Source organism: Achromobacter sp. D10 (genome assembly GCF_035282245.1).
Lineage (GTDB): Bacteria > Pseudomonadota > Gammaproteobacteria > Burkholderiales > Burkholderiaceae_B > Achromobacter > Achromobacter insolitus.
The window spans coordinates 786,917-899,254 of the sequence record NZ_JAYJLE010000001.1 but is presented as its reverse complement, the minus strand read 5'-3'; the positions used below and the strand labels follow the sequence as shown (position 1 = coordinate 899,254).

At 64.9% G+C, this 112,338-nt stretch carries 107 protein-coding genes and 2 tRNA genes (2 of these 109 only partly in view); 60 read left to right on the top strand and 49 right to left on the bottom strand.

The window, feature by feature from the left end:
- The 3 genes in view from VCS63_RS04305 to VCS63_RS04295 are tightly spaced (at most 22 nt apart) and all read left to right on the top strand, a layout consistent with a single transcriptional unit that may run on beyond the window.
- Positions 1–2,347 carry the 3' portion of a PAS domain-containing protein gene (locus VCS63_RS04305; RefSeq protein ID WP_323878557.1) on the top strand. The gene continues 482 nt to the left of window position 1, outside the view, so 2,347 of the gene's 2,829 nt are visible here — the last part of the coding sequence; its start codon lies beyond the left edge, outside the window; the stop codon is at positions 2,345–2,347.
- A 12-nt stretch (positions 2,348–2,359) separates the two neighbouring features.
- Positions 2,360–3,991, top strand: coding sequence for a CHAT domain-containing protein (locus VCS63_RS04300; protein ID WP_323878554.1), 1,632 nt, complete (start codon positions 2,360–2,362; stop codon positions 3,989–3,991).
- Between the two features lie 22 nt (positions 3,992–4,013).
- Entirely contained in the window at positions 4,014–5,354 is a 1,341-nt protein-coding gene (locus tag VCS63_RS04295; protein WP_323878552.1) for a hypothetical protein, read from the top strand.
- Between the two features lie 21 nt (positions 5,355–5,375).
- Here VCS63_RS04295 and VCS63_RS04290 read toward each other — a convergent pair whose 3' ends face one another.
- The 9 genes from VCS63_RS04290 to VCS63_RS04250 all read right to left on the bottom strand — a co-directional run bounded on the left by VCS63_RS04290 (position 5,376) and on the right by VCS63_RS04250 (position 12,776).
- Positions 5,376–6,029 (bottom strand): DUF799 domain-containing protein, encoded by a 654-nt coding sequence (locus VCS63_RS04290; protein WP_104653897.1) that lies wholly within the window; start codon positions 6,027–6,029, stop codon positions 5,376–5,378.
- A complete protein-coding gene (locus VCS63_RS04285; RefSeq protein ID WP_063639240.1) occupies positions 6,026–6,514 on the bottom strand; it encodes a DUF4810 domain-containing protein in 489 nt (162 codons plus the stop codon). Before VCS63_RS04285 ends, VCS63_RS04290 begins: the two co-directional genes overlap by 4 nt.
- Before the next feature lie 10 nt (positions 6,515–6,524).
- Positions 6,525–7,202 carry a CsgG/HfaB family protein gene (locus VCS63_RS04280; protein ID WP_042795660.1) on the bottom strand — a complete coding sequence of 226 codons (678 nt, stop codon included), beginning with the start codon at positions 7,200–7,202 and terminating at the stop codon, positions 6,525–6,527.
- 169 nt (positions 7,203–7,371) lie between these two features.
- The gene (locus tag VCS63_RS04275) at positions 7,372–8,139 is read right to left on the bottom strand and encodes a fused MFS/spermidine synthase (RefSeq protein WP_104653898.1); all 768 of its coding nucleotides are present in this window, start codon (positions 8,137–8,139) and stop codon (positions 7,372–7,374) included.
- Between the two features lie 109 nt (positions 8,140–8,248).
- Entirely contained in the window at positions 8,249–8,668 is a 420-nt protein-coding gene (locus VCS63_RS04270; protein WP_042795661.1) for a universal stress protein, read from the bottom strand.
- A gap of 23 nt (positions 8,669–8,691) precedes the next feature.
- Positions 8,692–9,675, bottom strand: coding sequence for a TerC family protein (locus VCS63_RS04265; RefSeq protein WP_323878548.1), 984 nt, complete (start codon positions 9,673–9,675; stop codon positions 8,692–8,694).
- A 169-nt stretch (positions 9,676–9,844) separates the two neighbouring features.
- Complete coding sequence (locus tag VCS63_RS04260; RefSeq protein ID WP_149063489.1) at positions 9,845–10,621, bottom strand: SDR family oxidoreductase; 777 nt, start codon at positions 10,619–10,621, stop codon at positions 9,845–9,847.
- A 12-nt stretch (positions 10,622–10,633) separates the two neighbouring features.
- Positions 10,634–11,548 (bottom strand): 3-keto-5-aminohexanoate cleavage protein, encoded by a 915-nt coding sequence (locus VCS63_RS04255; protein WP_149063488.1) that lies wholly within the window; start codon positions 11,546–11,548, stop codon positions 10,634–10,636.
- Between the two features lie 4 nt (positions 11,549–11,552).
- On the bottom strand, positions 11,553–12,776 hold the full coding sequence (locus VCS63_RS04250; protein WP_372341481.1) for an ABC transporter substrate-binding protein: 1,224 nt from the start codon (positions 12,774–12,776) through the stop codon (positions 11,553–11,555).
- Between the two features lie 139 nt (positions 12,777–12,915).
- Between VCS63_RS04250 and VCS63_RS04245 the strand changes: the two genes are divergently transcribed.
- Positions 12,916–13,665 (top strand): Crp/Fnr family transcriptional regulator, encoded by a 750-nt coding sequence (locus VCS63_RS04245; RefSeq protein ID WP_088607618.1) that lies wholly within the window; start codon positions 12,916–12,918, stop codon positions 13,663–13,665.
- Here the strand turns inward: VCS63_RS04245 and VCS63_RS04240 are convergent.
- Positions 13,662–14,861, bottom strand: a complete 1,200-nt coding sequence (locus VCS63_RS04240; RefSeq protein WP_223306400.1) for an MFS transporter — start codon at positions 14,859–14,861, stop codon at positions 13,662–13,664. The genes VCS63_RS04245 and VCS63_RS04240 overlap by 4 nt on opposite strands.
- 14 nt (positions 14,862–14,875) lie before the next feature.
- On the opposite strand from VCS63_RS04240, the gene VCS63_RS04235 reads away from it, so the two are divergent.
- Complete coding sequence (locus VCS63_RS04235; RefSeq protein WP_042795664.1) at positions 14,876–15,643, top strand: AraC family transcriptional regulator; 768 nt, start codon at positions 14,876–14,878, stop codon at positions 15,641–15,643.
- Positions 15,644–15,673: 30 nt separating this feature from the next.
- Here the strand turns inward: VCS63_RS04235 and VCS63_RS04230 are convergent, their stop codons facing one another.
- From VCS63_RS04230 to glmS, 12 genes are all read right to left on the bottom strand, one after another.
- Entirely contained in the window at positions 15,674–17,026 is a 1,353-nt protein-coding gene (locus tag VCS63_RS04230) for a type II toxin-antitoxin system HipA family toxin (RefSeq protein WP_149063486.1), read from the bottom strand.
- Positions 17,027–17,030: 4 nt separating this feature from the next.
- Positions 17,031–17,288, bottom strand: a complete 258-nt coding sequence (locus VCS63_RS04225; protein WP_042795666.1) for a helix-turn-helix domain-containing protein — start codon at positions 17,286–17,288, stop codon at positions 17,031–17,033.
- A gap of 180 nt (positions 17,289–17,468) precedes the next feature.
- Positions 17,469–18,689 (bottom strand): pectate lyase family protein, encoded by a 1,221-nt coding sequence (locus VCS63_RS04220; protein WP_323878541.1) that lies wholly within the window; start codon positions 18,687–18,689, stop codon positions 17,469–17,471.
- 12 nt (positions 18,690–18,701) lie between these two features.
- Complete coding sequence (locus VCS63_RS04215) at positions 18,702–20,606, bottom strand: tetratricopeptide repeat protein (RefSeq protein ID WP_063639233.1); 1,905 nt, start codon at positions 20,604–20,606, stop codon at positions 18,702–18,704.
- Positions 20,599–21,630, bottom strand: coding sequence for a sugar ABC transporter (locus VCS63_RS04210; RefSeq protein ID WP_042797454.1), 1,032 nt, complete (start codon positions 21,628–21,630; stop codon positions 20,599–20,601). The genes VCS63_RS04215 and VCS63_RS04210 overlap by 8 nt, the downstream gene beginning before the upstream one ends.
- A 121-nt stretch (positions 21,631–21,751) precedes the next feature.
- Positions 21,752–22,471, bottom strand: a complete 720-nt coding sequence (locus VCS63_RS04205; protein ID WP_063639232.1) for a hypothetical protein — start codon at positions 22,469–22,471, stop codon at positions 21,752–21,754.
- Between the two features lie 9 nt (positions 22,472–22,480).
- The gene (locus VCS63_RS04200) at positions 22,481–23,821 is read right to left on the bottom strand and encodes a sugar ABC transporter permease (protein ID WP_323878538.1); all 1,341 of its coding nucleotides are present in this window, start codon (positions 23,819–23,821) and stop codon (positions 22,481–22,483) included.
- Between the two features lie 7 nt (positions 23,822–23,828).
- Positions 23,829–24,983 (bottom strand): polysaccharide biosynthesis/export family protein, encoded by a 1,155-nt coding sequence (locus VCS63_RS04195; RefSeq protein WP_042795673.1) that lies wholly within the window; start codon positions 24,981–24,983, stop codon positions 23,829–23,831.
- A gap of 41 nt (positions 24,984–25,024) precedes the next feature.
- The gene (locus VCS63_RS04190) at positions 25,025–27,079 is read right to left on the bottom strand and encodes a glycosyltransferase (RefSeq protein ID WP_253636416.1); all 2,055 of its coding nucleotides are present in this window, start codon (positions 27,077–27,079) and stop codon (positions 25,025–25,027) included.
- Complete coding sequence (locus tag VCS63_RS04185; protein WP_323878535.1) at positions 27,076–29,556, bottom strand: hypothetical protein; 2,481 nt, start codon at positions 29,554–29,556, stop codon at positions 27,076–27,078. Before VCS63_RS04185 ends, VCS63_RS04190 begins: the two co-directional genes overlap by 4 nt.
- Positions 29,557–29,595: 39 nt before the next feature.
- Complete coding sequence (locus tag VCS63_RS04180; RefSeq protein WP_042795676.1) at positions 29,596–30,855, bottom strand: nucleotide sugar dehydrogenase; 1,260 nt, start codon at positions 30,853–30,855, stop codon at positions 29,596–29,598.
- A gap of 582 nt (positions 30,856–31,437) precedes the next feature.
- Positions 31,438–33,270 (bottom strand): glutamine--fructose-6-phosphate transaminase (isomerizing), encoded by a 1,833-nt coding sequence (glmS, locus tag VCS63_RS04175; protein ID WP_042795677.1) that lies wholly within the window; start codon positions 33,268–33,270, stop codon positions 31,438–31,440.
- Positions 33,271–33,422: 152 nt separating this feature from the next.
- Between glmS and VCS63_RS04170 the strand changes: the two genes are divergently transcribed.
- Positions 33,423–33,911, top strand: coding sequence for an Lrp/AsnC family transcriptional regulator (locus VCS63_RS04170; protein WP_063639227.1), 489 nt, complete (start codon positions 33,423–33,425; stop codon positions 33,909–33,911).
- A gap of 18 nt (positions 33,912–33,929) precedes the next feature.
- On the opposite strand, the gene VCS63_RS04165 is transcribed toward VCS63_RS04170, so the two are convergent.
- The 6 genes from VCS63_RS04165 to VCS63_RS04140 all read right to left on the bottom strand — a co-directional run bounded on the left by VCS63_RS04165 (position 33,930) and on the right by VCS63_RS04140 (position 40,766).
- The gene (locus tag VCS63_RS04165; protein ID WP_323878532.1) at positions 33,930–34,988 is read right to left on the bottom strand and encodes a glycosyltransferase family 4 protein; all 1,059 of its coding nucleotides are present in this window, start codon (positions 34,986–34,988) and stop codon (positions 33,930–33,932) included.
- The gene (locus VCS63_RS04160) at positions 34,985–36,307 is read right to left on the bottom strand and encodes a UDP-glucose dehydrogenase family protein (protein WP_042795680.1); all 1,323 of its coding nucleotides are present in this window, start codon (positions 36,305–36,307) and stop codon (positions 34,985–34,987) included. Before VCS63_RS04160 ends, VCS63_RS04165 begins: the two co-directional genes overlap by 4 nt.
- Positions 36,308–36,454: 147 nt before the next feature.
- A complete protein-coding gene (locus tag VCS63_RS04155) occupies positions 36,455–37,867 on the bottom strand; it encodes an MFS transporter (RefSeq protein WP_082884467.1) in 1,413 nt (470 codons plus the stop codon).
- A complete protein-coding gene (gene glmU / locus VCS63_RS04150; protein ID WP_323878528.1) occupies positions 37,840–39,213 on the bottom strand; it encodes a bifunctional UDP-N-acetylglucosamine diphosphorylase/glucosamine-1-phosphate N-acetyltransferase GlmU in 1,374 nt (457 codons plus the stop codon). Before glmU ends, VCS63_RS04155 begins: the two co-directional genes overlap by 28 nt.
- Before the next feature lie 75 nt (positions 39,214–39,288).
- On the bottom strand, positions 39,289–40,059 hold the full coding sequence (locus tag VCS63_RS04145; protein WP_063639226.1) for a PhaM family polyhydroxyalkanoate granule multifunctional regulatory protein: 771 nt from the start codon (positions 40,057–40,059) through the stop codon (positions 39,289–39,291).
- A gap of 44 nt (positions 40,060–40,103) precedes the next feature.
- Positions 40,104–40,766, bottom strand: a complete 663-nt coding sequence (locus VCS63_RS04140; RefSeq protein WP_063639225.1) for a glycine zipper 2TM domain-containing protein — start codon at positions 40,764–40,766, stop codon at positions 40,104–40,106.
- Positions 40,767–40,897: 131 nt separating this feature from the next.
- Between VCS63_RS04140 and VCS63_RS04135 the strand changes: the two genes are divergently transcribed.
- Positions 40,898–41,116, top strand: a complete 219-nt coding sequence (locus VCS63_RS04135; protein ID WP_042795684.1) for a DUF3717 domain-containing protein — start codon at positions 40,898–40,900, stop codon at positions 41,114–41,116.
- A gap of 35 nt (positions 41,117–41,151) precedes the next feature.
- Here VCS63_RS04135 and VCS63_RS04130 read toward each other — a convergent pair whose 3' ends face one another.
- The 5 genes from VCS63_RS04130 to VCS63_RS04110 form a co-directional block, all read right to left on the bottom strand.
- On the bottom strand, positions 41,152–41,757 hold the full coding sequence (locus tag VCS63_RS04130) for an SCO family protein (RefSeq protein ID WP_042795685.1): 606 nt from the start codon (positions 41,755–41,757) through the stop codon (positions 41,152–41,154).
- A 17-nt stretch (positions 41,758–41,774) separates the two neighbouring features.
- A complete protein-coding gene (gene cyoE, locus VCS63_RS04125; RefSeq protein WP_042795686.1) occupies positions 41,775–42,668 on the bottom strand; it encodes a heme o synthase in 894 nt (297 codons plus the stop codon).
- Positions 42,669–42,681: 13 nt separating this feature from the next.
- Positions 42,682–43,716, bottom strand: a complete 1,035-nt coding sequence (locus tag VCS63_RS04120; protein ID WP_063639546.1) for a COX15/CtaA family protein — start codon at positions 43,714–43,716, stop codon at positions 42,682–42,684.
- A 158-nt stretch (positions 43,717–43,874) separates the two neighbouring features.
- The gene (locus VCS63_RS04115; protein WP_416379178.1) at positions 43,875–44,456 is read right to left on the bottom strand and encodes an SCO family protein; all 582 of its coding nucleotides are present in this window, start codon (positions 44,454–44,456) and stop codon (positions 43,875–43,877) included.
- A gap of 90 nt (positions 44,457–44,546) precedes the next feature.
- Positions 44,547–45,353 carry an SURF1 family protein gene (locus VCS63_RS04110; protein WP_323878522.1) on the bottom strand — a complete coding sequence of 269 codons (807 nt, stop codon included), beginning with the start codon at positions 45,351–45,353 and terminating at the stop codon, positions 44,547–44,549.
- A gap of 39 nt (positions 45,354–45,392) precedes the next feature.
- Between VCS63_RS04110 and VCS63_RS04105 the strand changes: the two genes are divergently transcribed.
- Positions 45,393–45,593: a twin transmembrane helix small protein gene (locus tag VCS63_RS04105; protein ID WP_006224570.1), complete on the top strand. Its 201-nt coding sequence runs from the start codon at positions 45,393–45,395 to the stop codon at positions 45,591–45,593.
- A gap of 104 nt (positions 45,594–45,697) precedes the next feature.
- Here the strand turns inward: VCS63_RS04105 and VCS63_RS04100 are convergent, their stop codons facing one another.
- The 5 genes from VCS63_RS04100 to coxB all read right to left on the bottom strand — a co-directional run bounded on the left by VCS63_RS04100 (position 45,698) and on the right by coxB (position 49,872).
- On the bottom strand, positions 45,698–46,573 hold the full coding sequence (locus tag VCS63_RS04100; RefSeq protein ID WP_042795688.1) for a cytochrome c oxidase subunit 3: 876 nt from the start codon (positions 46,571–46,573) through the stop codon (positions 45,698–45,700).
- A 38-nt stretch (positions 46,574–46,611) separates the two neighbouring features.
- The gene (locus tag VCS63_RS04095) at positions 46,612–46,836 is read right to left on the bottom strand and encodes a DUF2970 domain-containing protein (RefSeq protein WP_013390978.1); all 225 of its coding nucleotides are present in this window, start codon (positions 46,834–46,836) and stop codon (positions 46,612–46,614) included.
- A gap of 9 nt (positions 46,837–46,845) precedes the next feature.
- Positions 46,846–46,971: a cytochrome oxidase small assembly protein gene (locus VCS63_RS04090; protein ID WP_042795689.1), complete on the bottom strand. Its 126-nt coding sequence runs from the start codon at positions 46,969–46,971 to the stop codon at positions 46,846–46,848.
- Between the two features lie 31 nt (positions 46,972–47,002).
- Entirely contained in the window at positions 47,003–48,610 is a 1,608-nt protein-coding gene (gene ctaD, locus VCS63_RS04085) for a cytochrome c oxidase subunit I (RefSeq protein WP_042795690.1), read from the bottom strand.
- Between the two features lie 104 nt (positions 48,611–48,714).
- On the bottom strand, positions 48,715–49,872 hold the full coding sequence (gene coxB / locus VCS63_RS04080; RefSeq protein WP_042795691.1) for a cytochrome c oxidase subunit II: 1,158 nt from the start codon (positions 49,870–49,872) through the stop codon (positions 48,715–48,717).
- 289 nt (positions 49,873–50,161) lie between these two features.
- On the opposite strand from coxB, the gene VCS63_RS04075 reads away from it, so the two are divergent.
- Positions 50,162–50,974 carry an NUDIX hydrolase gene (locus tag VCS63_RS04075; RefSeq protein WP_323878516.1) on the top strand — a complete coding sequence of 271 codons (813 nt, stop codon included), beginning with the start codon at positions 50,162–50,164 and terminating at the stop codon, positions 50,972–50,974.
- Here the strand turns inward: VCS63_RS04075 and VCS63_RS04070 are convergent.
- Positions 50,971–53,661 carry a cation:proton antiporter gene (locus tag VCS63_RS04070; RefSeq protein ID WP_063639222.1) on the bottom strand — a complete coding sequence of 897 codons (2,691 nt, stop codon included), beginning with the start codon at positions 53,659–53,661 and terminating at the stop codon, positions 50,971–50,973. The two genes, VCS63_RS04075 and VCS63_RS04070, sit on opposite strands and share 4 nt — an antisense overlap.
- Before the next feature lie 184 nt (positions 53,662–53,845).
- Here VCS63_RS04070 and cpdA point away from each other — a divergent pair, with 184 nt between their 5' ends.
- Positions 53,846–54,685, top strand: coding sequence for a 3',5'-cyclic-AMP phosphodiesterase (gene cpdA / locus VCS63_RS04065; protein WP_042795694.1), 840 nt, complete (start codon positions 53,846–53,848; stop codon positions 54,683–54,685).
- Positions 54,686–55,134: 449 nt separating this feature from the next.
- Here the strand turns inward: cpdA and rpoH are convergent, their stop codons facing one another.
- From rpoH to fghA, 3 genes are all read right to left on the bottom strand, one after another.
- On the bottom strand, positions 55,135–56,019 hold the full coding sequence (gene rpoH, locus VCS63_RS04060; RefSeq protein ID WP_042795695.1) for an RNA polymerase sigma factor RpoH: 885 nt from the start codon (positions 56,017–56,019) through the stop codon (positions 55,135–55,137).
- A gap of 168 nt (positions 56,020–56,187) precedes the next feature.
- Positions 56,188–56,877 (bottom strand): hypothetical protein, encoded by a 690-nt coding sequence (locus tag VCS63_RS04055; protein WP_323878513.1) that lies wholly within the window; start codon positions 56,875–56,877, stop codon positions 56,188–56,190.
- Between the two features lie 96 nt (positions 56,878–56,973).
- A complete protein-coding gene (fghA, locus tag VCS63_RS04050) occupies positions 56,974–57,840 on the bottom strand; it encodes an S-formylglutathione hydrolase (protein WP_063961266.1) in 867 nt (288 codons plus the stop codon).
- A 232-nt stretch (positions 57,841–58,072) separates the two neighbouring features.
- On the opposite strand from fghA, the gene VCS63_RS04045 reads away from it, so the two are divergent.
- The 4 genes from VCS63_RS04045 (at position 58,073) to VCS63_RS04030 (ending at position 66,248) form a co-directional block, all read left to right on the top strand.
- Complete coding sequence (locus tag VCS63_RS04045) at positions 58,073–58,837, top strand: hypothetical protein (RefSeq protein WP_063639218.1); 765 nt, start codon at positions 58,073–58,075, stop codon at positions 58,835–58,837.
- 347 nt (positions 58,838–59,184) lie between these two features.
- Positions 59,185–63,924 (top strand): glutamate synthase-related protein, encoded by a 4,740-nt coding sequence (locus VCS63_RS04040; protein WP_042795697.1) that lies wholly within the window; start codon positions 59,185–59,187, stop codon positions 63,922–63,924.
- Between the two features lie 8 nt (positions 63,925–63,932).
- Positions 63,933–65,399: a glutamate synthase subunit beta gene (locus tag VCS63_RS04035; protein ID WP_063639216.1), complete on the top strand. Its 1,467-nt coding sequence runs from the start codon at positions 63,933–63,935 to the stop codon at positions 65,397–65,399.
- 210 nt (positions 65,400–65,609) lie between these two features.
- Complete coding sequence (locus tag VCS63_RS04030; RefSeq protein ID WP_063639215.1) at positions 65,610–66,248, top strand: OmpW/AlkL family protein; 639 nt, start codon at positions 65,610–65,612, stop codon at positions 66,246–66,248.
- 39 nt (positions 66,249–66,287) lie between these two features.
- Here the strand turns inward: VCS63_RS04030 and VCS63_RS04025 are convergent, their stop codons facing one another.
- Positions 66,288–67,160, bottom strand: a complete 873-nt coding sequence (locus tag VCS63_RS04025) for a LysR family transcriptional regulator (protein ID WP_042795698.1) — start codon at positions 67,158–67,160, stop codon at positions 66,288–66,290.
- A 65-nt stretch (positions 67,161–67,225) separates the two neighbouring features.
- On the opposite strand from VCS63_RS04025, the gene VCS63_RS04020 reads away from it, so the two are divergent.
- From VCS63_RS04020 to VCS63_RS03895, 26 genes are all read left to right on the top strand, one after another.
- Positions 67,226–68,470 carry a YbfB/YjiJ family MFS transporter gene (locus VCS63_RS04020; protein WP_175198611.1) on the top strand — a complete coding sequence of 415 codons (1,245 nt, stop codon included), beginning with the start codon at positions 67,226–67,228 and terminating at the stop codon, positions 68,468–68,470.
- A 15-nt stretch (positions 68,471–68,485) separates the two neighbouring features.
- Positions 68,486–69,463, top strand: coding sequence for a Bug family tripartite tricarboxylate transporter substrate binding protein (locus VCS63_RS04015; protein WP_063639213.1), 978 nt, complete (start codon positions 68,486–68,488; stop codon positions 69,461–69,463).
- Between the two features lie 18 nt (positions 69,464–69,481).
- A complete protein-coding gene (locus VCS63_RS04010) occupies positions 69,482–70,543 on the top strand; it encodes a nitronate monooxygenase family protein (RefSeq protein WP_313380701.1) in 1,062 nt (353 codons plus the stop codon).
- A 242-nt stretch (positions 70,544–70,785) separates the two neighbouring features.
- A complete protein-coding gene (locus tag VCS63_RS04005) occupies positions 70,786–71,622 on the top strand; it encodes an ABC transporter ATP-binding protein (RefSeq protein WP_042795699.1) in 837 nt (278 codons plus the stop codon).
- Positions 71,619–72,407 carry a lipid asymmetry maintenance ABC transporter permease subunit MlaE gene (mlaE, locus tag VCS63_RS04000; RefSeq protein WP_042795700.1) on the top strand — a complete coding sequence of 263 codons (789 nt, stop codon included), beginning with the start codon at positions 71,619–71,621 and terminating at the stop codon, positions 72,405–72,407. Before VCS63_RS04005 ends, mlaE begins: the two co-directional genes overlap by 4 nt.
- Positions 72,408–72,419: 12 nt before the next feature.
- Positions 72,420–72,917 (top strand): outer membrane lipid asymmetry maintenance protein MlaD, encoded by a 498-nt coding sequence (gene mlaD / locus VCS63_RS03995; RefSeq protein ID WP_042795701.1) that lies wholly within the window; start codon positions 72,420–72,422, stop codon positions 72,915–72,917.
- Positions 72,918–72,998: 81 nt separating this feature from the next.
- Positions 72,999–73,817, top strand: coding sequence for a VacJ family lipoprotein (locus VCS63_RS03990; protein WP_042795702.1), 819 nt, complete (start codon positions 72,999–73,001; stop codon positions 73,815–73,817).
- Positions 73,818–73,856: 39 nt separating this feature from the next.
- Positions 73,857–74,486, top strand: a complete 630-nt coding sequence (locus tag VCS63_RS03985; RefSeq protein ID WP_042795703.1) for an MlaC/ttg2D family ABC transporter substrate-binding protein — start codon at positions 73,857–73,859, stop codon at positions 74,484–74,486.
- Positions 74,487–74,656: 170 nt separating this feature from the next.
- Positions 74,657–75,469 carry an ABC transporter ATP-binding protein gene (locus VCS63_RS03980; RefSeq protein ID WP_104653903.1) on the top strand — a complete coding sequence of 271 codons (813 nt, stop codon included), beginning with the start codon at positions 74,657–74,659 and terminating at the stop codon, positions 75,467–75,469.
- Positions 75,466–76,278, top strand: coding sequence for an ABC transporter permease (locus VCS63_RS03975; RefSeq protein ID WP_042795704.1), 813 nt, complete (start codon positions 75,466–75,468; stop codon positions 76,276–76,278). The genes VCS63_RS03980 and VCS63_RS03975 overlap by 4 nt, the downstream gene beginning before the upstream one ends.
- A gap of 5 nt (positions 76,279–76,283) precedes the next feature.
- On the top strand, positions 76,284–76,529 hold the full coding sequence (locus VCS63_RS03970; RefSeq protein WP_013390953.1) for a BolA family protein: 246 nt from the start codon (positions 76,284–76,286) through the stop codon (positions 76,527–76,529).
- Positions 76,529–77,797: a UDP-N-acetylglucosamine 1-carboxyvinyltransferase gene (murA, locus tag VCS63_RS03965; RefSeq protein WP_063961258.1), complete on the top strand. Its 1,269-nt coding sequence runs from the start codon at positions 76,529–76,531 to the stop codon at positions 77,795–77,797. The genes VCS63_RS03970 and murA overlap by 1 nt, the downstream gene beginning before the upstream one ends.
- A 76-nt stretch (positions 77,798–77,873) precedes the next feature.
- Positions 77,874–78,551, top strand: a complete 678-nt coding sequence (gene hisG / locus VCS63_RS03960; protein WP_042795705.1) for an ATP phosphoribosyltransferase — start codon at positions 77,874–77,876, stop codon at positions 78,549–78,551.
- A gap of 52 nt (positions 78,552–78,603) precedes the next feature.
- Positions 78,604–79,908 carry a histidinol dehydrogenase gene (gene hisD / locus VCS63_RS03955; RefSeq protein WP_323878507.1) on the top strand — a complete coding sequence of 435 codons (1,305 nt, stop codon included), beginning with the start codon at positions 78,604–78,606 and terminating at the stop codon, positions 79,906–79,908.
- Positions 79,905–81,071 carry a histidinol-phosphate transaminase gene (gene hisC / locus VCS63_RS03950; RefSeq protein ID WP_238913125.1) on the top strand — a complete coding sequence of 389 codons (1,167 nt, stop codon included), beginning with the start codon at positions 79,905–79,907 and terminating at the stop codon, positions 81,069–81,071. The genes hisD and hisC overlap by 4 nt, the downstream gene beginning before the upstream one ends.
- Position 81,072: 1 nt before the next feature.
- Positions 81,073–81,660: an imidazoleglycerol-phosphate dehydratase HisB gene (hisB, locus tag VCS63_RS03945; RefSeq protein WP_042795706.1), complete on the top strand. Its 588-nt coding sequence runs from the start codon at positions 81,073–81,075 to the stop codon at positions 81,658–81,660.
- A 34-nt stretch (positions 81,661–81,694) separates the two neighbouring features.
- Positions 81,695–82,390 (top strand): imidazole glycerol phosphate synthase subunit HisH, encoded by a 696-nt coding sequence (gene hisH, locus VCS63_RS03940; protein ID WP_042795707.1) that lies wholly within the window; start codon positions 81,695–81,697, stop codon positions 82,388–82,390.
- Positions 82,391–82,446: 56 nt separating this feature from the next.
- Positions 82,447–83,187 carry a 1-(5-phosphoribosyl)-5-[(5-phosphoribosylamino)methylideneamino]imidazole-4-carboxamide isomerase gene (gene hisA / locus VCS63_RS03935; RefSeq protein WP_008160451.1) on the top strand — a complete coding sequence of 247 codons (741 nt, stop codon included), beginning with the start codon at positions 82,447–82,449 and terminating at the stop codon, positions 83,185–83,187.
- Positions 83,184–84,002: an imidazole glycerol phosphate synthase subunit HisF gene (hisF, locus tag VCS63_RS03930; protein ID WP_042795708.1), complete on the top strand. Its 819-nt coding sequence runs from the start codon at positions 83,184–83,186 to the stop codon at positions 84,000–84,002. Before hisA ends, hisF begins: the two co-directional genes overlap by 4 nt.
- A 281-nt stretch (positions 84,003–84,283) precedes the next feature.
- The gene (hisI, locus tag VCS63_RS03925) at positions 84,284–84,688 is read left to right on the top strand and encodes a phosphoribosyl-AMP cyclohydrolase (protein WP_323878503.1); all 405 of its coding nucleotides are present in this window, start codon (positions 84,284–84,286) and stop codon (positions 84,686–84,688) included.
- Positions 84,685–85,035 (top strand): phosphoribosyl-ATP diphosphatase, encoded by a 351-nt coding sequence (locus tag VCS63_RS03920; RefSeq protein WP_042795710.1) that lies wholly within the window; start codon positions 84,685–84,687, stop codon positions 85,033–85,035. Before hisI ends, VCS63_RS03920 begins: the two co-directional genes overlap by 4 nt.
- A gap of 17 nt (positions 85,036–85,052) precedes the next feature.
- Complete coding sequence (locus tag VCS63_RS03915) at positions 85,053–85,421, top strand: histidine triad nucleotide-binding protein (protein ID WP_042795711.1); 369 nt, start codon at positions 85,053–85,055, stop codon at positions 85,419–85,421.
- Between the two features lie 14 nt (positions 85,422–85,435).
- Positions 85,436–85,663 carry a Sec-independent protein translocase subunit TatA gene (gene tatA, locus VCS63_RS03910; protein ID WP_042795712.1) on the top strand — a complete coding sequence of 76 codons (228 nt, stop codon included), beginning with the start codon at positions 85,436–85,438 and terminating at the stop codon, positions 85,661–85,663.
- 71 nt (positions 85,664–85,734) lie between these two features.
- Positions 85,735–86,259: a Sec-independent protein translocase protein TatB gene (gene tatB / locus VCS63_RS03905; RefSeq protein ID WP_149063471.1), complete on the top strand. Its 525-nt coding sequence runs from the start codon at positions 85,735–85,737 to the stop codon at positions 86,257–86,259.
- Entirely contained in the window at positions 86,256–87,047 is a 792-nt protein-coding gene (tatC, locus tag VCS63_RS03900; protein ID WP_042795714.1) for a twin-arginine translocase subunit TatC, read from the top strand. Before tatB ends, tatC begins: the two co-directional genes overlap by 4 nt.
- A gap of 77 nt (positions 87,048–87,124) precedes the next feature.
- Entirely contained in the window at positions 87,125–87,514 is a 390-nt protein-coding gene (locus VCS63_RS03895; protein ID WP_323878500.1) for a helix-turn-helix transcriptional regulator, read from the top strand.
- Here VCS63_RS03895 and VCS63_RS03890 read toward each other — a convergent pair.
- Positions 87,511–88,671 (bottom strand): trypsin-like peptidase domain-containing protein, encoded by a 1,161-nt coding sequence (locus tag VCS63_RS03890; protein WP_063639206.1) that lies wholly within the window; start codon positions 88,669–88,671, stop codon positions 87,511–87,513. The two genes, VCS63_RS03895 and VCS63_RS03890, sit on opposite strands and share 4 nt — an antisense overlap.
- A 19-nt stretch (positions 88,672–88,690) precedes the next feature.
- Here VCS63_RS03890 and VCS63_RS03885 point away from each other — a divergent pair, with 19 nt between their 5' ends.
- The 3 genes from VCS63_RS03885 (at position 88,691) to VCS63_RS03875 (ending at position 91,749) form a co-directional block, all read left to right on the top strand.
- Complete coding sequence (locus VCS63_RS03885) at positions 88,691–89,467, top strand: Nif3-like dinuclear metal center hexameric protein (RefSeq protein WP_042795716.1); 777 nt, start codon at positions 88,691–88,693, stop codon at positions 89,465–89,467.
- Between the two features lie 274 nt (positions 89,468–89,741).
- Positions 89,742–90,368, top strand: a complete 627-nt coding sequence (locus VCS63_RS03880) for a glutathione S-transferase family protein (RefSeq protein WP_323878497.1) — start codon at positions 89,742–89,744, stop codon at positions 90,366–90,368.
- Between the two features lie 49 nt (positions 90,369–90,417).
- Entirely contained in the window at positions 90,418–91,749 is a 1,332-nt protein-coding gene (locus VCS63_RS03875) for an MFS transporter (protein WP_042795718.1), read from the top strand.
- Positions 91,750–91,784: 35 nt separating this feature from the next.
- Here the strand turns inward: VCS63_RS03875 and VCS63_RS03870 are convergent, their stop codons facing one another.
- Complete coding sequence (locus VCS63_RS03870; RefSeq protein ID WP_042795719.1) at positions 91,785–92,807, bottom strand: helix-turn-helix transcriptional regulator; 1,023 nt, start codon at positions 92,805–92,807, stop codon at positions 91,785–91,787.
- Positions 92,808–92,952: 145 nt separating this feature from the next.
- Between VCS63_RS03870 and VCS63_RS03865 the strand changes: the two genes are divergently transcribed.
- Positions 92,953–93,720 (top strand): aldolase, encoded by a 768-nt coding sequence (locus VCS63_RS03865; RefSeq protein ID WP_063639203.1) that lies wholly within the window; start codon positions 92,953–92,955, stop codon positions 93,718–93,720.
- A gap of 122 nt (positions 93,721–93,842) precedes the next feature.
- Here VCS63_RS03865 and mscL read toward each other — a convergent pair whose 3' ends face one another.
- Positions 93,843–94,289 (bottom strand): large conductance mechanosensitive channel protein MscL, encoded by a 447-nt coding sequence (gene mscL / locus VCS63_RS03860; protein ID WP_042795720.1) that lies wholly within the window; start codon positions 94,287–94,289, stop codon positions 93,843–93,845.
- A gap of 140 nt (positions 94,290–94,429) precedes the next feature.
- On the opposite strand from mscL, the gene petA reads away from it, so the two are divergent.
- The 6 genes from petA (at position 94,430) to VCS63_RS03830 (ending at position 98,776) form a co-directional block, all read left to right on the top strand.
- On the top strand, positions 94,430–95,065 hold the full coding sequence (gene petA / locus VCS63_RS03855; RefSeq protein WP_042795721.1) for a ubiquinol-cytochrome c reductase iron-sulfur subunit: 636 nt from the start codon (positions 94,430–94,432) through the stop codon (positions 95,063–95,065).
- Between the two features lie 74 nt (positions 95,066–95,139).
- Positions 95,140–96,528, top strand: a complete 1,389-nt coding sequence (locus tag VCS63_RS03850) for a cytochrome b (RefSeq protein ID WP_042795722.1) — start codon at positions 95,140–95,142, stop codon at positions 96,526–96,528.
- A gap of 23 nt (positions 96,529–96,551) precedes the next feature.
- Positions 96,552–97,403: a cytochrome c1 gene (locus VCS63_RS03845; RefSeq protein ID WP_042795723.1), complete on the top strand. Its 852-nt coding sequence runs from the start codon at positions 96,552–96,554 to the stop codon at positions 97,401–97,403.
- A 154-nt stretch (positions 97,404–97,557) separates the two neighbouring features.
- Complete coding sequence (locus VCS63_RS03840; protein ID WP_006388039.1) at positions 97,558–98,169, top strand: glutathione S-transferase N-terminal domain-containing protein; 612 nt, start codon at positions 97,558–97,560, stop codon at positions 98,167–98,169.
- Between the two features lie 13 nt (positions 98,170–98,182).
- Positions 98,183–98,632 carry a ClpXP protease specificity-enhancing factor gene (locus VCS63_RS03835; protein ID WP_042795724.1) on the top strand — a complete coding sequence of 150 codons (450 nt, stop codon included), beginning with the start codon at positions 98,183–98,185 and terminating at the stop codon, positions 98,630–98,632.
- A 68-nt stretch (positions 98,633–98,700) separates the two neighbouring features.
- Positions 98,701–98,776, top strand: a tRNA-Thr gene (locus VCS63_RS03830).
- Positions 98,777–98,838: 62 nt separating this feature from the next.
- Here the strand turns inward: VCS63_RS03830 and VCS63_RS03825 are convergent.
- Both VCS63_RS03825 and VCS63_RS03820 read right to left on the bottom strand, forming a co-directional pair.
- Complete coding sequence (locus VCS63_RS03825; RefSeq protein WP_042795725.1) at positions 98,839–99,804, bottom strand: Bug family tripartite tricarboxylate transporter substrate binding protein; 966 nt, start codon at positions 99,802–99,804, stop codon at positions 98,839–98,841.
- Positions 99,805–99,835: 31 nt separating this feature from the next.
- Positions 99,836–101,257 carry an amidase gene (locus VCS63_RS03820; protein ID WP_301880273.1) on the bottom strand — a complete coding sequence of 474 codons (1,422 nt, stop codon included), beginning with the start codon at positions 101,255–101,257 and terminating at the stop codon, positions 99,836–99,838.
- A gap of 146 nt (positions 101,258–101,403) precedes the next feature.
- On the opposite strand from VCS63_RS03820, the gene VCS63_RS03815 reads away from it, so the two are divergent.
- The 5 genes from VCS63_RS03815 (at position 101,404) to VCS63_RS03795 (ending at position 105,190) form a co-directional block, all read left to right on the top strand.
- Positions 101,404–102,225 carry an IclR family transcriptional regulator gene (locus VCS63_RS03815; protein WP_323878487.1) on the top strand — a complete coding sequence of 274 codons (822 nt, stop codon included), beginning with the start codon at positions 101,404–101,406 and terminating at the stop codon, positions 102,223–102,225.
- A 66-nt stretch (positions 102,226–102,291) separates the two neighbouring features.
- Positions 102,292–102,367, top strand: a tRNA-Asn gene (locus tag VCS63_RS03810).
- Between the two features lie 129 nt (positions 102,368–102,496).
- Positions 102,497–103,405 (top strand): transcriptional regulator GcvA, encoded by a 909-nt coding sequence (gcvA, locus tag VCS63_RS03805; protein WP_063961242.1) that lies wholly within the window; start codon positions 102,497–102,499, stop codon positions 103,403–103,405.
- A gap of 97 nt (positions 103,406–103,502) precedes the next feature.
- Positions 103,503–103,976, top strand: coding sequence for a RidA family protein (locus VCS63_RS03800; protein WP_063639200.1), 474 nt, complete (start codon positions 103,503–103,505; stop codon positions 103,974–103,976).
- A 17-nt stretch (positions 103,977–103,993) separates the two neighbouring features.
- Positions 103,994–105,190, top strand: coding sequence for an aminotransferase class V-fold PLP-dependent enzyme (locus VCS63_RS03795; protein ID WP_323878484.1), 1,197 nt, complete (start codon positions 103,994–103,996; stop codon positions 105,188–105,190).
- 11 nt (positions 105,191–105,201) lie between these two features.
- On the opposite strand, the gene VCS63_RS03790 is transcribed toward VCS63_RS03795, so the two are convergent.
- Positions 105,202–106,104, bottom strand: coding sequence for a DMT family transporter (locus VCS63_RS03790; RefSeq protein WP_042797459.1), 903 nt, complete (start codon positions 106,102–106,104; stop codon positions 105,202–105,204).
- 143 nt (positions 106,105–106,247) lie between these two features.
- On the opposite strand from VCS63_RS03790, the gene VCS63_RS03785 reads away from it, so the two are divergent.
- The 5 genes from VCS63_RS03785 to VCS63_RS03765 form a co-directional block, all read left to right on the top strand.
- Positions 106,248–107,138 carry an AraC family transcriptional regulator gene (locus tag VCS63_RS03785; RefSeq protein ID WP_323878481.1) on the top strand — a complete coding sequence of 297 codons (891 nt, stop codon included), beginning with the start codon at positions 106,248–106,250 and terminating at the stop codon, positions 107,136–107,138.
- Between the two features lie 87 nt (positions 107,139–107,225).
- The gene (locus VCS63_RS03780) at positions 107,226–108,668 is read left to right on the top strand and encodes a DUF2868 domain-containing protein (protein WP_323878478.1); all 1,443 of its coding nucleotides are present in this window, start codon (positions 107,226–107,228) and stop codon (positions 108,666–108,668) included.
- Positions 108,661–110,049, top strand: a complete 1,389-nt coding sequence (locus VCS63_RS03775; RefSeq protein WP_323878475.1) for a GTPase/DUF3482 domain-containing protein — start codon at positions 108,661–108,663, stop codon at positions 110,047–110,049. Before VCS63_RS03780 ends, VCS63_RS03775 begins: the two co-directional genes overlap by 8 nt.
- Positions 110,050–110,407: 358 nt before the next feature.
- Positions 110,408–112,015 (top strand): ABC transporter substrate-binding protein, encoded by a 1,608-nt coding sequence (locus tag VCS63_RS03770; RefSeq protein ID WP_042795732.1) that lies wholly within the window; start codon positions 110,408–110,410, stop codon positions 112,013–112,015.
- 119 nt (positions 112,016–112,134) lie between these two features.
- Positions 112,135–112,338 carry the beginning of an ABC transporter permease gene (locus tag VCS63_RS03765; protein WP_042795733.1) on the top strand. Its footprint extends 768 nt past the window's final position, so the window shows 204 of its 972 coding nt (coding positions 1–204); it begins with the start codon at positions 112,135–112,137; the stop codon falls past the right edge of the window.

Genomic DNA, 112,338 nt, shown 5'->3' with positions numbered 1-112,338 from the left:
CCAGAAACTCGATGAAGTTTGCGGCGAGCCGCTGGCCCGCCATTTCCGCAAGAGCGATGCGCCCCGTATCGCCGATGCCATCCGGTGCTGCGCCCGCAACCAGGAAGGCGATTCCATGGTGGCCGTGATCGTCGCCATGCCAGGCCTGGGCGGCGAAGAAAGGCTATTCCAGCTGGTGATGACGCCAGATCCCGCACCTAATGGCGAATTGCTGGGCGTGATTGCCATCATCCAGTCGCGGGCGTTGGAATCAGCCCGCGAAGAAATCCGGCGCATCGCGCTGGATCCCACCATCGCTGGCTGGCGTGCAAAACTCGATGCCATCCTCGAGCAGATCCGCCCGCTGGTGCCATTCGAGCATGCCGTGTTCGGCATCTACGATCGACAGGTATCGCTGTTCCGCGCCATCGCGGTACGCCCGGAAGGGGTGGAACTGTGGCCGGCGCGCTGGATGAAACTGCCGCCCACGATCCGATCCTTCCTGGATTCCGGACAGACCTGGATCGAGGACATGAACCGCTTCGTCAGCGACCAGGAATTTGATCCCGCGAACGAGGTGGTGCGTCGCTACCGCGACATGGGCATGCAGGCCAGCGTGACCCTGCCCGTCACCCGTCAGGGCGGCTACAGTTCGGCGCTGAGCCTGTGTTCGCGCCAGGCGGCGCAATATGGCCAGCACCACCTGGAAATACTGCGCGCCCTGGACCTGGAGCCGGTGCTGATGCGCTTCGAGAAGGAGCGCGATGACGAGCGCGCCGCGTTCGCGGAATCATTGCGGCAGACGATCATGACGGCCGCCTCCTTGCGCAAGGCCGCGGAGGACATCGTGCCCAGACTGGCGCAGTTCTTCTCCTGGGATTACGTGGCGCTTCTCCGGGTGAACCGCAAGGAAAGCCGCTACGAGATCGTGACACAACACAGCCTGGCGCCGGAGTTCGCCCTGCCTGCAGGCTACCTGCAACCCATCGAACGCGGCATGCTCGGCCAGACATTGCGGCAACGGCAACTGCTGTCCCTGGACGATGTGGGTGATCCCGCGGATCCCAGGAATGACTACACCGGGCCGCCCCGGCCGCTACGTTCGGCCATGACGGTGCCGATCCGCCTTAACGGCAGGATCCGCTGGCTGCTGGATGTGGAGTCTTCCGTGTCGCATGCATTCAAAGGTCCCGACGCCGACGACCTCCTGGAAATCATCGCATCGCTGGAAGAGGGACTGGATCAGCATCTGCTCAGGCAGACCAAGCAGAGCCTGATGGCCGAAACCGAACAGGCCGTCGTGTTCGTGGGCCGCGAAGGCTCCATCATCGAAATGAACCGCGTCGCGGCCGACATGCTGGGCGCCGAACCCGGCCGCTGCCTCGAAGGCGAAACGCCGGTGTCTATCACAGCGTTCGCGCTGCCTGACGACGCGGCGGCGCACGCGCTGCTGACTTCGGAAACCGCTGTGCGACGGGAACGCATCGAGCTGCGTGGCGTGGGCGGACAACCCCGTTCAGTGCTGGCCACCCGGACGGACCTGGACCCCAGCCTGGACATGGCGATCTGGTTCTTCACCGACATCGCGGACATGAAATGGGCGCGCGATATGCGCTTCCTGCGCGAAACCGTGGCCGAGATCGCCGACCAGACCCGGACGTCGCTGGCGCTGGCCTGCAGCCTGACCACGCAGACGGCGCTGCTGCACGAGGATGCCGCGCGTGGCGAACAGCCCGAGGCCATCGTTACCCGGGCCCACGCGCTCAGCCAACGCATCGTGGCGGAGATCGGCAAGGCGGACATTACGTTCGAGCGGCTGGCCAGCGCCAGCGAGGCGCGCCGCCAGGCCCCTCCCGAGCATGCCCGCCTGGCATTGCAGGAACTGCTGACGCGGGTCATCGCGGCGTTCCCGCAACGGGATCAGGACCGCATCGCGTCCTTGGGTCAGGCTCGCGCCGGCGGCGGTCCCATGGTGCATGCCGATAGCGAGGCGCTGTCCACCGCATTCCGATCCATTCTTGCCTATCTGCTGCGATGCCGCTCCGACGAGGCTCGCGTGGAAATCGTCATCAGCGATGATCCCGACGGATGCTCGGTACGCCTCGGCCTGAGCGCCGAACAACATTGGGACACAGAGCAGCGCGCGTACGCGGTGCCCGACGACGCCTTGCTGAACGCGGAGCGCGCGGCACACGACGGCGCCGGCCTGGCCATCGAGCAGATCGTGCGCACCATGCAGGCCCATGGCGGCACATTGGCCACGGAGCCATCGCTGGCGGAATCCTACGCGGCTCCCTCCGAGGCATACGAATCGGTCCTGCCGCCATGGCGCTCGTTCACCATGCGCTTTCCTTCCCGTTCGGGGTAAAGGAGACATACGATGGAACAGGCAGCACAGAACAGCAACTGGATCCTGCTTGCGGGTGGAGACGATTCCGACGAGGAGTGCTGGGCCGACCGTATTCAACAATTGCGCCGGCACGAGCAGAAGCTCCCGCGGATCAAACCTTTCGTCAGCGCCCCGTTCCGGCACGTCTTTGATGTAGAGAACGCGCGACAGGAAATCGAGCGGTATGGAACCCCGCCGGGTCTGATCATCGTGGACGCCAAGCCGCCTCCGACCCCCGGAAAGAAAAAGAGCGGCGCGGCGGTCGTCGATCTCCTGAACTGGTTGGCCGAGCACGCTCCCGTGCCCGTGCTGGTCGTGACGGAGAATCCATCCGAGGCTGTACAACGCTGTGTGCTGGAACGGCCCGAGCGCCTCATGTGGAGCAACGAGATCGGAAAAAAGCGCGACGGCGGCGCAGACCTCGCCCTGGTGCTGGACAGCGTGGCTGCGGCGACCCAACGCCGCCGCCTCGTCATAGAAGTCGCCGAAAAAGCAGTCCGATACCGGATCCAGTTTGGCCCACATGAATTCAAGTCGCCGGAAATGCCCTACAAGCGGCAATCCGACATCGAATCGTTGCTGATACGCGTGGCCAAATTCTCGCCTTATCTCGACAATCAGAAGGTGGCCGATTGGCTGGAGTCGCTCAGCGAAATGGGCAGGCAGGCGTTCGACGTCATGGTGGCTGAAACGGTTGGCCCGCCTATCGCGACGCTGATCCAGCGCGCACGCGACCAGGACGGCGTCTTGCCCGGCGACGGCTTGGCCTGGATGGACTTGCGATTCGATTTCAACGTATCGGACCGCCAGAGCGCGGCCTTCTTCAGCCTGCCGTTCGAGTTGAGCTGCAACACCAACCTCACTGCCAGCGACCGGCGCTACCTGTGCCAGCGGATTCCCATGGCCAGGCGCCTGCACATAGATGGCATGGACTCCGCCAGCGATTGGAGCCAGCCGGAGCCGCGCCCGGCGGCTCCCCTGCGCCTGCTGTTCATCGGCGCAAACTTCAGCGGCACGATTTCATTCCAGCCCGAAGACGGCAACGACGACATGCCGAACGTCACGCTGCCGCCCCTGGAATCCGTCGCCGATGAACTCGCGAATCTGCAAACCCTGGCCAAGCGCCTGGACGGGCGGCTGGTGGTCGAGGACGTCCCGCCGCTGACTGGCTACGCGCTGCAAGACTACCTGGAAGACAAGGTTACGGGCGGCGGCTATGACATCCTGCATTTCTCGGGCCATTCCCATTCGATCCGCGACAGCACCATGCTGGTGTTGCCAGGGGAGGAAGAGGGCGAAGGCCTGCAATTGTCGATACGTCTGGTCGGCCGCTGGATGAAGGCCGGCAACTGCAAACTGCTGGTGCTTTCCTCATGCAGCGGCGCATCGGTGCGAACCGCGCTGGAAGTCATGCGGGCCGGCGCCATGGGCGTGCTGGCCTTCCGCTGGCAAGTCGAGGAAAAAACCTGCGCCCGCTTCATCAGGCGCTTCTATGCGGCCTACTTCGACGCCTCCAACACCCAGGGATTCGCGGAAGCTTACCGGCGCGCCTGCGCCGGCTCGCACGATGAGTCAAGGGGATCTCCCACCTGGGCTTCCGCACTGGCAGTCGTGCGTGACTGACTGCGACCAAGGATCGGACACCATGGCTTCATTATTCGGCATGCTGCGCAAGATTGGAGATCTGGGCACCTCCACGGATGGCGTGGGCGCATTGATGGCGACGGTGCCCGCAGGGCGCAACTACTACGCGGAGATCGATCCGCCGCCCGGCAGCGCGGCCCCGGTCGAGCGCGGGCTCAACGGCGAAGCCTTCGTCCCCGGGCAGTGCTATTTCAGCGTGCGCATGGTCGAAATGCGCCTGACCGATGCGGGCAACTACATCGCGGCCTTCCTGCCCCTGTGCGCCTTCTTCTTGCGCTATACCGAGGCGGGCACGCAGCGCGAGATTCCGTATGTCGTCGGCTATGACGCAATCCAGCAGGCGATGGGAACGGCGGCCCCCCAATCAGGCGGGGGCAGGGTGATGTTCCGCGACGTCTATATCGCCCGCAACGTACCCTACAACAGCGACGGCCTGGAAATGTTTGCGGCGCTTTGCCGCTTCAGTGACAGCAGCCTCACTCGCGGCATACTCGACTTCGTCGCAACTACCGTCAGCATGTTCGGCGGCGCGGTGGGCGGCGCCGTCGTCAAGGCAGGCGAAGGCCTGCTCAAGCCCCTGAGCAAGCTCTTCGGCACCGATGGCGTCAGCATCCGTTTTGGCATCTTCGACGGCGCGGCGCTACGGCGCAGCGGCTATCGCGTGCTGGCCGGCGCCGACTCTCAGGACAAGCTGCAGGGCCTGCAGCTGGTGGACGGCGTACTGCACCGCCAGAATGGCAGCGGCGCCCTGGAGCCCGTAAACGACGTGGATTACCTGGTGCTGGCTTTCGAGCAACGCCCCACCTTGGGAGAGGACATGTTCAGCGCCGCCGCGGCACTGCCATTCCACCGCAAATGGACCGAGACGACCACCGCGCTGCTGAGCGACAACGCCGTGGCCGCGCGCGCCGCATTCCAGTCCCTGGCCGTAGATATCGCGGGTTCGCCTTTGCTGATCGAACGCGACCGCTTCGCGTTGCTGGCGGCCTATTCAAGCGAAAGGGAAAAATGGAAGGCCAGGAAAAAGTCCCTGAAGTCAGCCGGCGCCAATAGCAAGGGTCCGGACCTGATGTCCGCCATCGCGGACCGCATCAAAGCCGCTGCCGGCACAAACAACCCGGCCGCGGAACCACTGGAAGCCGCAAAGCGGCTCCTGGCGAAAGCGGCGGGCACGGGCATAGGCAAACCCGTGCCGCAATCCGACGCATCGCTGACCCAGGCATTCTCGTCGCTGATCGACTCGCTGGAGCCCGCCGGGAAAGGCAAGGCTCCAGCCGCGCCCACAGCCTTGTCCGGCGCATCGCGGGAGATGCTATCGGCGATCCTGCGGGAGACGTCGTAGCGGCCGCCAGCCGGGGCCGGCTTACTGCGTGTCGTACCGTGGCGAACGCGGCCCGTACAACATGCCGCCAGGCTGTCCAGCGCTGAGCAGCAAATTGTTTGTCATGCCAGCCACGCCGTAGCTGCGGTCGGAGAGCGTATTGACGACCTGATCCACCACCGCCTGGATCAGCATGCCAAGCAAGCCGCCGCCGCTGCTGCTGCTGGCCTGTACCACCTGCTTGCTGCCGCTCCACAATTTGGCGCCATTGCGCAGGTCAATCAGTTCGGCGTCCACCGCCACCGTCACCGAGCTGGACACCACGGCGTAGGTCGATCCGTATTGCTTTACGGTCATGTAAAGCGCGGCGTCCGCCCCGAAGATGTCGCGCAGCTTGGCCGCCGGCAGCTCCTGGATCTCGTCTGCGGAACTCAAGCCATTCTGCTTGAAGGTCTCGTCCATCACAGCGACGGGCACGACGTAATAGCCGGATTCAGCCAGCGGCAGCGTGGCCTGGGACAGCACGGCCGCGGTAGCGGCCACGTCCACCGACGTGTTCACGGGCGGCAAGACCAGGATGGACGCCGGCTTGCTTTCCCGGAAAGCGGTGTAGTCGACATTCTGCTGCGGGACTGCGCAGCCTGCCAACAGCGCGACGGCCGCCAGCATGCCCATTCGAAATAAGCTGGACATCATGATCCTTTCTTCGACGTGAGAGTTTCCGTGGGAGCCGCGGGCTGCGCGGCAGGCGCCTGGGCGGCGGGCGCAGCGCTCAGTTGCTGCCCGGCCGGCGGCTTGCCAGCATTGCGCATCAGGAAATCCATGAACGGCGCCGATTCGGGGAAAGCCACCTTCTCGCCTTGCAATTGCTCCAAGGCCTTGTCGCCGTCCCCTATCTTCAGGTACAGCATGCCCAGATGCGCACGAAAGCCTGGAGGAAGCTCCGTGCTGGCGGCACGCGCGGTTTCGACGTTCTTCTCCAGCGCCTGGGCTTGCACCGCATAGTCCGCGCCATCGTCCTTCAAGTACGCGTAGACGGACGGCTGGTAGGCCTGCCAGCTATACATGGGCTTGGGCTGCTGCACGCACGCGCCCAGCAGCCCCGCGCTGGCGCCGATCACCAGGCAGCGGAAAACACGCGCGGGAATGCGCCCGGAACGCCGGGTCCGAGAATTCGACATGACGCTCTCCTCAATTGGCCGACGGTTGCCAGGCGCCTTGCTCGATACCGTCGACCAGGCGGTCGACGGCTTCCCGGATGGCCAGGTCCAGGACCTTGCCATTGAGCGTGGAGTCATAGCCGGCGGTGCCGCCAAAGCCGACGACCTCCCGGTTGGACAAGGCGTATTCGCCAGCGCCCGACGCCGAATAGACCACCTCGGATGTCACGACGTCGACCACATTCAGATCGACCTTGGCGTAGGCCACCTGCTCTTTGCTGCGACCCAGGATGCCGAAGAGCTGCTGGTCCCCCGTGACCTTGCGGCCGAAGGCCGTCACGTCGCCGGTAACCACGTAACGCGCGCCTTTGATCTGGCTTGCCTTCTTGTTGAAGCCCGCCTCTTGTGCAATTTCCGAAAGGTTCTCGCGGTCCATCACCTGGAACCGGCCACTGCGCTGCAGATGGCTGACCACAATGGTCTTGGCCTGGCCGCCCAGGCGATCCACGCCATCGGAGAACACGCCGCGCAGATAGTTCGTCCGGTTGTCGAACTTGCCTACCGAAATTGGGCTGCGCACCCCCTGGTAGGGTTTGCTTGCCGCCGCCACGGCGGGCACGGCCAAGGCCTGCGAACGCTCTGTGGCGCAGCCCGCCACAACCGCCGAAAGAATGGCCAATGCCCCGATTCTCACTACTTTGTTCAACATTGCTCTCTCCAGCCGGCTCCGCTTGCAAAGCGCAAGACGGCATCCCTCTCTATTTGATCGAGCCTGGATTATAAATAAATGAACAATTTAGATACGAATTGAAATATAGGGGATTGGTCCTCTTTTTCTGCTCTTTCTGTCGGCGCGAAGCCGGCCGGGGCGCCGACACTTATCGAAGTACCAGCGTCGCCCCGATCACCCGCAAGGTCGGCATCAATTGTCGCCACGCATCCTTGGGAATGGCGGCCGGCCGCGTGAGGGCCGTGGCCGCCGGGTCGTCCAGCAGATCGCCCTTGCATGCGAAGACGATGCTGTTGGTCATGTCATCGTCCACCACTTCGAACATCGACGGTCCGAACGACGCGCGCACCCGGTCCATGTATTCGTGATGGTCCGGGTGGTTCAAGTGGAAGTTGATGACCAGCATGCCATTCTCCCGCAGGGCGCGGAAGCAGTCGGCGTAGAACTCGGCGGAACAAAGGGGCTCGGGAATTCCGCCTACGCCGTACCCATCCAGGAAGATAACGTCGGCATGCTCCTCGACATCCCGAAGATATCGGGCGGCATCGGCCTGGATCACCTGGAACCGCTCGCCGTCCGGCGGGACCATGAACGCCTCCCGCAAGGCGATGACGTCCGGATCGATCTCGATCACCTCGACTTCGGTGCGCGCCAGGTAACGATGGCAGAATTTCGGCAGCGATCCGCCGCCCAGGCCGACCATCAGAATGCGGGCGGGTTCGGGATTGAACAGCACGAAACCCATCATCATCCGCGTGTACTCGAGGTCGAGCGCATCGGGGCTCAGCAGGGACATACTGCTCTGGATCTCCTTCTCGGTGAAATGCAGGGTCCGCTTCGTGCCGGAATCCAGGAAGAAGGGCTTGGGGCTGCCGGGCGGCGGCGGTGGAGCGGCGGGGATACGGACGTCGGACATGGGGTGTAGCGGATTACCAAGGAATCCGAAGAAGATAACACCCGCCGCATTGCGAGGCCGGATCCCCCCCACGCCACAGCCCCGCCGGGGCGGCCGCGTGCGCGCCGTTCTATATCAGCAGCACGGGGCAGGGGGCATTCTGCACGATCCGCCCGCATGTGGACCTCAGCACAGCGTCTAGGAGTTGGCTGCGGTGGTGCGAACCCATCACGATCACGGCTGCGTTCACCTTGGCCGCATACTCGACGATTTTTTCCGCCGCATGACCGGTGAGTTCGTGGCATTCGAACGCCACGTTGCCTGCGGCCAGAATGTCGACCGCCGACCTCATCGCCTTGTCGCTTTCCTCGTGATGCCAGGCGTCGATGTCTGCCTGCCCGATGAAGGTCTTGACGTCGCCGGTCACGTCGGGCTCGCAATGCAATATGTGCACCGTGAAATCCCGATTCAGCAACGGGCCCTCCACCAGATAGCGCGCAGCAGCGTCGCTGTGGCTGGACCCATCGGTGGCAAGAATGATCGTGTTCATGACAGATCTCCGGTTCGTGGAACTCAACCCTTGGTACGCGCGGCCTTCGCCGCGGCCCGTCTGGGCAGGATCAGGCTGGCGCCCACGGATGCCAGCAAGATTAGGCCCACCGCCCCTAGCGACCATTGCACCGGCACATGGAACCATGGCGCGGCCAGCATCTTGCCGCCGATGATGATGAGCACCGCGGCAAGTCCGTGCTTGAGGTAGCGGAAGCGCTCCCGCATGTCGGCCAGCAGGAAGTACATCGCCCGCAGGCCCATGATGGCAAAGATGTTGGAAGTAAACACCACGAACGGATCGGTGGTGACGGCGAAGATGGCGGGAATGCTGTCGACCGCGAACACGACATCGCTCGCCTCTATCATCAGCAACACCACGAACATGGGGGTGGCATACCGCAGCCCGTCGATGCGCACGAAGAAGGATTCTCCGTGATAGTCCTTGGTGATGCGCATGGAGGAGCGCAGCAGGCGCACCAGTGGATTTCGGGCGATGTCCGGATGGTGGTCCGCCTTGGCCAGCATCCTGGCTCCCGTGAATACCAGCAGCAGCCCGAACACGTAGAACAGCCAGTCGAACTTCGACAGCAGCCACACGCCGGCCAGGATCATGCATACCCGCATGACGATGGCGCCCAACACCCCATACAGCAATACCCTGCGCTGCAACTCCATCGGCACCACGAAGTAGCCGAAGATCAGCGAGAACACGAACATATTGTCCACGGACAGGGACAGTTCGATAAGGTAGCCGGTGTAGAACTCCAGCGTTTTCCGGTGCGCCACGGTTCGCCCCAGGGTGGCATCCAGGTACCACCACATCAGGGCGCCGAACAAGGCGGCCAGCGTCATCCACACGGCTACCCAGAACAGGGCTTCCCGGGGCCGCACGCGATGCGCATGCCGACCGCCCAGCACGTACAGATCCAGCGCCAGCACGAGCAGCACAAACCCGACGAACCCCGCCCACATAGGCATGGTGGCAAAGGTCTCGACCTGACTCATCAGGACCTCCCGCCGTCGCTGCAAGACTGCTATGCGACAGCCAGCGGTACACAGTGCATGTACGAATCCAGTCTAGAACTTTCGGAAACGCCGAACAATTCGTTCAAAGCGAACTGATGGTCAGGTTTTTTGGAACCGTTGGAGGCGCCGCGCGGCGCCTCCGATGCGCTTACCCCAGATACTCCACATTGCCGCATACGGAGATGCTCTGCCCGCTGATGATGGCCCCTTCGTCGGAACACAGGAAGACCACCTGGTTGGCGACGTCTTCGGGACTGGTCATGCGACGCAACGACACCTTGTCCACAAGTTGCGCCCGCATCACGTCGTTGCTCACGCCGCCGGCGGCGGCACGCGCGGCGATGATACGTTCCACCCTGTCTCCCGACACCACTCCCGGCAGCACGGAATTGACGCGGATGTTCGAGGGGCCCAGCTCCATGGCCCAGGTCTGCGTCAGGCCCGCCAGTCCGAACTTGCTGGCGCTGTACGGCGAGCGCAGCGAGAAGCCCAGGCGGCCGGCGACGGAAGAGATATTCACGATGGAACCGCCGCCCGCGGCGCGCAGCAAAGGCACTGCGCTGCGCGCGCACAGGAAGGTTCCAGTCAGGTTGACGTCCAGCGTGCGCTGCCAGTCATCCAGCGCGGTTTCTTCCAGCCGGCTGGTCGGACCGGATACGCCCGCGTTGTTGACCAGGGCATCGAGCTTGCCCCATTTTTCCGACAGCGCGGCGAACATCGCCTTGACCTGCGCTTCGCTGGACACGTCCGTCACGCTGACGTCCAGGCCTGGATGCGCCGCAGCCGCGGCCTCGCAAGCCGCTACGTCCACGTCGCAGATATGCACCGCCGCGCCCGCCTCGAGAAACTTCCGCGCGGTCGCCAGGCCTATGCCCTGCGCTCCGGCGGTGATGAGGACGTGCTTTCCTTGCAATGACTTGCTCATGGCGTGTCCTTGTCAGAGCGCAAACTCGGGCCGGATCCCGCGCTTGCCCGGCAGTCCCAGGATGTCGCGCGCTTCGGCGGGCGTAGCGGGTTCCATGTCCATCTCCCGGATGATGCGCACGATGCGCTCGGTCAGCTGGACGTTGGTGGCCAGCTCTCCGTGCCGGTAGTACAGGTTGTCCTCCAGGCCGACCCGCGCGTGTCCGCCGAGTAGCAGGGCGGCGATGTTGGCCTCCAGCTGCGCCGGCCCGATACCGCTGACGCAGAAGATGCTGTTCCTGGGCAGCAAGTCCACCATCATCTGCAAATGCCGCACAGAGAACGGCATGGCGTTCTGGAAGTTGCGATGGACGTTCATGACCAGATTTATGAAATGAGGGCCTTCGTCCAGCCCCTCTTCGATCAGCGTCGTAGCGTCCTGCAGGATGTGCGTAGGGCTGAAGACCTCCCATTCGGGCTTGATGCCGCGCGCCTGCATGCCGGCGGCGAGCTCGCGCGCCTTGGTGAGCGGCGTGTTCATCAGGTATTCGCGGTCACCGAACGCCAGGTTCAGCGTCGTGGCGTCCAGCGTGCACATCTCGGCGCCGGCGTCCATGCCCTTTATCCGCTCTTCCCACAGGATCTCCCACGTGCCCGGCGACGTTTCCTTGACCATGTCGCCGTGCACGCCGCCTCCGGTGGAGTTGTTCAGCACGATGTCGCAGCGGTCGCGGATAAGCCGGTTCATTTCCCGGTACACGGAGGCATCGCAGGTCGCCTGATCGTCGGGACGGCGCGCGTGCAACGCCACCACGCTGGCCCCGGCGTTGTAGCAGCGGTACACGTCTTCCGCGATCTCCTGCGGCTGCGTCGGCAGGTGCGGATTCTGGGTCTTGAACGCCATGCCGCCGGTCGGGGCGATGGTCACGATGACTTTGCGTTTGCTCATGAGGTCACTTCCAGAGCGCGCAGCGGCTCTCTTCCTTGGTGGTGAAGGCTTGGTTGCCATCGATGGCCTGCACGACGTTGAAGTAGTCCCAGGGCTCCTTGGACTGTTCCGGCGTCTTGACCTGCAGCAGGTACATGTCATGCACGACGCGTCCGTCGGGCCGGACCACGCCGTCCTTGATGTAGACGTCGTTCAGCTTGTTTTCGCGCAGATAGGCCAGCACGCGGTCGGCGTCATCGGTGCCGGTGGCCTTGACGGCGCGCAGGTATTGCAACGCCGCGGAGTAATCCGCGGCCTGAAGGGACGAGGGCATGGCCTTGCGCCGCTCGAAGAACTTCCGGCTCCAGTCGCGGGTTTCGTCCGAGGCGTTCCAGTACCAGCTGTCGGTCAGGTACATGCCCTGCGCGGCTGGCAGCCCGATGGCGTGGATGTCGTTGATGAACATGATCATGCCCGCCAGCCGCATGGTCTTGGTGATGCCGAACTCATTGGCCGCCTTGATCGAATTCGTGGCATCCGCGCCGGCGTTGGCCAGGGCGAGGATATCGGCCTTGCTGCTTTGCGCCTGCAGCAGGAACGACGAAAAGTCGCTCGCAGAAAGTGGATGCTTGACCGATCCCACGACGCTGCCGCCGCCCGCCTCAACGACCTTCGTCGTGTCCGCCTGCAAGGCGTTGCCGAAGGCGTAGTCCGCGGTCAGGAAGTACCATTTCTTGCCACCCGCCTTGACCACCGCCGCGCCGGTGCCGCGGGCCTGTGCCACCGTGTCGTAGGCGTAGTTCAAGGTATAGGGCGTGCACTGCTCGTTGGTCAGCGCGGGAGCGCCCGCGCCTACCACGATGATGGGCCGCTTCTTGTCGGCCGCCACTTTGGACATGGCCAGCGCCGTGCTGGAATTCGTGCCTCCGATCAGCATGTCCAGGCCCGCCTGGTCGAACCATTCGCGCGCCTTGGCCGAGGCGATGTCCGCCTTGTTCTGGTGGTCGGCTGTCAGCAGCTCGATCTTCTTGCCGTTGATCTCGCCGCCCATTTCCTGAATGGCCATCTTGATGGCTTCGGCGCCACCGGGGCCATCCGGCCCCGAGTACACGCCGGACATGTCGGTGATGAAGCCGATTCGAATAACATCGTCTGATATCTGCGCTTGGGCCGCTGGGGCGTGCAGCAACGACACGGCCAGGCCGCAGGCCATGGCGGTGCGGGACATCGTGCCTTGCATGGGCAACATGCCTGTCTCCTCTTGTTGGTTTTGGCGTCTGGGACCTCGAGTATTCTGGTACCGGCTCCGGGACGCGGACAGTCATCATGGTGACAAAGCGCCCTAGGGTTTACCTGAGCGGCGCCCCACGGCTACGAAGGAGGAAAACATGTGCGAACGGCTTGCCGACGCCGGTGACGAACCCTTGAGCGCGAGACGGCGGCGCGTGCAAGGCGCGGTGGACAGGATGCTCGACGTGGTCCCTTGGTACAAGGGCCTGCCTGAGCTCGAACGCAACCTGATCCGGGCCGAACTGCGCGTCGTTTCGCTTGCGGCGGGCGAATTCCTGTTCCGGGCGGGGAACCGGTCGCCCGGCTGGTATGGCGTGGTGCAAGGGCTGGTGAAATGGTCCTCACCCAACGCCGACGGTAAATCCCTGTCCCTTGCCGGGTTCAGCACTGGCAGCTGGTTCGGCGAAGCCACCATGATCCGCCGCGAGCGGTTCGAGTACGAAGTCGTCGCGCTGAGGCCCAGCCAGATCGTAATATTGCCGCGCGAGACGTGTGAACGCCTCTGGAACAACAACATCGAGTTCACCAAGGCGCTGATGACGCACCTGGCGCAACGGGTGGACTGGCTGATGAGCAGCTACACCTCCAACGTGCTGCTCGATGTCGACACGACGGTCGCGCGCGCGGTCGCTGCCCAGTTCAACGCGGAAAGGCATTCCGGCACGAACGGACGCCTGAAAGTTTCCCAGGAGGAAATCGCGAGCCTGTGCGGCATTTCGCGCCAACGCTGCAATGCAGCACTGGCCAGGCTCGCGCGCGCCGGCGTGCTGGAAACCTACTATGGCGGCCTGGCAATTCTCGACGTGGAAGCCCTGCACAGATTCGCCAATACCAAGGCGCAGTCCTAAGGCTTGGCCGCATATGCGGCGAGCGCAATTACGGCGCAACATCCCAGCAGCAGGTCCAGTCTCTGCCCCATCCCCGCCACGACCAGCGCGGCGCCAAGCAAGTTGTAGTAGAACAGGCTCAGGATGGCGCCAGCAGTGCCGGCAGCGCCGGCATATGCCTGCAAGGCATGGGCGAGAATGTTTGGAATCGCAATCGCATAGGCCGCTGCGATCAGGGCCATGCCGAGCAGGAACGCCGCGCTCTCTATCAAGGCCGCGACCAGGCCGGCCCCCAACGCCAGCAGCACGATGCCCAACAGCACCAGACGTTCGGGTCCCCATCCGCGCCGCAGCAGCGCCGTGTTCAGGAACGCCCCGCATAGCGACGCCGCAGCCAGCGCCAGACCGCTTTCTCCGAAGCCCAGCCAGGACGGCTCCAGCCGGGTGAAAAGAAAGGGACCCAGCTGGTAATACCCGAAGATCGCCAGGTTGAAGATGGCGACAAGCGCCGCGCTGCGCCAGACGGCCCGGTCCCGCAGCATGGCCCGCAGCGTGGGTAAGAAAGGCGGCGGCGAGGCAGAGGCCGGCCGGGTTTCGGCCCAGCGCCGCACGCTCGCGCCGAACAAGCCGATGGCAAGCAGGACCAAAGCAGCGAAGATGCCCTTGGCGCCGCCCAGCGCCGCGATCTCCTGTCCGGCATACATGCCGACGGCGGGACTTACCGCCAACGCGATCCCCAGCAACGAAAAGACGCGGGCCAGGTCCCGGCCCCGGTAGCTATCGCGCAAGGCGGTCTGCGTTACGATTGAGCCCACGGCCGCGCCAAAGGCGGAGATCAGCCTGGCGGCGAGCAACTGCCAGAAATCGCCCGCCATCATGGCCCAGCCCGCGCCCAGTGCATACAGCACCAGTCCGGCAAGTAGCGTCGGCCTGCGGCCCCAGAGATCGCACAGGCGCCCCCAGACCACCACGCCGAAGGCGAAGGCCACGAACCAGAACGACAGCGTCTGCGCTGCGTCCTCGGGCGTGGCTTGGTAGGCTGCGGCGATCAGCGGCAGCGCCGGGCTGTATATCGTCTCGACGATCTGCGGAAAACTCAGCAGCAGGATGAGTAGCGGCAAAGGCGGGCGGCGGAACATGACGGCATCGGTGAACGGAGAGCCCGTTTTGTAGCCGGCCGCCGGCATCGCCGTTGTAGCAGCGAAGACAAAAAACATCGGAACTCGGACAAATGGCCAGGCTTGCCCCCACCGACGCATTCAACCCCGACACGATGGCGCAACCGGTGACGGGTATCGCGTCGCGCCTGATACAGCACGATTCCGGGATGCACCTTCACGACCGTGGGCAACTGCTATTCGCCTATGCGGGATCCATCCGTCTTGCCATGCCGGGGCTGATGGCGGTGCTGCCTCCGATCCGCGTAGCGTGGATTCCGCCTGGCGTTGCACACCGCGTCCAGATTCGTGGCGAAGTCGAGTACCGCTCGATTTATCTCGACCCCGCCCGTATCGACGCTCCCGTCACCGGCCCTGCCATTTTCTCGATGACTGCGCTGCTGCGCGAGGTGTTCGAGCGCATCAGCCTGGAGCCCTTCGACACGGACTGGTCCGCGGGCGCCCCGCGGAATCTGCTAGCCGTCTGCATGGACGAACTGCGCGCGGCAAGGCAGGAACCCATGTTGCTGCCCGTGCCCACCGACCGCCGCCTGGCCGCCCTGGACCTGGGGGAACTGCCACCGGAACTCGAAGCGTTGTCCCGCCGCGTCGGTGCCAGCGCCCGTACCATCACCCGGATATTCCAGCGCGAGACCGGCATGAGCTATCAGGCTTGGCGGCAGCTCTGGCGCCTGCTGCGCGCGGTGGATCTGCTGGCCTGCGGCCGCAGCGTGACCTCGATCGCGTTCGATCTCGGCTTCGCCAGCGACAGCGCATTCATCGCCTACTTCCGGCAGATGACGGGCGAGACGCCGGGACGGTATGTGCTCAGCGAGCCATGAGTGGCGGCAGTCGCTTCGCGCGCCGCGAAGCTACGCGGCGAGCCTGTCCGCCGCGGCCTGCAAGCCGTCCAGGATGCTGTCCGCCAGCACCTGCGGAAATCCTTGTGGCAATCTGGCGCGGACCGCACGCACGGCCTCAGGCGTACGCGCGATCAAATCGTCAACGACGAATTGGACTCCCTGGCCGTCCGGCGTCACGACGCCATGTCGCGCGCCCACCGTCAACCAGTGGCGCCGCTGGATATCGCGCATGCGCCAATGCGGGTTCTTCGAACGCACGGCCATCGCCATCTTCGCTCGAACGGGCGACAGCTTGCCTGGTCCCTCGCCCAGGATCGGATAGGCGGACAGCACGTCGTATAGCGGTGTAAGTTCGTAGGCCCCGCCCGGCCGCAGGAACAGGCTGAAGTTCTTCGCGTGGCCGTCCGTCGCGCACAGCATCCAGAACAGAACCTGCGCCTGGAAGAACGTTCGCCGGTCATGCTCTGAGCGACGCGAAGTTTCGAGCAGGCCCATGATGCGGTCGATGCCGGGCCCGCCGTCCGCCTCGTACTTCAGGTGTGGCGGGGTGCCGGTGGCCTGGCACATGTCTTCCTGGGGCAGGCGGACTAGACTGCGCTTTCCGTCTTCGCCGTCCCACCAGCGGCGGTCGAAACGTTCGACGGCGAGCACCTTCATGTCTTCGAAGCTCAGTACTTCCGCGCGCGCCACGGGCATGCCGTAGGCAGCCAAGATCTCCGAGCAGAGCCATTCGTTTTCCACCGATTCGCTCAGGTCGAACTTCATATTGCCGACCAGCCCCAATGGCAACTTCAGGATGTGAGTCGTCGGCGTGGCGCCTTGGGGCAAGCACCATTGGCCGTCCATCCGCAGCAAGGCGGTCTTCTCTTGCGCACCTGCAATGGAAATCCGGAAATCATCCTCAGCGATGGCCAGGCCGCCGAGAGGCGCCGGCGCCAAAACACTGCGCAACAGCTGCGCAACCTGGGCATCGTTCAAGGGCGAGGCTTGCACCGACGCCACGTCTGCAGGCGCTATTCCCGCAGGCAGGATCTGCAAGGCGCCCGCGCAATCGCGACCGATCTCGGCAAGCAAGGCGAACGCGTCGGTCGAGCCTGCCCGGAACCGGCGCGCAACCCGTTCGCGGATTTCCTTGCTGTCAGGCAGCAGATTTTCGAAGTATGCGCGGACGACGTCGCCGCGATGCGGGCCATTGCCCGGCGTGAAGGGCAGGGACAGCGACAATGGCCTGCCCGGCGCGGAGGCGACCCAGTCCTTGTCGTACTGCAGGACCTCGCCGGCGTGGGGTCGATTGCTCCACTCTCCGACATAGGCGCCATTCATCCATAGGCCCAGGACCTGCGTGTGTGAACGTCGCCCCATGGCTTTACCAGCTGGGTTCGGATGTTGTTTCGGGTCCCGGCTGCGCCCCTTGCCGGCGCAAGACCATTTCGACTCCCAGGATGCTCAACAGCTGCAGCAGCCGGTCTGCGCTGACCTTGTCGGCATTGCGCTCCAGGGCGGACAAGGTCTGTTGTGTGACCCCAAGGCGCAAGGCCGTGGCCGCCTGGGTCAAGCCGGCCTCTTTGCGGAACCCCTGGAGCAGGGCCGGCAATTGTGTCGCGGTGCGTACGGTGAAATCCATAACACAAATCCCAAGCTGTATTTCAGATATACAAATTCTAGGCTGTTAACCTGAAATACACAACGCGATTTGCGGTTCTTTAACAGCTTATGATTTGTATTTCTCAAAAACAAATCATAAGCTGTATTTCAAGGATAGCGCCAAGCTTCAACCCGCATGGTCCGGCTCCGCTTCGCGGCACTACCGGCCTGCTGATCCCCCACAATCCGACCCGACCCTGGAGACCGGCAGGGGCGTGTCGCCTCCCGTGTTCCCCGCGAACTTGCGGATCTTCTCCGCCAGCTCCGTCGTAGGCTTTTCGTAGCCGTAGCAGTATGGCGGCGTCGGCGCAGCCTCGGGCCGGTAATCCTGCAGCACCGGCTTCGCATCGCCCAGATAAAGGTTGTCCTTCAAGCGCAGAAAGGCCTTGTAGTCCCGGGTGTAGCCGTGCACAGCCTTGCGGTCCTCGTAGGCGCCTCGATCCGATTCGCCGTTCTCCAACGCGCTGCGCTTGGACGCGATGGGGATGTAATGGCAGTAATTGACATTGATGCCCTCCACCGTCGGGAAAAATTCAGGTTCCACGCATTTGCGCTGCGTGGAATTCTTGAATATGTTGCCTTCGACCAGTGCCTTGGCTTCCAGGCTGAAACTCATGCCGTAGAAGTCCCAATCTTCCAGCAGATTGTTAAAGAGGTGGAACGTGCCGAATTGCCCGCGCGGATTGCGCTGCACGGTATTCAGAAAATAATTGTGGTGCAGCGTCACGCGAGCAATCGAATCGCGGTCGTAGTTGGCGTAGAGGTTCTTCGAGGTAATGTTGTTGAGCAGCATCACCTTGTTCGAATTATGGAACTTGGTCCATGAGATGGTGACGTCCGTCGAACCGTTCTTCACGTTGAGCAACCGGTCCGACATGCGAGACAGATCCATGTGATCCACCCACACATCGCGACTGCCGTTGGCCACGTTGACGGCCTGCGTCAACCGGGACAGGCGTCCGTCTATCGTCAGGTGCGTGAGGATGACGTTCTTGCTGCCGTACACCCCCAGCCCGTCATCGATCAGGGTAACGCGCTTGCCACGCCCGTCTATCGTCGTGTTCGACGGCACGCGCAACTGCGACTTCAAGACGATGGTCATATCGGACGCGAAGCGGATCCAGGTTGGACCTTTCTTGGCCTGCGCCAGCGCCGCGCGCAAGGTCCCCGGGCCAGCGTCCTGGTCGGATGAGACCTCGATGAACTTTCCGCCCAGGCCGCCCGTGGCTTGGGCGCCATAGCCTTCGCGTTGCTGCAACAGCGCCGCGACCGCCGGACAGCGTTCGTCCGGGCTCTGGCACGGCACCTCGGCCGCGGCTGTCCCGCCATACAGCATCGCCAGGGCGAGCAACCAATGCGCGGTTTTCATTGCGGCCTTCATCGGCAATCGCTCCTATTGCTGCGCCGACCGGTCGGCGGCAGTCACGTGACGCCAGATGCCTCCGCTCAGGCGCAGGTTCTCTGGAGGACCGGCCAGATGCTCTCTCAGCCGTTCAAAGTAGGCCTTTTGCCAACGCTGCGAGTAGGCGTCGGCGTCCTCGCCCGGCTGGACCGCTGGCAGCATCTCCAGCGTGTAGGCCACATGCCCATTCTCCCAGCGGGGCGCGTAGAACACCGAGGGCACGCCCATGCGATGCGCCAGATGGGACGCAAAGCTGGAGTACGTCACTTCCTGCCCTTCGAAGCGAGTGCGCGGCGCCGCGGGGTTGGCCGCACCGTCAATGGCCAAACACAGCACATAACCCGAGCTCAGCGCGCGCATGCAGGCCTTTGCGACTTGAGCCTCGCTCTGGTCCGCGGTGGAAATCAGGGCGGCGGCGTAGCTGCTCTGCGCGATGTTGGGCGCGGTCGCCAGCCAGCGTGACGGAATACCCACCAGCTCCAGGGCCATCAGCCCGGCATACATGGGACCGACATGCGCCGTCGCGACCACCACGCCCTTACCGGCCGCCAGCAGCGGCGCAAAGAAACGTTCGCCGGTGTCGAGTTCGCCCAGCACCTGCATGGCCTCTTCGACGCTTTCCTCGCGGCATTCGAGCCAATCGAACAGCAGATGGTCCACCAGATGTCCCCAACGGGCGCGGCGCTCCCATTGCCCGCGGTCGATGCCGGTGTCCCCACGCATCGACCAGGCCCAGTCCAGGCGAGCCTGCGGAATCGGCGCGCTGTCCAGCCGCTCCTCCAGCTGCGCCATTGCCTCCTGGAAAGTCGCCGGCAACCGCTTGCCGCGCTGCGCGACATACTTCCCGAACAGCGCCTCGGCCTCCTGTTTGCGCCCGGCTTGGGAAAGCGCGCTGATGGTTCCACGTTGCCAAAGCTGGCTTTCCGGGGATTTCTCCAACAGATGCATCATCTGGTCAGCGGCGGCATCGTACTGCTGCGTGTAACGCAACGCGCGCGCATAGAACGCGCGCGTCTGCTCCAGATCGGGCGCCAGGTCGATGGCCTGCTTCAGCGGCGCAAGCGCCTCTTTATAGCGCCCCGCCCGCAACAGGGTCTCGCCGTGCAGCGTCAGCAGCCTCACATCGGCGGGCGCAGCGCTCAGCCCTGCCTCGAAATGCGCCACGGCATGCACCTTGCGGTCATCCTCGGTGCCGCGCCGCAGATGCGCAAGCCCCAAGGACGAACGCAGGGCTGCGCAGTCGAGGCCGGCATCCAACGCCTTGGCGCCGAATTGGATGGCGGCTTCCACCCTGGCATCTTCCAGCAAGGCGCGCACGGCCATGGTCGCCACCCGTTCGTTAGGCAGTTCGCGCGGATCCAGGAGCATCGCGATGCCTGCCGCAGCGGCCGCATCGCCATTGCGCACGAACGCCAGCAACCAGGCATAGGCTTCGCCCGGCTCGCTCTCCGCCATGCTCCGGGTCGCGCTGGCGACCTCAGCGGCCTCGGCCAGCCGGCCGGCCTGCACGCGTAGCTGGATGCGCGCGGCATGCAGCGCCGCATTGCCGGGCTCGATGCCCGCTGCGGCATCTGCCTCGGCAATGGCGCGATCCCACTGCTCCGTGCGTCCGAACAGGCTGGCGAGCAGGCGCCGTTCGTCCGCGCGCGCGGGATAGACCGCCACGAGTATCTCCAGCGCGGCGATCGCCGGCGCGAACTTTCCTTCTCGCACAAAGGGCGACACCAGCAAGCGGCGCGCATCGCGCCAGCCATCGGCGGCCTGCCGCAACGCCGGCTCCAGCATAGGCATGTCATGCAGCGGATCGGCCGAAGCATGGATCTGCTGGATCACGTCCCGCAACCGGGCGGTGGCCTCGGCGCCCGCAGGACGATTTGCAATTGCCACATCAACCATGGCGCAGCCCCCTCAACAAAGCCATCGCAACCCGGGCGATGAACATCAATACAAAGCCCAGCGCCAGCGCCTGCAGCAGCAGGATGCCCGTGCGCGGGCTGCTCGGGCGGTCCGTGGGCACCGGCTGCGCGATGATGGACAGGTAGCGCTGCAGGCGCAGGGTATCCGTCATGGCTTGCTGGTAGGTCTGCTGCGCCAGCGTCAGGTTCGAATCCGCGAAGGCCTGGGCATTCCTCAGCGCCTCGTAGGACTTGAGCTGTTTTGCTTCCGTATTGCCAGCGCCGCTCAAACGTTGGCGCACCGCCGCGATCCGCTTTTTCAGGGACGTCACCTGCATTTCCGCGGGCCGCAGCATGAAATGGTCCTTGTTGCCGAGCGCGCGGATCTTGTCGAGGTTGATCTGCGCGGTGTTCAGTTCGCCTTCGAGCTGGCTGGAAAGGTTCAGCAGCATGGTCACCGTGGCCGTGGGGTCGATATTGCCGTGAGTGGTGCGCCAGGCCGTCAGCGTCTCCCGCGCGGCAAGGGCCTTCTGCTCCGCGAGCTTGACCGCCTCCTCGCTCACCTTCAACTTGTCGGCCACGCCCTTCTCGTTCATGGAGCTCACGAAGTTCTCCGCCAGCTCGATAAGCGCCCGGGACAGCAGCGCGGCGTCCTCCGAGGAAAAGGCGCTCACGCGCAGCACGTCGATCTGCTCCAGGGCATTGAAAGAGACCTTGACCGAAGCCTGGTACGCGCGGAACAGATCGTCTTCGCTGGAATCCTCGGCCAGATGGTTCATCGGGTCCATGCCACCGTGGATCAGGTATTGCCGCAGGCCGACCTTCTTGTCGAGCTGTTGCATGGCGTCACGCGACTTCAGGAAGTCGGCGACCGCCCAGCCGTCGACAAAGCCCCCCAGCATCCCGCCCGCGTTGCCCGTGGTCAGGAGGCTGGCCGCAGCGCCGCCCCCGCCTTGCTGGCCGGAGGCGGATTGCACGAAGAAGCGCGACTCCGCTTCGTAGCGGGGCGTGGCAAACCACAGCACATAGACAAGAGCGCACACCACCGGCGCCAGCACAATGAGCACGTTGATCCAGCGGTGGCGGCGCCGCTCACGCAGCGCCGATTGCCGCTCGCGGCGGCGGCGTTCGATTTCCGAGCGGCTCTCAGATGCCAAACCCGGTTTCCTCGAAGCCGCCTCCGAGGACGTCGTCGCCTGCGCTGCCGGATTCGTTCCTTGATCGTCTCGGGGGGAACCTGCGGATGCACTGGTCGAGGTCGTCTTCGATGCTGAGTGCGCTTCGTTCATAAATCAAACCCTTGAAGCAATAGTCCGCCAACTGATTCTGGCGATAACTGGAAAGAATGAGTGTCCGGCCGACCAGCCTTTCTTCGAACAGGGCGAGCCAGAGGCGGGTGAAACGGCAAGGCTCGAAGGGGATGGCCCCTTCGATGACATAGACATCGAACGCCGGCGCCAGCGCCAGCGCGAAAGAGAACTCCTGCCGCGCGTACAGCGGCCAATGTTCCATGGGCTTGGCCAGGGTCCTGGGATCGCTGACCAGGTCGGCGACCAGCTCATGCGTGGCATCCGCGTCGATTTCATACATTTCACTGACGAAATCGATCATGCTCAGGCCGTTCGCCTTGCCGCGGATGAAGCCTTGACGGCCTATCGCCCATGACACATTGCCATCGTGCTTGACGAAACCCTGGCGCGGCGGACGCAGTCCGCACAACACATCGACGATCTGCCGGTGCAATTCGGGCGCGGGCGACAGCAGCGCATACCGCCCCACCGGAATTTCCAGATCGACATTCGAAAGCAGCGCTTGCCTGCTTCCGAATGCATAGGGCTCGTCAGTGACGCCATTGAGATGGATCATCCTTTTCCCCTACATCGGCTGCACGTTGGGACGGGCCAGACGCTCGGCCGCCAACGCAATCACCATCAAGAAAACCAAAGAGGTCAGGAAATACCCCAGGCTCGCGTCGTGCGAGGTGTAGGCCTCGAAGTAGGCCGAACGCAGCAACTGCATGCCATGCGCCAGCGGCAGCCACAGCATCCAGGGGCGCAGGTGCTCCGGCAACTGCTCCGAAACAAAGAACACGGCTGCAAATATCTGGAGGAATCTTTCGATGATCGGCGCCAGCCTGAGAAAGAAATGCCAGAAGGTCGCAATCGACCCGAACAACACGCCCAGCGCAACCCCGAAACATCCCATCAGTACGACATAGAGCAAGAATCCCGGCCAGCTTTTCGGCAACGTGATCAGCTCCAGGGCATGGCCCGCGCTGATCAGCACCAGGAACACCACCAGATACACCGACACGTAGATGAATGCCTGCACCAGCGCGCACATCAATGGCGTAACACCCTGGAAGTTCAGCAGGCCGCGCGCCGACACATAGGCAGTGCTGCTCCGGAAGACGATTTGCCGGAACATGATCCAGGTCGTCGCTCCCAACAGGGAAAATGTCTGCACGTCCATGCCCATGATGTAGTGCGTGCCCATCAGGATGTACAGGGACGAAATCAGCGTCAGCAGCACGACCGGGCCTACCAGCGCCCATACCAGGGCGATGCGGCTCTCGCCATGCATCACGCGCAGCTGGTAGATGAACATCGCCAACAGCGTGCGGCCGACCGGCCGGACCTTCACGGAATGGCTCGGGTCGTGCCCTTCATGCAGATCCCCCAGGCGTTCCCGCAGAATGGCAAGATCGCCGGCTTCATCCTCGGCCACCTCGACTTCCAGCGCAATGTCGTTGCGCGAAGCATGGCGACGCGCTTCACGCGCCTCGTCCTGCTTTCTGCGTTCCACGCGCCGCGCATGCGCGGCGGCCAGCCGTTCGTCCTCCGCCACCAGCTTGGCGGGCATGTATCCGGGCGCGAACACCTCGACGCCATCGCGGATGTCCATTTCCAGCAGGCGCACGATGACGCGCAGGCGGCGCCGCGAAAAATCGGCCAGCGTCTCGTCGACGTCACTGCGCTCGATCTCCGCGTCCAGCTCGGCCTGCACTGCGTCGTACACCGCCCGCCGGGCTGCCACGGAGTCGTGCGGCTCGCCCTGCAGGCGCGCGACCAGGGGCTTGAGCAGGACGGCCGGCGGCGCCTTCGCTTCAAACAGTGCCGCCGGGTCCAGACGCCAGGCCGCAACGCCGCCCCCAACCGCATAACTGCTGTCTTTTCGGCGCGAGCGCCAGCCTTTGATCCTGTCCTCGTTACTCATCGACACGCTATTGGCTTATGCCGGACGAGCCGCCCGAATCGCTGTCGATGGCACGCGTGGCGCTAAAGCCGGCACTCATCGTGACGCGGAACGCCGACAAGACCTTCTGCACCTGCGTAAACGGCGCGTCGGAGATGTAGATGGCCTGGCCTTCATGCACGGTGAATTCGCGCGCCAACGCCACCTGCTCCGGCCTCGTCAGGTCGAACTGGTACACCACGGGCAGCATGTCTGGCTTGCCCTCGACGCCAGCCTTGGCCGGCGTGAACAGGAACACGGAACGCGGGTCCGCCAGCTTGTCGTCCAGGCCGCGCGAATCCGCCAGCGCGTCCAGCACGCTGTAGTTGCGCTTGCTGATGGCCACGCGCCCCTGGGTGCCGGCCGCGCCCAGCACGGTCAGGTACTCCTTGGAGTCGTAGGCGGTAATGACATCGCCCGCGCGCAACAGGATGTCGTTGTTCTGGTTGCGGTAGATGTCCGACAGCCGCACCGACGCCACCTGATTGTCGCGACGCAGGCTGATGACCAACTGCTCAGGGTTCGTCTGCACCGGCGCGGCCTGCGCCAGCGCGCTGCTCAGCCGCTGCGAAGTCTGTGTGATCGGATACATGCCGGGCTTGGTCAGGTTGCCTTGAACGGTGACCATTTGTCCACGCGCATCCGCGGCGCGTGTCACGCTGACATCGGCACCTACGACCAGCTTGGCCAGGCGCGCGACAACGGCGTCATGCAGTTGTCCCAGCGTCATATTGGCCGCGTGGAATTTCCCCAGGATGGGAAAAGTCACATTCCCCGACGGGTCTATCTCCTGGTTCCCCAAGTCGCTCACGCCAGAGGGGTCCGCCGCGAACACACCCAGTCCGCCGCGCTCCCATACCTTCACGTTGATGCCGTCGCCTGGCACCAGGCGGTCGAAGCCGGCCTGCGTCAGGTCGCGGTAGCGCACGGGAAAGTCAGCCACTTCGGGCACCCGGCTGGCCTGAACCAGTTCGCGCGACGCGGGCATCACGATGACGTCCTTGTCATCGTGCGCGCCCGTCATCTCGCTCAACATCGGGCCGGAACGGGGCAGCTGGCACCCCGCGAGAGTCAGCGTGGCAAGAACCACCATGGTCAGGGCTGCTTTGCGCCGCAGCCCTGAACCCGGGACGTACATATGCATAAGATCCTTTCGTTTCAGCAGCGAGATCGAAGGGGCGCCGATCAGGCTTGCAGCAGGCGCACGGGTTCGATATCCATGCGTTCGTCGTTCTCGGACACCATGGGCATGCACAAGCCCATGAACTTGGTCAGCATCGCATCCAGCGAGAACAGCTTCTGCGCCCGGTGACGGCTGTGCTCCCTTAACTGCTCGTTGCTGCGCACCTGGTCCACCATGGATGCGACTTTCTCGCATGCCTCGTGCAAATCCGGATGATCGACGCAGCTGAGCAGATGGCCGGTTTCGTTCTCGACAAAACACTCGCCAGCACCGCCAGCGGGAGTCGATATCACCGGCACGCCCACGAGCTGGGCTTCAATCAGCACGTTGGGCAAGCCCTCGTAGCGGGACAGCAGGACGCTCGCATCCATCTGCGAATACCAATAGCCCACATGGTTGGAAAGACCGACCAGCAATAGCCTGCCCGTCACGTTCAACTCTTCGGCCAGCGCCTCGATGTTCTCTCGAAGGCGTCCATCGCCCACGATGACAAAGCGCGCTTGAGGCCGCTCTTTCAGATACATCGCCGCCAGCTTTATCCATAGCTGAGGACGTTTGTCGGGCTCCAGTCGAAACACGCCGCCGATCGTCTCCGTCGCATCGCTCGTGCTTTCCTGGAACGCCTTCCACTTTTCCTCGTCCGTGGCCGAAGCCTCCGTGGATAGATCGGGCACGCCGTTGTAGAGAATGTGGAAACGCGTGATCGGAATTCCCAACCATTCCGAATAGGCTTCCGCGGCCTTGCAGCTATTGCTGACGAACACCACGCCCGGCACCTGTGCCAGGGCCTGGTACAGCTCGGGATACTCTTCGCGGAAACGATCCTTGCGGATGTTGGGAGGCAAGCCGCGGAACACCAGGTGTATGGTCGGCGCCCCCGCCAGCAGCGCGGCCAGCGCGCCAAACAGGCAGGTTCCGTCCTGCCACAGGCTCACCACGTCAAAGGGGTTCGCCCGCAGCACCGGCGCAAGCCGGGTCACGCCATAGTGAACGGGAGGCGGCAACTGCTCCAGCAGACGGCTCAGGCTGCCCTCGGGAACCGCCTGATGAGCGACTGAAACCGCGGGCAGCTTGTTGATTTCCGTGACCGGAATCTGCGCTTTCACCAGCACGGGCAGGAAGAAATCCAGCCCCTGCTTCTTGGTGGAGCCCGCGGGTTCCGTGTGCTGCTTAACCATGACTTCGACTTTCTTCGGCATCATGATCACATCGGCCGGCCGACGCTCCGGGCATTCCGCCAAACGGGTCAGCTCGCCGGCCAGCCGCGTCAGCTGGCGCTCGGCGCCGCCAGGCCCCAGGCTGCCCGTCACCAACGCCACCGATACCGGCTTCTCCGCCGATTGCTCGACGATCTTCCGGTTGCGGAAGTGCAGGATCGCGTGCTTCATCGACAAGATCCTGACGTCCCTTCCGGCCAGCTCTTCTTCGGACGCAAAGCGTTGGTAGAAGGCATAGTCGCTGGCCAGGTCATTTGCCAGTTCCGCCGCCTTGCTTCCCGGAGCCAGGTGCTTCGCCACCGGCGCAATCGCATCGAACGCATCTGCCAGCAGACCGCGCTTGCGCAGGCGCTTGGCGAACTCGACACGCATATTGCGGTCAGTGTTCTCCGAGATCAGCCGGCGAAACAGCGCGTCCGACTGCTCGTGGGCGCGAATGTCGCTAAGCAGCTTGGCGCGGGCGAACAGGCGGTTCGGATTCTGCGTCGAAGGCGGCAGATGGCGATCGACAAGCGCCAAAGCCTCGTCGATCTTCCGTTCCTTCACCAGGCGCGTCGCGCAGTAGCGGACGATCTGGAAGTCGTCGGGGCATTCTTCCAGCAACGTGGCCCACTGTTCAGCCATGCCCTCGTTCAGGCCCGCCGACTCCTTCAGCCTGAGAAGCAGGAAGCGGACCTTCGAGTCGGCCATGTGATCGCGCGCCAACGCTTGTGCACGGCCCAGGTTTTCCTGCGCGACCTGCACCCTCACGGACGCAGCGACGATTTCCTCCAATTGGGCTTGCACCCTTTCGAGATCGGACGCCGCCTCCTCCTGCTCTGAGATCAATGGGGGATTCATGCTGCCTTCCTCCTGTTGATCTTCTCGATCCACACGAGGCAGCGTTCAATGTAGTGATCGAACTGCGCAGGATTCTCGGACCGCTCCTGCAGCTTGCGCCAGTACGGCAGAGCCTGTTCGAAGCGATGCAGACGCATGGCACCCACGGCGGCCAGGCGCAGGCCGATGGGATCTTCCGGAACCAGCTTCAGGATGCGCTCGCCCAGGGCCAGGCGTTCGGTCGTGCTCGCCGGATCCAGCGCGCGCGCTTCGGCGTACAGCACGGCAATGATGCGCCGCTTTTCATGGTCGACTTCCGACATTCCGGGCCACGACTGCGCGACACGCTCCAGCAGGTTCCAGGCCGCCTGATGGTCGCCGTTGGAGAGAATCTCCCGAGCGCCACGGATGGCGCGGGGACCGAGCCGGCCCAGTTGACGCTGCGCTTCGTCCTTCGCGCTCTGATCCGCGCCGTTGTGTTCGAGCACCGCCTTGTAGGCGTCGATGGCTTCGCCGTACCAGCCGCCGTGGAAGGCGACGCGGGCAAAGTGCAGTTGCGTGCTGAACGACGCGGATTCGCCCGCTGCGGCCTGTTCGAGATGCCGCATGGCGGTCTTCTTGTCGCCAAGCGCATCGGCCGCGCGGCCACGCATGGCGTGCAGCTCGGGAAAATCGATCTGACTGTCGATCGCGATGTCCGTCAGGTCGATGACTTCCTTGTGATTGCCGGCGACGAGCGCGGCCCGCACTCCCAGGCGCATGGCGCGCTCGAACGCGCGTTGCGCACGCACGCCGGCCAACGCATCGGGCGTCAGCAGACGATGCGCGCAAATGCGTTCCGCCGCATCGCGCAAGCGCCCTTCTTCCAACGCGCGGTTGCCTTCCTCGGCCCATGCCTGCGACTGCCCATGCAGCCAGGCGACGATATCCTCCTGCTCGCTGCTGGCCAGCTTGCAAGAGACAGCCAGCGTGGCGGCGGCCATGATGCAACCACGCCACGAGGCTTCCTTGACGAGCTCCAGGGCGTCCACGTCGTTGAGTGCGGGTGTTTCGGAAGCCAGGTTGCGCAGTTCCGCGCGATCCCCGGCCAGCAGGCGGTCGCGCCACAGCGTGGCGAAGCCCCGGCCATAGGCGGGCATGGCCGCGCGGACCTCGTGGACCCAACGTAGGGCGGCTTCCATGTCGCCGCTGGCCTGCAGCAGTGCGAGCACCGTGTCAGCCGCTTCCACCGCGCCCGCGTCCTGCGGCGAAGAAATACGGAACAGCTGCTTCCAGTTGCCCAGGGTCTCGTCCACATAGCCCAGGTGGCCCGCCGAAACGGCCGCGATTCGGACGATTTCCGGGGTTTCGATTTCGTCGCCCAGCAGCCCCGCGGCAAGCGAGTAAGCCACGTCGAAGCGTCCCAGCTTGAACTGGTTACGCATCAGGATCTGTTCGGCCTTGCTGCCGGAAGCCACCGCGCCGTCGGCGCTGCTCAATAGCGCCAGCGAGCCTTCGTAGTCGCCCAGCTCCTCCTGGATGCGTGCAAACAGCAGCGTGTGGTCGGGCAGGCCGGGGTGGCGGCGCAACACCTCGCGCACCCGGCGCGAAGCTTCGCGCAGTTCGCCCGAATCCCAGAGCTTCTCGATGCGGTCGGCGCTTTCGTCGGCGGCAAGCTTGGGGACGGAAGGCTGCGTGGTAGCCGCGCTCATGCGCGGACGCATAAAGGTCTTGAACCATTCGGCGCACAGGCGCTCGGCAAAGACCGGCGTGTAGTGGGTAAGGTCGAGCCCGCCGTCTTCCATCGCCTCGGCTTGGCCGATCTTGTTCATCAACGGCGTCGGGTCATAGCAAGGCACGCCGATACGCTGCGCGCTGGCGATGACCGCGGCAATCAGCTGCTCGCGCTGCTCGATCGGCACGTTGTCGGGCGTCAGGGCATTGACGTGCGTGACGAACACCACTTTGTCACGGCCCAGCAGATCGACGATCTGCTGCATTTCCTGCTCGATCTCTTCGTCCGTTTGATCGCGCTTGACGATGCGGGCGAGCAGTTCGCGGTCGTCAGGGGTCAAGCCTTTGTAGACCGGATCCTGATCCAGCAGGGCGCGCCGCTCGGCAAGGCGGTCGGCGTGAGCCATCGACCAGAACATCCGGGTGCGCGTGCGGTCGGCGAAGAATTCGCTGAAGTAACGCACCAGATAGTTGGACTGAATGGGGTAACCGTCTATGGTCAGCAGCTTGCGCGAGGACAGTTCGACCACGTAGAGGTCAGCCGGCTTGTGCGCGCCTTTGCGCGCCTGCTCGCCATTCGAGGGCCGGAAAATCACGCGCTGGACGTCGGCCGGAATGTCACTTTGGCCAAACATGAATCGCGCCTGTTGCAGCGCCTCGGCGCTGGTGTGCACGAAACCATAGTTGCGGCCGAGTTGCAGCTTGATCGGGTAGCGGCCCACGGCATCGCGCAGCGGCGTATGGATGCGGCAGGTGCCAATCGGAGCGGTGGTAAAAGCAGCCATTCGGAGGCTCTCCTCTAGTGATCGATAGTGAGCCTGAACTTAAAGAGTCCAGTACAGGAGGTCGGACTGAAGCCGTTTGCTGTCCAGCACGGACTTCAGGTCGCACACCATGCCGCCGCTCTTGACCAGGGCAGGCATGTCGTCCCAGATGGAGTCCATGGTTTCGCGGTGCGGGACCGCCAGGATCAGTACGTCCATGTCGCGGAACTGATCGCGTTCGACCAGCTTGATGCCGTACTCGTGCTCCATCTGTTCCGCGTCGGCCATGGGGTCGCACGCAACCGGAGTAATGCCGTATGCGCCAAGGGCGTTGTAAAGATCGACCACCTTGGAGTTGCGGATATCGGGCACGTTTTCCTTGAACGTCATGCCCAGGATGCCGACGCGGATCGTGGCATTGAGGCGGCCGTTGCGCGCCAGCGTCTGGACAACGCGCGAAGCGACGTGGTTGGCCATGCCGTCATTGATCCGGCGGCCCGACAGAATGACTTCAGGGTGATATCCGAGCTCCTGCGCCTTGGACGTCAGGTAGTAAGGATCGACGCCGATGCAGTGGCCGCCGACCAGGCCAGGCGAGAACTTGAGGAAATTCCACTTGGTGCCGGCGGCCGCCAGCACTTCCGAGGTGCGGATGCCGACCAGATCGCAGATCTTCGACATTTCGTTCATCAGCGCGATGTTGATGTCGCGCTGCGTGTTCTCCAGCACCTTCGCGGCTTCCGCGACCTTGATCGATGAGGCACGATGCACGCCCGCGTCGATGATTTTCTCGTAGACGCCGGCGATGGTTTCCAGCGATTCCTCGTCCTGCCCGGAAACGATCTTGACGATCTTCTCCAGCGGATGCTCGCGGTCGCCCGGATTGATCCGCTCGGGGCTATAGCCCAGCTTGAAATCGGTGCCGCAGCGCAGGCCGGAGGCCTTCTCCAACTCCGGTCCGCAGATTTCCTCGGTGGCGCCGGGGTGCACGGTGGATTCAAAAACGACGATGCAGCCCGGACGCAGCACCGGTCCGATGGTGCGGCAGGCGCGCACCAGCAGCGAAAAATCCGGGTTGTTCTTCTCGTCCACGGGGGTCGGGACGGCCACCACAAAGAAATCGCAGCCCTCCAGTTCCGTTACCTGGTCGGTGAATTGCATGGGGGAGGCAAGCAATACGTCGCGTTCGATCTCGCCTGTCCAGTCATCACCCTCTTTCAGCCGTGCGATTCTCCGCTTGTCCACATCAAAGCCGATGACATCAAAGCGCTTGGAAAATGCGACGGCTACGGGAAGGCCGACATAACCAAGGCCACACACTGCGATTCTCTTTACCACGGGGGACCTCACTGTTTTCGTCGTGTCGTAGACACTAGAAATCGACGCCCTGAGACATGAAATCGACTCGAAATCGAGTACGTTTGCCCCAGTTTGGGCGGGTGTATTGCTTAAGAATATTTACAGCTCGATACGCGCTTAAACGTGCAAAGCGACGAGCCAACGAATCGTATAGGGCGCCGACAGCAAACTTCTTTCTAAATATTTTTGTTGCTGTGGAAATAAATCAGATTCGCCGCAATAAACCCAGGGAAATCCCTCAAATAATTACATTCATTACATGGACCGCAACATGGGCCGAATCCCAGGTTGTTAGCAAATATATAAAAGGGTTTTTCTTGGTCCGGTTTAACCAAAATGAAAAAACATAATCCCCATAAGGGGGTTATTTATTAATCGCCCAAGGATATGTCATATTCCAAAACAGGCTGGCTACAGTCATTATTCAGAAATAACAAAGCCTGACTCCAGCGCTCGGTGCAGTGAGTATTCGCACACACAGTCCCCCAAAAGCAAAAAAGCCCACCGCATGCGGTGGGCTTTTGCTCGCTACTACCGCCGGCCTTACTCGACCGTCACGCTCTTGGCCAGGTTGCGCGGCTTGTCCACGTCCGTGCCGCGGGCGCATGCCGTGTGGTACGACAGCAGCTGCAGCGGGATCGTGTGCAGGATGGGCGACAGCTTGCCGTAGTTCTCGGGCATGCGGATCACGTGCATGCCTTCGGCGCTCTGGATCTTGCTGTCGGCGTCCGCGAAGACGTACAGCTCGCCGCCGCGGGCGCGCACTTCCTGCATGTTGGACTTCAGTTTTTCCAACAGTTCATCCTTGGGCGCGATGGTGACGACGGGCATATGCTCGGTCACCAAGGCCAGCGGGCCGTGCTTGAGCTCGCCGGCCGGATAAGCCTCGGCGTGGATATAGCTGATTTCCTTGAGCTTCAGCGCGCCTTCCAGGGCGATCGGATAGTGCATGCCGCGGCCGAGGAACAGAGCGTTTTCCTTGGAGGCGAAACGGTCGGCCCAAGCCATGATCTGCGGCTCCAGCGCCAGCACCGAACCGATGGCCACGGGCAGGTGGCGCAGCGCCTTCAGGTGTTCGGCTTCCTGCTCGTCGCTCAGGTGACCGCGCACCTGCGCCAGCGTCAGCGTCAGCAGGAACAGCGCGGTAAGCTGCGTGGTGAAAGCCTTGGTGGAGGCCACGCCGATCTCGACGCCGGCGCGCGTGATGTACGACAGCTTGCACTCGCGGACCATGGCGCTGGTGGACACGTTGCAGATGGTCAGCGTGTTGTCCATGCCCAGCGAACGGGCATGCTTGAGCGCAGCCAGCGTGTCGGCGGTTTCGCCCGACTGCGAAATGGTGACCACCAGCGAACGCGGGTTGGGCACGCTGTCGCGATAGCGGTATTCGCTGGCGATTTCCACCGCCACGGGAATCTTGGCAACGGATTCGATCCAGTACTTGGCGGTCAGGCCGGCGTAGTAGCTGGTGCCGCAGGCCAGGATCAACAGGGAATCGATGTCCTTGAAGATCTTGTAGGCCTGGTCGCCGAAGAGTTCGGGCGTGATGGCCTCGATGTCCTGCAGCGTGTCGCCGACGGCGCGCGGCTGCTCGAAGATTTCCTTCTGCATGTAGTGGCGGTAGGGGCCGAGTTCGGCCGCGCCCGTGTGCACGTGCACCGTGTGGACCTCGCGGTTCACGTTCTTGCCGCTGGCGTCCACGATCCAGACGCGCGAGAGCTGGAGGTCGACGACGTCGCCGTCTTCCAGATAGATGATCTGGTCGGTGGTGCCGGCCAGGGCCAGCGCGTCCGAAGCCAGGAAGTTTTCGTTCTGGCCCACGCCCACCACCAGCGGCGAGCCTTGGCGCGCGCCGACCACGCGGTGCGGCTCGTCGCGGCAGAAGACGGCAATAGCATAGGCGCCATGCAGGCGGCGCACGGCGTTCTGCACGGCTTCGAACAGGTCGCCGGCGTACAGGTGGTTGACCAGGTGCGCAATGACTTCGGTGTCGGTCTGGCTTTCGAACACGTAACCCACGGCCTGCAGCTCGGCGCGCAGTTCGTCGTGGTTCTCGATAATGCCGTTATGGACTAGCGCGATGCGCGGTTCGTCGTTGCCCAGATGCGAAAAGTGCGGGTGGGCATTGTGCGTGGCGGGCACGCCGTGGGTGGCCCAGCGGGTGTGGGCGATGCCGGTGAAACCGCTGACCTTGTCCTGCGCCACTTGCTCGGCCAGTTCGGCTACGCGTTGCGTGCTGCGCGTGCGGCGCAGGTGGCCGTCAGCGTAGACGGCGACGCCGCAAGAGTCATAGCCGCGGTATTCGAGGCGCTTGAGGCCTTCAACAAGAATCGGGGTGATGTCGCGCTGGGCGACGGCGCCAACAATGCCGCACATAGGATAGTGCTCCGAGAAGTTCATGTACGGACGCATTGTGCTCGTCCCTGCAAGAAATTTGATTTCTTTATGGAACAACAAATGCAAGTTAATTCCCTTACATGTTTGTGATTAAATAATATTTCTCTACTGCCGGATTTTTGAAATTAATCATGCAAAACGCACCAATTCCGCTGCCGGAGCTGGACGATCTGGACCGGCGCATTCTTGAACAGTTACAAGAAGACAGCTCCCTGACCAACCAGGACCTGGCGCAACGGGTACACGCCTCGCCCCCGACCTGCCTGCGGCGGGTACGGAGATTGGTGGACGAAGGGGTGATCGACCGGCAGGTGGCCATCCTGGCGGCGGAAAAACTCGGCAGCACGCTGACCGCGATCGTCGAAATCACGCTGGACGTACAGGCAGCCGAGAGCCTGGACGCGTTCGAGCAAAGCATGTTGACCGAGTCCGCGGTGCTGCAGTGCTACCGGGTGTCGCCCGGGCCGGATTTCGTGGTGATTGCGCAGGTAAAGGACATGCCGGCCTATCATGCGCTGGTGCACCGGGCTTTTACCGCGCAGGCCAACGTGCGCAACGTGCGCACGTTCTTCTCGGTGCACCGCGCCAAGTTCGAAACGCGGATAGACGTGCGGGCCTGAACCCGCACTGGCCGTGGACTAGGCGCGGCCCACCAGTCGCTCGAATTGCGCCAGGTAGCGGTTACCCATTTTCTGCACGTCGTGCTCGTTGCGGACGTATTCGTAGGCGCGCTCGGTGACTTCCTGGCGGAAGGCCGCGTCGTCCAGGCAGCGCGCCATGCCCTGCGCCATGGCATGGGAATCGCCCACGGCGACCAGCACGCCGCGCCCGTCGGCCAGGCTCTCTTTCAAGCCGCCAGCGTCGGTGGACACCACAGGCACGCGTTGCAGGAAGGCATCCAGCACGCTGCTGCCCAGGGCTTCTTCCTCGGAGCTCATGACGAACACGTCGAGGATGCTGTAGAAATCTTCCACGCCCTTGCGAAAACCGGCAAAGCGGTAGACGTCCTCGATGCCGAGCTTGCGGGCTTCGTCCTTGGCCTGCTGCTCGCGGTCGCCGCCGGCGCCGAAGTGCAGGAATATGAAATCGCGGCGCGCCTTGGCCAGTTCGCCCACCGCGCGCACCAGCGTGACCGGATCCTTGTCTCGGATCAGCGCGGCGGAGGTCGCCATGACTTTCTTGCCAGTCAGATCGAATTCGCGGACCAGATTGGCGACGTTCTCGGCGTTGATCTGGTGCGGCTCGACCGCACTGCGGATGATGACGGGCTCGATTCCCAGGCGGCGCGGCTCGCCGGCAGCCATCTCGCTGATTGCCACGAACAGATTGGCATGGCGCCACTTGAAGCCGGTCTTCCATTCGTCGCCGGGTTTGACCACGAAAGAAGTGCGGCGGGAAAAAACGACCGGACGGCGATGCAGCCATTTGGTCAGCACCGCCCAGGTAATGGTGTTGGCGGTCTGGGCGTGGATGATGTCGTAGCGGCCGGCGCCAGCCAGGAAGGCAAGCTGTCCGGGCACATTGCGGCGGGTGTGGGCCACGAACCCTTCCTGGCGCGCGCGCTCGGCCAGCGGCGCGCCTTCGCGGCACATCACTTCGACGTCGTGGCCGGCCTTGCGGAACGCCCGCATGCAATACAGCGTCTGCCGTTCGCCGCCGCGCCAGCCCTTTTCGAAGTTCAGTTGCAGGATCTTCATGCGCGGCCGATACCCGAATATTCAAAGCCCAGGCCACGCACGTCCGCGGGCGTGTAGAGGTTGCGGCCATCGATGATGAGCGGCGTCTTGAGCAGAGCCTTGACGCGTTCGAAGTCGGGCGCGCGGAAGACCTTCCATTCGGTCGCGATCAGCAGTGCGTCGGCCCCGTCCAGCGCGTCGTACATGTCGGTGGCGAAGCTGATGCCGGGCTTGCCAGCGAGCACGCGGGCCGCCTCGTGCATGGCGACGGGGTCGTACGCGCGCACCTCGGCGCCGCGACGCGTCAGTTCGGCGATGGCCGTGAGGCTGGGCGCTTCGCGCATGTCGTCCGTGTTGGGCTTGAAGGACAAGCCCCACAGCGCGATCTTGCGACCTTTCAGGTCTTCGCCGAAACGCGCGACCAGCTTTTCGGACAAGCGGAACTTCTGCGCATGGTTCGCGGCCTCGGCGGCCTCGATGACGCGCATGGGCAAGGCATTCTCGGCAGCCGTATTGACCAGCGCCTGCACGTCCTTGGGGAAGCACGAGCCGCCGTAGCCCGCGCCGGGGTATAGGAAGTGGTAGCCGATGCGGGGATCCGCGCCGATGCCTCGGCGTACCTGTTCGATGTCCGCGCCCAGGGCTTCGGCCAGGTTTGCCATTTCGTTCATGAAGGAAATACGCGTGGCCAGCATGGCGTTGGCGGCGTACTTGGTGAGCTCGGCGGACCGCACGTCCATCACCATCAGCCGGTCATGGGTACGCTGGAAGGGTTCGTAGATACGGCGCATGACGCCGATCGTGTAGTCGTCGTCCGCACCGACCACGACCCGGTCCGGGCTCATGAAGTCGTTGATGGCGGCGCCTTCCTTCAGGAATTCGGGGTTGGACGCCACGCTGAACGGAATATCCACGCCACGCGCGGCCAGCTCGCGGGCCACCACGTCGCGCACCTTGTCGGCGGTGCCCACCGGCACGGTGGACTTGTCCACGATGAGCTTGCGCGCCGTCATGTGGCGCGCGATGTTCTGCGCCGCGGCCAGTACGTATTTCAGGTCGGCGGAGCCGTCCTCGCCGGGCGGGGTGCCCACGGCGATGAACTGCACGTCCCCGAATGCCACGCTCTGCGCGACATCATCGGTGAAATGCAGCCGGCCCGCCTGCACGTTCCGCCGCACCAGGTCTTCGAGACCGGGCTCGTAGATGGGAATGCCGCCCTGGCGCAGCAATGCGATTTTCGCTGCGTCCACGTCCAGACACATGACGTCGTTGCCCATGTCGGCCAGGCACGCCCCCGACACCAACCCCACGTAACCGGTACCCACGACCGTGATCTTCATGCCTGAACGCCTTCAAAATAGGTAATCGTTGCGCCGGATGACGGACATCCAGCGCCGGCCGTCATTATAGAAGCGGCCGGGGACAGGGCCCGCGCCGGCGCCACAAGGGTATGCCGCGCGGGCCCGGACGGCCCTCGGGACAGGCCGTCAGGTCCGCAGCTTGCTGAAGCGGACGGTATTGACCACGACCGCCAGCGCGGCGCAGATGGTCCCCAGCACCAGCGCCAGGCCCGGGCCGTGGGCCAGGCTGATGCTGAACGCAATCGCGACCAGCGCCGTGCCGAAGCTCTGCCCGAACACCCGGGTGGTGGCCTGCAAGCCCCCGGCAGCGCCGCTGCGCGAGCGGGGCGCCGCCGACAGCATGGCCCGGTTGTTGGGCGTCTGGAAGAAGCCAAAACCCATGCCTGCCACGAACATGCCCGCGATGATGGGCCAATTCGATACCGTGGCGGGCAACGCCGCCAGCCACAGCATGCCGACCACCATTGCCGCCGCGCCCACGCCGCTGAGCGTGGCCGCCGAATAGCGGTCGGACAACCGGCCCGCCAGCGGGGCGATGATCGCGGTGCCCACGGGCCACGCGCCCATCAGCATGCCGACTTCAAGGTAGGGCCGGCCCAGCACCTGCTGGAAATAAAACGGCAAGGACACGTAGGACGCCATCTGCGCCGCGAAGGTGCAGGCCGAGGCGCCCACCGCGAAAGCCAGCGGGCGGATGCGCAGCAGGTCCACCGGCACCAGCGGCGCCGGCTGCTTGCCGACGCGACGCACCAGCACGAAGCCGATGACCGACGCTATGGCCACCAGACCGATGCCGCGCAACAGGTCCATGCCCATCATGTCCACGCCCGAAATGAAGATGCCCAGCGTCAGCATGCACAGCAGGGCGCTGACCCAGTCCAGCTTCACGTTGTTGCGCGGCACTTCCGGCAGATGGCGCAGGCCCAGCATCGTCAAAGCGCAGATCGGCAGATTGACGGCGAAGATCCATGGCCAGGGCGCCACCGACAGGATGGCAGAGCCTATGGTCGGCCCCAGCACCGACATAATGGCCACCGTGGTGGCGTTCAGGCTGATCCCGCGTCCCAACAGCTTCAGGGGATAGATATTGCGCACCAGCCCGCCGAACATGCACATCAGCGACGCCGCCCCGATGCCCTGGAACACCCGCGCCGCCGTCAACTGCCAGAGCGTGCCGGCAAGGGCGCAGCCCAGCGAGGCCAGCGTGAACAGCATCAGTCCGAAGGTGAACATGCGGCGAAAGCCGATGCGCTCGGCCAGCGCCGACAATGGCAGCAGCATCGTCACCACCGCCAGGTTGTAGGCATTCACGATCCAGACCGCCTGGGCCGGGGACGCGTTGAGGTCAACGGCAATCGTGGGCAGCGCCACGTTGGCGATGGTGGTGTCCAGGACCGACAGGCTGATGCCTGTCATCACGGTTGCCGCCGCCCAATAGCGGCGCGGCGTAGGCAGGCCGTCGGGCTGGGCGGGCTTGGCGCCGCTTGCCGGCGCCTCTCCGCTCTGCCCCGTCACGATTTCTTGACCGGGCGCTGCCATCCGTCGACGGAGACCTGCTTGGCGCGCGATACCGTCAGTTTTTCGGCCGGCGCGTCACGGGTCAGGGTCGTGCCGGCGCCGAGCGTGGCGCCGCGGCCGACGCGCACCGGCGCCACCAGCTGCGTGTCGGAACCGATGAAGGCGTCGTCCTCGATGACGGTACGGTGCTTGTTCACGCCGTCGTAGTTGCAGGTGATGGTGCCCGCCCCCACGTTCACGCGCGCGCCGATGTCGGCGTCGCCGATATAGGCCAGGTGATTCGCCTTGCTGTCCTCGCCCAGCACGCTCTTCTTGATCTCGACAAAGTTGCCGACGTGGCTGCGGTCGCCCAGTTCGGCGCCCGGGCGCAAGCGCGCGTAGGGACCGACGCGCGCGTCGCGGCCCACCTGGGCCTGCTGCAGATGGCTATAGGCCTCGATATGCGTACCCGCGCCGACCCTGACGTCGCGCAACACGCAGTGCGGGCCCACGCGCACACCGTCGGCCAGGGTCACCTGGCCTTCGAAGACGCAGCCCACGTCGATGAACACGTCGCGGCCGCAAGTAAGCGAGCCGCGCACGTCGAAGCGCGCCGGATCCGCCAGCGTGACGCCGGCTTCCAGTTGGCGGCGGGCCTGCTCGGCCTGCCAGCGGCGCTCGAGTTCGGCCTGCTGCACACGGCTGTTCACGCCCAGCGTTTCCCAGGAAGCGCCCGGCTGCGCCGCGCCCACCGGCACGCCGTCGACCACCGCCAGCCCAACCACGTCGGTCAGGTAGTACTCGCCCTGGGCATTGTTGTTGTCGATGCGGGACAGCCAATCCTTCAGCTTTGCGGTCGGCGCCGTAAGAATGCCGGTGTTCACTTCCTTGATTTCGCGTTCGGCTTCCGAAGCGTCCTTGTGCTCGACGATGCGGCACACATTGCCGCTGGCATCGCGCACGATGCGGCCATAACCGGTGGAATCTGCCAGCACCTCGGTCAGCACGGCGGCGCCGGCGCCACGCGCTTCCAGCAGGCGCCGCAGGGTTTCGGGCTGCACCAGCGGCACGTCGCCGTACAGCACCAGGGTCACGTCATCCTTGCCATCGCCTTCAAGCAACAGCGGCACGGCCTGCTGCACGGCATGGCCGGTGCCTTGCTGCGGTTGCTGCAACACGAAATGCAGGTCCGATTGGCCCTCGTAAGCCTGTTTGACGCGGTCCGCGCCATGGCCGACCACGACGATGATGCGCCCCGGCTTCAATTGGCGCGCGCTGTCCAGCACATGGCCCAGCATCGGTTTGCCAGCCAGGGTGTGCAGAACTTTGGGGAGGTCGGACTGCATGCGTTTACCCAGTCCGGCGGCAAGAATTACTACGTTAAGCATAGGTTCCATTATGTTGAGTGACGCCCGAGCGGCCTTGCGGCCGTCTCGCGCGACGATTGATCGAGAGGACCGCCGCTAGCTGGCGTCCGGTCCGGTTTTCTTGGCGGCCTTGCGGGGCGCCGCCGACTTGCGGGCCGCGGGTTTGGACGCCTTGGCTGCAGGCGCGGCCGCGGCCTTGGACTCGCCCGGCTTGGGCTTGGCCGCCGCATCGGCTGGCGCCGCGGCAGGTGCCGCAGGCATGGACGCCGCGGTGGCGGCGGCGATCTGGTTGAACTGCTGCTGCAGCAGGTCCCACCAGGCCTTGGATGCCGATTGCGCCGCAGCGCCCATCTGCTCGCTCATGCCCGGCGTGGCGGATTGCTGCTGACCTGCCGCGCTGGCGGAGGCTTCATCCTTGGCCTTGCCGCCATCGGCGGCAGGACTCGACGGTCCGGGTTTCGCGCTGGACTTGGGCCCGGGCTTCAGGCCCAGCACCACCTCCAGCGGCGACGCCGCGCCGCTGTCCTGGAAGGCGCCCATATCCAGGTTGGCCGCGCTGTCGACGAAGGCGCGCAGCGTGCTGATGGTGGAACGTTGGACTTCCATGCCCTGGATCGTGCTGGACAGCATGGAGAGGTTCATGCGCAGCCAGTTTTCCACCGAACGGAGTTCGGCAATACGGCGATCCAGGTCTTCCAGGTTCATCGGGGGAGCCATGGGCAGACTGCTGGCCAGCCCGCCAGGTCCGGTCAGGCCAGCCCAGGCCTGGCGCATCATTTCCATGCTGGCCAGGAGCGGATTGCCCGAAAGATCGGAATTCTGGCCCATACCGGGCAGGACGAACGGGTTGGTGTGTTGGTCGCTCATTCCTGGTCTCCCCTAAGACAGATGATGGTCGCCGGCAGGCGGGATCATCCGCGCACCAGCTGGTTGTTCTCCACGCGCACATGGTCGCCGGACGCAAAGGCGAAAGGCTGCGCGCTGCGGAACTGGCGCGTGCTGCCGTCGCTCATGCGCACCGTAAGCTCATAGTGCGTCACCGTTTGTTGCTGTCTGATATTACGCTCAACTTCACGGCCTGCCAAAGCGCCGCCCACCGCGCCCAGCACGGTCAGCGCCGTCTTGCCGCTGCCGCCGCCGAACTGGTTGCCCACGACGCCCCCGACCACGCCGCCGCCGATGGTGCCGATAAGGTGATCGCTATTGTCCTTGACGGGCACCTGCACTTGCCGGATCGACTCCACCACGCCGCAGGTCTGGCAGGCCTGAGGAGGCGGCGCCTGCGTCTGGGCTTGAGCCTGGGCTTGCGGGCGCGGCGCGGGAGCGGCTGGCTGGCGTCCTTGCTGGGCAGGCGGGGGCGGCACGGCGGCTTGCGGCGCGGGTGCCAGGTTGGCGCCTTCCGGGCCGGCCTCCGCCACGGGCTCGTCCGCATGCGGATTGGCCGAAGGCGAGGGCAGCCAGCCCATCACGGCGGCCACGCCCACGGTACACATGACGATGACGGCGATTGCCGCGGCGGCAACCAGAGGATGGAGGCCGCGGCGCGCGGCTTCGATTTTCGAGGATGTATTCATGACGATGCTCCATCGTTACTAACCGGCAGTGGTATAGCACCCGGGCGCGGTTTCGGCGTGTTGCGATGGTGACGCTTCTTTGCAGGAAGCGGGCCGGTGGACAGCCCCTTCCATTCGTGGACAATAGACGGATGGATCCCATTACCCTGCCCCAGCTCGAACAGGCCATCAACTACTGGCGCAACATTTCGCCGTCGGTAGGCGACGAATCCCGCCTGTGCCCCGAAGCTGCCGCGCTGGCCACGCCCTACGCGCTGATGATCATGGCGCACCGGCGCGAGATCTCCGCCACCGAACTGAGCGACCAGGCCCGCGCCGCGCTGGCCGGCTGGGCGGCCGCGGGCAAGTAAGCCCGGCCGCCGCCACCACAAGGTGGCCTGGCCGCTCAACCCTTGAGCAGAGCCTTGATGTCCTGCGTCAGGGCATCCACCCCGATATTGTTGTTGGCCAGCACGCGCGATTCGCCCTTGCCGTCCAGCAGGTAGAACGCGGCCGTGTGATCCATCGTGTAGCTGCCGTCCTTGGTGGGCGCCTTGGCGTAATAGGCCTTGAACGAGGCAGCGGCCTTCTTGACCTGATCGGGCGAGCCCGTCAGTCCCAGAAAGCGCGGATCGAAGGCGGTGACGTACTGCTTCAGGACTTCAGGCGTGTCGCGCTCGGGGTCCACGGTGATCAGCAGCACCTGCACGCGGTCAGCATCCGGGCCGAGCTTTTTCATGACTTCGGTCAGTTCGGCAAGCGAGGTGGGACACACGTCCGGGCATTGCGTGAAGCCGAAGAACACGACGACTACCTTGCCAGCGAAATCCGACAACTGACGCGTCTTGCCGTTGTAATCGACCAGCTCCATGCCGCGGCCCAACTGCGTGCCGCTGATGTCGCTGCCCTTGAATACGGGAGCGCTGTCGCCGCAGGCGGCCAAGGCAGCGGTAAAAGCGGCGGCAGCGCCCAGGCGCAGGACCAGCCGACGGCTGGTGGAAAACACGGACATCGACAACCTCCAGGGGATCAGCGCAACAGGCCGACCCAGTGGTCCACCAGCAGGGCGCCAAACAGCAACGCCAGGTAGAGAATGGAAAAACGGAACATGCTGCGCGCCAGCTCGTCGCTGTAGGCGCGATACAGCCGCCACGCGTAGGACACGAACATGCCGCCCAGCACCAGCGCCGAAGCCAGGTAGAGTTCGCCGCTCATGCGGATGGCGTACGGCAACAGCGTCGTGGCAACCAGCGCCACGCTGTACAAGAGGATGTGCAGGCGCGTGAACTGGTTGCCGTGCGTGACCGGCAGCATCGGCAGGCCGGCCTTGGCGTAGTCGTGGTTGCGGTAGAGTGCCAGCGCCCAGAAGTGCGGCGGCGTCCAGATGAAGATGATAAGCACCAGGATCCAGGCTTCGGCCGGTACCGAATCCGCCACGGTGGCCCAGCCCAGGGCCGGCGGCATCGCGCCCGACAGACCGCCGATGACGATGTTCTGCGGCGTGCGCGGCTTGAGGATGACGGTATAGATGACGGCATAGCCCACGAAGGTGGCGAACGTCAGCCACATGGTCAGCGGATTGACCAGGTGATAGAGCACGAACATGCCGGCGCCGCCCAGCAGGCCGGACATGCTCAGCACCTGGAACGCCGAAATCGTGCCGCGCGCCGTGCCGCGGCGTGCGGTGCGCAGCATGCGGGCGTCGATTTCCTGTTCGATCAGGCAGTTGATGGCGAAGGCCGCCGCGGCCAGCAGCCAGATACCCAGCGTGCCGAACAGCACGCGGCGCATGTCCGGAATGCCCGGCGCCGCCAGGAACATGCCGATCACGGCGCAAAACACCGCCAATTGCGTCACACGCGGCTTGGTGAGGACGAAATACTGGCGGAACAATCCGGGCTGGGGAGCGGCAATACTGGTCATAGTGGGCCCTATTTTAAACGCGCACCGAATTGGGGTCGTAGCCCCCGGCCGGCGGGCGCCCTGCCGTGGACAAACGCACCATCAAAACCACCGCGGCCAGGGTCAGGCCGGCGGCCCCTCCATTGTGCAGCACCGCGATCAAGAGCGGCCACTGGAAAAAAATGGTGGTCAGGCCTGTCAGCAGCTGCGCGCCCAGCAGCGCCAGCATCAGCGTGGCCGGCCCCCGCAGGCCGGGCTCGGCGCGCAGGCGCGCGGCCAATATGCCCAGATACAGGAACACCACGAAGGCGAAGTTGCGATGGACCCAGTGGATGGCGGTCAGCGCCGGTTGGGAAATCATTTCGCCCGACGGCAGTTCACCCAGGGCGCGGATGATGGAATAGCCGCCATGGAAATCCATTTCCGGCACCCAGGCCCCATGGCATTTGGGGAAATCCATGCAGGCCAGCGCGGCGTAATTGGTACTGACCCAGCCACCCAGCGTTACCTGCACCAGCAACAGGGCGAAGCCCCCGGCCACCCAGGGCTTCCAGCGCGCGGCCGCTGCCGCCACGGCCAGATGCGGGCGTTCGCGCGCCGACAGCCAGGTCATCAGGGCCAGCACCGACAACCCAAACACCAGGTGCGAGGTCACGACGACGGGCATGAGCTTGTGCGTCACGGTCCAGGCGCCGAACGCACCCTGCACGCAAACAGCGATCAGCGTCACGATGGCCAGAGCCGGCGAGCGACCCAATTGGCGGCGGTAGCGCCACGCCATGTAGACGATGCCGATGATCAGCATGCCCAGGATGGTGCCCACATAGCGGTGGATCATCTCGATCCAGGCCTTGGACAACGTAACCGGACCGAAAGGCATGGCCTGGGATGCTTCATGGATGTCGCCCATCGCGCCTAACGGCGTCACGCTACCGTAGCAGCCAGGCCAGTCGGGACAGCCCAGGCCCGAATCCGTCAGCCGCACGAAGGCGCCGAACATGATCAGGTCCAGCGTCAGGAACCAGGTGAAGAAAACCAGCTTGCGATACCGCGATTTGATGCGTTCCATTTCCATAAACCATTACTTTGCCGCGCCGCGCGGATCCCGCAACACGTTTAACCAGCAGCCCCGCTGCCACGCCGGCAATATGCACCCCCGCATGCAAACGCCGCCACTCCAATCAAGGCCGCGCAGATCCGGCGCCGCAGGCGCTCCGGGGTCGGATATCACCCAATCCTCGAGCTGTAGACCAGCTTGCTGATGTCCTTGCGCACCTTCACCCCGTCAGCCTCGGCAGGGTACTGCATCATCAGATTGCCCAGCGGATCGATCACCCAGATCGGCGCCTCCAGCGGGGGCTGGCCTGCGGCCGTATCGCGCGCCAGCAGGAACCGCGCCAGCTGATCGGGGTTGGCGCGCACCATGATCGTGCCTTTGTAGGCTTCCAGCACCTTGTCCGGCACGGGCGCATCATCGGTAATGAACCAGACGCGCGCCAGCCGGTCGACATTCTTGCCCTGGCTGGCGTGGCTATTGCGCGCGATGAAGAGCTTGCGGGCGCAGCTTTCCGGGCAGGCGCCCCCATCCGCGGCCACCAGCAGCCATTTGCCCTTCAAGCTCTGCAGATCGAAGGCCTTGCCATCCAGCGTCGTCAGGCCCAGTTCGCCGGCCACGGGCATGGGCCGCTGCGGGTTCACCAGCGCGCCGTAGTTGCTGGATTCATCGGGCCACCATTGCGGGTTCATGTAGACCACGACCGCCGCAACGATGGGCGCCAACGAGCACAGGAACACCAGCAGCATCGGCATCAAAGAGCGCTTACGTGCTGGCTTGGTAGAGGAAAGGTCGCGAGCCACTTTGTATCCTGTCGTCTTGCGGGTTAAGAGTCGGCGCCCCGGTCAGGCGCCTAGCGTGTTTTTTTCACGCCGCATGCGCCGGATGGCGCCCCCCAGCACCACCAGCCACGCGACGGCGGCAATCGAAGCAAAAGCAAACCACTGCACGGCGTAAGACGTGTTCTGCTGGAAATCCACGGACGGCTGCGGCCAGTCCCGCACCAGGCCATCGTCCGCGCTGCCGTCGGCCTGCGAGAGCACGGTAGGCAGCAGGGCCAAGCCGGTAGCCCGAGCGTAGGCGTCCAGCGGCAGGTTCTGCACCTGCGGCAGCGCGCCGCCGGCCGCTGGCAGCGATGCCGGCAAGGCGGACTGCTCGGGACCGCCCAGCGACCAAAGCTCGAACAGTCGCGGAACCCGCGGCGACAGCTCGCCCGTCACCGTCTGCGGCCCTTCGGGCGTGGCGGGCAACTGCGGTTGCGCGGGGCCCTGGCCCTGGACGCCCATGACACGCGGAATCCAGCCCCGCAGCACCAGCACCGCGCAACGCGCATCGGCATCCAGCAATAGCGGCGTAGCCAGCCAGTAGCCGGGCTTGCCGTCGTGGTTGCGGTTGTCCAGCAGTACACTGAATTGCGGCAGCCATACCCCGCTGGCCTGGGCCGAACGCCAAGCGGTCATCTCGGCGGGGTCGGTCGCCGGGGTCAGGGGCAAGGGCGCTTGCTTGCGGCCCGCTTCGATAGCGGCCAGAATGGCGCGTCGCTCGTCGCCGCGGCGCAATTGCCATTGCCCCAGCGATGCCAGAATGATCACGGCAACACCCAGCAGCAGCAAAGCGGCTACCGTGTATCGGGTTGAATGCGGTCGGGCCATATTTCTACACTAACTACTCTGATTCGTCCGGAGACCACCATGCGCGTTTTCGTCGTCCTGGCCTTTATCGGGATTCTGGCCAGCCTGGCATCGGCCCTGGTCTACCTGATGCGGGACAAAGGAACCACCAGCCGCACGGTCAACGCACTGACGGTGCGCATCGGATTATCGGTGGCCCTGTTTCTGTTCGTGCTGTTCGCCCATCACATGGGCTGGATCGAAAGCACAGGCCTTAGATAGGCATCCGGGGCGCGGGTTCCCGGCAATGCATGACGATTGCAGATGAGTAAAGCGCGCCAGTTCTCGCATAAGAACTGGCGCGCTTCATTTGTTCCGCGTAACGATCAGAACCAGTACACGAACAAGTACAGGCCCAGCCACACCACGTCCACGAAGTGCCAGTACCAAGCGGCGCCTTCAAAACCGAAGTGATGGTCGGCCGTGAAATGGCCGCGGATCAGGCGGATCAGGATGACCGTCAGCATGGTGGCGCCCAGCAGCACGTGGAAGCCGTGGAAGCCCGTCAACATGTAGAACAGCGAACCATAGGCGCCCGAATTGAACTTCAGGTTCAGTTCGGTATAGGCGTGGTGGTATTCGTAAGCCTGACAGGCCACGAAGACAAAGCCCAGCACGACCGTGGCCAGCAGCCAGAAGATCGTCTTGCCGCGATGGTTCTCGCGCAGCGCGTGGTGGGCGATGGTCAGCGTGACGCCGGAGCTCAACAGCAGCGCGGTGTTGATGGTGGGCAGCCAGAAGGGCCCGACGGTCTGGAAGTGCTCAACCACGCCAGCCGGGCCGAAGTTCGGCCACACGGCCTGGAAGTCGGGCCACAGCATCAGGCGGTGATCCATATCGCCCAGCCACGGCGTAGTGATCGTGCGCGTGTACCACAGGGCGCCGAAGAACGCCGCAAAGAACATGACTTCCGAGAAGATGAACCAGCTCATGCCCCAACGGTAGGAACCGTCGATGCGCTTGCTGTTCAGGCCGATCTCGGATTCGTGGATGGCGTCGCCGAACCAGTAGTACAGCACCACGATCAAGCCGATGAAACCTGCCAGCAGGGTCCATTTGGCCCAGCTGACGCCGTTGATCCAGGCCGCGGCGCTCAGGCCCATGAACAGCAGCGCCACAGCCGTACGCACGGGATGACCCGAATCGGCGGGCACGAAGTAGTACGGTGCCTCTTTACCTTGAACCGAGTGGCTTGCACTCATGGCTTTCTCCCTGGTACAGATTTATAGAATTAAGTGATTCAAGTCAGGCTGGAAACGGCCCAACGCACAATTAATACCAGCACAGTAACGAAGATAGCCGCTGCCAGCAGCCCCGCCACGATCACGTGGACCGGATTGAGCTTGGCGACGTCTTCCCGGTGGCCCGCCCCCTTGCGCACACCGAAGAACCCCCACGCCACCGCCTTCATGGTCTGAAGGAAACTCAGCTTGCGCTGGGAGGTTTCGCGCAGGTCGTCGCTCATGGCCTGCGCCTAATTGACGGCGACGCCGGACAGCAGGGCCGAGCCGCGCAGCACGGTCCAGGCAAACACGGCAATGACGAAAGCCAGCAGGACCAGACCTGCGATTTTGTTGCGGCGGCGCTGCTCGGGTGTCATTGCTGTGCTACCTGGAACATGAAAGGCTGCTTTACTTCACTTCGGGCGGGGTTTCGAAGGTGTGGAACGGAGCCGGCGAGGGCACCGTCCATTCCAGGCCTTCGGCGCCGTCCCACGGCTTGGCCGCCGCGGGCTCACCCTTGCCCATGTAGCAACGCACCATCGCCCACAGGAAGATCAGCTGCGACAGGCCGAACCAGAACGCGCCGATGGTGGCCATCTGGTGGAACGTCGTGAACTGGCCGGCGTAGTCGGCATAGCGGCGCGGCATGCCTGCCAGGCCCAGGAAGTGCATCGGGAAGAAGGTGACGTTGAACGAGATCAGCGTCGACCAGAAGTGCAGCTTGCCCAGCTTTTCGCTGTACATGCGGCCGGTCCACTTCGGCACCCAGTAGTAGGCGCCGGCGAACAGGGCGAACAGCGAGCCCGCCACCAGCACGTAATGGAAGTGCGCCACCACGTAGTAGGTGTCGTGGACCTGGATGTCGATCGGGGCCACCGACAGGATCAGGCCGGTAAAGCCGCCCATGGTGAACACGAAGATGAAGCCGATCGAGAACAGCATGGGCGTCTCGAACGTCATGGAACCGCGCCACATCGTCGCAACCCAGTTGAACACCTTCACCCCGGTCGGGATGGAGATGAGCATGGTGGCGTACATGAAGTAGAGTTGGCCCGTCACCGGCATGCCGGTCGTGAACATATGGTGCGCCCACACGATGAAGGACAGCACGGCGATGGAAGCCGTGGCGTAGACCATGGAGGCATAGCCGAACAGCTTCTTGCGGGCGAACGCGGGCACGATGGCCGACACGATGCCGAACGCCGGCAAGATCATGATGTAGACCTCGGGGTGCCCGAAGAACCAGAACACGTGCTGGTACAGGACCGGGTCGCCGCCAGCGGCGGCGTTGAAGAAGCCCGTGCCGAAGTGGCGGTCGGTCAGCACCATGGTGATGGCGGCGGCCAGCACGGGCATCACGGCCAGCAGCAGGAAGGCGGTGATCAGCCAGGTCCAGCAGAACAGCGGCATCTTCATCAGCGTGAGGCCGGGCGCGCGCATGTTCAGGATGGTGACGATGATGTTGATCGCGCCCATGATGGACGAGGCGCCCATGATGTGCAGCGCGAAGATCGCCAGGTCCATGCCCGGGCCCATCTGCAGCGACAGAGGCGCATACAGCGTCCAGCCGGCCGCGGTGGCGCCGCCCGGCACGAAGAACGATGCCGTCAGCATGATCGCGGCCACCGGCAGCAGCCAGAAGCTGAAATTGTTCATGCGGGCGAACGCCATGTCGGAGGCGCCGATCTGCATCGGGATCATCCAGTTGGCGAAGCCCACGAACGCCGGCATGACCGCGCCGAACACCATGACGAGGCCGTGCATGGTGGTGAACTGGTTGAAGAGTTCGGGGCGGAAGAACTGCAGGCCCGGCTCGAAGAGCTCGGTGCGCAGCAGCAGTGCCAGGGTGCCGCCTTCCAGCAGCATGACGAACGAGAAGATGAGATACATCGTCCCGATGTCTTTGTGGTTCGTGGCGAAAAGCCAGCGGCGCCAGCCGGTGGGGATGGCGTGGTGGTGGTCATCGTGACCGTGGCCGTGGCCCGGCGACACGTGGTCTACAGTGACGCTGCTCATGATGGACTCCTTCCTGCTGAGTGCCGGGCCCGATCCACGGGGCCGGCAGGGTATCTCTAACTAAACGGAACCGGTTCTGCGAGGGTGTGACTGGGCGCGCGCAATCAGCGCGCAGCCATCACGTCCTTCGGCTGAACCGTCGGGTCCTGCCCCTTGCCTGCGTTGCTCCAGGCATGGCGCGTATAGCTGATGACCGCTGCGATCTCGACATCGTTGAGCTGCCCGCCAAATGCCGCCATGGCGGTGCCGGGCTTGCCCTTCAGCACGGTGTTGATCTGTTCCGCCTTCGGGCCCAGAACAACCTTGTCTCCGTCGAGCGGGGGGAAACTGCCCGGGATGCCCTTGCCGTTGGCCTGGTGACAGGCAACGCAATTTGCCGCGAAAACCTTTTCGCCGCGGGCAACCAGTTCGGCTTCCGTCCACTCTTTATTGGGATCGTCGGCGTTTGCCGCCATCTTCTTCTTTTGGTCTTCAACCCACTTATCGTAGTCGGCTTGCGCCATGACTTCCACGACGATGGGCATGAATGCGTGATCCTTGCCGCAAAGTTCCGCGCACTGGCCACGGTAGATGCCGGGCTTGTCGGCGTTGAACCAGGTATCGCGCAGGAAGCCCGGAATGGCGTCCTGCTTCACGCCGAAGTCCGGAATCATCCAGGAGTGGATGACGTCGGCCGCGGTCAGCACGATACGGATCTTCTTGTTCACGGGGACGACCAGATGGTTGTCCACTTCCATCAGGTAGAACTCACCCTTGGGTTCGCGGTTCTCGATCTGGGCGCGCGGCGTCGACAGCGTGGAGAGGAACTTGATGCCGGTGGCCGAGCCATCGAGGTACTCGTAGCCCCATTTCCACTGATAGCCGGTGACCTTCACGGTGAGGTCGGCGCTGGAGGTATCTTTCATCGCCACCACCGTCTTGGTGGCGGGCAACGCCATGGCGATGACGATAATGAACGGGATGACGGTCCAGGCGACTTCTACGCCCAGATGTTCATGGAAGGTCGCGGCCTTGTGGCCACGGGATTTACGGTGCGCCCAGATGGAGTAGAACATCACTCCGAAGACGCCGATGAAGATCACGATACAGATCGTGAGCAACATCCAATGCAACCACATGATGTCGCGCGAGATTGCCGTCACGCCTTCATGCAGGTTGAGCTGATTGACCTTCGGGCCGCCGGGCATGTCTTGCACCTGAGCACCTGCCACGCTGCCAATCAGCATCGCACAAGCCCCCAGTATCCCTCTCCACTTCTTCATGCTTACCTCGAAACACGGCGCGAAGGTCCGTTCGCTAGTGGCGGAAGTCACCGGAACCGGGCAACGCGCAATTATTAGATGGTAGGGCGTGGCAGGGAGATAGAGCGGCCCCTGTCGTTCCCACTCGAAATCACAAAGAAACTGGCGGATTATAGCGGACGCGCAAATAGATGTAAGTTAGTGCCCTTGAATTCATCGGGCCTGCCCCCATCTGGCCGCGCCCCCTTGACCAAGCGCTGCAAACAGGGTGGCATAAAATCCTCGGCAACTTCATCACTACGGTTTCACGATGCCCAAGCAGTTGTCCGACCTGTACGCCGACTTGTGCGCTCGCGCGCAAGAGCCCGCCCCAGAAGGCGCGCGCGCTTTATATATAGCGGGGCGTCGCTGCGGCTGGGCCACGCATGCGGCATGCGACGCCTTGCGCGACGCGCCCGGTATCGCGGCGGACGGTGACACCTTGCGCATCGGCTCGGACCTGCAACCCGGCGCAAACCTGAACGACGTGCTCGAACAAGCCGCGCAACTGTTGCGCCAAGCCAACTGCCTGCGCGGCTGGCGCGACGAATTGCTGGACGTTCTGGACGGAGACGAACCGCTGGGCGTGATCGAACGCGCGGCCGTGCGCCCATTGGGCCTGCTGACCAAGGCCGTGCATCTGAACGCCTGGACCCCGGATGGCCGGCTGTGGGTCGCGCGGCGCGCGCTCAGCAAATCCACCGATCCCGGTATGTGGGACACCTTGGTCGGCGGGCTGGCGAGCAGCCGCGAAGACCTGGAGCTGGCGCTGGTGCGCGAATGCGGCGAAGAAGCAGGACTGGACGAACCCGACCTGACGCAGCGCTCGCCCTTGCGCACGATCCTGCGCATCCATCGCCGCCTGCCCGAGGGCTATCAGGTCGAAGACGTCCTCACCAGCACCTGCGTGCTGTCGGCCGACGTCCGACCCGCCAACCGGGACGGCGAGGTTATGGAGATCGCGACTATCGACGCGGCCACCGCCGTGCGCCAGGTCGCGGAAGGCGAATTCACGCTGGAAGCAGCGCTGGTGATCATCGAAGACATCATGCAGCGCCGCGCGGCCGGCGAAATCCCGGCCTAGGGCCGCACGACCCCGGGCTCTCCCAGCGATGGCGCGTCCGGCGCGCCGTTCTGGGCCGGCGCTTGCGCGTCGCGGACCTCGCTGGCCGCCTGCGCGTCGGTGCCGGACGAAGCCCCTGCCGCTTCGGCAGCCTCGGCGGCCTGGGCGGGGCTCGGCGCCGACACCGGCGGCGATACCGGCGCGGGCGCGGCATTGGCCTGCGAAAACTGTTTCCACACTTCAATCGCGCGCAGGCGCTGCTTGGCCACGACCTGGATGCGTTCGCGCAGGTGTTCATCGCGCGCCAGCAGGGCGTGGAAATCGCGCGAGGAGAGCATCAGCAGCTTGCTGTAGCCCAGCGAGGTCACCTCGGGCATCAATTGTTCTTCGCCCAAGAGGCCCAGTTCTCCGAAGAATTCGCCGCTGCCCAGCTCAATCATGGTGTGGTCGGGCAGGTGCACCGCCACGGCGCCTGACGCGACGAAACACATTTCCTCGCCATGCCGGCCCTTGGTCAGCACGCGCTGGTCCGGCAGGGCCAGGCGCGGCTTGAGCAGCTTGCTGATGGCCCGCAGCGAATCGGCGGACAGGCCTTCAAACAGCGGCACGCGCTTGATCAGGTCGGCGGCGCTCATTTCAATGTCCAACGGCGGGTGCTTGTCGATATGCGCCCAGCGGCTCTTCAACTGCGCCATCAGGTCCGCATACACCTCGCCGCTGATCAGGAACTGTTCGAGCATGTCGCGGTAGCGGATACGTTCCATTTCGCGCGCCACGCGGCCCAGGTAGCTTTCCTGCAGCCACTGCGCGTAGGACGGATATTGCAGGTTCAGGGCCTGCATGGCGTTTTCTATCAGGTCCAGTCGGCGCTGGTGCAGGGACACGATGCGCTGGGTGGCTTCCTCGCCCAGCAGCGGTGTGATCTGTTCCCGCGCGAAGGCGATCAGGCGTTGCGCCACCGACCGCTTGCTCATGAGGTTGGCGAAGCGCTGGCCGAGTTCGCGCGCCAGCCAACCCTGGAAGCCGAACAGGTAATGCAGGCGCAGGGCCAGGCGGAAGCCGGTGGAATAGCGCACGTCGGCGACGATGGCCCGCTCGAAGCCCGGGATCCCGCCCAGCCGGATCGCATCCTCCAGCCGTTCCGCGCGCGCCAGCAGGGTTTCGGCCATGCGCCAGTCCACGATCTGCGCCTTGAGGATGTCGAAGAACATTTCCTCTTCGCGCTGAGCCACGATGGCCAGGCCCACCGCCACGCGCTGGTCGTCCGTCATCTGGCTGACCTGGCCGTCATGCACGCTGGTCAGGCTGGCGTCAAACACGGCGCGGATGCGATCGCGGACTTCGGTTCCGATATGCTCGGCCCGGGCAACATCCTCGGTCTTGCCCTGCAGGTCTTCCAACGCCACGGCCAGCGCCTGGTTGCGAATGGTGCGTTCCACCGGCGACAGCTGGTTCAGGCCCAGCATGCGGATCAGGGGACGCAGGCTGATGCCGTTGATGAACAAGGTCAGTAGCACGTAGCTGGTGGTGGCCACCGCAATGAACTGGCGCGCCTCTTCGGCCACGCCGGTCTGTTCCGTCACGGCCAGCGCCAGCGCCAGCGACACGGCGCCGCGCAAGCCCCCCCACAGCATGACCACCTTGTAGGGATTACTGACCTTGGTGCCCAGCCGGGTCAATCCCAACAAAGGCAATAACCCGAAAACGACGATAGCGCGCGCCACCAGCGTCGCCACGAACACCGCCGCCACCAACGCCAATTCCTGCCAATCCGCGGCCGCCATCAGCTTGGGGATCAGCATGGCGGCGAACAGGAAGATCAGCGAATTGGCCCAGAACCCGAATTGCTCCCAGGCGCTGGACAGGTACTCGAAGGTGGTGGGCGACATGCGGGTGCGGCCGGTCGACCCCACCACCAGGCCGGCAATCACCGTCGCCACCACGCCCGATACGTTCAGATAGTGCTCGGAAATGAAGAAAGACAGATAGGCCAGGGTCAGCGTTAGCGTGATCTCCGCGGTGGGAAACCCGCGCAGCCAGGCGAACAGGAAGCACGCCAGCCGACCCATGGCGAAACCGGCGATGCCTCCGCCGATGAAGTGCACAATGAAGTCGTTGAAAATACCGCTGGCAGTCAGTTCGCCATGGCCGCCCAGCACGGCCAGCAGCACTGAGTACAAGGCGATGGAGGCCGCGTCGTTGAAGAGGCTTTCGCCTTCGACCAATGTGGTCAAGCGCTTGGGCGCGCCCACCTCGCGAAAGATGCCCACCACCGCCACGGGATCGGTGGTGGCGACGATGGCGCCCAGCAGCAGGCAGACCACCAGGCCGTAGGACGAAATGGCGTCCAGCGTGACCCCGACCACCACGGTGCAGACCACCACGGCCACGATCGCCATCATGAGGATGGGGCCGATGTCGTCCATCAGGCGCCGCACGTTCATGGACAGTGCGGTTTCAAAAAGCAGCACCGGCAGAAACACCATCAGGAAGGTTTCGGACGAAATCTCGAAACGTTCCAGCGAATCCAGGAAATCGCCGATCCAGCTGGGCGCCCAGCCATGCACGTGCACGATGATGCCGAGCAGACAGCCGACGATAGCCAGCAGCACCGAGTAGGGCAGCTTGAGGCGGCCGGCCAGCGGCGGCATGAAACAGACCAGCGTTAACAAACCGGCCAAGCCGAATACGAGAAAACCTACATCCATGGTCTGTTGGTGGAGCTTGTGTGAAGTTTCACAAGAATAGCGGCTTTTTCCCGTCGGACCGGGCCGGAAACCGTCAGGAATCGTGGAGAATGCACGTTTCGTTACCCCAATGCGGACCTGCGATACGCGTCGGCCCATGTTTTTTGGGTAATGTGGAATCGCACAAACTTTGCAGGAGCGGCACTTGGCCCGGATCCATTCCCTGACCCGGCGCGACGACGCGCCCGCCATGCTGGTCCAGCTGACCGACAGCCATCTGTTCGGCGAGCCGGAAACCTCGATGCTGGGCGTCAATACGGACGCCAGCCTGCGCGCGGTGCTGCGCCAGATCGAAGCCGACGGCAAGCACCCCGATCTGCTGCTGGCCACGGGCGACATGTCCCAGGACGGCGAAGCCGCGGCCTATCGCCGGCTGGCGCGCGTCCTGTCCGAAGCGCCCGCCCTGGAGCAAGCCTGCATCCGCTGCCTGCCGGGCAACCATGACCTGCCGGCGGTGATGCGCCAGGAGCTGCCTGAATGGTCCGCTCCGGTGACCGACGTGGGCGCATGGCGCGTGGTCGCCCTGGACACCACCGTGCCCAACTCCAACGCCGGGCACCTGCCGCAGAGCCAGCTCGATCTGCTGGAGGCCGCGCTGGCCGAGGCTCCGGGCCGCCATACGCTGATCGCCATGCACCACAACCCCATGCAGATCGACAGCCACTGGCACGATTCGATGATGATCGACAACCCCCAGGCGCTATTCAAACTGCTGACACGCTGGCCCCAGGTCCGCGTGCTGCTGTGGGGCCATGTGCACCACGAATTCGACCGTCGCCGCCACAACCTGCGCATGCTGGCCACGCCATCGACCTGCTTCCAGTTCAGCATCCGCGACGGCAAGCATGTGGTGGACAACATGGCCCCCGGCTACCGCTGGATCAAGCTGTACCAGGACGGTTCGATGGCGACAGGCGTGCGCCGCGTGCAGGATGCGCTGTGGCATCCCGCCTTGACCTCGCAGGACAAAGCGCAAGCGGCGTAGGCAGTGGAGACCTCCCAAGGCGGGCCAGCCCCCTCGGGGGGCAGCAAGCAAGCGAAGCTTGCGCAGCGTGGGGGTGAACACAGCCTCCGCAAAAATAGCCGGCCCGCCGCCGGGCCGCCCCAAGGCGGGCCAGCCCCCTCGGGGGCAGCAAGCAAGCAAAGCTTGCGCAGCGTGGGGGCACCATAAAAAACGGGGCACCAGATATGCATGGTGCCCCGCAAGCATCCGTCTCATAGGGGAGGGGAAAGAGGAGAAGCCGAGACGGATGACAAGACGGCCAACCGAAGTTCGCGGTCTACATGAAGTTAGGCGGCGCCTTCCGCATTAAGTTTCTCGCGCCGCGCAAAATTTCCGCTCGAATTTGTATCAATTTATTCATGCGCCGCCGCCCTCTGTCCACAAAGCAAAAGGGCCGCGAATTGCGGCCCTTTGCGTAGGTCGATCAGGAATCAAGACGCGAGGTTGCCGCGCATCTTCTTCAAGGCGGCCGCTTCGATCTGGCGAATGCGCTCGGCCGACACGCCGAACTCCTGCGCCAGCTCGTGCAGCGTGGCGCCGCCGTCGTCTTGCAGCCAGCGGGCCTCGACAATGCGGCGCGAACGCGGATCCAGCGCTTCCAGCGCGTCGGTCAGGCCGGCGCTTTGCAGCTGGTCGCGGGCGGCACGTTCCAGCACGCGGGTCGGTTCCTGGCGGCCCTCGTCCGACAGATAGGCAATGGGCGCGTAGCTGTCATCGTCGTCGTCCTGGTTTTCCAGCGACATATCGCGACCGGACAGGCGCACTTCCATTTCGCTCACGTCTTCGCGGCGCACGTTCAGTTCGCGCGCAATGTGGTCGACCTGGTCCGGATCCAGCGTCTGACCGTCCGGGCGCATGCTGCGCAGGTTGAAGAACAGCTTGCGCTGGGCCTTGGTGGTCGCGACCTTCACCAGGCGCCAATTGCGGATGATGTATTCGTGGATTTCAGCCTTGATCCAGTGCACGGCGAACGACACCAGGCGCACGCCGCGCTCGGGATCGAAGCGTTTGACGGCCTTCATCAGGCCCACGTTGCCTTCCTGGATGAGATCGGCATGCGGCAAGCCGTAGCCCAGGTACTGACGGGCCACCGACACCACCAGGCGCAGGTGCGAGAGAATCAGTTCGCGCGCGGCGCCCAGGTCTTCCTGGTCGCGCAGACGGCGGCCCAGCTCGGTTTCGCGTTCCGCGGACAGGACCGGCAGGCGGTTAACCGCGGAAATATAAGCGTCGATCGTGCCAAGTGCGCCCGGATTGGCAATGGCCAACGCCAGAGCGTTGCCAGGAGCGGCCAACGAGGTACTGGGTTGCTTCATAGCGGGGATCTCCGGATGGCGAAGGGATAACGACATGGATTCGATGTTAGCACTCTAGTATTGGGAGTGCTAATTCGACTATTGCGGCGCGTCAAAGTTTCCTTTGACATTATATGTCCCCATTTATTTTTTAGCGGCGGGGTGCCGCTGGCGCGATGGGCGCCTTCGCTACCATCCCAGGCGCTTCAGCCCTTCGGCAGTGGATTCGCCATCCGGGCGGATGAACAACGCCCCCCGCGGATCCATCAGGACCTGATAGCGGGCGCCATCGAACAGGGGCATGTAGGCGCCGCTGCCGAATTGGACGTCGACAAAGGGGAACCAGTTCGGGAAATTTTTCTTCAACGAGGCCAGATCCGGCGCCGGCCAGTCGTCCAGCGCATGCACCGAACGCGTGGCCGAGGTTTCGCGCGCCGCATCGCTATAGCGGCCCGACAGCCGCTCCAGCCGGTACAGCGGGGGCACGCCAGCCATCAATGCAGGCAGACGCCAGCGCACGACGCGCGCGTCGATCTGCCACTGGTCGCCGTAGAGCACGTACTGCCTGGTCCCGGTGCCAGGCGCGCTGGCGCTGACCTGGAATTGGCCGTCGGCCACCTGGCGAACCTCGATGCGCGCGACAGGCTCGTCCGTCGTCAAGCGGAAAAACTGCACCAGGGACAGCGCCAACAGACCGGATACGCATCCCAACAGCACCAGCATCAGGCCAAACAGGCGGCGCACCGGCCGGAACTGAAACATCCTGCGGCCACGTTCGTCGCGCGGGCCTCCGCGGCCCAGCAGCATGACGATCCCGGGCAGCAGGACGACCACGGCACCCAGCAGGATCCAGACGAAGGGAGCGATTCCGTTGATCAAATCAGGCGTTCCTTTTGAGCACAAACCGCGGGCGGCGCGCCGACGCGCGCGCAGGCAAGCCCGCCTCGGCAGGCCCGCCAGTATAGAAGCGCGGCCTCAGGGCGCCGGTTTTCCAAGCCGCTCGACGTGAAACCGGATGTGATCCTCAATGAAGGTCGAGATGAAATAGTAGCCATGGTCGTAGCCCGGTTGGCGCCGCAGGTTCAGCGGCTGGCCCGCAGCGGCGCACGCCGCCTCGAATACCTCGGGATACAACTGTTCAGCCAGGAACTGGTCCGACTCGCCCTGATCGATGAGGATACCGGCCGGGAAGGGGTTCGTGGCGCCGCGCATCAGCTCGGAAGCGTCATAGGCGGCCCAGTCCTCGACCTTGTCGCCGAGGTAGGCGCCAAAGGCCTTCTTGCCCCACGGACACAGGCTGGGCGCGGCGATAGGCGCGAATGCCGATACCGAACGGAACTTGCCGGGATTGCGCAACGCCAGGACGAGCGCGCCGTGTCCGCCCATGGAATGGCCGAAGATGCCGGTGCGCGATGCGTCGCCGGGTAGCGCTTCGCCCGTGACGATGCCGTGCAGCTCCTGCGTCACATAGCTGTACATGCGGTAATGGCCGCGCCAGGCGGGGGTGGTGGCGTCCACGTAGAAGCCCGCGCCCGTGCCCAGGTCCCAGCTTTCGTCCTCGCCGGCCACATTGGCCCCGCGCGGGCTGGTGTCAGGGGCAACCAGCATGACGCCGAGTTCGGCGGCCAGGCGCTGTGCGCCCGACTTGATCATGAAGGTTTCTTCCGTGCAGGTCAGGCCCGCCAGGTAGAACAACACAGGAACCGGCCCCTGCTCGGCCTGCGGCGGGATATAGACGGAGAAGCGCATCGGCAGGCCGATCTCCGCGGACTCGTGCCGGTAATAGCGCTGCCAGCCGCCGAAGCAGCGATGCTGCGAAATGAGTTCCAGGGCGACTGCCATTGCTTTCCTCCGGTCGTAGATGGGAAAAAACGTCCGCGGACTAGGGGATACCCACGGTACGACGTTCCGTCGCCGAATGTTAACCTGGGCTTTATGGGGTACGAACGGCAGAAAAAAAAGCGATTTCATGCCCCGACCATGATCACGGGACTTGACCGGCGCCCACCGTGGCACTATTTATATACCGTGAGCGAAGACAACCCGTTCTTCCAGATACGCAAGTCCTGACACTATGGCCCGTCTGCCCCGTCTGTACGCCCCTGGGCTGCCCCAACTGGTGCAGGCCAACTTCATCCAGCCGCTGGCGGCGCCGTCGCAACCCGCGCCAGCCGACATCCTGAACCAGCTGGCCACGTGGCTGGGCGAATCCGCCCAACGCCATCGGGTCTCGGTTCACGGCTGGCTGCTGGCCAACGACCGCATCTTGCTGCTGGCCACGCCCGCGGACGAGGAAGGCCTGCCGCGCCTGATGCAGACGCTGGGCCGCAACCTGGCCGCGCGCCTGCGCGGTGGCCGGGTCTTCGCGGGACGCTACCGCTCCGCCTTGCTGGAGCCGGGCGCCTGGGTGCTGCCCTCCCTGGTCTGGCTCGAAACCTATCCGGTGCGCAGCGGCGCCTCCCAGGATCCCGATTCCTGGCCCTGGTCCTCGGCTTCCAGCCATACCGGCAACACCACCGCGGCCCCCGCGCAATGGCAGTCGGATCACGCGGACTACTGGGCCTGTGGCAACACCCCGTTTGACCGCCAAGCCAACTACCGCAAACGTCTGCAGGACGGCCTGTCGCGCGAGGAAACCCAGCGCATCGACCAGGCGGTCTCCGGACAATGGGCACTGGGCGGTCCGGCTTTCATTGCCAGCCTCGCCCATACCGCGAGCCGCCGGGTCGCCCCGGGCCAGCGCGGGCGTCCGCGCAAAAAGCCTGCCGCCGCGACCCCTGCCGACACAGAGCCGAACTCGTCGCCTCCGTCGACCCCCCCCACGTCGACCTCATCCTGACCTTGAACCCGCCCATCCGGCGGGTTCCGCATTTTCAATGGCGCACCTTTGCATTCACGCAACGGCCGACGACTCGAAAATGTACTGAAAGCGCTTGATTAAATAGGGACGCATAAAGCCAAAAATGACCATTTGGCTGCTGCGGACGCACCCACTTGGTGCAGACCCCCTTGGCAAAGCCCGTTTGGCGCGGCTCTTGATGCGTCACCGAATTTCTTGCCGATGACACATCCCAATTATAAATAGGGACACACCCTATTTATTCCTATTGCGCCCTACTCCCGTCGGGGGTATTGTCCGTCTCCTGCACTGCAACATTACGACGCAGGCCCACTGCGGAGCGCGCCATGCCCCAAATTACCCCGATCGACTCCTGTCCCCCGCCCAAGGCGACCCCCATCGATGCCAGCCGCATCGGGCTGCCTTCCGCGCAGGGCCTGTACAACCCCAAGAACGAACATGACGCTTGCGGCGTCGGCTTCGTGGCCCACATCAAGGGCAAGAAGAGCCACGCGATCATCCAGCAGGGTCTGAAGATCCTCGAAAACCTGGACCACCGCGGTGCGGTCGGCGCCGACAAGCTGATGGGCGACGGCGCGGGCATCCTGATCCAGATCCCCGATACGCTCTACCGCGACGAACTCGGCCACCAGGGCATCACCCTGCCGCCTCCCGGCGAGTACGGTGTCGCCATGGTGTTCCTGCCCAAGGAAACGGCGTCGCGCCTGGCCTGCGAACAGGAACTGGAGCGCTCCGTGCGTGCCGAAGGCCAGGTCGTCCTGGGCTGGCGTGACGTGCCGGTGGACGTCGACATGCCGATGTCGCCCGCCGTGCGTGCCTGCGAACCGGTAATCCGCCAGCTGTTCATCGGCCGCGGCGCCGACGTGATGGTGCCGGACGCGCTGGAGCGCAAGCTGTACGTCATCCGCAAGACCGCCAGCCACGCCATCCAGAACATGCACCTGGCGCACGGCAAGGAATATTTCGTGCCCTCGGCCTCGGTGCGCACCGTGGTCTACAAGGGCCTGCTGCTGGCCGACCAGGTCGGCCGCTACTACCGCGACCTGGCCGACCCGCGCACGGTGTCGGCGCTGGCGCTGGTCCACCAACGCTTCTCGACCAACACCTTCCCGGCCTGGCCGCTGGCCCACCCGTACCGCATGATTGCGCACAACGGCGAAATCAACACGGTCAAGGGCAACTTCAACTGGCTGCGCGCCCGCGAAGGCATGATGCAGTCGGCCGTGCTGGGCGAGGACCTGAAGAAGCTGTACCCTATCGTCTACGAAGGCCAGTCGGACACCGCAACGTTCGACAACTGCCTGGAACTGCTGGTGAATTCGGGCTACTCGCTGGCCCACGCCATGATGATGATGATCCCGGAAGCCTGGGAACAACATACGCAGATGGACGAAAGCCGCCGCGCTTTCTACGAGTACCACGCTGCCATGATGGAGCCCTGGGACGGTCCCGCCGCGGTCGCGTTCACCGACGGCCGCCAGATCGGCGCCACGCTGGACCGCAACGGCCTGCGCCCGGCCCGCTACCTGGTCACCGATGACGACATGGTCATCCTGGCCTCGGAAGCCGGCACGCTCTCGATCCCCGAAAACCGCATCATCAAGAAGTGGCGCCTGCAGCCCGGCAAGATGTTCCTGATCGACCTGGAACAGGGCCGCATCATCGACGACGCCGAGATCAAGCTGCAACTGGCCAACAGCCGTCCGTACCGCCAATGGATCGAACGCCTGCAGATCAAGCTGGAATCGCTGCCGGCCCCGCGCCAGGCCGCCGTCGCCACGCAGTCGTCCGTATCGTTGCTGGACCGCCAGCAGGCCTTCGGCTGGACCCAAGAAGACTACAAGTTCATCCTGGAACCCATGGCCACGACAGGCGAGGAAGTCATCGGCTCGATGGGCAACGACGCGCCGCTGGCCGTGCTGTCCGACCGCGCCAAGCCGTTCTACAACTACTTCCGCCAACTGTTCGCGCAAGTCACGAACCCGCCGATCGACCCCATCCGCGAACAGCTGGTGATGTCACTGGTGTCGTTCATCGGGCCGAAGCCCAACCTGCTGGACATCAACAACGTCAATCCGCCGCTGCGCCTGGAAGTCTCCCAGCCGGTGCTGGACTTCGCCGCCATGGCGCAGATCCGCGACATCGAACAGGTCACGGGCAAGAAGTTCCGCAGCTTTGAGCTGGACATCACGTATCCCGCCGCCTGGGGTCCCGAAGGCATTGAAGCCCGTGTGGCCGCGCTGTGCGCGCGCGCCGTCGACGCGGTTCGCAGCGGCTACAACATCCTGATCGTGTCCGACCGGCTGGTCGACAGCGAACGCGTGGCCATCCCCGCGCTGCTGGCGACGTCCGCGGTCCACCAGCACCTGATCCGCGCCGGCCTGCGCACCAATACCGGCCTGGTCGTGGAAACCGGCTCGGCGCGTGAAGTCCATCACTTCGCCCTCTTGGGCGGCTACGGCGCCGAAGCCATCCACCCCTACCTGGCGCTGGAATCGCTGGGCAAGATGAACGACCCCGAAAAGGCGGTCAAGAACTTCATCAAGGCAATCGGCAAGGGCTTGAACAAGGTCATGTCCAAGATGGGCATTTCCACGTACATGTCCTACACGGGCGCACAGATCTTCGAAGCCGTGGGCCTGCAGACCGCCCTGGTGAACAAGTACTTCACCGGCACTGCCTCCAACATCGAGGGCATCGGCATCTTCCAGGTGGCCGAAGAAGCGCTGCGCCAGCACCGCGCCGCCTTCAGCACCGATCCGGTGCTGGCCAACGACCTGGATGCGGGCGGCGAATACGCCTATCGCGTGCGCGGCGAAGAGCACATGTGGACGCCGGATTCCATCGCCAAGCTGCAACACGCCTCGCGCGCCAACAACTACCGCACGTACAAGGAGTACGCGCAGATCATCAACGACCAGAGCCGTCGTCACATGACCCTGCGCGGCCTGTTCGAGTTCCGCTTCGATCCGTCTCGGGCGATTCCGCTGGACGACGTTGAACCCGCCAAGGAAATCGTCAAGCGCTTCGCCACGGGCGCAATGTCGCTGGGCTCGATCTCCACCGAAGCGCACTCGGTGCTGGCCGTGGCCATGAACCGCATCGGCGGCAAGTCCAACACCGGCGAAGGCGGCGAGGACGAACTGCGCTACCGCGCCGAAATGCGTGAAGGCAAGAGCACCATCAAGGACGGCGACACGCTGGCGTCCGTGCTGGGCTCGGACCGCATCGAAGCGGACGTCGAACTGAAGAAGGGCGACTCGCTACGTTCCAAGATCAAGCAGGTGGCCTCGGGCCGTTTCGGCGTGACCGCCGAGTACCTGTCGTCCGCCGACCAGATCCAGATCAAGATGGCGCAGGGCGCCAAGCCCGGCGAAGGCGGCCAGTTGCCCGGCCACAAGGTGTCGGAATACATCGCCAAGCTGCGCTATTCGGTCCCCGGCGTGGGCCTGATTTCGCCCCCGCCTCACCATGACATCTATTCCATCGAAGACCTGGCCCAGCTGATCCACGATCTGAAGAACGTGAATTCCAAGGCTTCGGTCTCGGTCAAGCTCGTATCCGAGGTGGGCGTGGGCACCGTGGCAGCAGGCGTGGCCAAGGCCAAGGCCGACCACGTCGTGATCGCCGGCCATGACGGCGGCACGGGCGCCTCGCCGGTGTCGTCCATCAAGCACGTGGGCACGCCCTGGGAACTGGGCCTGGCTGAAACGCAGCAGACGCTGGTGCTGAACCGCCTGCGCAGCCGCATCCGCGTACAGGCCGACGGCCAGATGAAGACCGGCCGCGACGTCGTCATCGGCGCGCTGCTGGGCGCTGACGAATTCGGCTTCGCGACCGCTCCGCTGGTCGTCGAAGGCTGCATCATGATGCGCAAGTGCCACTTGAACACCTGCCCGGTGGGCGTGGCCACGCAAGACCCCGTCCTGCGCAAGAAATTCCAGGGCAAGCCCGAGCACGTCGTGAACTTCTTCTTCTTCATCGCCGAGGAAGTCCGCGAAATCATGGCCCAGCTGGGCATCCGCAAGTTCGACGACCTGATCGGCCGCGCCGATCTGCTGGACATGCGTTCGGGCGTGGAACACTGGAAGGCCCAGGGCCTGGATTTCGCCCGCGTGTTCCATCAGACCCAGTCCGACGCGGCAGTGCGCCAGACCGAAGAGCAGGACCATGGCCTGGCCGGCGCGCTCGATCACCAGCTGATCGAACGCAGCAAGCCCGCGCTGGAGCGCGGCGAAAAGGTTTCGTTCATCGTGCCGGTACGCAACCGCAACCGCACCATCGGCGCCATGCTGTCGGGCGCGGTGGCTGCGCGCTACGGCCATGACGGCCTGCCGGACGACACCATCCACATCCAATGCAACGGCACCGCCGGCCAGAGCTTCGGCGCGTTCCTGGCCCATGGCATCACGATGGACCTGGTGGGCGAAGGCAACGACTACGTCGGCAAGGGCCTGTCGGGCGGCCGCATCATCGTGCGCTCGCCCAATGACTTCCGCGGTTTCGGCCCCGATCACATCATCGCCGGCAACACCGTGCTGTATGGCGCGCTGGCGGGCGAAGCCTTCTTCAACGGCGTGGCCGGTGAACGCTTCGCGGTTCGCAACTCGGGCGCCGCCACCGTCGTGGAAGGCACGGGCGACCATGGCTGCGAATACATGACCGGCGGCACCGTCGTGGTACTGGGCGCCACGGGCCGCAACTTCGCGGCCGGCATGTCCGGCGGCGTGGCCTACGTGTGGGATCCGGAGCGCACGCTCAAGCAACGCGCCAACCTGTCCATGGTTGAACTGGAAAGCATCGTGCCGCACGCCGAGCAGGTCGCCCAGAACAACATCGACGTCTGGCACAGCGCGCAGCGCGGCGGTGAACGCGAAACGGACGAAGCCATCCTGCGCCGCCTGGTGGAAGACCACTTCCGCTACACCGGCAGCTTCCGCGCCCGCGAAATCCTGGGCGACTGGGAAGCCTCGCGCGGCAAATTCGTGAAAATCATGCCGACGGACTACCGCCGCGCATTGGGTGAAATGTGGCGTGCAGCCAACCCGCAACAACTGGCTGCGTGAGGGATACCATGGGAAAGATAACCGGCTTTATGGAATTTCAGCGTCTGCAGGAGGCCTCCGAGGCCCCGCAGAAGCGGCTGAAGAACTGGCGTGAATTCGTGCTGCACCTGAGCGACGATCAGGCCAAGCAGCAAGCGGCGCGCTGCATGGACTGCGGCATCCCGTTCTGCAACAACGGCTGCCCGGTCAACAACATCATCCCGGACTGGAATGACCTGGTGTACCGGCAGGACTGGAAGCGCGCGCTGGACGTGCTGCACTCCACCAACAACTTCCCCGAGTTCACCGGCCGCATCTGCCCGGCGCCGTGCGAAGCCGCCTGTACCTTGAACATCAACAGCGACGCCGTGGGCATCAAGTCCATCGAGCACGCGATCATCGACAAGGGCTGGGCCGAAGGCTGGGTCTCGCCGCAGGTGCCGGCTCGCAAGACCGGCAAGAAGGTCGCGGTGGTGGGCTCCGGCCCTGCCGGCCTGGCTTGCTCGCAGCAGCTGGCCCGCGCTGGCCACTCGGTGACGCTGTTCGAAAAGAGCGACCGCATCGGTGGCCTGCTGCGCTACGGCATCCCCGACTTCAAACTGGAAAAGCACCAGATCGACCGTCGCATCTCGCAGATGGAAGCCGAAGGCGTGGAGTTCGCGCCGTCGACCTACATTGGCAATCCCAGCGACCCCGTGGCCGACGGCCTGACCGTCCGCACGCCGGAATCGCTGCTGGCCGAGTTCGACGCCGTGGTGATGAGCGGCGGCTCGGAAACCCCGCGCGACCTGCCGGTGCCTGGCCGTGAGCTCTCGGGCGTGTATTTCGCCATGGATTTCCTGCGCCAGCAGAACAAGGCGGTGGCCGGTGACCGGCTTACCAACCAGACGCTGGCCAAAGGCAAGCACGTGGTGGTGATCGGCGGTGGCGACACCGGCTCCGACTGCGTCGGCACCAGCAACCGACATGGCGCGGCCTCGGTCACGCAGTTCGAATTGATGCCTCAGCCGCCGGAGTCCGAAAACAAGGCCATGACCTGGCCGTACTGGCCGCTCAAGATGCGCACGTCCTCCTCGCACGAGGAAGGCTGCGAGCGCGACTGGTCGGTGACCACCAAGCTGCTTGCGGGCAGCAACGGCAAGGTCGAAAAGCTGGTCGGCGCGCGCGTCGAATGGTTCAAGGACGAAGCCACCGGCCAGATGAAAATGCGAGAGGTCGAAGGCTCGGAATTCGAGATCAAGGCCGATCTGGTGCTGTTGGCCATGGGCTTCGTATCCCCGGTTCAGACAGTGCTGGACGCCTTCGGCGTGGATCGCGATGCGCGTGGCAACGTGCGCGCCAATACCGACGACTACCGCACCAACGTCGAAAAGGTCTTCACGGCCGGCGACATGCGCCGCGGCCAGTCCCTGGTGGTCTGGGCCATCCGCGAAGGCCGCCAATGCGCGCGCTCCGTGGACGCCTTCCTGATGGGCAGCAGCGAACTGCCGCGCTGATTCCCGCCGCCTGGCTTCAGCCAGAAGATCGCCGCCGAGCGCATGCGCCGGCGGCGATTTTTTTGTTTGCCGCCGCCCAGGCAGCGCTGGCCTGTTGCAACATAACCACTTTTCAATTGCGGTCTTTTCACGATTTGACACACATCAAGCGGGCCGGACGCCAGGTTTGAGAACCTGTGGTCTCAACCACTGGAAAGATCGGAGAAGAGAATGTTTTCGCTGAACGGGCGTATCCGCGCCACCGCCATTGCCGGACTGATCGCCGCCGGCACGCTCGCCGCCCCCGCGCACGCCCACGAAGCAGGCGACGTGCTGTTCAAGGTCGGCGTGACGCAGGTCCGCCCCTCCTCCAACAACGGCACCGTGCTCAATGGCAGCGTCGGCCTGGACGTGAACAACAATGTGCGGCCCAGCTTCACGCTGACCTACATGGCCACGCGCAATATCGGTATCGAACTGCTGGGTGCCTGGCCCTTCCAGCATGACGTCAGCGGCAGCGGCCTGGGCAAGATCGGCTCCACCAAGCAATTGCCCCCGACCCTCAGCCTGCAATGGCACATCCTGCCCGACAGCATGATCCAGCCCTACATCGGCGTGGGCATCAACTACACCCACTTCTTCGACACCAAGGCGGAAGGCGCCCTCAAGGGTTCGGACCTGAAGCTGGGCGACTCCTGGGGCGTCGCGGCGCAACTGGGCGCGGACTTCAAGATCAACGACCGCTGGTTCATGAACGCGGATATCCGCTACATCGACATCCGCTCCAAGGTAAAGCTGGACGGCCAACACATCGGCACCGCCCGCATCGACCCATGGGTGGCGACACTGGGCGTCGGCTACCGCTTCTGAAGCGCACGCCTCAAGGCCGCGCGCAGTGCGCGGCCTTCCTCAGCCTTGCAGCGCCTGGAGTTTGTGCCGCAGGGCCTGCAAGGCTGGCGTGTCGTCGTCGGCGCGCCAGACCAGCTGGGTGAGGGCCCGGCCATGCGAGCCGGACAGGGCGCCGACGCGCACGGTATGCTCCGCCCCCAGCACCGCCAGCACGGAACGCGGCACGATAGCCACGCCCGATCCCGCCGCCACGCAGGCGACGATAGCGTGATACGACGCGAATTCCATCACCTTGCCCGGGGCGATACCTTCCTGGTTCAACCAGGATTCCAGGATGCGCCGATATGAGCATCCCGACGCGAATGCAATGACGCTGCGGTCGCCCAGATCGCGGGGACTTGCAATGGGGTCCCAGGCCAGCGGCGAAATCAACGCCAGTTCCTCCTTGAACGCATCCACAGCCGCTAGTCCTTCGGACGGAAAGGGCTGGGCCACGAACGCCGCCTCGATCTCGTAGCTGCGCACTTTGGCCGCCAGCGCCGCCGACGTGCCGGTCACGAGTTCAATCCGTACCTGCGGCCAGGCCGCGTGATAGGCCGCCAGAATAGGGGGCAGGCGCGCAGCCGCCGTGCTCTCCATGGTGCCGATGCGCAGCACGCCTTGCGGAGAACCGTCGCGCACGGCGGCTTGAGCCTCGTCAGCCAGCCGCAGCAGGCGGTCCGCGTAGGACAACAGCACGCGCCCCTGGTCCGACAGCACCAACCGGCGATTCTGGCGCCGGAACAGCGGGGCCTCCAGCGAAGCCTCCAATTGCTTGAGCCGCGTCGACACATTGGACTGCACGCGATTCAGGTGCGCCGCAGCGCGCGCCACCCCGCCCTGGTCGGCGACCGCCTTGAAAATCTGCAACGCATCAAGATCCAAGTTTCTCATTTCAAGAACTCAAGTTCTTAATAATTCACTATTAAAGATATTAGTACAGCCGTAGAGTAGGGGCCATGTCAACGCCCATTTACCCTTCCGTCTCCCACTCGCGCAGCGCCGCCGCCCTGGCATGGCCGGCGGCGTTGGCCTTGGCGGCCGCCATGGGGATCGGCCGGTTTGCATTCACGCCTGTCTGGCCCTTGATGGCGCAAGAGGCCGGCCTGTCGCTCTCCGAGGGAGGCTGGCTGGCCTCGGCGAACTATGCGGGCTACCTGCTGGGCGCGCTGGCCGCCGTGGCCTGGCCCATCCGCCGGCCACGCGGCGCACTGGCGATGAGCCTATTGGCGGTTGCACTGCTCACCCTTGCCATGCCGCTCTGGCACAACATGGCGGCGTGGTGCGCCCTGCGCCTGGCCGCCGGTTACGCCAGCGCCAGCGCCTTCATCTGCGTGGCAGCGTGGCGGGCGGTGCCGGCGGGCGATCCCCGCGAAGCCGAGGCATCCGCCGTGACCTACGCCGGGGTGGGCGCGGGCATTGCGCTGACGGGGCTGGCCTGTCTGGCGCTGGCGGCGTGGGACGCGCGCGCCGACACGGTCTGGATGGTCCTGGGCGGCTTGGCGCTGGCGCTGTCCGCGGCAGCCTGGCCGGGACTGCGCCGCCAGGCTGCGCCAACCCCTGCGCGGAAGGCAAGCGCAGCGCCCGCCGCCCGGCTGCCGCGGGTTATCCCCGCCCTGGCGCTGCACTATGGCGCTTTCGGGGTCGGCTACATCATTCCCGCCACCTTCCTGCCCGCGATGGCCAAGGAAATCATTCCCGACCCGGCCATCTTTGGCTGGGCCTGGCCGCTCTTCGGCCTGGCGGCCGCGGTGTCCTGCCTGCTGGTGCCGCGGCTGGCGCGGGGCGGCGACAGCGTGCAAATCTGGCGCGCCGCGCAGGCCCTGATGGCGCTGGGCATGCTGACCGTCGCCGTGTGGCACCACATTGCCGCCGTGATCCTGGCCGCCGTGCTGGTGGGCGGCACCTTCATGGTGATCACGCAAGCGGGCATGCTGGCGGCCAGGCGTGCGGCGGGTACGTCGGGGCCGCGCGCAGCCGCCCTGATGACCGCGGCCTTTGCCGCCGGCCAGATCCTGGGTCCGCTGGCGGCGTCCTGGGCAGCGCACTGGGGCGCGGACCTGCCACAAGCGCTGGCGGCCAGCGCCGCGCTGCTGGCGTTGTCCGCATGGCGTTTGGGAAAGATCACGACAGATGGCAATGGCGCTGGGCATAATGCGATCGCGAGCGGCCCGCGGGGCTGCGCGCACCAGAACCATAACTAACTAGGAGTCATCTGGATGAAACCGTTACGCCCCCTGATTGCCGTCCTGGCTGCTGCTGCCGCTTTCAGTGGCGCCGCCCAGGCCCAGACCGCTGATTGGCCGGCCAAGCCCATCACCATGATCGTTCCCTATGCGCCGGGCGGCTTCGCCGATACCCGGGTACGCCTGCTGGCGCGCAAGCTGGGTGATACGCTCGGCCAACCCATTGTGGTCGAGAACAAGGCGGGCGCGGGCGGCGTGGTCGGAACCAACCTGATCGCGCGCGCAGCGCCGGACGGCTACACCATAGGCACGGGCAATCTGGCGCCCATGGCGGTCAACCCGACGCTGATGAAGGACATGCCCTACGATCCGCAAAAGGATCTGGCCCCCATCATCCTGATCGAGAACAGCCCGCTGGTGCTGAGCGTGAATAACGACCTGCCCGTGAAGACGCTTGCGGATCTGATCGCGCTGGCCAAAAAGGAACCCGGCAAGCTGTCCTTCGGCTCGTCCGGCGTGGGCGGCGCCCACCACCTGTCGGGTGAAATGTTCCGCGAACAGGCCAAGATAGACATCGTCCACGTCCCCTACAAGGGCGGCAGCCTGGCGGCAACCGACCTCATGGGCGGCCATATCTCGATGATGTTCGAGATGGGTTATTCAGCGCTGCCCGCGATCCAGGGCGCCAAGATCCACCCCATCGCGGTCACGTCCGCCAAGCGCCTGGCCGTGTTGCCCGACGTGCCCACCATGGCCGAATCCGGACTGCCGGGCTTCGAGTCCTATAACTGGCAGGGCATCGTCGCCCCGGCCGGCACGCCCGCGCCCATCATCGCCAAGCTGAACGCCGAGTTCAACCGCATCCTGAAGGAACCGGATGTGCAGAAGGCCATTGCCGACACCGGCAGCCAGGCCGGCGGCGGGACGCCCGAGGAATTCGGCGCTTTCATCAAGAGCGAAACCGAGAAGTGGGCCCACGTCATCAAGGCTGGAAACATCCAGCTTCAGTAACCTACCAGGAGTTCTCCCATGGCTTCCCGTCTGATTGATCTGCTCAAGCTGCACCATCCCATCGTCCAGGCGCCCATGGCTGGCGGCGCCACGACGGTGGAGCTGGTATCCGAAGCATCGAAGGCGGGAGTCCTGGGGTCTCTCGGGGCGGCCTATATGAGCCCCGAGCAGATCGAAGCGACCGCGCGCGACATTCGCGCGCGCACGCCGCTGCCATTCGCCATCAATCTCTTCGCGTCGGTGCCGCAAGAACCCGTGCGCGGCGACACGGATCGAATGCTGGCGCTGATGGCGCGCTACCACCAGCAATTGGGGCTGACGCCTCCCACCGCGCCGGGCCCGCAGGCGGATCCCTTGCCGGAACAGATCGAAGCCATCCTGCGCGTGCGTCCGGCCGTCTTCAGCTTTACTTTCGGCCGCATGCCGGCCGCCGCCATCGCGCGCTGCCGCGAGCTGGGCATTCTGACCGTAGGCACCGCGACCACGGTGCGCGAAGCGGTCGCGCTCGAGCAGGACGGCGTGGATGCCATCGTCGCGCAGGGTGCCGAAGCCGGGGGCCACCGCGGCACATTCCTGGGCGGTTTCGAGGAATCGCTGATCGGCACCATGGCGCTGGTACCCCAAGTGGTCGACGCGGTTTCCGTCCCCGTTATTGCATCCGGCGGCATCATGGACGGCCGTGGCATCGCTGCCGCGCTGGCCCTGGGCGCCGATCTGGCACAAATGGGGACGGCCTTCCTGACCACCGAGGAATCCGGCATCAATGAAGCCTACAAGGCCCTCTTGCCCGCCTCCCGGGCGGAGCAATCCCGCGTAACCCGGGCCTTTTCGGGGAGACCGGCCCGCGGCATCGAAAACGCCTTCATGCGCGAGGCAGACGCCATCGCGGCCGACATCCTGCCGTACCCGTTGCAGAATGCGTTGACGCGTCCCATGCGCACGGCAGGCGGCAAGGCGGGCGACACCGAAGTGCTGTCCCTGTGGGCCGGCCAGGGAGCCCCGCTGGCGCGACGCGAGACCACCGCCGACCTGGTCCGGCGACTGGCGCGCGAGACCGCTACGGCGCAGGCTCGCCGCTGAGCGTATTGTTCCCGCAACCGAAAACACTGTTCCACTAACGCCCCCCCGCGTTGTGATTGCGTAGCGGCGGGCTACAATGGCGCCTCGCCGCTGGGAGCGCAGGCCCGACCTCGCCCCTGGCATATGAGTAACAGGGCGCTTCCCGACGCCGCCTGTCTTCGCCGCGCCGGCCGCATGCATTGCCGGACGCGTCGACCGGACAGCAGGGCAAGCTCCGCCGCCGAAACACCCTTTCGTTGCCCATGCCCGCTCAAACCAGCAAGACCACGGAATTCGCCCTGCGCCTGGAAGGTGTGGCGCTAGGCTACGGTGATTTCACCGTCTTGCGCGATATCTCCATGGACGTGCGCGCCGGCCAGGTGGTCGCCATCATGGGCGGCTCGGGTTCCGGCAAGACCACGCTGTTGCGCGCGGCCACCGGCCAGCTCACCGCGCAGCGGGGCCGGGTGCTGGCCTTCGGCCAGGACATGGCCAACGTCACCCGCGCCGAACTGCAATCGCTGCGCACGCGCATGGGCGTGCTATTCCAGCAAGGCGCGCTATTCACCGACCTGAACGTGTTCGAAAACGTGGCGTTCCCACTGCGCGAACACACGCAACTGGCGGAACCGGAAGTCACCGAGCGCGTGCTGGACAAGCTCGACGCCGTGGGCCTGCGCGCAGCCGCGCACCTCAAAGTGGCGGAGATCTCCGGCGGCATGGCCCGACGCGTAGCCCTGGCCCGCGCCGTGGTGCTGGAGCCCGAACTCATTCTTTACGACGAACCGTTTGCCGGGCTGGACCCGATCTCGCTGGGCATTACCGCCCGCCTCATCCGCAGCCTGGCCGACCGTCTCGGCTGCGCCTCGGTGTTGATTACGCACGACGTGCAGGAATCCTTTTCCATCGCGGACCAGGTGTACCTGGTCGGCCAGGGCAAGCTTGCCGCCGCAGGCACGCCGGAAACGCTATCGGCCTCGCAGGACCCCTACGTGCAGCAGTTCCTCAAAGGGGAACCCGACGGCCCGGTCGCGTTCCAATACCCGGAAACGCCCGCTTTCAAGAAGTGGCTTTCGCAACAGGAGGGCCGCCGCGCATGAGCGGATCCAACAATGCCATCGGCGCGCTGGGCGGCTGGGTACGCACCCGCGTTTCCGGCATCGGCTACTTCACCCGGTTCTTCGGCGCCATGCTGGCGCGCAGCGGCATAGCGCTGTCGCGTCCGCGCCTGGTGTCGCAGCAGGTCCATTTCATCGGCAACTATTCGCTGCTGATCATCGCCGTGTCCGGCATGTTCGTGGGCTTCGTGCTGGGCCTGCAGGGCTATTACACGCTGAACCGCTACGGCTCGGAAGAAGCGCTGGGCCTGCTGGTAGCCCTGTCGCTGGTGCGCGAACTGGGGCCCGTGGTCACGGCACTGCTATTCGCGGGCCGCGCGGGCACATCGCTCACGGCGGAAATCGGCCTGATGAAGGCCGGCGAACAACTCGCGGCCATGGAAGTCATGGCCGTGGACCCCATACGACGCGTGCTGGTGCCGCGCCTGTGGGGCGGCATCATCGCCATGCCCATCCTGGCGGCGGTGTTCTCCATGGTGGGCATACTGGGCGGCTGGGTCGTGGGCGTGCTCATGATAGGCGTGGATGCCGGCGCGTTCTGGTCGCAGATGCAGAACGGCGTGGACGTCTGGGCCGACGTGGCCAACGGCGTCATCAAGAGCCTGGTCTTCGGCGTCACGGTGACGCTGGTCGCGCTTTACGAAGGCTGGCAGGCCAAACCCACCCCTGAAGGCGTTGCCCGCGCGACCACGCGCACCGTGGTGGTGGGCTCCCTGGCGGTACTTGGGCTGGACTTCCTGCTCACCGCCTTGATGTTTGGAAATTGATACGGATCGATCATGTCTCGCGAAAAAACCGACTTCTGGGTAGGCCTGTTTGTATTGCTGGGCGCGGTCGCGCTGGCATTCCTGGCGTTGCGTGCCGGCAACTTGAGCACCTTTTCTTTCGCTCCGACCTATACGCTGACGGCCAACTTCGATAACGTAGGCGGCCTCAAGGTGCGCGCGCCCGTCAAGAGCGCCGGGGTCGTCGTGGGCCGGGTTGCCGGTATCTCGTTCGATGACAAGACCTTCCAGGCGATCGTCTCGGTCAACCTGGAAACGGCCTACCAGTTCCCCAAGGACACTTCGGCGTCCATCCTGACGTCTGGCCTGCTGGGCGAACAGTACCTGGGCCTGACCGCGGGCAGCGAAGAGGAAAACTTTGCCGACGGCGGCAAGATCCGCTACACGCAAAGTGCCGTGGTGCTTGAACAACTGATCAGCCAGTTCCTGTACGGGTCGGCGGAGAAGCAAGGATCGAACGCGCCGGAACCCGCCGCGAAAACGCCAAATTAAAGACAATGCGACAGACGCGGTAACAGCTGCGCGTCCAAGGTACGCAATATCATAAGAATCGTTGATAGGGATGCCCTGATCATGAATAAGAAAGCTATTTGCAGGATTGCCACCGTCGCCGCCGCGGGCGCGCTGATGGCAGGCTGCGCCGCACCGCAGAACCCGGATCCGCGCGACCCCTGGGAAGGCTTCAACCGGGGCGTCTACAAGTTCAACGATACGGTCGACCGCGCCGTCTTCAAGCCGGTGGCGCAGGCCTACACCTTCGTCACGCCGCAGCCGGTGCGCAGCTGCGTGCACAACATCTTCAGCAACGTCGGCGACCTCTGGTCCGGCGCCAACAGCTTCCTGCAAGGCCGCGGCCACGACTTCGTCAACACGCTGGGCCGCTTCCTGTTCAACACCACCATGGGCGTGGGCGGCTGCTTCGACGTTGCCTCGGCCAATGGCGCGCGCCGCATTCCGAACGACTTCGGCACGACGCTGGGCGTCTGGGGCTTCAGCCAGGGTCCGTACCTGGTGCTGCCGTTCTTCGGCTCGTCGTCCGTACGCGATGGCGTCGGCCTGATGGGCGACTACGCCGGCACGACCTACGGCTACATGGGCGTGGACTCCATCGACAACGTCCGCCTGCGCAACTCGCTGTGGGGTCTGCGCGTGGTCGACACCCGCGCCAGCCTGCTGAGCGCCACCGACACGATCGACCGCGTTGCGCTCGATCCCTACAGCTTCGTGCGCGACGCCTATCTGCAACGCCGCGCCGCCATGGTGCTGGGCCAGAAGGTGGACGACGAGTCCACGCTGCCCAACTATGAAGACGACGAGGACGATGCCGCCCCCGCTGCGCAACCGGCTGCCCAGCCGGCGGCGCAACCCGCGGCGCAACCTGCGGCCAAGTAAGCCGCAGCGTTGCGTCATCAGTGCAAGTAAGGAGTTTTGATGCGAGTTTCCTTTGTTTCCCTGCTACAGCGTCTGGTTTTCGCGGGCCTCTTGGGCCTGGGCCTGACCGCGGGCGTGCAGGCCAAACCCGACCCCAATGGCCCTCCCGAGCAATTCGTGCTCGCCGCTGCCAATGAGGCCCTGGACGTGCTGAAGGCCGACGGCGCCGTCAAGGCCGGCAACACCGCCCGCATCAACCAGGTCGTCAACGAGCACATCCTGCCCTACGTCAACTTCCAGAAGACCACGCGCCTGGCCACCGGCCGCTACTGGCGCCAGGCCACCGACCAGCAGAAGAAGGACCTGGCCCAGGCCTTCCGCGGCACGCTGGTGCGCACTTATAGCGGCGCGCTGACCCGCGTCACGTCCAGCACCTCGGTCCGCGCGCTGCCGTTCCGCGGCGACCCGAAGGCCGACGACGTCGTCGTGCGCACGCTGATCACCCAAGGCAACGACCAGCCGACGGGCGTGGATTACCGCCTGGAAAAGACCGCGCAGGGCTGGAAGATCTACGACATGAACGTCGAAGGCATCTGGCTGATCGAGAACTACCGCAACCAGTTCGCACAGCAGATCAACCAGAATGGCATCGACGGCCTGATCCAGGCGCTGAACCAGCGCAACCAGTGACCGTCCTTGCGGCTATGGCGGCCCGGCGCACCCTTTGGGGTCCGCCGGGCCGATTATTTTAGGGACGGACCAGTCGCGCGCACCGGGAAATGCCGGGGCCCGCGGCCTTTGCCGCAGCCGCGCGCTTATATAATGATCAATTCGCTCTTTTCGGGCCATCTCCCCCCGTCATGTCCGCCGTCAGTCTAGAAAACGTCTCCAAGATCTACTCCCCGCGCCAGCGCGGCTGGCAGAAGCTGCTGGGTCGCGCGCCCGCGGCCGGCTTCCAGGCGCTGAACGATGTCAGCCTGAACATCGAGCACGGCGAGTTTTTCGGCCTGCTCGGCCCCAATGGCGCCGGCAAGACCACGCTGATCTCGATCCTGGCGGGCCTGGCGCACGCGACCTCGGGCCGCGCCACGGTCTGTGGGTATGACGTCGTGGCCGACTACAAGTCGGCGCGACGGGCGTTGGGCGTGGTGCCGCAAGAGCTGGTCTACGACCCGTTCTTCACGGTGCGCGAGACCTTGCGCATTCAGTCCGGCTATTTCGGCCTGCGCAAGAACGACGACTGGATCGATGAAATCCTGTTCAACCTGGGGCTGGCCGACAAGGCCAACTCCAATATGCGGGCGCTGTCCGGCGGCATGAAGCGCCGCGTGCTGGTGGCGCAGGCGCTGGTGCACCGACCGCCCGTGATCGTGCTGGACGAGCCCACCGCCGGCGTGGACGTGGACCTGCGGCGCACGCTGTGGGAGTTCATCTCGCGCCTGAACAAGGCCGGCCACACCATCATGCTGACCACCCACTACCTGGAAGAAGCGGAAGCCCTGTGCGGCCGCATCGCCATGCTCAAGCGCGGCCGCATCGTGGCCCTGGACACCACCCAGGCCTTGATGGCCCGCGTCGGCGGGGTCGATCTCGAAGACGCCTTCGTGCGCATCATGCACGAAGGCGACGAGAAGCCCGCGCCCGCCCTGGAACCCGAAGAGATCTCGTCATGACCCAGCCCGCAGCGACCGCCAGCCAGCCGCTGGTGCAACCCCGCCTGGATGCGGGGTCCGGCTTCCCGACCTTGCTGCGCAAGGAACTGCTGCGCTTCTGGAAGGTCAGCTTCCAGACCATCGCCGCGCCCGTCATCACAGCCCTGCTGTACCTGCTGGTCTTCGCCCACGTGCTGGAAGGGCGCGTCATGGTGTACGGCAGCGTACCCTACACGGCGTTCCTGATTCCCGGGCTCATGATGATGAGCATGCTGCAGAATGCCTTCGCCAACCCCTCGTCCTCGCTGATCCAGAGCCGCATCACGGGCAACCTGGTCTTCATGCTGCTGCCCCCGCTGTCGCACCGGGACATCTTCGCCGCCTATGTGCTGGCGGCGATCGTGCGCGGCCTCGCGGTCGGACTGTGCGTGTGGGTAGTGGCGCTGTTCTTTGTGTCGCTGATTCCGGCTCACCCGCTGTGGCTGGCCGTCTTCGCGGTGCTGGCCTGCGGCATCATGGGCGTGCTGGGCCTGATCGCCGGCCTGTGGTCCGAAAAATTCGACCAGCTCGCCGCCTTCCAGAATTTCCTCATCATGCCGGCCACCTTCCTGTCCGGCGTGTTCTATTCCATCCATACGCTTCCCGCCTTCTGGCAGGGCGTGTCCCACTGGAACCCCATCTTCTACACCATCGACGGTTTCCGCTACGGATTCTTCTCGGTGTCGGACGTCTCCCCCTGGCGCAGCCTGGCGGTGGTGACGGGGGTGTTCCTCGCGCTATCGCTCTATGCGCTGCGGCTACTGGCCAGCGGCTACAAACTCAGGAACTGACGTCCATGCTTCCCACTCCCGCGCAAGTCCGCCAATACATCGCGGACGGCCTGCCCTGTGAACATCTCGACGTGCAAGGCGACGGCTCGCATTTCGACGCGGTCATCGTCAGCACCGCCTTCGAAGGCAAGCGCCTCATCCAGCGCCATCAATTGGTCTATGCCGCCCTCGGCGATCGCATGAAGGCCGAGATCCATGCTCTGTCCATGCGCACCCTGACTCCCGCCGAATACCAGCAAGCAGGCAAATAATGGACAAGCTACGCATCACCGGAGGTTCGCGCCTGCACGGCGAAATCTCCATCTCCGGCGCCAAGAATTCGGCCCTACCCATCCTGTGCGCCGGCCTGCTGACCTCCGACGCGCTCACCCTGAGCAACGTGCCGCACCTGAACGACACGGCCACCATGCTGCGCCTGCTGGGCCGCATGGGCATGCGTGCCGAGCGCGGCGCGGACGGCACCGTCACGCTGCAGGCCAACCAGGTAGACAAGCTGGAAGCCCCCTACGAGCTCGTCAAGACCATGCGGGCTTCGATCCTGGTACTGGGTCCGCTCCTGGCGCGCTTCGGTGAGGCCCGTGTGAGCCTGCCCGGCGGCTGCAGCATCGGCCAGCGCCCGGTGGACCAGCACATCAAAGGCCTGGCGGCACTGGGCGCGGAAATCAGCATCGAACACGGCTTCGTGGTGGCCCGCGCCAAACGCCTGAAGGGCGCCTCCGTGCGCACCGACATGGTCACCGTCACCGGCACTGAAAACCTGCTGATGGCCGCGGTACTGGCCGAGGGCCAGACCGTGCTTGAGAACGCCGCGTGCGAACCCGAAGTGGTGGACCTGGCTGAATTGCTCATCAAAATGGGTGCGCGCATCCAGGGGCACGGCACCGGCCGCATCGTTATCGACGGCGTGGATCGCCTGCATGGCGCCGAACACCGCGTCATCTCCGACCGCATCGAAGCCGGCACTTTCCTGTGCGCCGTGGGCGCGGCCGGCGGCGACATCGTCCTGCGCAACACGGACGCGGGCATCCTCGGCGCCACCCTGAGCAAACTGACCGAAGCCGGCCTTGCCATCGAGACCGGCCCGGACTGGATCCGCTGCGCCATGTCCTCGCGCCCCCGCGCCGTGGGCTTTCGCACGCTGGAATACCCGGGCTTCGCCACCGATATGCAGGCCCAGGTCATGGCGCTGAACGCCGTGGCGGAAGGCACCTCGGTGATCGTCGAGACCATCTTCGAAAACCGCTACATGCACGTGCAGGAACTGCGCCGCATGGGCGCGGACATCGACATCGACGGCCACACCGCCATCGTGCGCGGCGTGCCGAAGCTGTCGGGCGCCACGGTCATGGCCACCGACCTGCGCGCCTCGGCCAGCCTGGTCATCGCCGGCCTGGCGGCCGACGGTGAAACCCTGGTGGACCGCATCTATCACCTGGACCGCGGCTACGACCAGATGGAAGTCAAACTGCGCGCCTTGGGCGCGAACATCCAACGCGTTACCGGCAAGGAACAGGCATGAAAAGTAATAGCCTCCACGCTGCGCCTTCGGCTTACTGCCCCCCGATGGGGAATGTCTATCTTGAGGCGGCTCGGCGATGAACAATGCCCCCGTCATCCCCCCCCTGACCCTGGCGCTGTCCAAAGGGCGCATTTTCGAAGAGACCATGCCCCTGCTGGCGGAGGCAGGCATTGAAGTCCCCGAGAATCCCGAAAGCTCCCGCAAGCTGATCCTGCCCACCAGCGACCCCGGCCTGCGCCTGATCATCGTGCGCGCCTCGGATGTGCCCACCTACGTGCAGTATGGCGCGGCCGACCTCGGCATCGCGGGCAAGGATGTGCTCATCGAGCACGCCAAGGAACAGCCCGGCGGCCTGTACCAGCCCATCGACCTGAACATCGCCAAGTGCCGCCTGGCCGTGGCCGTGCGCAAGGGCTTCGACTACGAAGGCGCCGTCCATCAGGGCGCGCGCCTGCGCGTGGCCACCAAGTATGTCCAGTCAGCCCGTGAACACTTCGCGGCCAAGGGTGTGTACGTGGACATCATCAAGCTGTATGGTTCGATGGAACTGGCGCCGCTGGTGGGACTGGCCGACTGCATCGTGGACCTGGTGTCCACCGGCGGAACCTTGCGCGCCAACGACCTCGTCGCGGTGGAAGACATCATGCCGATCTCCTCGCGCCTGATCGTCAACCAGGCCGCCCTCAAGACCCGCGGCGACCGCCTGCAACCGTTGCTGGATGCCTTCGAGAGAGCCGCCTCCCGCAACGCCTGACCTTCGCCCGCCGCGACGCGCGGCGGCCGCTACCTGCTTGCCCCATGACGCCATGGCCCTGATCAATCGTCTCGACTCCCGCGATCCCGGATTCAAATCCGCCCTGTCCACGCTGCTGGCCTTCGAGGCCACCGAGGACGAATCCATCGACCGCGCCGCGGCCGGCATCCTGGCCGACGTACGCGCCCGCGGCGATGCCGCGCTGGTGGAATACACGCAGCGCTTTGACCGCATGCCCGGCGCATCGGCCCAGACGCTGGAGATCCCCAAAGCCGAATGGCAGGCTGCCCTGGCCGCGCTGCCGGCCGCGCAACGCAACGCGCTGGAAGCGGCCGCCGACCGCGTGCGCAGCTATCACGAACGCCAGCGCGCCGAGACCTGGACCTACACCGACGCGGACGGCACCATGCTGGGCCAGCAGGTGACGCCGCTCGACCGCGTGGGCCTGTACGTGCCGGGCGGCAAGGCTGCCTACCCGTCCTCGGTGCTGATGAACGCCATTCCGGCCAAGGTCGCGGGCGTGCAGGAACTGATCATGGTCACGCCGACGCCCGACGGCGCGCGCAATCCCATCGTGCTGGCTGCCGCGGCGATCGCCGGCGTGGACCGCGTCTTCGCCATCGGCGGCGCGCAGGCCGTGGGCGCGCTGGCCTACGGCACCCCCACCGTGCCGGCCGTCGACAAAATTGTCGGCCCGGGCAACGCCTACGTCGCCGCCGCCAAGCGCCGCGTGTTCGGCGTGGTCGGCATCGACATGATTGCCGGCCCCAGCGAAATCCTGGTCATCTGCGACGGCAAGACGCCGGCCGACTGGATCGCCATGGATCTGTTTTCGCAGGCCGAGCACGACGAACTCGCCCAATCCATCCTGCTGTGCCCGGACGCCGCCTTCATCGAAGAAGTCCAGGCCTCGATCGAACGCCTGCTGCCCACCATGCCGCGCGCCGACATCCTGCGCGTCAGCCTGGCCAACCGCGGCGCGCTGATCCTGGTGCAGGACCTCGAAGAGGCATGCCGGATCGCCAACGACATTGCGCCTGAACACCTGGAAATCTCCACCGAGCATCCCGAGAAATGGACCGCGCAGATCCGCCATGCCGGCGCGATCTTCATGGGCCGCTTCAGCTCCGAATCCCTGGGCGACTACTGCGCCGGCCCCAACCACGTGCTGCCGACCTCGCGCACGGCCCGGTTTTCGTCGCCGCTGGGCGTCTACGATTTCCAGAAGCGATCCAGCCTGATCCAGGTTTCGCATCAGGGCGCCCAGAAGCTGGGCCGCATCGCCGCCGAACTGGCGCTGGGCGAGGGCCTGCAAGCGCATGCCGCCAGCGCCCAGTACCGGATCGACCAGCCATGAGCCTGCCAGGCCGCCCCGAAGGCGACTACCGGAACGCGCCACACGAAGGCAGTCCGGTGAGCGCCGCTCCCGCGGCAGGCATCGCCGGCCGCATTGCCGGCACCGTCCGGGCGGACATCCGCGAGCTGGCCGCGTATCCCGTGGCCAATGCCGAGGGCTGTATCAAGCTCGACGCCATGGAATGCCCCTACGAGCTGCCCGAGGCAGTACGCGAGGACATCGCCCGCGCCGTGCGCGACACGCCGCTGAACCGCTATCCCGCCGCTGATCTGTCGGCGCTGGAGCAGGCCGTGAAAGCCGCCTTCGGCGTGCCCGACGCGGCGGACGTGCTGTTTGGCAATGGCTCGGACGAGCTCATCCACATCATCGTCCAGGCCTGCTGCAATCCGGGCGACGCAGTGCTCTCGCCCTGGCCGTCGTTTGTCTACTTCGACATGGCCGCGCGCTTCGACCACGCCCGCTTCATCGGCGTGCCGCTGACAACTGACCTGACTCTGGATTTGCCGGCCATGCTGGCCGCCATCCGCGAACATCAGCCCAAGGTCGTGTTCCTGGCGGTGCCCAACAACCCCACGGGCGGCCTCTGGTCCGACGAGGACGTGCAGGCCATCATCGCCACCGCTCCCGGCCTGGTCGTGCTGGACGAGGCCTACCAGCCTTTCGCGGACCGCACCTGGATGCCGCAGGTGCTGGACGCGCCCAACGTAGTCGTCATGCGCACGGTGTCCAAGATAGGCCTGGCCGGCCTGCGCTTCGGCTACCTGGCCGGCCACCCGGCCTGGATCGCGGAACTGAATAAAGTCCGCCCGCCCTACAACCTGGACGTGCTGACGCAGGCCACGCTGTCGGCCGTATTGCGGCACAAGCCGGTGCTGGACGAACAGGCCGCCCGCCTGCGCGCGGACCGCGGGCCGCTGGCGGCCGCGCTGGCCCAGTTGCCCGGCGTGCGGGTATTCCCTTCCGCCGGCAACTTCGTTCTTGCCCGCTTTTCCGGCAAGCTGGACGGCAACGCCGTGCATCTTGCCCTGAAAACGCGCAAAATATTGATTCGCAACTTCTCCAACGCCCATCCGCTGCTGGCCGACTGCCTGCGCATCTCGGTGGGCGCCCCGGCTGAAAACGCCGCCTTGCTATCCGCCTTGCAAGAGATTTTGAGTGCTTAACATGCGTACCGCAGAGATCACCCGCAACACCAACGAAACCCGCATCCGCGTGGCCGTCAATCTCGATGGCACCGGCAAGCAGACGATCGACACCGGCGTGCCCTTCCTGGACCACATGCTGGACCAGATCGCGCGCCATGGCCTGATCGACCTCGACATCAAGGCGGAAGGCGACCTGCACATCGACGCGCACCATACCGTCGAAGACGTAGGCATCACGCTGGGGATGGCCATTGCCAAGGCGGTGGGCACCAAGGCCGGCCTGCGTCGCTACGGCCACGCCTACGTGCCGCTGGACGAAGCGCTGTCGCGTGTGGTGGTGGACTTCTCGGGCCGTCCGGGTCTGGAATACCACATCCCCTTTACCCGCGCCCGCATTGGCGATTTCGACGTGGACCTGACCCGCGAATTCTTCCAAGGCCTGGTCAATCACGCGCTGATCACGCTGCACATCGACAACCTGCGTGGCGTCAATGCCCACCATCAGGCGGAAACCGTCTTCAAGGCCTGTGGCCGCGCCCTGCGCATGGCCATGGAAGTCGATCCGCGCATGGGCGACGTCGTGCCCTCCACCAAGGGCGTGCTGTAACGTCCGCCACCCCTCCCGCAGCAGGCAGAAAGAAGTGACCACTATCGCCATCGTCGACTACGGAATGGGCAATTTCCATTCCGTCGCCCGCGCCCTGAAATACGCCGCCCCCGATGCCGACATCCGCATCTGCAGCCAGCCCCAGGAAATCGCCGCGGCCGACCGCGTCGTGTTTCCCGGCCAGGGCGCCATGGCGGACTGCATGCGCACCCTGAATGAATCCGGCCTGCGCGACGCCGTCGTGCGCGCCGCGCGCGAAAAGCCCCTCCTGGGGGTCTGCGTGGGCGAACAGATGCTGTTCGACTCCAGCGAGGAAGGCGGCACGTCCTGCCTGGGGCTGTTCCGCGGCGTGGTGCGCCGCTTCTCGGGCCCGGGTTTCGCGGAGCCCGTGGGCAGCGACGACGCCTGCGTGGCCGACACCGGCGCGGCCGGACTGGCCGATACCCGCCCCGAACGCCTCAAGGTTCCGCACATGGGATGGAACAAAGTCCGCCAGACGCGCTCTCATCCTATCTGGGCCGGTATTCCGGACGACACCCATTTCTATTTCGTCCATAGCTACTACGCCGACCCGGAAGATCCGGACCTGACTGTTGGTGAAACCGAGTATGGCCTCGCCTTTACCTGCGCGGTGGCGGCAGCTAACATTTTCGCGGTGCAGTTTCACCCCGAAAAGAGCGCCGAGCACGGTTTGCGCCTGTATCGCAATTTTGTAGACTGGCAGCCGTAGGCTCCGAGCCCACGCCCGCCAGCCCTTTCAACCCCTATATTTTTTCGCTGCCCACCATGCTGCTGATCCCCGCCATCGATCTCAAAGACGGGCGCTGCGTGCGCCTGCGCCAGGGTGACCTGGACGATGCAACGGTGTTCTCTGAAGACCCCGCCGCCATGGCCAACCGCTGGCTGGACCAAGGCGCGCGCCGCCTCCATCTGGTCGACCTGAACGGCGCCGTCGCCGGCAAACCGAAGAACGAAGCCCCCATCAAGGCGATTCTGGACGCTGTCGGCGACGACATCCCGGTACAGATCGGCGGCGGCATCCGCGACCTCGACACCATCGAGCGCTATCTCGACGCCGGCATCTCCTACGTGATCATCGGCACGGCCGCGGTCAAGAACCCCGGCTTCCTGCAAGACGCCTGCGGCGCCTTTCCGGGCCAGATCATCGTCGGCCTGGACGCCCGCGACGGCAAGATCGCCACCGACGGCTGGAGCAAGCTCACCCGCCACGACGTGCTCGACCTGGCCAAGAAGTTCGAGGACTACGGCTGCGAAGCCATCATCTACACCGACATCGGCCGTGACGGCATGCTCTCGGGTGTCAACGTCGAAGCCACGGTCCGCCTGGCCCAGCACGTGCGCATCCCCGTCTACGCGTCGGGCGGCATCGCCGGCATCCAGGACATCGAAGCCCTGTGCGCCGTCGAAGAAGAAGGCGTCGAAGGCGCCATCCTCGGCCGCAGCATCTACGAAGGCACGCTCGACTTCCAGGCAGCGCAGGCGCGCGCCGACGAATTGGCAAAATGACCACCTCCAGCAGCACCCCCGCGGCCAGCGCGCCCACGCAAAGCGCGCTGACCCGCCGCATCATTCCCTGCCTTGACGTTACCGCGGGCCGCGTCGTCAAAGGCGTGAACTTCGTCAACCTGCTCGATGCCGGCGACCCCGTCGAAATCGCGCGGCGCTACAACGAACAGGGCGCCGACGAACTCACCTTCCTCGACATCACCGCCACCAGCGACGGCCGCGACCTGATCCTGCCCATCATCGAGCAGGTCGCGTCGCAGGTCTTCATTCCGCTGACGGTAGGTGGCGGCGTGCGCCAGGTGTCCGACATCCAGCGCCTGCTGAACGCGGGCGCCGACAAGATCAGCATCAACAGCGCCGCCGTGGCCAATCCGGAGCTGGTCCGGGCCGCCTCGGACTACCACGGCTCGCAATGCGTGGTGGTAGCCATCGACGCTCGCCGCGTGTCGGCCGAAGGCGAACCCGCCCGCTGGGAAGTCTTCACGCACGGCGGCCGCAAGGCCACCGGGCTGGACGCCGTGGCCTGGGCCCGCCGCATGGCCGCCTATGGCGCCGGTGAAATCCTGCTGACCAGCATGGACCGGGACGGCACCAAGTCCGGCTTCGACCTGGAACTCACGCGCGCCGTCTCGGACGCCGTGCCCGTGCCCGTGATCGCATCCGGCGGAGTGGGCAACCTGCAGCATCTGGCCGACGGCGTCACCACCGGCCGCGCCAGCGCGGTCCTGGCCGCCAGTATCTTCCACTTCGGCCAGCACACCGTGGGCGAGTGCAAGCGCTTCATGGCTGGGCAGGGCATTCCTGTACGGATGTGACCCCCCAGAAGCGCCTGCGGCGCTTCCCCCCAGGGAGGCGCCGCGGCGGACCGGCAGAGCCGGATCCACGCGGCCCCGCTGCGGCAGCACCTCGAATTACATAGGCCAGATTGCTTGGCGCGCAATGAAAAACCCGGCTCGGCCGGGCTGAATTGGGGATAGTCTGGATCAGTTTGGGACGCCCCTCTCAGGCGTGCAACAAGGTATTGCCGTAAGATTATGAGTCCCCACGCGCCAGTGGCGGCCTGCAAGGCGCCGCGCGAGGACAACGGATGAATGAGATGAGCAACGAACCCGCCTGGATGGCCGACGTCGTCTTCGACGAAAACGGCCTGATACCCGCCATCGCGCAGGACGCCGAAAACGGCCAGATCATGATGGTGGCCTGGATGAACCGCGAATCGCTCGCCGAAACGGCCGCCACCGGGCGAGCTGTCTACTGGTCGCGTTCGCGCGAGCGCCTGTGGCGCAAGGGCGAGGAATCCGGCCACGCCCAGGAGGTCCATGAACTGCGCCTGGACTGCGACGGCGACGTCATCCTGCTCAAGATCCACCAGCAGGGCGGCATTGCCTGCCATACCGGACGCGCCAGCTGCTTCTACCGCCGCCTGGAAGGCCAGACCGACCAGGCCTCCTGGATCACGGTGGACCCCGTGCTGAAAGACCCCGAACTGATCTACAAATGACCGCTCAAGCCGCAAGCGCCGCCGAAATCCTGGCACGCATCGCCGATACCCTGGAAACCCGCCGCCCTGAAAACGGCGGCGATCCCCAAGCCTCCTATTCCGCCAAGCTGCTGGCCAAGGGCCCGGACGCCTTCCTCAAGAAAATCGGCGAGGAAGCCACCGAACTCGTCATGGCCGCCAAGGATGGCGTGCCGGACCGCATCGTCAGTGAAACCGCCGACCTGTGGTTCCATTGCCTGGTGGCCTTGACGCATTTCAGGCTGCGGCCCGAAGACGTATTGGCCGAACTGGCCCGCCGCGAAGGCCTGTCCGGCCTGGTGGAAAAGGCCAGCCGCCCGCAAGACTGAACACGGAACCCGGAAAAATGAGCGACAACTGTATCTTCTGCAAGATCGCCGCTGGCGAGATCCCGTCCAAGAAAGTCTACGAGGACGAGGACTTTGTTGCGTTCCACGACATCAATCCGGCCGCGCCGGTACATTTATTGCTGATCCCTCGACGTCATGTCACATCCATGCAGGATATTAAGGGGGAGGACGCAGAATGGTTGGGTAGAATGATGTCGTTAGCGCCGCGGCTAGCCGCCGAAAACGGTTGCCGTCCGGGCCCTGATGGCGGATTTCGCATCATGATCAATTCTGGCGTCGAAGGCGGCCAGGAAGTCCCGCATCTGCATTTCCACATCATCGGCGGCTCGCGTCCCTGGAAAGGGCGCGTGGCCCCCACCGCGTAATTCGGAGAAACATCATGGGTAGTTTCAGCATCTGGCATTGGTTGGTTGTCCTGGTCATCGTGGCGCTGATTTTCGGCACCAAAAAGCTGCGCAACATCGGCTCGGACCTGGGCGGCGCGGTCAAGGGCTTCAAGGAAGGCATGAAGGACGCCAACGGCGACAAGCCGGCCGAACCGATCGCGCAGCAGCGCGTCTCCGGCGAAACCATCGACGTGCAGGCCAAGGAAAAATCCAACTCCTGAGCGCCTGCTCGGCTCCCGGGCCGTCCTGAACAGGCCGGCCCTTATTGCATCCACTCCCGAGCGGCCGTCGAATGTTTGATGTCAGCTTCACTGAACTGATGGTGATCGGCGTCATTGCCCTGATCGTCATCGGCCCCGAACGCCTGCCCAAGGTTGCCCGCACCGTCGGCCACCTGCTCGGGCGCGCGCAACGTTACGTCAATGACGTGAAATCCGATATCCAGCGGGAAATCGAACTCGACGAACTTCGCAAGTTCAAGAGCGAGATGGAAGATGCCGCCCAGGGCGTGCAGAAGTCGCTGAACGAAACCCAGGCCTCGCTGCAGGAACCCGTCCAGCAATTCCGCGCGGAACTCGACGAAGTCGCGCGCGAAGCCAGCATCAAGGCCGAGCCAGCCGCCGCCAGCGCGCCCCCGGCCGAACCCGAACGCAGCATCGCGCCCCCGCCCGGCCAGAACCATAGCCTGGATCTGGATCTGCCTGCGGTGCAGACACCTGCCCCCGCTGCCACTGAACAACCCGCGCCCAGCGCGCCCAAGGCCGACGACGCCGCGCCCGCCGCCAAGCCCGTCGCGCCCTCCGGAACCCCGACGTGACCCAGGACGCCTCCCAAGAAGAAGGCCAGCAGGAGACCTTCATCTCCCACCTGGTCGAGCTGCGCACCCGTTTGCTGCGCGCCGCTGCCGCCGTGATCGGCGTATTCATCGTGCTGTTCATTTACCCCGGCGCGTCGGCCATCTACGACGTGCTGGCCCAGCCCATGCTGGCTTCGCTGCCGGAAGGCACGCGCATGATCGCCACCGGCGTCATCACGCCATTCATGGTGCCGGTCAAGGTCACGATGATGGCCGCGTTCATCGTCGCACTGCCCGTGGTGCTCTACCAGGCCTGGGCCTTCGTGGCACCCGGCCTGTACCGGCACGAAAAGCGCCTGGCGCTGCCGCTCATCATCTCCAGCACCTTCCTCTTCATCGCGGGGATGGCGTTCTGCTATTTCGTGGTGTTCCGCACGGTGTTCCACTTCATCGCTACGTTCGCCCCGCAATCCATCACGCCGGCGCCGGATATCGAGGCCTACCTGAGCTTCGTCATGACGATGTTCATGGCCTTCGGCATCACGTTCGAAGTGCCCGTGGCAGTGGTGCTGCTGGTGAAGATGGGCGTGGTCGAACTATCCAAGCTGAAGGCCGCTCGCGGCTACGTGGTGGTCGGCGCCTTCATCATCGCCGCCGTGGTCACCCCGCCCGACGTGGTCAGCCAGTTCATGCTGGCCGTGCCGCTGTGCCTGTTGTATGAAGTCGGCTTGATCTGCGCTCGCATGGTGACGCCAAAACCGGATGCGCAAAGCGAGGCCGGTTCGGACTCGCTGACTGAACGCCACTGACCTGCACCGACGGTCCTGCCCACGAAGCAGGACCGTTTCACCTTGTGGGCGACCCGCGGCGAATCTACATTGCCCTTATGTCACTCGCCCAACGGCTGCACACCCTGATGCGGTGGCGCGGCATCAAAAGCCAAAATCAATTGGCGCGCATCTCCGGCGTACCGCAATCGTGCATTCATCGGATCCTCGTGCGCGAGGATCGCTATTCGCCGTCGCGCACCACCTTGCTGCGGCTGGCGCGCGCGCTGGACACCAGCGTGCCCTGGCTGACGGATGGCGTGGGTCCGGAAGGGGACGCGCCTCCCAGCAGCGCCAATCCCCTGGACATCGCCACCGACGGCTACCTGGCGGAAATCTCCGCGCTGCTGCGGCATCAGCCCGACAGCATCAAGAAAACCATCCTGTCGGCGGTACGCCTCATGGTGAAGCCGCCCGCCGCACCCGCTCCCGGGCCACGCTCGTCCTAGCGTGGTTTTCCGGGACGAGTCCCCACCACTACCGCCAGCTCTGCCGGCTTGCCCGCACGCAATATGCCCAGCTTGGCGCTCTGGCCGGGCGGCAGCTGCGCAATCTCCGACAACAGGCTGGTAGTGTCGGCCATGCGCTTGCCGTTGACGGATTGCACGATGTCGCCCACGCGCAAGCCGCCGCGCGCCGCGGGTCCGTCGCGCATCACCCCCGCGATGATCACGCCCGTCGTATCGCGGTCCAGCCCGAAGGCGCGCGCCAGCTCCGGCGTCACGTCCTGCGGCTCCACACCCAGCCAGCCGCGCTTGACCCCGCCCGTCCTGACGATCTCATCCATGACCTTGCGCGCAATCTCGATGGGCGTGGCGAAGCCTATGCCCATCGACCCGCCCGATTCCGAATAGATGGCGGTGTTGATGCCGACCAGGTTGCCCGCGGCGTCGACCAGCGCGCCGCCCGAATTGCCGGGATTGATCGCCGCGTCGGTCTGGATGAAGTTCTCGTATGTGTTCAGGCCGAGCCCGTTACGGCCGAGCGCCGACACGATTCCCTGAGTCGTCGTCTGTCCCACGCCGAACGGATTGCCGATGGCCAACACCACGTCGCCCACACGCAAGCCCCGATCCGGCGCCAACGTGGCCGCGGGCAGGGCGCGCAAGGTGGCCAGCTTCAGCACGGCCAGATCGGTGTCCGGATCCGCGCCCACCACCTTCGCGGCGTCGCGGCGACCGTCCGCCAGCGCGACCTCGATCGCGTCCGCCGCCTGCACCACGTGATAGTTGGTCAATACGTAGCCGTCCTGGTTCACGATCACGCCAGACCCCAGGCTCGTCGAGGCCTGGCGCCGCGTCACGCCCGGCACCTGGCCGAAGAACTGGCGCAGCACCGGATCGTCAGGCAAGGGGATCAATGGCACGTTCACGTGCTTGGTGGTGTATACGTTGACCACGGAGGGCGCCGCGCGAGCCACGCCATCCGCATAGGACGCCGCGGCGGCGGCGCGTGTGGCAGGCGGCCTTGCCGCGGCGGCTGCGGGCTGCGGGCCGGCCGCCGGCCCTGCCAGGCGCAGCAGGTCGGGCCGCAAGGTCGTCACCACGAATAGAATACCCAGGCAGACCGTGACGGCCTGAGCGAAGATCAGCCAATATCGGCGCATGATTCTGATAGGACTAGCTATGAGTAAAGTGGACTCCCACGTCCTGGCCAATTGGCTGGACGACACCCTGCAAGCGGCGCGCTTCAAAGACTATTGCCCCAACGGGCTGCAGGTGGAAGGCCGATCCGAAATCGCACACATTATCGCCGGAGTCACGGCCAGCGAGGCCCTGCTGCGCGTGGCGGTCGAGCGCGGCGCGGATGCGGTGTTGGTGCACCACGGCTGGCTCTGGCGCAACGAAGATCGCCGCGTCATCGGCACCCGCCGCGCGCGCATGGCCCTGGCCCTGAAAAACGACCTCAATCTGTACGCCTACCACCTGCCGCTGGACGCGCATCCCACGCTGGGCAACAACGCGCAGTTGGCGCGCGTGCTGGGCCTGACGCCCGCGCTGCGCGACGATGGCGCGCCCCAAACCTGTGGCCCCGACAACCTGATCTGGCTCGGGGCTGCCGACGGCGTGGCTACGCTGGGCCAGTTGGGCGAACGCGTGGCCGAGCGCCTGGGGCGCCAGCCGCTGGTGGTGGGCGATCCCGGCCTGCCGCTGGCGCGCGTGGCCTGGTGCACGGGCGGCGCGCAAGGCATGCTGGGCGACGCCGTGGACGCGGGCGCCAGCGCCTACATCACGGGTGAAGTCTCCGAATCCACGGTCCATCTCGCGCGCGAAACCGGCGTGGGCTTCATCGCGGCAGGCCACCATGCCACCGAGCGCTACGGCGCACAGGCATTGGGACAGGCGGTCGCGGAGCGCTTCGGCATCAAGGTCGAATTCGTCGACATCGACAACCCGGCCTGACAGGCACCGCCCACAACCCGCCAACCGCCCCCGCAAGGGGGCGTTTTCATTTCATGGCACCCAGGGTGGCCTGGAACGCCTCGCCGCCCGAATTGGCCCGACTCAGCTACGGGAAAACCAGAGTGCGCGATCAATGCAACGCCTGTGCGTCGCATCTGGTCAATCGCGGTTCTCTCCCTGTCAATTCCGGCCGCAATCCGCCGCCCTAGCATTCCATGCAGCCGCCCGCGGCCGGGCCTGTCCCGGCTGGGCATCCTCCCTGCGGAGCCATTGAATGCTGACACTCTACGACCACCCACGCTCCGGCAACTGCTACAAGGTTCGCCTCTTTCTTGCGCTCATCGGTAAAGACTACCAAAGCACCTTCGTCGACGTGCTGGCCCGCAAGAACCAGACCGATGCGTTCGAGCGCATCAGCGCCTTCCAGCAGATCCCCGCGCTGACCGACGGTGACACCGCCATCTGGGACAGCCACGCCATCCTGCTGCACCTGGCGCATCACTACGCCCCCCAGTGGCTGGCGCCGCTGTCCCGCCTGGGCGCCATGCATGCCTGGATCTCGGTCTCGGCCAACGAAATCGCAAACAGCCTGCAGCCGCTGCGGTTGACGCGTGTCGTCAGCAACGCCGAAGCGGCCCATCACCTGGGCGTCAGCGACGCGCTGCTCGACGTGCCCGGGATGCAGGCCCGCACGGACCGCGTCCTGGGCCGCATGGAAAAGCATCTTGCGGAGAACACCTGGCTGGCTGGCGGCGATGCACCGACCGTAGCCGACATTGCCTGCTACGGCTACACGGCGCTGGCGGAAGAAGCCGACATCGACATGACCGCCTATCGCGCCATCGCGGCATGGCGCAAGCGCATTCAGCAGTTGCCCGGGTACGTGCCGCCGGGCCCGTGAGCCCGCGCGCTACGACAACAACCATTACGACAAGACAAGAGGGAATGACATGGACGCCATCCAGGCCGCGCAGCCTATTGCCCAATCACATCGAAAACCGAACCTGTTCCGGGTCGCCGTGGCGACCGTCATCGGCACCGCCGTCGAAGCCTTCGACTTTCTCGCCTACGGCACCGCCGCGGCACTGGTGTTCAACAAGATCTTCTTTCCGCAATTCGACCCGGTGACCGGCACACTGGCCGCGTTCGGCGCGTTTGCCAGCGGCATGCTCGCGCGGCCCATCGGCGGCATCCTGTTCGGCCACTTCGGCGACCGCATCGGCCGCAAGTCCATGCTGACCCTGAGCCTGCTGCTCATGGGCATATGCACGGTGCTCATCGGGCTGCTGCCGACCTACGAACAGATCGGCATTTCGGCGGCGGTGCTGCTGGTGGTGCTGCGCATCGGCCAGGGGCTGTCGTTCGGCGGCGAGATGGGCGGTGCGATGTTGATGGCCGTCGAACACGCGCCGCCAAAATGGAAGGCGTTTTTCGGCAGCCTGCCGCTGGTAGGCGCGCCCTTGGGCATCCTGCTGTCGGTGGGCTCCTTCGCGCTGGTGACGCGGTTGCCGGAAGAGGACTTCCTGTCCTGGGGCTGGCGCCTGCCGTTTCTCGCCAGTGCCGTGCTCATCGTGGTGGGCCTCTTCATCCGCCACGGCATCGACGAGTCGCCTGAGTTCGAACAGGTCAAACGCGAAAAGGCGCAGGCCAGGCAGTCGCTGGAAGACAAAATGCCGCTGGGAGAATTGCTGCGCGCGCACGGCAAATCGCTGCTGCTGTGCATAGGCTGCAAGATCGCCGAAGTCACGCTGATCTATACCTTCCTCGTTTTCTCGGTGTCCTACGCCGTCTCCAAGCTGGGATTCAGCCGCGCCGACGCGCTGCATGCCCTGCTGTATGGCGCCGGTGTGCTGATGTTCACCATTCCGCTGTTTGGCGTGCTGGCCGACCGCATTGGCGCGCGTCGCGTCTGCGGCTGGGGAGGAATGTTCCTGGGTGTCATGGCCATTCCCATTTTTCTCGCGGTGGGCAGCGGGTCGCTGGTGGCATACAGCCTTGCCGTGTTCATCGCCATGGCCTTCAACTACGCAATCATGATCGCGCCGCAGTCCAGCCTTTACAGCGCCCAGTTTCCCGCGGACCTGCGCTATTCCGGACTTTCCATCGGCGTCCAATTCTCGGCAGCCATCGGCGGCGGCCTGGCGCCGCTGATCTCGGCCACGCTGGTCCAGAAGTTCGACAGCATCCTGCCGGTCGGCGTCTATCTCGCGTTCCTGGGTATCGTCGCGGGCACTTCGGCCTTCCTCATGAAGCCCACGCAACAAGACCTGCGCCGCGGCTGACGCGCGGGATCCGGCCCTGTGCCGGCGGCGCGGAACTACGCGCCGCCGCTTCCGGCCGTCTTGCGATACACGGCGGGGGACATGCCGAAACGTTCATGGAAGCGCCGGATGAAATGGCTCGCATGCTGAAAGCCGCAAGACGCAGCGATTTCCTTGATCTCCACGTGCGAGCGCCGAGGATCCTCCAGCGCTTCCCGCGCAAGTTGCAGGCGGCGTTCGCGCACATAGCTGGTGTATTGCAGCGACCGCATCTTGAACAAGCGGTGCACCCAGCGCGTAGTCACGCGCAGCACATCCGCCACTGCCTGCACCGAGAGTTCCGGATCGGTGATATGGGCGTCGATATAGCTGGCAAGCACCTGCCAGTTATCCGCGGGCGCGCGCGCATCTCCCGGTATCTTTTCCAACGCCTGGCTGGTGTAGATGGACGCCAGCAAGGCCAACAATGCCTGTTCGGCGAACAGCGACGAGGTGGGATTGGATTCCGCCTTGTCGAAGAACACATGATGCAGGCAGCGATGGGCGGTTTGCACCATGGGCAGGCCGGCCACGCCGCGCTGCGCGGTGAACTGCGACATCGCAAGACTATGCGCGCCCAACAGGCGCGACAGCGGCCCCTTGACCACCACGATGCGCGAATCGGTGTACATCCGGATCTCGGACGGCAGCGCGGTCGTCCGGAAAATGATGTCGCCAGGTTCCAGCGGCAGGGTGGCCTCGTTCTGGACGATGACGCCGTGTCCCGCGATCACGAAGCTTGCGAGGAATTCCGCATGTTCCAGATCAGCCGCGTGCTCCGCGCGGTGCTGCACGCTGATCGGCGTGGACTCCAGGCTCACCACCAATCCGCCTGCGCGCAGGCGACAGGCCTGCAATTGCAGGCGGGGATGTTCGGTCAAGGCCCGGAATTCGCCCGGCAGCACCAGCTTGTCCAGTTCGCGCTCGTAGCCGGCAATCTCCTGCGCATAGAAAGGGCGGAATTGCGGCGCGAAGTTAAGGTCCGCCTCGGTACAGGCGGGCCGGACGGAATGAGGGGCGGTGTGGCTGGCGCGTGGCATGCTCGGAACACTCGATCGGGCCGGCCAACAATGGCCGAAAAGCGCCCACCGTCCTGTCGCTTTGGATCAACCCACGTTCGTGATCGGTCAATCGCCGGCAGCGGAGGCGGGCGTGTAATTAAGCCATTATCCCCAAGGAGACCCCATGCTGGAAAAACAAGCCCATGCCGACGCCTTCTTTGCGCGCTCCGCGAACAAGCTCGACTTCGGGAACTGGGGCGAGAAGGAAAAGGTTGCCCTGAGCTGCCGCATTCTCGCCAGTGAAGGCCATTCAGAAACCCTGGCGGGCCAGATCACCGTGCGCAAGGAGGACGGCACGTTCCTGACAACGCCCATGGCCCAGGCCTTCGATGAAATTGTCCCGGACTCGGTCATCCGCATCAATGAGAACATGGAGGCGCTCGAAGGCCCGGGCACGCCCAACCCGGCCGTGCGTTTCCACTTCTGGGTCTATCGCCAGCGGCCCGACGTGCAATGCATCATCCACACGCATCCACCCTATGTCTCGACGCTGTCCATGACGGGCCAGCCGCTGGTCGTCGCGCACATGGACGCCACGCCATTCCATAACGATTGCGCCCACCTGAAGGAATGGCCCGGCCTGCCCATCGCCGACCAGGAGGGTGAAATCATTTCCGCGGCGCTTGGCGACAAGCGCAGCATTCTGCTGGCAAACCACGGCTTTCTGGCCGCCGGATCCTGCATCGAGGAAGCGCTGTACCTGTCGGTGCTGATCGAGCGCGCGGCCCGCAACCAATTGCAGGCCGCCGCCGCGTATGGCGAGGTGAAGCCGGTGAACGATGCGCTGGCAGCCGAATCGCACGACTTCCTGCTGAAGCCCAGCATCGTGCGCGCAAGCTTCGCCATGTTCGCGCGTCGCATCGAACGGCAAATGGCTGCGGGGCGGGACTAACGGGGAAAAAGACCAGGCAGCGTGTCGTTCAGCGGAGGCCGGCATGCGCCGGCGGGAACGACCGCTCGCCGAGGCCCGGACCCGCGCGTCTGCGCCGAACCCGGGCCTGCGGCATAGTCGAATCAGGGCTTCTTGAGCAGGTCGCGGATTTCGCGCAGCAGGGCCACATCTTCGGGCGTGGCAGCGGGCGCCGGCGCCTCTTCGGCCTTGGTGCGGGCCTTGTAGATGGCCTTGACCATCCAGAAAATCACGAAGGCCAGCAACACGAAGTTGATGATGATCGTGACGAAGTTGCCCCACGCAAACACGTTGGCGCCGGCCTTGGTGAGATCGGCGTAGGTCATGGGGCCGTTGTAGCCGGCCGGCATCGACAGAACCAGGAATTTGTTCGAGAAATCCACTGAGCCGCCGAGGATGAAGTTGACCAGCGGCATGACAATGTCCTTGACCAGCGAATCGACAATCTTGCCGAACGCCGCGCCGATGATGACACCGACCGCCAGGTCCACTGCGTTGCCTTTGACAGCGAAATCTCGAAATTCTTTGACGAAACCAGTCGCTTTGCTCATAAAAGCACTCCCTTCGTGATACGCCCGTGAGTGGGCTGGCGCTATAATACGCGGTTGCTATGTTGTTACAAATTCCCGCGAACCCGATGCCGCAGAGGTGATGCTACTCGTAGAGCGGGCGCATCAACAAGGATAGGAAGATGAGTCAGGATACGCTGGTGCACGATGATGACGGTGCGGTTGATCCCAACCTGCCACCTGATCCTTCGCGACGTTTCTGGGTTACCACCGCCTGTGCTGTGGGTGGCGTAGCAGGTGTCGCAACGGCAGTGCCGCTTGTGAGCACGTTTTCTCCCTCCGAAAAAGCCCGCGCTGCCGGGGCTCCCGTTGAAGTGGACGTCGGCGACATTCCCGTCGGCACCATGAAGACGGTTGAATGGCGCGGAAAGCCGGTCTGGATCATCCACCGGTCTCCTGAACAACTCGCCGGCCTGAAGACTCAGGACCCGCTGCTTGCGGACCCCGAGTCCAAGCGCCCCGGCTTCACTCCCAAATACGCCGAAAACGAAGGCCGCTCGCGCAAGCCTGAGATCTTCGTCTGCGTCGGCATCTGTACCCATCTGGGCTGCTCGCCCACGGCTCACTTCGAAAAAGGCGGCGGCCTCGGCGCCGATTGGCAAGGCGGTTTCCTCTGTCCTTGCCACGGCTCCACCTTCGATCTGGCAGGCCGTGTCTACAAGAACAAGCCCGCGCCTGACAACCTCGAAGTCCCGCCGTACCAATATCTCACCGACACCCGCATCATCGTGGGCGTCGATGAAGACAACAAGGCCTGACGCTCGCGTCGCGCTATTTTCCCGAATTACGTAAGTAAATCCGCATTACGCCACGTGAGAGAAGGAGCCGTTACATGGCTGGCGAGAAAACCGTCGAGACGACAGGCCTGTTGGGCTGGCTGGACCGGCGCTTCCCGGTGACCTCCACCTGGAAAGCCCATTTGTCCGAGTATTACGCGCCGAAGAACTTCAACTTCTGGTATTTCTTTGGCTCACTGGCCCTGCTGGTGCTGGTGCTGCAGATCGTGACCGGCATCTTCCTGGTCATGCACTACAAGCCGGACGCCGAACGCGCGTTCCAGTCCGTCGAATACATCATGCGCGAAGTCCCGTGGGGCTGGCTGGTGCGCTACATGCACTCCACCGGCGCGTCGATGTTCTTCGTCGTCGTGTACCTGCACATGTTGCGCGGGCTGCTCTACGGTTCTTACCGCAAGCCGCGCGAACTGGTGTGGATCTTCGGCGTCGCGATCTTCCTCTGTCTGATGGCGGAAGCCTTCTTCGGCTACCTGCTGCCCTGGGGCCAGATGTCCTACTGGGGCGCCCAGGTGATCGTGAACCTGTTCGCGGCCATTCCCTTCATCGGCCCTGAACTGTCCATCTGGATCCGCGGCGACTACGTCGTGTCGGACGCCACGCTGAACCGCTTCTTCGCCTTCCACGTCATCGCCATCCCCCTGGTGCTGGTGGGCCTGGTCGCGGCTCACCTGGTGGCGCTGCACGAGGTCGGCTCGAACAACCCGGACGGCATCGAGATCAAGCAAGGCCCGAAGGACAAGTACGGGCGTCCCAAGGACGGCATCCCGTTCCACCCGTTCTATTCGGTGCACGACCTGATGGGCGTGGCCGGCTTCCTGCTCGTGTTCGCGTTCATCGTGTTCTTCGCGCCGGAAATGGGCGGCTACTTCCTCGAGTTCAACAACTTCATCCCCGCCGACTCGCTGAAGACGCCTCCGCACATCGCTCCGGTCTGGTACTTCACGCCGTTCTACTCGATGTTGCGCGCCACCACCGACGAGTTCACCTGGGTGCTGGCGGGCGCTTCCGTGCTGGGCGCCATCGCGCTGCTCGTCAAGAGCAACCTGAAGGGCTTCATGCGCATCGCCGTCCCCGGCATCCTGATCGTCGTGGCCGTGCTGCTGCGCGTGATCGACGCCAAGTTCTGGGGCGTGGTCGCCATGGGCGGCACGGTCGTCATCCTGTTCTTCCTGCCGTGGCTGGACCATTCCCCGGTCAAGTCGATCCGCTACCGTCCGACCTGGCACAAGTGGATCTACGGCATCTTCATGGTCAACTTCCTGGTGCTCGGCTACATCGGTACGCAGCCGCCCAGTCCGCCGTTGAACGTCACGTCGCAAATCGGCACGCTGCTGTACCTGGCATTCTTCTTCCTGATGCCGGTCTGGAGCCGCCTGGGCACTTTCAAGCAAGTGCCTGACCGCGTCACGTTCCACGCCCACTGAGCCCACCAGATAACGGATTAACCATGATCAAGAAGCTGATTGGTGCCGTGGCCTTGATGCTCACGTGTACCGCCACCCTCGCCGCCGGAGGCGGCTATCCCCTGGACAAGGCCCCGTACCGCGTCAACGACATGGCGTCGCTGCAGAACGGTGCCAAGCTGTTCGTCAACTACTGCCTGAACTGCCATAGCGCGTCCTCGATGCGCTACAACAAGCTCAAGGACATCGGGCTGACCGACCAGCAGATCAAGGAAAGCCTGCTGTTCACCGGCGAAAAGGTCGGCGACATGATGAACGTCGCCATGAACCCGAAGGACGCCAAGCAGTGGTTTGGCACGACGCCCCCGGACTTGTCCGTGATCGCGCGCGCCAAATCCGTGAACGCCGGCCCCTCGGGCGCCGACTACATCTATACCTACCTGCGCACCTTCTACCGCGACACGTCGCGTGCCACGGGCTGGAACAATCTGGTCTTCCCGGCCGTGGGCATGCCCCACGCGCTGTGGGAAGTGCAGGGTCCGCGCGAGCTCACGACCGTTGCCATGCACGAGGTGGAAGGCAAGGAAGGCGCCCCCAAAACCTGGGAACGCGTCACCACGGTGTACGATGCACAGGGTTTTTCCACGGTCAAGGCCGAGCCGGTAGCCAACTACCACGGCCATGCCACCTTCGATGCCAAATTTAAGGCCGCCAACCCGGCCCAAGTCGCAACATACGACAACGACGTCGCCGACCTGACGGCGTTCATGTCCTGGATGGCCGAACCCGTCCAGACATTCCGCGTCCGTCTCGGCGTCGGTGTCATGTTGTTCCTGCTGCTGTTCTTCCTGGTTACCTGGCGCCTCAATGCCTCGTACTGGAAACACGTGCGCTAACCGCAACGCCCCGCCAGGTTTTTATCCGCCCCCGATTGCAAATGGGGACGGTATCGGCGGATAGGGCTGTACGCCTATCCCGCCTGGCAATTGGGGCCAGCGCCTGCTAGATTAAGGCGCTGGCCTTTCGTTTTTCAATAAAGGACTTACCGCCATGATGGTGCTCTATTCCGGAACCACGTGTCCGTTTTCGCAACGCTGCCGCTTCGTGTTGTTCGAAAAAGGCATGGATTTCGAGATCCGCGACATCGACCTGTACAACAAGCCCGAAGACATCTCGGTGATGAACCCGTACGGTCAAGTGCCCATTCTGGTCGAACGCGACCTGGTCCTGTACGAGTCGAACATCATCAACGAGTACATCGACGAGCGCTTCCCGCATCCCCAGCTCATGCCCGCCGACCCGGTCATGCGCGCCCGCACCCGCCTGTTCCTCTACAACTTCGAAAAGGAACTGTTCGTGCACGTCTCGACGCTGGAAGACCGCAGCGCCAAGCCCGACGAGAAGAAGCTCGCCAACGCGCGCCAGAACATCCGCGATCGCCTGGCCCAACTGGCCCCCATGCTGCTGAAGAACAAGTACATGCTGGGCGAGGAATTCTCCATGCTCGACGTGGCCGTGGCTCCGCTGCTGTGGCGCCTGGACCATTACGGCATCGAACTGCCCAAGAATGCGGCTCCGCTGCAAAAGTACGCCGAGCGCATCTTCTCGCGTCCGGCCTACATCGAAGCGCTGACGCCTTCGGAAAAAGTGATGCGTCGCTAAGGCTGGTTGCGTGATGGGTGAAACTTCGACCAAACCGTACCTGATCCGCGCGCTGCACGAATGGTGCACCGATAACGGCTACACGCCCTACATCACCGTGCAGGTCGACGAGCACACCATGGTGCCCGTCGCCCATGTGCGCGACGGCCAGATCACGTTGAACGTGGGCACGCTGGCCACCAACCGCCTGGTGCTGGGCAACGAATTCATCGAATTCCAAGCCCGCTTCAGCGGCGTGACCGAAAACGTCTACGTTCCCGTGGGTGCCGTCAGCGCCATCTACGCGCGCGAAACCGGCGCCGGCATGGGCTTCGAAGTGCAGCCCTACGAACCGCCGGAAGCGGGCGCCCAAGGCGCCACGGTCACCGCCGCGCCGGAAGGCTCCGACGCCGACGCAGCTCCTGGCGACGGTGGCGGTGACGACGACGAACCCAAGCGTCCGCGCCTGACCATCGTCAAATAAGCCATCCCACGCAGGACCTGCATTTTTTTCATTACAATGCAGACCCTGCGCGTGCCCCGGCACGCAGCGCCGGTGTAGCTCAGTTGGTAGAGCAGCTCACTTGTAATGAGAAGGTCGAGGGTTCGATTCCTTTCACCGGCACCAAGATTGAATGAAAAGGCCGACTCCCCGAGTCGGCCTTTTCTTTGCCCCCGTAGGCGCCTGGTTCAATCCGGCTTGATTCCCGCGGCCTTGATGATGGCCACGTTGCGTTCCAGTTCGGTTTCGACCTTGCGGCGAAACGCTGCGGGATCCGCGTATGTGGCGTCGAATCCCAGCTGTTCCAGCTTGGCCCGCGTATCCGGTTCGGCCATGACCGCCTCGATCTCCTTGGACAGGCGCGCGACGATAGGCGCCGGCGTGCCTTTCGGCAGGACCACGCCGAACCACGTCTCGAAGTCATAGTTCGCGAGGCCGCTTTCCGCGACCGTGGGCACGTCGGGCACCAGGGCGGAGCGGGCGCTGCCGGTCAGGGCCACCGCACGCGCCTTGCCTGCCTTGATCTGCGGCAGGCCGGCGACCAGCGTGTCGATCGACAGCGGGATCTGGTTGCCCAGCAGGTCTGCCATCGCGGGAGCGCTGCCGCGGTAGGGCACGTGCAGCAGCTTGGCGCCGGTGCGCTGGGCCAACGATTCGCCCGCGATGTGCGGCGTGGAGCCATTGCCGAAGGAACCGAAGCTCAGCGGTTGCGCGCCAGATTTGCTCTTGATGTCGGCAACGGTGCTGATGCCTGTTTGCGCATTGGTGAGGATCACGAAAGGCGTACTGCCGGCGATCGCCACATACTCGTAGCTCTTGATCGGGTCGTAGTTCAGATTCGGGTACAGCAGCGGATTGAGCGTAAAGGTAGGCGCCCCCGTAATCATGAACGTATAGCCATCAGGCGCGGCTCGCGCGACTGCCGCAGCGCCGATTCCGGTGTTGGCGCCGGGTTTGTTCTCGACCACGACGGTCTGCCGCAGGCGCTCGCCGAGCTTGGCGGCGAAAAGGCGGCCAATGACGTCCGTGGAGCCTCCCGGCGGGAACGGCACGACCATCGTGATTGGCTTGCTTGGGTAGTCCTGGGCCGGCGCCAGGGCCGGCACGGCGGCCAGACCACACAAGAATGCGGCCTTGGCGAGGTGCTTGATCATGCGAAATTCCCCTTGTGTAGGTTATGAGTATTCAGTCAGCCAGCACCGGGGCCCGGCGCCAGCATTGCGTGGCCTGTTCGAACGCATGCGCCATTTGCAGCAATGCGCGCTCCTGGCGATACCGTCCGACGATCTGGATGCCCACGGGTAGCCCCTCTGCCGTGAACCCGCAGGGCACCGAAATGGCCGGGTGGCCCGTCAGCGACAAGTAGTAGCCCGAACGCATCCAATCGATGTAATTGCGCATGTGCGTGCCCTCGATGCTGCTGACCGTCTCCTGTTCGACGGGAAAAGGCAGTACCTGGCTGACGGGGCCGACAACGAATTCATGGGTCTGCATGAATGCATGCATGCGCGCGAAGAGCGCCGCGCGATCCCTTTCGGCCTGCACCACGGCGGCCGCCGGCTGTTGCAGGCCGAGTTCGATATTCCAGACCACCGTGTCCTTCAACAAATGCCGGTGCTCGCGCAGCGCGGTCTCATAACCCACCGCGAAGGTCTGTCCGCGCAATGCCTGGAACGAAGCGTCCGCGCCGGTGAAGTCCGGGCAGGCGTGCTCCAGATGCATTCCCAGCTCCGCGAAGACCGGCAAGCTCTGTTCCAGCGCGTCGACCACGCCAGGTTCCACCGGCAAGCCTCCCCAGTTCGGCGCATAGGCAACGCGCACTCCTTTGAAATCGCGCTCCAGGCTGCCCAGGAAGCTGGCGGGGTCCTGGTCGATGGCGAGCGGATCCCTGGTGTCCGGCCCAGCGGTGGCGGCGAGCAGCAGGGCTGCGTCAGCCACCGTGCGCGCCATCGGACCTGCCACGGTCAGCGTGTTGTAGGGACTTGCCGTGGGCCATTGCGGCACGCGCCCCGGCGAAGGCCGCAGGCCCACCACATTGCAGAAGGACGCCGGATTGCGCAGAGAGCCTCCCATGTCGGTGCCATCCGCCAGCGGCACCATGCGGGCGGCCAGCGCGGCGGCCGCGCCGCCGCTGCTGCCGCCAGCGGTCAAACGCGGGTCGTAGGGGTTGCGGGTGGCACCGAACACCGTATTGAAGGTCTGCGAACCCGCGCCAAATTCGGGCAGATTGGTCTTGCCCAGGGTGATGGCGCCGGCGGCGCGCTGGCGGCTGACGATCAGGCTGTCACGCTCCGGGACGAAATCCCGGTATAGCGGAGATCCATAGGTGGTGCGCATGCCCGCCGTCAGGAACGAATCCTTATGCACAACGGGCAGGCCATGCAGTAAACCCAGGGTCTCGCCGCGAGCCTGGCGCTCGTCGGCGCGGGCGGCGTTGGCCAGCGCGCCTTCGGCATCCAGCGTCACGATGGCGTTGATTCGCGGGTTCCAGGTCTCGATGCGCTGCAGGTGCGCTGCCACGATTTCGCGGGCGCTCAAATGCCCGGCTGCGATTTCTGCACGCAAGGCGACGGCAGTCATGTCGCACAGGTTCGATTGAAATGTCATTTGTCCCGCATTAGTATTGCTATGCAATACAAAGTATTGAATAATCAACTTTATAGTGGGAATTCCTGTACGGGACAATTCGGGGAAACTAGCGCTGGCGGCCACTCGCGGCGGCCAAATCGCTTCCCCGCATGCGAGAAACCCTCATGAAAACGCGCCAGCCCTCCAGCACCCCCGCCGAATCGACGGCATCGCTGTCTCCGTCCGATCCAGCGGACGATCCCCTGTATGTCGCGTCGCTTGAGAAAGGCATGCGCGTGCTGGAGGCGTTCCGGGATGCCAATGACTCACTGGGCCTGACCGACATCGCCACGCAGACGGGACTAGGCAAGAGCGCCGCGCAGCGCTTCGTGCATACCTGGGAACGCCTGGGCTATCTGGTCAAGGACCCAGCGTCGCGCCGTTACCGCCTTGGTCCGCGTGTCGTCGAACTGGGCTACTTTTTCCTGCGCAGCGACCGCCTCGTCTCCATGGCCGCGCCGCATCTGGTCGCACTGCGCGACCGCTGCGGATTGGCGGTGCACATGAGCGTGCTGGCGGATTGCGACATGGTCTATCTACTGCGCCTGCCCAGCCGGCAAATGACCCTGGCGGAAATGCTGCCCGGCCGCCGCATGCCTGCGTGGTGCAACAGCGCGGGACGCATCCTGCTCGCGCAGCGCGACGACGCGGCGGTACGCCAGGCGCTGCTGCGCGCACCGCCGCGCGCCTTCACCCCGCGCACCGTGGTCGAACCGGAAGCATTGATGGCGTTGATCCGCCAGGCCCGCGATGACGGCTATGCGTTGACCGAAGACCAGGTGCTGCAAAACCAGGTCGGCGCCGCCGTCATGCTGCGCGACGCACAGTCTTTGCCCCTGGCCGCGATCAGCGTCAGCGCACCGCGCCACGACTACCCCGTCGACCGCCTGCTGCGCGACATCGTGCCCCAGCTCTTCCGCACCGCGCAGGCCATACAGGGCACTTGAATCGGCGCAGCCAACCCGTTTTGCATTCTTTCGATTTTTTGTGCATAATTCGCCCCCTCTACCTGTTCCCCGATAGCTCAGTCGGTAGAGCGACGGACTGTTAATCCGCAGGTCGCTGGTTCGAGCCCAGCTCGGGGAGCCAAAGAATGCAGTACTGAAGGGCCCGCAACTTGTTGCGGGCCTTTTGCATTTGGACGCGGCGCTTCGGCCTATTGGCGCCGCGCGCGGCGTACGATGGTGCGCACTTCATCTCACCACTACCGCTAGTCCCATGCGTTCTGTGCGATCCCTGCCTGCGTTGGTCTCCTTGCGCGCCTTTGAAGCGGCTGCGCGGCGCATGAGCTTTTCACTGGCCGCGCAAGAACTGTTCGTGACGCAAAGCGCCATCAGCCACCATATCCAGCGCCTGGAAGCCGAGCTTGGTGTTGCGCTATTCGAGCGGCGCACACGAGCCGTGGCGCTGACCGCGGCCGGGCAGTCCTACTACGAACGCGTGCATGCGGCCTTCGAACTGCTGCGCCAGGGCACCGATGAGATACGCGCTCCCGAAGCGGTGCGCCAGACGCTGCGTGTCGGGCTGCTGGCCTCGTTCGCCACGCGTTGGCTGGCGCCTCGCCTGGCGGCGTTTAGCGCCGCGCATCCGGACATCGATCTGCAATTGCAGCCAGACATTGGCCTGGCGGACGTCGCGGGCGGGGAGGTCGACGTGGCCATCCGCTACGGGCGCGGCGTATGGCCCGGCGTGCGCGCGCGGCTGATCATGACCGAGCGGCTGTCGGTGGTCTGCGCCCCCGCGCTGATCGCGGGCAGGAAACGTCCGCGCACGCCGCAGGATCTGCTGCGCTTCCCGTTGCTCGCCTCGCATGCCCGCCATCCTTTCGAATGGGACGCCTGGGCGCGGCACCATGGTGTCGACCTGGGGCGAGTACAGCCCGTGCGGCTGCACGACTACAACATCGTGGTGGAAGCCGCCCTCGCGGGGCAAGGCATGGCGATGGGCCGCCACCGCCTCATAGGCGCCCAGCTCGCCAGCGGCGCGCTGGTGGAGGCCCTGCCGGGGACCACGCTGGAAGCTCCCCGCATCGGCTGGTGGTACGTGACGCCCCGCGGCGCGCTGGGCGTTGCGGCCCAGCGCTTCCATGCATGGCTTACGCAAGCGGCCCAGGACGAAACACATTAGTTTTACTCATGCGTACTGCGTGAAAATTGATTGGTCAGGCTCCGTCACGGCCGATAGCATGGGGGTTGCCCTTTTTTTCCCAATCCAGGAGTCCCTCATGACCCGCTCGATCTCCGGCCGCGTGGCCGAACTTGGCCTGACCCTCGAAGCCGCTGCCGCGCCGGCTGCCAACTACGTGCCGTTCGTGCAGGAAGGCAACCTGCTGTATATCTCGGGCCAGATATCCCGCAAGGGCGGCAAGGCAGCGTATCTGGGACGCCTGGGCGACCAAGTCTCGGATGCCGACGGCGTGGAAGCCGCGCGCCTGTCGGCGCTGGGCCTCCTGTCGCAAATTGCCGCCGCCACCGGCGACAAGCTGGATCGCGTGGCCCGCGTCGTGCGCCTGGGGGTGTTCGTGGCCAGCACGCCGGACTTCAATCGCCAAAGCGCCATCGCCAACGGCGCCTCGGACCTGATGGTCGAGGTCTTCGGCGACGCAGGCCGCCATGCGCGCAGCGCCGTCGGCGTGGCCTCCCTGCCGCAGGGCGTGGCAGTGGAAGTCGAAGCCGTGATCGCCCTGACGCAAGCCTGATTCCCGCCGGAGCCGCCATGTCCGCCCCCTTGACCGCCAGCACCATAGAGGCGTTGCGCGCCCAGACGCCGGGTACGCAGACCACCGTCCACTTCAATCATGCAGGAGCATCGCTGCCCTCGGCGGCGACGCTGCAGGCCATCCAGGCGCACCTGCAACGCGAAGCCACGCAGGGGCCCATGGAAGCGGGCGTGGCATCCCGCGAACTGACGGAGAAAGCCCGCGCGCTGGCGGCGAGACTGCTGAACGCGGACCCGGCCGAAGTCGCTCTGACGGGTGGCAACTCGCCCGGCTGGGGAGCGGCGTTCGCGGCGCTGGAACCCTGGCTCCCGGGCGACCGCCTCCTGGTTGGCCGCCACGAATGGGGCGGCAACCTGGCCGTCATGCGGCTCAAGGCGCAGCGCGCTGGCGCCACGCTGGAGACCATCCCTTCAGACGATAGCGGCTGCGTCGACGCCCAGGCGCTCGAAGCCATGCTGGACGAACGGGTGCGCCTGATCGCGCTGACCTGGCTGCCGGCCAATGGCGGCCTGATCAATCCCGCCGCCGCCGTCGGCAGCGTGGCACGCCGCCACGGCATCCCGTACTTCGTGGACGCGGCACAGGCGGTCGGCCAATTGCCGGTGGACGTGGCCCAGATCGGTTGCGACGTGTTGAGCGGCGCGGGCCGCAAGGCGTTGCGCGGCCCGCGCGGCACCGGCCTGCTGTACGTGCGGCGCGGCTTCCTGGATCGGCTCACACCCGCCTTCGTCGACACCCACTCCGCGCCTCTGGGCGCAGACGGCGAGCCTGTGCTGCGCCCGGATGCCGCTCGCCTGGAATCCGCGGAAGCCTCGCTGGCGCTGCGCTGCGGCCTGGCCAACGCCTTGCGGGAAGCGCTGGACATCGGCCTGCCAGCCATACGCGCGCGCATCGACGCCACGGCCGAGTCACTGCGAACGGAACTGGCCGCCATCCCGGGCATCACGGTTCTGGACCAGGGCCGGGAACGCTCGGGCCTGGTGTCCTTCAACGTAGCCGGCCAGGACGCGGTATCGGTCCAGCGCGCCATGGCCGCGCAGGGCATCACCATCGGCAGCAACGGCGTGCCCTACACCCCGCTGGATATGCAAGCGCGAGGCTTGACGCAGATCGCGCGGGCGTCGGTCAGCTATCTGACCAATGACGCGGAGATCGACCGTTTGCTGCAAGGCTTGCGCGCGTTGGCCCGCTAGCCTGCGCGTGCCTATGCATCGCAGGCCGCGGTGCGCCGCGCGTAAGGCGTCCACTTGGTAAAGACCAGCAGGTTGCCCAACATCACCAGCGCCAGGCCCAGCAGGGCCGGCGCCGTCCACTGATAGCCTTCGGCAAAGGTGGACACGCTCAGGGCCACGACCGGAAACAACACGGTGCAGTAGGCTGCGCGCGCCGGCCCCATGCGGCCCACCAGTGTCAGATAGGCGGTGAAGCCGATCACGGACCCGGGGATGGCCAGATAAAGCAGGGCGCCCACGTAGGAAGCCGAAGTATCGAATTCGAACGGCAGGCCGGCAGCCAAGCAGCCCACCAGCAGGATGGTCGCGCCGTAAAGCATGCTGTAGGCATTGCCGGTCAAGGGCCGGATGCCCGCGCGCTGTTGCAGGGATGACAGCATGTTGCCCGTCGAAAAGCAGAATGTGCCCAGTAAGGCGAAGCCCAGGCCCAGCAAGGTTTCATGGCTGGCCTCCTGGCCTGCCAGTTCCGGCCAGAACAACAACACCAGCCCGGAAAAGCCGAGCCCGCCGGCCACCATCACCCGTGGCGCAATGCGGGTGCCAAACCACAGGCGGGCGTTCAACGCATTCCATAGCGTCGCCGCCGAGAACACCACCGACACCAGGCCGCTGGGGATCCATTGCGTCGCCGTGTAAAAGCACAGGAAATTCAGGCAGAAGAGACACAGCCCCTGGCCCACGCACAGGCCATGGCCGCGCCGGTCCATTTTCTGGAGCTTGCGGGTCAGCGCCAGGACCACGAACAGGACCATGCCTGCCAGCGCAAACCGGTAAAAGATGGAGACCGGAATGGCCACCACGCCCAGTTGAAGCTTGATGGCGATCCAGGTGGTACCCCAGATGACGACGGTAAGAAAATACAGGAAGAGGTTCACGATGCTGTGCTGAAACAGGGACGCGGAAGGGCGGTCCGGGAAGCCAGTGTGCGCCCGCCCGGCTGGCCAGGATTGCCGGTTCTTGCGGTTTTCTTGCTTGCGCGCGCGCGTCGCGCGCGAGATCGCAGTAGCATTCCATCCATATGGCTACCGTCGCTTCGGCTCCGGCCGATTTCTCTGTTTTCCGCACCCTGTCGAGCTCCACCGCGACGCTGGGGCGCGCCGCCACGCTGGGCGAGGGCCTCGCCATCTCGCAATGGTCGCGCAGCGCCCGCGAGACGCTGGGCTACGACAACCCCGGCCATCACACCTTGTCGCTCTACCTGCACGGCGGCGACAAGTCGTTCCGCGTGGGTCAGGACACCCTGCATGGCGGCGCGGGCAAGTTCTGCGTGCTGCCCTCGGAGCACTACTCGCGCTGGAGCATGAACGACACCGTGCACTTCCTGCACCTGTACATCGCGCCGGAACGCCTGGCCCGCGAAGCCGTCATGCGATTGGACTGCGAGCCCCGCACGCTGGAGCTGCGCGACCGCACCTACATCCATGACGAGTCGCTGATCGACGTGTGCCGGCAACTGATGGGCACCGACTGGAACCAGCCCGCCGACCGGCTGGCGGCCAGCAGCGCGGCCGAAACCGTGCTGCACCACTTGCTCAACCAGGGCGTGGCACGCAAGCCTGGAGCACCGCTGCGAGGCGGCCTGGCGCCTGCCGTGCGCCGGCGCATCATGGACTATGTCGACGCGCATCTGGCCAAACCGCTGACTCTGGACGAATTGGCCGGCGTGGCGGCGCTCTCGACCTACCATTTCGCCCGGATGTTCCACACCTCTTTCGGCGAGCCCCCGCACGCCTGGGTGCGGGCACGGCGGCTGGCGCATGCGCGCACACTGCTGGAGGCTGGCAAGGGCGACCTCGCCGGCATCGCCCAGGCCAGCGGCTTCGGCAACGCCAGCCACTTGGCGCGGGTCTTCCGTGACGCCGTGGGCGTTACGCCTGGACAATACCGCAGCGCGCGCGCCAGGCACTGAGCCGGCGCTACGGCCCCGTTTCCCGGCCCGCCCGGTCTACAATGGTCCACCGCCCCCAGGGGCCTGACCGTACCGCTGCCCGACGCGATGCCGTCTACGACCTCTCGCGATTCCATCCCTACGGCTGACCCCGTGAACGCCGGCCCCGTGCGCGCGCACTGGCTGGCCGAGTTGATCCGCCTGCGCGAAGCCCATTGGGGACCGCTGGAAGACGCGGACGCAGTGCGCCGCGTGCGGCAGCAGGACGTTGATCTGCCCTCGCGCATCCTGGCGCGCGCTGCGCTGCTGGCGCAACGCGACAACCTCATATCCCTGGTCAACACCTGGCGCCGCAGCGCCCTGGCCATCCTCGCCGCCCTGTTCCTGCTGGCCGCGCTTTCCGGCGCCGGCGCCGCGCTGGGTGCATTGGGCGACGGATCACGGCCGGTCAACGTATTGTGGGCGCTGGGCGCATTGCTGGGCCTGCATGCGGTCACGCTTGTGCTTTGGCTCGCCAGCTTCTTGCTGCGGGCCTCGTCCATCACGGGACTGGGGCGCGTCTGGCTCTGGGCCACGCGCAAGCTGGCCCGCGGCCCCGACGGCGCGCTCGTGCCGCAGGCCTTCCTGAACCTGCTGGCCCGCGCGGGCGCGTTGCGCTGGCTATTCGGCGGCATCAGTCACCTGTTGTGGCTCACCGCCTTGTGCGCCGCGCTGGCGGTCCTGCTGGCCGTGCTGTCCACTGCCAGCTACCGCTTCATCTGGGCCACCACCTTGCTGGCGCCCGACACCTTCGTGCGCCTGACACAGGCCATAGGCTGGCTGCCGGCGCAGTTGGGATTTCCGATGCCGGACGCGGCCATGATCCGCGCCAGCGACGGCGCCCAGACCCTGCCCGCCCAAGCGCAGGTGCAGTGGTCGCTCTGGCTGATCGGCGTGCTGGTCGTCTACGGCATCCTGCCCCGCCTGCTGGCTGGCGCGTTATGCGTGGCCGGCTCGCTGCGCGCCCTGCGCGGCCTTCGCATCGATCCGTCCTTGCCTGGCTTTTCCACCTTGCGCGACCGTCTGGAACCGCCCGCCCTGTCCACCGGCATAGACCGCCCGGTCGACCCCTTGCACGAACCGCGAGTCGGCGCGCCATCGCTGGCGGGCCTCGGCGGCCAGCCCGTATTGCTGGGTCTGGAGCTGCCGCCAGACCTGGCATGGCCGCCCGCCGATATGCCGGGCGGCATCCAGCAGGCCGGCAATCTGGACACCCGCGAAGAACGCAACCGGGTGCTGGACGCGCTGGCCAGCAAGGCCGCCACGCGCATGCTCATCGCCTGCGATGCGCGCCAGACGCCGGACCGCGGCACACTGTCCCTGATCGCCGAACTGGCCGCGCATGCGGAGCAGACCCGTGTGTGGCTGGTCTCGCCGCGCGCAGGCGCCGATGCGCCGCCCACCCGCGCAGCGTTATGGCGCGAACGCCTGCTTGCGCTCGGCCTGCCTGCCGATGCCGTGTTGCAAGCGCCCGTCGCCCCGTTCGGCTGGCTGGAGTCCGGCCATGGCTGAAGAGCTCATCAAAATCGCTGTGGTCGGCCATACCAACACCGGCAAGACGTCGCTGCTGCGCACCCTGACGCGCGACACCACTTTCGGCGAAGTGGCCGACAGTCCCGGCACCACGCGCCACGTCGAAGGCGCGCGCCTGCGGCTTGAAGGGCGGGCCGTGCTGGAATGGTTCGACACGCCGGGCATGGAAGACAGCATCTCGCTGCTGGAATACCTGGAAAAACTGGACAGCCCGCAAGAGCGCCTGGACGGACCGGCGCGCATCCGACGCTTCCTCGATACGCCCGAAGCACACGGCCGCTACGAACAGGAAGCCCGCGTGCTGGCCAAGATGCTGGACTGCGACGCCGCGCTGTATGTCATCGACGCGCGCGATCCGGTGCTGGGCAAACACCGCGACGAGCTCGCCATCCTGGCCGCCTGCGGCCGGCCTCTGCTGCCGGTGCTGAATTTCGTCAACGCTCCCGCGCATCGCGCCGACGAATGGCGCGCCGCCATGGCGCGCTTGGGCCTGCACGCCGTCGTGGAGTTCGACACCGTCGCGCCGCCGCTGGATGGCGAACAGCAGCTCTACGCCAAGCTCGGCGTGCTGCTGGACCGGCACGCGCCCGCGCTGGCCCGGTTGTCCGCCAGCCTGGCCGCGCAGCGCCAAGCGCGCCGCAACGCGGCTTACGAGCTGCTCGCCGATCTGCTGATCGACGTGGCGGCCCTGCACGTATCCAGCGCCAGCGACGACACGGCGCTCGCCGCCGCATCGGGCAAGCTGCGCGATCACGTGCGCCAGCGCGAACAGACCTGCGTCAATGCCCTGCTGGCGCTTTATAACTTCCGCGCGGCGGATTTCACCGACGACGCGCTGCCCCTGCAAGGCGAGCGCTGGGGCATGGACCTGTTCCATCCCCAGGCGCTGAAGGACATGGGCGTGCAGGTCGGCATGGGGGCCGCCGCCGGCGCCATGGCCGGAGCCGCCGTGGACCTGTTCAGCGCCGGCCTGAGCCTGGGCACAGGCATGCTGATCGGCGCCGCCGCCGGCGGCCTGTGGCAAGGCGTGGAAAAGCTGGGCAAGCGCGTGGCCGGCAAGCTGCGCGGCTGGCGCGAAATCAGCGTGGATGACGCGGTGCTGCGCCTCCTGGCCCTGCGCCAGCGCCAACTGATCGAGGCACTCGAGCGCCGCGGCCACGCCGCGCGCGACCCATTGAGACTAGACCATCCGGAGGACGAAGCCTGGCGCAAGGGGCCCTTGCCCGAAGCGCTGAAAGAAGCCCGCAGCCGGCCTGAATGGTCCGCCTTGGGCGAGCACTACGAAGACAGCGACCGCCGCAAGCGCGTGGTGCGCGAATTGGCGAAAACCCTTGCCGACGCGCCGGCGCCAGGCGCCTGAGCGCGCAAGCGTACGTCTTGGCGCACGCACCATTCCCCGCCGCCGGCAAGCAAGGACTAACCCCAATCCAAACCGATTGACGCTTAAACGAATGGGTCTATAAGATTCGTTCTGCATCGGCGTGGGTCCGTCCCCGTCATGATAATCACAAGGGGTTGGGTCTATCGTGAAGTCGAAGTCCTGCGCAGTGATTCCCGGCAGCGCCATCGTAGGCGGCCCGCGCGCGGCTGGCGCCGCGTCTTGTCAGACCCCGATCCGTATTTCGTCGTAAGCAGCAACGCCATGCCCCGGTTCCCCATGGGGCCGGGGCCCTGTCACTTCTGTCGCGCTATCCGCGCACCAACGGAGCATGAGGGCTATGCGTACTATTCCCCACCTGAAGCAAGCTGCGCTCGCCGCCGCCGTCGCCGCCTCGCTGGCATTCAGCGCCGGCGCGGCCGCCAAGACCTTTCATTGGTCCTACCAAGGCGATGCGACGTCCATGGATCCGATGGCCCTGAACGAAACGTTCACGCTCGGCTTCCAGGGCAACATCTACGAAACGCTGGCCGGCTACGACGGCAACCTGAAACTCACTCCATTGCTGGCGGAAAGCTGGGAAAACCCAGAACCCACCAAATGGGTGTTCAAGCTGCGCAAGGGCGTGAAATTCCACGACGGTTCGCCGTTCACGGCGGACGACGTCATCTTCTCCTGGAAGCGCAGCCTGACGCCGGGCTCCGACATGAAGGGCTATGGCGCCAAGGCCTCGGACATCAAGAAGGTCGACGACTACACCATCGAGGTCACCACGCCCACGCCCAACCCAATCCTGCCGCGCGAATGGGTGTTCCTGTACATCATGAGCAAGTCGTGGGCTGAAAAGAACAAGACCACCGAAGCCACCAACGTCAAGGGCGACAACCAGGGCAACTACGCCAACCTCAACGCCAACGGCACTGGCCCATTCATGCTGGTCTCGCGCCAGCCCGACGTGAAGACGGTGCTCAAGCGCTACGACGGCTACTGGAACAAGAACATCAAGACCAACGTGGACGAGGTCATCTTCCAGCCGATCACGCAGGAAGCCACCCGCGTCGCGGCGCTGATCTCCGGCGAAATGGACCTGGTGCAGCCCGTGCCCGTGCAGGACTGGAAACGTCTCGAAGACGCCAAGGGCGTAAAACCGCTGACCGCGCCCGAAGCACGCGCCATCTTCATCGGCATGGACCAGGACCGCGACGAACTGCTGTTCTCGGACGTGAAGGGCAAGAACCCCTTCAAGGATCCCAAGGTGCGTGAAGCCGTGGTGCTGGCCGTGGATACCAAGGCCATCAACGAGAAGATCATGCGCGGGGCGGCCAAGCCGCTGGGCTCGCTCATCGCCACCGCCATCAACGGTTATGACGATTCCTTCGGCGCGCCGTACAAGCCGGATCCCGAACGCGCCAAGAAGCTGCTGGCCGAAGCAGGCTATCCCAAAGGCTTCACCGTGACCATGGACTGCCCGAACGACCGCTACGTCAACGACGAAAAGGTCTGCCAGGCCGTGGCCGGCATGCTCGCGCGTGTGGGCATCAAGATCAACCTGCTGGCGCAGACCAAGTCCAAGTACTTCGGCAAGATCCTGCTGCAGGCCGGCAACCAGACCAGCATGTACATGCTGGGTTGGACGCCCAGCTCCACCGACGCGCACAACACGCTGCTGAACCTCACCTCGTGCCGCAATGCCAAGACCGCGGCCGGGCAGTTCAATCTGGGCGGCTACTGCAACAAGAAGGTCGACGAGCTCACCGACAAGATCGGCGTGGAAACCGACCAGGCCAAGCGCAACGCGATGATCAAGGAAGCCTTCGGCATCGTGCGCAGCGACTTCGGCTACCTGCCGCTGCACCAGCAACCCATGTCCTGGGGCGTGAAGGACAACATCAAGGTCATCCAGCGCGCCGACGACGTGCTCGACTTGCGCGACGTCGTCCTGCCGTAAATCCCTGACGATGTGAGCCCCGGATGGCGCAAGCCGTCCGGGCGCGCCCGGCCCAGCCCCGCTTCCCGCTTGCAACGGAAACGCGGCCCGGCGTCATCTGCAAACGAGGGCTCCCGATAATGCTTTCCTTTATTGCGCAACGGCTTATCCAGTCGGTGCTGGTGATGTTGACGGTGGCGCTGATCGCGTTCTCCATGTTCCGCTATGTCGGCGATCCGGTAGCCAGCATGGTCGGCCAGGACACCACGCCTGAACAACGCGCGCAACTGCGCGGCGAACTCGGCCTGGACGACCCTTTCGTGGTCCAGTTTGCGCGCTTCGTC

What these genes read in the sequence shown, in the direction of transcription:
- VCS63_RS04300 (WP_323878554.1), top strand. Translation starts at nt 2,360, where the DNA reads ATGGAACAGGCAGCACAGAACAGCAACTGGATCCTGCTTGCGGGTGGA.
- VCS63_RS04295 (WP_323878552.1), top strand. Translation starts at nt 4,014, where the DNA reads ATGGCTTCATTATTCGGCATGCTGCGCAAGATTGGAGATCTGGGCACC.
- VCS63_RS04290 (WP_104653897.1), bottom strand. Translation starts at nt 6,029, where the DNA reads ATGATGTCCAGCTTATTTCGAATGGGCATGCTGGCGGCCGTCGCGCTG.
- VCS63_RS04285 (WP_063639240.1), bottom strand. Translation starts at nt 6,514, where the DNA reads ATGTCGAATTCTCGGACCCGGCGTTCCGGGCGCATTCCCGCGCGTGTT.
- VCS63_RS04280 (WP_042795660.1), bottom strand. Translation starts at nt 7,202, where the DNA reads ATGTTGAACAAAGTAGTGAGAATCGGGGCATTGGCCATTCTTTCGGCG.
- VCS63_RS04275 (WP_104653898.1), bottom strand. Translation starts at nt 8,139, where the DNA reads ATGTCCGACGTCCGTATCCCCGCCGCTCCACCGCCGCCGCCCGGCAGC.
- VCS63_RS04270 (WP_042795661.1), bottom strand. Translation starts at nt 8,668, where the DNA reads ATGAACACGATCATTCTTGCCACCGATGGGTCCAGCCACAGCGACGCT.
- VCS63_RS04265 (WP_323878548.1), bottom strand. Translation starts at nt 9,675, where the DNA reads ATGAGTCAGGTCGAGACCTTTGCCACCATGCCTATGTGGGCGGGGTTC.
- VCS63_RS04260 (WP_149063489.1), bottom strand. Translation starts at nt 10,621, where the DNA reads ATGAGCAAGTCATTGCAAGGAAAGCACGTCCTCATCACCGCCGGAGCG.
- VCS63_RS04255 (WP_149063488.1), bottom strand. Translation starts at nt 11,548, where the DNA reads ATGAGCAAACGCAAAGTCATCGTGACCATCGCCCCGACCGGCGGCATG.
- VCS63_RS04250 (WP_372341481.1), bottom strand. Translation starts at nt 12,776, where the DNA reads ATGTTGCCCATGCAAGGCACGATGTCCCGCACCGCCATGGCCTGCGGC.
- VCS63_RS04245 (WP_088607618.1), top strand. Translation starts at nt 12,916, where the DNA reads ATGTGCGAACGGCTTGCCGACGCCGGTGACGAACCCTTGAGCGCGAGA.
- VCS63_RS04240 (WP_223306400.1), bottom strand. Translation starts at nt 14,861, where the DNA reads ATGTTTTTTGTCTTCGCTGCTACAACGGCGATGCCGGCGGCCGGCTAC.
- VCS63_RS04235 (WP_042795664.1), top strand. Translation starts at nt 14,876, where the DNA reads ATGGCCAGGCTTGCCCCCACCGACGCATTCAACCCCGACACGATGGCG.
- VCS63_RS04230 (WP_149063486.1), bottom strand. Translation starts at nt 17,026, where the DNA reads ATGGGGCGACGTTCACACACGCAGGTCCTGGGCCTATGGATGAATGGC.
- VCS63_RS04225 (WP_042795666.1), bottom strand. Translation starts at nt 17,288, where the DNA reads ATGGATTTCACCGTACGCACCGCGACACAATTGCCGGCCCTGCTCCAG.
- VCS63_RS04220 (WP_323878541.1), bottom strand. Translation starts at nt 18,689, where the DNA reads ATGAAGGCCGCAATGAAAACCGCGCATTGGTTGCTCGCCCTGGCGATG.
- VCS63_RS04215 (WP_063639233.1), bottom strand. Translation starts at nt 20,606, where the DNA reads ATGGTTGATGTGGCAATTGCAAATCGTCCTGCGGGCGCCGAGGCCACC.
- VCS63_RS04205 (WP_063639232.1), bottom strand. Translation starts at nt 22,471, where the DNA reads ATGATCCATCTCAATGGCGTCACTGACGAGCCCTATGCATTCGGAAGC.
- VCS63_RS04200 (WP_323878538.1), bottom strand. Translation starts at nt 23,821, where the DNA reads ATGAGTAACGAGGACAGGATCAAAGGCTGGCGCTCGCGCCGAAAAGAC.
- VCS63_RS04195 (WP_042795673.1), bottom strand. Translation starts at nt 24,983, where the DNA reads ATGCATATGTACGTCCCGGGTTCAGGGCTGCGGCGCAAAGCAGCCCTG.
- VCS63_RS04190 (WP_253636416.1), bottom strand. Translation starts at nt 27,079, where the DNA reads ATGAATCCCCCATTGATCTCAGAGCAGGAGGAGGCGGCGTCCGATCTC.
- VCS63_RS04185 (WP_323878535.1), bottom strand. Translation starts at nt 29,556, where the DNA reads ATGGCTGCTTTTACCACCGCTCCGATTGGCACCTGCCGCATCCATACG.
- glmS (WP_042795677.1), bottom strand. Translation starts at nt 33,270, where the DNA reads ATGTGCGGCATTGTTGGCGCCGTCGCCCAGCGCGACATCACCCCGATT.
- VCS63_RS04170 (WP_063639227.1), top strand. Translation starts at nt 33,423, where the DNA reads ATGCAAAACGCACCAATTCCGCTGCCGGAGCTGGACGATCTGGACCGG.
- VCS63_RS04165 (WP_323878532.1), bottom strand. Translation starts at nt 34,988, where the DNA reads ATGAAGATCCTGCAACTGAACTTCGAAAAGGGCTGGCGCGGCGGCGAA.
- VCS63_RS04160 (WP_042795680.1), bottom strand. Translation starts at nt 36,307, where the DNA reads ATGAAGATCACGGTCGTGGGTACCGGTTACGTGGGGTTGGTGTCGGGG.
- VCS63_RS04155 (WP_082884467.1), bottom strand. Translation starts at nt 37,867, where the DNA reads ATGGCAGCGCCCGGTCAAGAAATCGTGACGGGGCAGAGCGGAGAGGCG.
- glmU (WP_323878528.1), bottom strand. Translation starts at nt 39,213, where the DNA reads ATGCTTAACGTAGTAATTCTTGCCGCCGGACTGGGTAAACGCATGCAG.
- VCS63_RS04145 (WP_063639226.1), bottom strand. Translation starts at nt 40,059, where the DNA reads ATGAGCGACCAACACACCAACCCGTTCGTCCTGCCCGGTATGGGCCAG.
- VCS63_RS04140 (WP_063639225.1), bottom strand. Translation starts at nt 40,766, where the DNA reads ATGAATACATCCTCGAAAATCGAAGCCGCGCGCCGCGGCCTCCATCCT.
- VCS63_RS04135 (WP_042795684.1), top strand. Translation starts at nt 40,898, where the DNA reads ATGGATCCCATTACCCTGCCCCAGCTCGAACAGGCCATCAACTACTGG.
- VCS63_RS04130 (WP_042795685.1), bottom strand. Translation starts at nt 41,757, where the DNA reads ATGTCCGTGTTTTCCACCAGCCGTCGGCTGGTCCTGCGCCTGGGCGCT.
- cyoE (WP_042795686.1), bottom strand. Translation starts at nt 42,668, where the DNA reads ATGACCAGTATTGCCGCTCCCCAGCCCGGATTGTTCCGCCAGTATTTC.
- VCS63_RS04120 (WP_063639546.1), bottom strand. Translation starts at nt 43,716, where the DNA reads ATGGAACGCATCAAATCGCGGTATCGCAAGCTGGTTTTCTTCACCTGG.
- VCS63_RS04115 (WP_416379178.1), bottom strand. Translation starts at nt 44,456, where the DNA reads ATGCCGATGCTGCTGGTGTTCCTGTGCTCGTTGGCGCCCATCGTTGCG.
- VCS63_RS04110 (WP_323878522.1), bottom strand. Translation starts at nt 45,353, where the DNA reads ATGGCCCGACCGCATTCAACCCGATACACGGTAGCCGCTTTGCTGCTG.
- VCS63_RS04105 (WP_006224570.1), top strand. Translation starts at nt 45,393, where the DNA reads ATGCGCGTTTTCGTCGTCCTGGCCTTTATCGGGATTCTGGCCAGCCTG.
- VCS63_RS04100 (WP_042795688.1), bottom strand. Translation starts at nt 46,573, where the DNA reads ATGAGTGCAAGCCACTCGGTTCAAGGTAAAGAGGCACCGTACTACTTC.
- VCS63_RS04095 (WP_013390978.1), bottom strand. Translation starts at nt 46,836, where the DNA reads ATGAGCGACGACCTGCGCGAAACCTCCCAGCGCAAGCTGAGTTTCCTT.
- VCS63_RS04090 (WP_042795689.1), bottom strand. Translation starts at nt 46,971, where the DNA reads ATGACACCCGAGCAGCGCCGCCGCAACAAAATCGCAGGTCTGGTCCTG.
- ctaD (WP_042795690.1), bottom strand. Translation starts at nt 48,610, where the DNA reads ATGAGCAGCGTCACTGTAGACCACGTGTCGCCGGGCCACGGCCACGGT.
- coxB (WP_042795691.1), bottom strand. Translation starts at nt 49,872, where the DNA reads ATGAAGAAGTGGAGAGGGATACTGGGGGCTTGTGCGATGCTGATTGGC.
- VCS63_RS04075 (WP_323878516.1), top strand. Translation starts at nt 50,162, where the DNA reads ATGCCCAAGCAGTTGTCCGACCTGTACGCCGACTTGTGCGCTCGCGCG.
- VCS63_RS04070 (WP_063639222.1), bottom strand. Translation starts at nt 53,661, where the DNA reads ATGGATGTAGGTTTTCTCGTATTCGGCTTGGCCGGTTTGTTAACGCTG.
- rpoH (WP_042795695.1), bottom strand. Translation starts at nt 56,019, where the DNA reads ATGAAGCAACCCAGTACCTCGTTGGCCGCTCCTGGCAACGCTCTGGCG.
- fghA (WP_063961266.1), bottom strand. Translation starts at nt 57,840, where the DNA reads ATGGCAGTCGCCCTGGAACTCATTTCGCAGCATCGCTGCTTCGGCGGC.
- VCS63_RS04045 (WP_063639218.1), top strand. Translation starts at nt 58,073, where the DNA reads ATGGCCCGTCTGCCCCGTCTGTACGCCCCTGGGCTGCCCCAACTGGTG.
- VCS63_RS04040 (WP_042795697.1), top strand. Translation starts at nt 59,185, where the DNA reads ATGCCCCAAATTACCCCGATCGACTCCTGTCCCCCGCCCAAGGCGACC.
- VCS63_RS04035 (WP_063639216.1), top strand. Translation starts at nt 63,933, where the DNA reads ATGGGAAAGATAACCGGCTTTATGGAATTTCAGCGTCTGCAGGAGGCC.
- VCS63_RS04030 (WP_063639215.1), top strand. Translation starts at nt 65,610, where the DNA reads ATGTTTTCGCTGAACGGGCGTATCCGCGCCACCGCCATTGCCGGACTG.
- VCS63_RS04025 (WP_042795698.1), bottom strand. Translation starts at nt 67,160, where the DNA reads ATGAGAAACTTGGATCTTGATGCGTTGCAGATTTTCAAGGCGGTCGCC.
- VCS63_RS04020 (WP_175198611.1), top strand. Translation starts at nt 67,226, where the DNA reads ATGTCAACGCCCATTTACCCTTCCGTCTCCCACTCGCGCAGCGCCGCC.
- VCS63_RS04015 (WP_063639213.1), top strand. Translation starts at nt 68,486, where the DNA reads ATGAAACCGTTACGCCCCCTGATTGCCGTCCTGGCTGCTGCTGCCGCT.
- VCS63_RS04010 (WP_313380701.1), top strand. Translation starts at nt 69,482, where the DNA reads ATGGCTTCCCGTCTGATTGATCTGCTCAAGCTGCACCATCCCATCGTC.
- VCS63_RS04005 (WP_042795699.1), top strand. Translation starts at nt 70,786, where the DNA reads ATGCCCGCTCAAACCAGCAAGACCACGGAATTCGCCCTGCGCCTGGAA.
- mlaE (WP_042795700.1), top strand. Translation starts at nt 71,619, where the DNA reads ATGAGCGGATCCAACAATGCCATCGGCGCGCTGGGCGGCTGGGTACGC.
- mlaD (WP_042795701.1), top strand. Translation starts at nt 72,420, where the DNA reads ATGTCTCGCGAAAAAACCGACTTCTGGGTAGGCCTGTTTGTATTGCTG.
- VCS63_RS03990 (WP_042795702.1), top strand. Translation starts at nt 72,999, where the DNA reads ATGAATAAGAAAGCTATTTGCAGGATTGCCACCGTCGCCGCCGCGGGC.
- VCS63_RS03985 (WP_042795703.1), top strand. Translation starts at nt 73,857, where the DNA reads ATGCGAGTTTCCTTTGTTTCCCTGCTACAGCGTCTGGTTTTCGCGGGC.
- VCS63_RS03980 (WP_104653903.1), top strand. Translation starts at nt 74,657, where the DNA reads ATGTCCGCCGTCAGTCTAGAAAACGTCTCCAAGATCTACTCCCCGCGC.
- VCS63_RS03975 (WP_042795704.1), top strand. Translation starts at nt 75,466, where the DNA reads ATGACCCAGCCCGCAGCGACCGCCAGCCAGCCGCTGGTGCAACCCCGC.
- VCS63_RS03970 (WP_013390953.1), top strand. Translation starts at nt 76,284, where the DNA reads ATGCTTCCCACTCCCGCGCAAGTCCGCCAATACATCGCGGACGGCCTG.
- murA (WP_063961258.1), top strand. Translation starts at nt 76,529, where the DNA reads ATGGACAAGCTACGCATCACCGGAGGTTCGCGCCTGCACGGCGAAATC.
- hisG (WP_042795705.1), top strand. Translation starts at nt 77,874, where the DNA reads ATGAACAATGCCCCCGTCATCCCCCCCCTGACCCTGGCGCTGTCCAAA.
- hisD (WP_323878507.1), top strand. Translation starts at nt 78,604, where the DNA reads ATGGCCCTGATCAATCGTCTCGACTCCCGCGATCCCGGATTCAAATCC.
- hisC (WP_238913125.1), top strand. Translation starts at nt 79,905, where the DNA reads ATGAGCCTGCCAGGCCGCCCCGAAGGCGACTACCGGAACGCGCCACAC.
- hisB (WP_042795706.1), top strand. Translation starts at nt 81,073, where the DNA reads ATGCGTACCGCAGAGATCACCCGCAACACCAACGAAACCCGCATCCGC.
- hisA (WP_008160451.1), top strand. Translation starts at nt 82,447, where the DNA reads ATGCTGCTGATCCCCGCCATCGATCTCAAAGACGGGCGCTGCGTGCGC.
- hisF (WP_042795708.1), top strand. Translation starts at nt 83,184, where the DNA reads ATGACCACCTCCAGCAGCACCCCCGCGGCCAGCGCGCCCACGCAAAGC.
- hisI (WP_323878503.1), top strand. Translation starts at nt 84,284, where the DNA reads ATGAGCAACGAACCCGCCTGGATGGCCGACGTCGTCTTCGACGAAAAC.
- VCS63_RS03920 (WP_042795710.1), top strand. Translation starts at nt 84,685, where the DNA reads ATGACCGCTCAAGCCGCAAGCGCCGCCGAAATCCTGGCACGCATCGCC.
- VCS63_RS03915 (WP_042795711.1), top strand. Translation starts at nt 85,053, where the DNA reads ATGAGCGACAACTGTATCTTCTGCAAGATCGCCGCTGGCGAGATCCCG.
- tatA (WP_042795712.1), top strand. Translation starts at nt 85,436, where the DNA reads ATGGGTAGTTTCAGCATCTGGCATTGGTTGGTTGTCCTGGTCATCGTG.
- tatB (WP_149063471.1), top strand. Translation starts at nt 85,735, where the DNA reads ATGTTTGATGTCAGCTTCACTGAACTGATGGTGATCGGCGTCATTGCC.
- VCS63_RS03895 (WP_323878500.1), top strand. Translation starts at nt 87,125, where the DNA reads ATGTCACTCGCCCAACGGCTGCACACCCTGATGCGGTGGCGCGGCATC.
- VCS63_RS03890 (WP_063639206.1), bottom strand. Translation starts at nt 88,671, where the DNA reads ATGCGCCGATATTGGCTGATCTTCGCTCAGGCCGTCACGGTCTGCCTG.
- VCS63_RS03885 (WP_042795716.1), top strand. Translation starts at nt 88,691, where the DNA reads ATGAGTAAAGTGGACTCCCACGTCCTGGCCAATTGGCTGGACGACACC.
- VCS63_RS03880 (WP_323878497.1), top strand. Translation starts at nt 89,742, where the DNA reads ATGCTGACACTCTACGACCACCCACGCTCCGGCAACTGCTACAAGGTT.
- VCS63_RS03875 (WP_042795718.1), top strand. Translation starts at nt 90,418, where the DNA reads ATGGACGCCATCCAGGCCGCGCAGCCTATTGCCCAATCACATCGAAAA.
- VCS63_RS03870 (WP_042795719.1), bottom strand. Translation starts at nt 92,807, where the DNA reads ATGCCACGCGCCAGCCACACCGCCCCTCATTCCGTCCGGCCCGCCTGT.
- VCS63_RS03865 (WP_063639203.1), top strand. Translation starts at nt 92,953, where the DNA reads ATGCTGGAAAAACAAGCCCATGCCGACGCCTTCTTTGCGCGCTCCGCG.
- mscL (WP_042795720.1), bottom strand. Translation starts at nt 94,289, where the DNA reads ATGAGCAAAGCGACTGGTTTCGTCAAAGAATTTCGAGATTTCGCTGTC.
- petA (WP_042795721.1), top strand. Translation starts at nt 94,430, where the DNA reads ATGAGTCAGGATACGCTGGTGCACGATGATGACGGTGCGGTTGATCCC.
- VCS63_RS03850 (WP_042795722.1), top strand. Translation starts at nt 95,140, where the DNA reads ATGGCTGGCGAGAAAACCGTCGAGACGACAGGCCTGTTGGGCTGGCTG.
- VCS63_RS03845 (WP_042795723.1), top strand. Translation starts at nt 96,552, where the DNA reads ATGATCAAGAAGCTGATTGGTGCCGTGGCCTTGATGCTCACGTGTACC.
- VCS63_RS03840 (WP_006388039.1), top strand. Translation starts at nt 97,558, where the DNA reads ATGATGGTGCTCTATTCCGGAACCACGTGTCCGTTTTCGCAACGCTGC.
- VCS63_RS03835 (WP_042795724.1), top strand. Translation starts at nt 98,183, where the DNA reads ATGGGTGAAACTTCGACCAAACCGTACCTGATCCGCGCGCTGCACGAA.
- VCS63_RS03825 (WP_042795725.1), bottom strand. Translation starts at nt 99,804, where the DNA reads ATGATCAAGCACCTCGCCAAGGCCGCATTCTTGTGTGGTCTGGCCGCC.
- VCS63_RS03820 (WP_301880273.1), bottom strand. Translation starts at nt 101,257, where the DNA reads ATGACATTTCAATCGAACCTGTGCGACATGACTGCCGTCGCCTTGCGT.
- VCS63_RS03815 (WP_323878487.1), top strand. Translation starts at nt 101,404, where the DNA reads ATGAAAACGCGCCAGCCCTCCAGCACCCCCGCCGAATCGACGGCATCG.
- gcvA (WP_063961242.1), top strand. Translation starts at nt 102,497, where the DNA reads ATGCGTTCTGTGCGATCCCTGCCTGCGTTGGTCTCCTTGCGCGCCTTT.
- VCS63_RS03800 (WP_063639200.1), top strand. Translation starts at nt 103,503, where the DNA reads ATGACCCGCTCGATCTCCGGCCGCGTGGCCGAACTTGGCCTGACCCTC.
- VCS63_RS03795 (WP_323878484.1), top strand. Translation starts at nt 103,994, where the DNA reads ATGTCCGCCCCCTTGACCGCCAGCACCATAGAGGCGTTGCGCGCCCAG.
- VCS63_RS03785 (WP_323878481.1), top strand. Translation starts at nt 106,248, where the DNA reads ATGGCTACCGTCGCTTCGGCTCCGGCCGATTTCTCTGTTTTCCGCACC.
- VCS63_RS03780 (WP_323878478.1), top strand. Translation starts at nt 107,226, where the DNA reads ATGCCGTCTACGACCTCTCGCGATTCCATCCCTACGGCTGACCCCGTG.
- VCS63_RS03775 (WP_323878475.1), top strand. Translation starts at nt 108,661, where the DNA reads ATGGCTGAAGAGCTCATCAAAATCGCTGTGGTCGGCCATACCAACACC.
- VCS63_RS03770 (WP_042795732.1), top strand. Translation starts at nt 110,408, where the DNA reads ATGCGTACTATTCCCCACCTGAAGCAAGCTGCGCTCGCCGCCGCCGTC.